72 protein-coding genes, 1 tRNA gene and 2 pseudogenes (1 of these 75 running past the window's edge) are annotated in these 115,343 nt (G+C 66.9%); 41 read left to right on the top strand and 34 right to left on the bottom strand.

What is annotated here, in order from left to right:
- The 11 genes from HUA76_RS32710 to HUA76_RS32660 all read left to right on the top strand — a co-directional run.
- A protein-coding gene (locus HUA76_RS32710) for a tetratricopeptide repeat protein (RefSeq protein WP_174453614.1) crosses the window boundary here: on the top strand, positions 1–950 show its 3' end. It extends 2,632 nt beyond the left edge of the window; 950 of the gene's 3,582 nt are visible here — the last part of the coding sequence; its start codon lies beyond the left edge, outside the window; it ends in the stop codon at positions 948–950.
- The gene (gene gltE / locus HUA76_RS32705) at positions 950–2,419 is read left to right on the top strand and encodes an adventurous gliding motility TPR repeat lipoprotein GltE (RefSeq protein ID WP_174463061.1); all 1,470 of its coding nucleotides are present in this window, start codon (positions 950–952) and stop codon (positions 2,417–2,419) included. The genes HUA76_RS32710 and gltE overlap by 1 nt, the downstream gene beginning before the upstream one ends.
- 125 nt (positions 2,420–2,544) lie before the next feature.
- A complete protein-coding gene (gene cglF, locus HUA76_RS32700; protein ID WP_174453616.1) occupies positions 2,545–2,817 on the top strand; it encodes an adventurous gliding motility protein CglF in 273 nt (90 codons plus the stop codon).
- 78 nt (positions 2,818–2,895) lie between these two features.
- Positions 2,896–4,860 (top strand): adventurous gliding motility protein GltG, encoded by a 1,965-nt coding sequence (gene gltG / locus HUA76_RS32695; RefSeq protein ID WP_141647494.1) that lies wholly within the window; start codon positions 2,896–2,898, stop codon positions 4,858–4,860.
- Positions 4,861–4,962: 102 nt separating this feature from the next.
- Positions 4,963–5,595, top strand: a complete 633-nt coding sequence (gene cglE / locus HUA76_RS32690; RefSeq protein ID WP_141647493.1) for an adventurous gliding motility protein CglE — start codon at positions 4,963–4,965, stop codon at positions 5,593–5,595.
- Between the two features lie 210 nt (positions 5,596–5,805).
- Entirely contained in the window at positions 5,806–7,509 is a 1,704-nt protein-coding gene (locus HUA76_RS32685; RefSeq protein ID WP_174463060.1) for a DEAD/DEAH box helicase, read from the top strand.
- 129 nt (positions 7,510–7,638) lie between these two features.
- On the top strand, positions 7,639–19,914 hold the full coding sequence (locus HUA76_RS32680; protein ID WP_174463059.1) for a tetratricopeptide repeat protein: 12,276 nt from the start codon (positions 7,639–7,641) through the stop codon (positions 19,912–19,914).
- Between the two features lie 136 nt (positions 19,915–20,050).
- Positions 20,051–22,180 (top strand): adventurous gliding motility protein GltJ, encoded by a 2,130-nt coding sequence (gene gltJ, locus HUA76_RS32675; protein WP_174463058.1) that lies wholly within the window; start codon positions 20,051–20,053, stop codon positions 22,178–22,180.
- Positions 22,181–22,426: 246 nt separating this feature from the next.
- Positions 22,427–23,344 (top strand): hypothetical protein, encoded by a 918-nt coding sequence (locus HUA76_RS32670; RefSeq protein ID WP_254614639.1) that lies wholly within the window; start codon positions 22,427–22,429, stop codon positions 23,342–23,344.
- Between the two features lie 268 nt (positions 23,345–23,612).
- Positions 23,613–24,050 (top strand): toxin-antitoxin system YwqK family antitoxin, encoded by a 438-nt coding sequence (locus tag HUA76_RS32665; RefSeq protein ID WP_217440529.1) that lies wholly within the window; start codon positions 23,613–23,615, stop codon positions 24,048–24,050.
- A gap of 115 nt (positions 24,051–24,165) precedes the next feature.
- Entirely contained in the window at positions 24,166–25,266 is a 1,101-nt protein-coding gene (locus tag HUA76_RS32660) for a TIGR04552 family protein (RefSeq protein WP_174463056.1), read from the top strand.
- A gap of 37 nt (positions 25,267–25,303) precedes the next feature.
- On the opposite strand, the gene HUA76_RS32655 is transcribed toward HUA76_RS32660, so the two are convergent.
- The 16 genes from HUA76_RS32655 to HUA76_RS32580 form a co-directional block, all read right to left on the bottom strand.
- Positions 25,304–26,797, bottom strand: coding sequence for an Ig-like domain-containing protein (locus HUA76_RS32655; RefSeq protein ID WP_174463055.1), 1,494 nt, complete (start codon positions 26,795–26,797; stop codon positions 25,304–25,306).
- Positions 26,798–26,907: 110 nt separating this feature from the next.
- On the bottom strand, positions 26,908–28,554 hold the full coding sequence (gene ffh, locus HUA76_RS32650) for a signal recognition particle protein (RefSeq protein WP_174463054.1): 1,647 nt from the start codon (positions 28,552–28,554) through the stop codon (positions 26,908–26,910).
- Positions 28,555–29,007: 453 nt separating this feature from the next.
- Entirely contained in the window at positions 29,008–30,066 is a 1,059-nt protein-coding gene (locus HUA76_RS32645) for a Rieske (2Fe-2S) protein (protein WP_141649502.1), read from the bottom strand.
- On the bottom strand, positions 30,063–31,574 hold the full coding sequence (locus tag HUA76_RS32640; protein ID WP_174463053.1) for a condensation domain-containing protein: 1,512 nt from the start codon (positions 31,572–31,574) through the stop codon (positions 30,063–30,065). Before HUA76_RS32640 ends, HUA76_RS32645 begins: the two co-directional genes overlap by 4 nt.
- On the bottom strand, positions 31,571–38,149 hold the full coding sequence (locus HUA76_RS32635; protein ID WP_174463052.1) for a type I polyketide synthase: 6,579 nt from the start codon (positions 38,147–38,149) through the stop codon (positions 31,571–31,573). Before HUA76_RS32635 ends, HUA76_RS32640 begins: the two co-directional genes overlap by 4 nt.
- Positions 38,146–43,713 carry a type I polyketide synthase gene (locus HUA76_RS32630; RefSeq protein WP_174463051.1) on the bottom strand — a complete coding sequence of 1,856 codons (5,568 nt, stop codon included), beginning with the start codon at positions 43,711–43,713 and terminating at the stop codon, positions 38,146–38,148. Before HUA76_RS32630 ends, HUA76_RS32635 begins: the two co-directional genes overlap by 4 nt.
- Positions 43,714–43,722: 9 nt before the next feature.
- Positions 43,723–50,220 (bottom strand): type I polyketide synthase, encoded by a 6,498-nt coding sequence (locus tag HUA76_RS32625; protein WP_174463050.1) that lies wholly within the window; start codon positions 50,218–50,220, stop codon positions 43,723–43,725.
- Positions 50,221–59,046 carry a non-ribosomal peptide synthetase/type I polyketide synthase gene (locus HUA76_RS32620; protein ID WP_174463049.1) on the bottom strand — a complete coding sequence of 2,942 codons (8,826 nt, stop codon included), beginning with the start codon at positions 59,044–59,046 and terminating at the stop codon, positions 50,221–50,223.
- Entirely contained in the window at positions 59,043–60,206 is a 1,164-nt protein-coding gene (locus tag HUA76_RS32615) for a zinc-binding alcohol dehydrogenase family protein (RefSeq protein WP_174453630.1), read from the bottom strand. The genes HUA76_RS32620 and HUA76_RS32615 overlap by 4 nt, the downstream gene beginning before the upstream one ends.
- Positions 60,207–60,236: 30 nt before the next feature.
- Positions 60,237–62,057, bottom strand: a complete 1,821-nt coding sequence (locus HUA76_RS32610; protein ID WP_174463048.1) for a condensation domain-containing protein — start codon at positions 62,055–62,057, stop codon at positions 60,237–60,239.
- Positions 62,057–62,356 carry an acyl carrier protein gene (locus tag HUA76_RS45755; RefSeq protein ID WP_141642387.1) on the bottom strand — a complete coding sequence of 100 codons (300 nt, stop codon included), beginning with the start codon at positions 62,354–62,356 and terminating at the stop codon, positions 62,057–62,059. Before HUA76_RS45755 ends, HUA76_RS32610 begins: the two co-directional genes overlap by 1 nt.
- Before the next feature lie 82 nt (positions 62,357–62,438).
- Entirely contained in the window at positions 62,439–64,013 is a 1,575-nt protein-coding gene (locus HUA76_RS32600; protein WP_174463047.1) for an amino acid adenylation domain-containing protein, read from the bottom strand.
- A 15-nt stretch (positions 64,014–64,028) separates the two neighbouring features.
- Positions 64,029–65,174, bottom strand: a complete 1,146-nt coding sequence (locus HUA76_RS32595; protein ID WP_174463046.1) for an acyl-CoA dehydrogenase family protein — start codon at positions 65,172–65,174, stop codon at positions 64,029–64,031.
- A gap of 6 nt (positions 65,175–65,180) precedes the next feature.
- Positions 65,181–66,938 carry a B12-binding domain-containing radical SAM protein gene (locus tag HUA76_RS32590; protein WP_141642384.1) on the bottom strand — a complete coding sequence of 586 codons (1,758 nt, stop codon included), beginning with the start codon at positions 66,936–66,938 and terminating at the stop codon, positions 65,181–65,183.
- A 455-nt stretch (positions 66,939–67,393) separates the two neighbouring features.
- Positions 67,394–67,744, bottom strand: a complete 351-nt coding sequence (locus tag HUA76_RS32585; RefSeq protein ID WP_174453634.1) for a DUF2019 domain-containing protein — start codon at positions 67,742–67,744, stop codon at positions 67,394–67,396.
- A complete protein-coding gene (locus HUA76_RS32580; RefSeq protein ID WP_174463045.1) occupies positions 67,744–69,099 on the bottom strand; it encodes a hypothetical protein in 1,356 nt (451 codons plus the stop codon). The genes HUA76_RS32585 and HUA76_RS32580 overlap by 1 nt, the downstream gene beginning before the upstream one ends.
- 446 nt (positions 69,100–69,545) lie before the next feature.
- Here HUA76_RS32580 and HUA76_RS32575 point away from each other — a divergent pair.
- Positions 69,546–69,631: transfer RNA gene (locus HUA76_RS32575), tRNA-Leu, on the top strand.
- 16 nt (positions 69,632–69,647) lie between these two features.
- Here HUA76_RS32575 and HUA76_RS32570 read toward each other — a convergent pair.
- The 7 genes from HUA76_RS32570 to HUA76_RS32540 form a co-directional block, all read right to left on the bottom strand.
- Positions 69,648–70,868 carry a site-specific integrase gene (locus HUA76_RS32570; RefSeq protein ID WP_174463044.1) on the bottom strand — a complete coding sequence of 407 codons (1,221 nt, stop codon included), beginning with the start codon at positions 70,866–70,868 and terminating at the stop codon, positions 69,648–69,650.
- On the bottom strand, positions 70,865–71,092 hold the full coding sequence (locus tag HUA76_RS32565; protein ID WP_174463043.1) for a helix-turn-helix domain-containing protein: 228 nt from the start codon (positions 71,090–71,092) through the stop codon (positions 70,865–70,867). The genes HUA76_RS32570 and HUA76_RS32565 overlap by 4 nt, the downstream gene beginning before the upstream one ends.
- Before the next feature lie 2 nt (positions 71,093–71,094).
- Complete coding sequence (locus tag HUA76_RS32560; RefSeq protein ID WP_174463042.1) at positions 71,095–71,676, bottom strand: hypothetical protein; 582 nt, start codon at positions 71,674–71,676, stop codon at positions 71,095–71,097.
- Between the two features lie 34 nt (positions 71,677–71,710).
- On the bottom strand, positions 71,711–73,723 hold the full coding sequence (locus tag HUA76_RS32555; protein WP_174463041.1) for a DNA polymerase: 2,013 nt from the start codon (positions 73,721–73,723) through the stop codon (positions 71,711–71,713).
- 78 nt (positions 73,724–73,801) lie between these two features.
- The gene (locus HUA76_RS32550; protein ID WP_174463040.1) at positions 73,802–74,332 is read right to left on the bottom strand and encodes a hypothetical protein; all 531 of its coding nucleotides are present in this window, start codon (positions 74,330–74,332) and stop codon (positions 73,802–73,804) included.
- A gap of 142 nt (positions 74,333–74,474) precedes the next feature.
- Positions 74,475–75,314: an FRG domain-containing protein gene (locus HUA76_RS32545; RefSeq protein ID WP_217440527.1), complete on the bottom strand. Its 840-nt coding sequence runs from the start codon at positions 75,312–75,314 to the stop codon at positions 74,475–74,477.
- 158 nt (positions 75,315–75,472) lie between these two features.
- A complete protein-coding gene (locus tag HUA76_RS32540; protein ID WP_174463038.1) occupies positions 75,473–76,453 on the bottom strand; it encodes a protein kinase in 981 nt (326 codons plus the stop codon).
- Positions 76,454–77,345: 892 nt separating this feature from the next.
- Here HUA76_RS32540 and HUA76_RS45750 point away from each other — a divergent pair.
- Positions 77,346–77,600: pseudogene (locus HUA76_RS45750) on the top strand (DUF4062 domain-containing protein); the annotation flags it as partial.
- Between the two features lie 682 nt (positions 77,601–78,282).
- Here HUA76_RS45750 and HUA76_RS32530 read toward each other — a convergent pair.
- The 4 genes from HUA76_RS32530 to HUA76_RS32515 form a co-directional block, all read right to left on the bottom strand.
- Entirely contained in the window at positions 78,283–80,241 is a 1,959-nt protein-coding gene (locus tag HUA76_RS32530) for a DEAD/DEAH box helicase family protein (RefSeq protein ID WP_254614638.1), read from the bottom strand.
- A gap of 11 nt (positions 80,242–80,252) precedes the next feature.
- Positions 80,253–81,716 (bottom strand): PD-(D/E)XK nuclease family protein, encoded by a 1,464-nt coding sequence (locus HUA76_RS32525; RefSeq protein ID WP_174463036.1) that lies wholly within the window; start codon positions 81,714–81,716, stop codon positions 80,253–80,255.
- Between the two features lie 43 nt (positions 81,717–81,759).
- A complete protein-coding gene (locus HUA76_RS32520) occupies positions 81,760–82,290 on the bottom strand; it encodes a hypothetical protein (RefSeq protein ID WP_174463035.1) in 531 nt (176 codons plus the stop codon).
- A gap of 109 nt (positions 82,291–82,399) precedes the next feature.
- Positions 82,400–84,472 (bottom strand): VapE domain-containing protein, encoded by a 2,073-nt coding sequence (locus HUA76_RS32515; protein WP_371823547.1) that lies wholly within the window; start codon positions 84,470–84,472, stop codon positions 82,400–82,402.
- 924 nt (positions 84,473–85,396) lie between these two features.
- On the opposite strand from HUA76_RS32515, the gene HUA76_RS32510 reads away from it, so the two are divergent.
- The 5 genes from HUA76_RS32510 to HUA76_RS32490 all read left to right on the top strand — a co-directional run bounded on the left by HUA76_RS32510 (position 85,397) and on the right by HUA76_RS32490 (position 89,820).
- Positions 85,397–86,068: a sigma-70 family RNA polymerase sigma factor gene (locus HUA76_RS32510; RefSeq protein WP_174463034.1), complete on the top strand. Its 672-nt coding sequence runs from the start codon at positions 85,397–85,399 to the stop codon at positions 86,066–86,068.
- 5 nt (positions 86,069–86,073) lie between these two features.
- Positions 86,074–86,376 carry a hypothetical protein gene (locus HUA76_RS32505; RefSeq protein WP_174463033.1) on the top strand — a complete coding sequence of 101 codons (303 nt, stop codon included), beginning with the start codon at positions 86,074–86,076 and terminating at the stop codon, positions 86,374–86,376.
- 219 nt (positions 86,377–86,595) lie between these two features.
- Positions 86,596–87,066: a hypothetical protein gene (locus tag HUA76_RS32500; RefSeq protein WP_254614636.1), complete on the top strand. Its 471-nt coding sequence runs from the start codon at positions 86,596–86,598 to the stop codon at positions 87,064–87,066.
- Positions 87,056–88,471 (top strand): terminase large subunit domain-containing protein, encoded by a 1,416-nt coding sequence (locus tag HUA76_RS32495; RefSeq protein WP_174463032.1) that lies wholly within the window; start codon positions 87,056–87,058, stop codon positions 88,469–88,471. Before HUA76_RS32500 ends, HUA76_RS32495 begins: the two co-directional genes overlap by 11 nt.
- 8 nt (positions 88,472–88,479) lie before the next feature.
- The gene (locus HUA76_RS32490; protein WP_174463031.1) at positions 88,480–89,820 is read left to right on the top strand and encodes a phage portal protein; all 1,341 of its coding nucleotides are present in this window, start codon (positions 88,480–88,482) and stop codon (positions 89,818–89,820) included.
- Between the two features lie 27 nt (positions 89,821–89,847).
- Here the strand turns inward: HUA76_RS32490 and HUA76_RS32485 are convergent, their stop codons facing one another.
- Positions 89,848–90,855: a hypothetical protein gene (locus HUA76_RS32485; protein WP_174463030.1), complete on the bottom strand. Its 1,008-nt coding sequence runs from the start codon at positions 90,853–90,855 to the stop codon at positions 89,848–89,850.
- Positions 90,856–91,040: 185 nt separating this feature from the next.
- Here HUA76_RS32485 and HUA76_RS32480 point away from each other — a divergent pair, with 185 nt between their 5' ends.
- The 6 genes from HUA76_RS32480 (at position 91,041) to HUA76_RS46570 (ending at position 94,685) form a co-directional block, all read left to right on the top strand.
- A complete protein-coding gene (locus HUA76_RS32480; RefSeq protein ID WP_174463029.1) occupies positions 91,041–91,703 on the top strand; it encodes an HK97 family phage prohead protease in 663 nt (220 codons plus the stop codon).
- A complete protein-coding gene (locus HUA76_RS32475; RefSeq protein WP_174463028.1) occupies positions 91,700–92,803 on the top strand; it encodes a phage major capsid protein in 1,104 nt (367 codons plus the stop codon). The genes HUA76_RS32480 and HUA76_RS32475 overlap by 4 nt, the downstream gene beginning before the upstream one ends.
- A 27-nt stretch (positions 92,804–92,830) precedes the next feature.
- Entirely contained in the window at positions 92,831–93,274 is a 444-nt protein-coding gene (locus HUA76_RS32470) for a hypothetical protein (RefSeq protein WP_174463027.1), read from the top strand.
- 39 nt (positions 93,275–93,313) lie between these two features.
- Positions 93,314–93,937 (top strand): hypothetical protein, encoded by a 624-nt coding sequence (locus HUA76_RS32465; protein WP_371823546.1) that lies wholly within the window; start codon positions 93,314–93,316, stop codon positions 93,935–93,937.
- Complete coding sequence (locus HUA76_RS32460) at positions 93,937–94,260, top strand: hypothetical protein (protein WP_174463025.1); 324 nt, start codon at positions 93,937–93,939, stop codon at positions 94,258–94,260. Before HUA76_RS32465 ends, HUA76_RS32460 begins: the two co-directional genes overlap by 1 nt.
- A gap of 98 nt (positions 94,261–94,358) precedes the next feature.
- Complete coding sequence (locus tag HUA76_RS46570) at positions 94,359–94,685, top strand: minor capsid protein (protein ID WP_371823545.1); 327 nt, start codon at positions 94,359–94,361, stop codon at positions 94,683–94,685.
- Here the strand turns inward: HUA76_RS46570 and HUA76_RS32455 are convergent.
- Both HUA76_RS32455 and HUA76_RS32450 read right to left on the bottom strand, forming a co-directional pair.
- Complete coding sequence (locus tag HUA76_RS32455; RefSeq protein WP_174463024.1) at positions 94,682–95,635, bottom strand: DUF4435 domain-containing protein; 954 nt, start codon at positions 95,633–95,635, stop codon at positions 94,682–94,684. The two genes, HUA76_RS46570 and HUA76_RS32455, sit on opposite strands and share 4 nt — an antisense overlap.
- A complete protein-coding gene (locus tag HUA76_RS32450; RefSeq protein ID WP_174463023.1) occupies positions 95,622–96,986 on the bottom strand; it encodes an AAA family ATPase in 1,365 nt (454 codons plus the stop codon). The genes HUA76_RS32455 and HUA76_RS32450 overlap by 14 nt, the downstream gene beginning before the upstream one ends.
- A 163-nt stretch (positions 96,987–97,149) precedes the next feature.
- On the opposite strand from HUA76_RS32450, the gene HUA76_RS32445 reads away from it, so the two are divergent.
- From HUA76_RS32445 to HUA76_RS32400, 10 genes are all read left to right on the top strand, one after another.
- Complete coding sequence (locus HUA76_RS32445; RefSeq protein WP_174463022.1) at positions 97,150–97,563, top strand: hypothetical protein; 414 nt, start codon at positions 97,150–97,152, stop codon at positions 97,561–97,563.
- Between the two features lie 10 nt (positions 97,564–97,573).
- Positions 97,574–97,999: a phage tail tube protein gene (locus HUA76_RS32440; RefSeq protein WP_174463021.1), complete on the top strand. Its 426-nt coding sequence runs from the start codon at positions 97,574–97,576 to the stop codon at positions 97,997–97,999.
- A gap of 37 nt (positions 98,000–98,036) precedes the next feature.
- Positions 98,037–98,420 (top strand): phage tail protein, encoded by a 384-nt coding sequence (locus tag HUA76_RS32435; RefSeq protein WP_174463020.1) that lies wholly within the window; start codon positions 98,037–98,039, stop codon positions 98,418–98,420.
- A gap of 14 nt (positions 98,421–98,434) precedes the next feature.
- Positions 98,435–98,617, top strand: coding sequence for a hypothetical protein (locus HUA76_RS32430; protein WP_174463019.1), 183 nt, complete (start codon positions 98,435–98,437; stop codon positions 98,615–98,617).
- 3 nt (positions 98,618–98,620) lie between these two features.
- On the top strand, positions 98,621–101,248 hold the full coding sequence (locus HUA76_RS32425) for a hypothetical protein (RefSeq protein WP_174463018.1): 2,628 nt from the start codon (positions 98,621–98,623) through the stop codon (positions 101,246–101,248).
- A gap of 11 nt (positions 101,249–101,259) precedes the next feature.
- Complete coding sequence (locus HUA76_RS32420; RefSeq protein WP_174463017.1) at positions 101,260–102,096, top strand: hypothetical protein; 837 nt, start codon at positions 101,260–101,262, stop codon at positions 102,094–102,096.
- Between the two features lie 2 nt (positions 102,097–102,098).
- Positions 102,099–104,498: a fibronectin type III domain-containing protein gene (locus HUA76_RS32415; protein WP_174463016.1), complete on the top strand. Its 2,400-nt coding sequence runs from the start codon at positions 102,099–102,101 to the stop codon at positions 104,496–104,498.
- A gap of 98 nt (positions 104,499–104,596) precedes the next feature.
- A complete protein-coding gene (locus HUA76_RS32410; protein ID WP_254614635.1) occupies positions 104,597–105,103 on the top strand; it encodes a hypothetical protein in 507 nt (168 codons plus the stop codon).
- Positions 105,100–105,399 (top strand): hypothetical protein, encoded by a 300-nt coding sequence (locus tag HUA76_RS32405; protein WP_174463015.1) that lies wholly within the window; start codon positions 105,100–105,102, stop codon positions 105,397–105,399. Before HUA76_RS32410 ends, HUA76_RS32405 begins: the two co-directional genes overlap by 4 nt.
- Positions 105,400–105,502: 103 nt before the next feature.
- Positions 105,503–106,666 carry a serine/threonine-protein kinase gene (locus tag HUA76_RS32400; protein WP_174463014.1) on the top strand — a complete coding sequence of 388 codons (1,164 nt, stop codon included), beginning with the start codon at positions 105,503–105,505 and terminating at the stop codon, positions 106,664–106,666.
- Here the strand turns inward: HUA76_RS32400 and HUA76_RS32395 are convergent.
- Both HUA76_RS32395 and HUA76_RS32390 read right to left on the bottom strand, forming a co-directional pair.
- Positions 106,663–107,022, bottom strand: a complete 360-nt coding sequence (locus HUA76_RS32395; protein WP_174463013.1) for a helix-turn-helix domain-containing protein — start codon at positions 107,020–107,022, stop codon at positions 106,663–106,665. The genes HUA76_RS32400 and HUA76_RS32395 overlap by 4 nt on opposite strands.
- Positions 107,023–107,028: 6 nt before the next feature.
- Positions 107,029–107,385 carry a helix-turn-helix transcriptional regulator gene (locus tag HUA76_RS32390; RefSeq protein WP_174463012.1) on the bottom strand — a complete coding sequence of 119 codons (357 nt, stop codon included), beginning with the start codon at positions 107,383–107,385 and terminating at the stop codon, positions 107,029–107,031.
- Between the two features lie 199 nt (positions 107,386–107,584).
- Here HUA76_RS32390 and HUA76_RS32385 point away from each other — a divergent pair, with 199 nt between their 5' ends.
- The 4 genes from HUA76_RS32385 to HUA76_RS32370 all read left to right on the top strand — a co-directional run bounded on the left by HUA76_RS32385 (position 107,585) and on the right by HUA76_RS32370 (position 112,713).
- Positions 107,585–109,429 (top strand): serine/threonine-protein kinase, encoded by a 1,845-nt coding sequence (locus HUA76_RS32385; protein ID WP_174463011.1) that lies wholly within the window; start codon positions 107,585–107,587, stop codon positions 109,427–109,429.
- A gap of 41 nt (positions 109,430–109,470) precedes the next feature.
- Positions 109,471–110,385: a DUF2381 family protein gene (locus HUA76_RS32380; RefSeq protein ID WP_174463010.1), complete on the top strand. Its 915-nt coding sequence runs from the start codon at positions 109,471–109,473 to the stop codon at positions 110,383–110,385.
- 130 nt (positions 110,386–110,515) lie between these two features.
- Positions 110,516–111,976 (top strand): Tox-REase-5 domain-containing protein, encoded by a 1,461-nt coding sequence (locus tag HUA76_RS32375; RefSeq protein ID WP_174463009.1) that lies wholly within the window; start codon positions 110,516–110,518, stop codon positions 111,974–111,976.
- A 14-nt stretch (positions 111,977–111,990) separates the two neighbouring features.
- Positions 111,991–112,713, top strand: a complete 723-nt coding sequence (locus HUA76_RS32370) for an immunity 52 family protein (protein ID WP_254614634.1) — start codon at positions 111,991–111,993, stop codon at positions 112,711–112,713.
- 285 nt (positions 112,714–112,998) lie between these two features.
- Here HUA76_RS32370 and HUA76_RS46145 read toward each other — a convergent pair whose 3' ends face one another.
- Positions 112,999–113,256 carry a tyrosine-type recombinase/integrase gene (locus HUA76_RS46145; protein WP_174463008.1) on the bottom strand — a complete coding sequence of 86 codons (258 nt, stop codon included), beginning with the start codon at positions 113,254–113,256 and terminating at the stop codon, positions 112,999–113,001.
- Between the two features lie 13 nt (positions 113,257–113,269).
- On the bottom strand, positions 113,270–113,650 hold the full coding sequence (locus tag HUA76_RS32360; RefSeq protein ID WP_174463007.1) for a hypothetical protein: 381 nt from the start codon (positions 113,648–113,650) through the stop codon (positions 113,270–113,272).
- Here HUA76_RS32360 and HUA76_RS46565 point away from each other — a divergent pair.
- From HUA76_RS46565 to HUA76_RS32340, 3 genes and pseudogenes are all read left to right on the top strand, one after another.
- The gene (locus tag HUA76_RS46565; RefSeq protein WP_371823549.1) at positions 113,595–114,122 is read left to right on the top strand and encodes a CAP domain-containing protein; all 528 of its coding nucleotides are present in this window, start codon (positions 113,595–113,597) and stop codon (positions 114,120–114,122) included. The two genes, HUA76_RS32360 and HUA76_RS46565, sit on opposite strands and share 56 nt — an antisense overlap.
- Before the next feature lie 548 nt (positions 114,123–114,670).
- Positions 114,671–114,934, top strand: a complete 264-nt coding sequence (locus HUA76_RS32345) for a hypothetical protein (protein WP_174463005.1) — start codon at positions 114,671–114,673, stop codon at positions 114,932–114,934.
- A 193-nt stretch (positions 114,935–115,127) separates the two neighbouring features.
- A pseudogene (locus HUA76_RS32340) lies at positions 115,128–115,343 on the top strand (hypothetical protein); the annotation flags it as partial.

Here is a 115,343-nt window from a genome sequence, read left to right as displayed (position 1 = left end):
GCGGCGCGGCGATGCGGGCCATCAAGATGCTGGAAGAGTACGAGCGCGACAACATGCGCTCGGCCAGCAAGTTCCTCACCGCCGAGGGACGGATCATCGACCTGTACAAGAAGATGAACAAGTCGCGCGACGTGACGCGCATGTACAAGCGCGTGGGCGAGCACTTCGACCAGCTCCCCCGCCGCGTGCAGACCACACTGGAGAAGCCCGCGCTGGCCACCGCCGCGCAGGCGCAGTTCCTGGGCGTGGAGCTGGACTGGGCGGAGTACAAGCGCCTGAAGCTGTACTGGGGCGCGCCGCCGTCGCCCGACCGCTTCCGCGCCAGCATCCAGGACAAGAGCCGCGCGCTGCAGGTGGTGGAGAAGAAGTACGTGCAGACGGTGTCCCTGGGTGCTCCGGAGCCGTCGCTCTGCGCGCTCAACCGCATTGGTCTGGCGTATGACCACTTCGCCCACAGCGTCATCAACGCGCCCATGCCGCGCGGCCTGGACGAAGAGGCCCAGCAGGCGCTGCGCGACGAGTTCACCAACCAGGCCCAGCCGCTCAAGGACAAGGCCACGGAGGCGTTCGCCGCCACGGTGGCGAAGAGCCGCGAGCTGGACGTGTTCAACGCCTGCGCCGCGGAGAGCTTGAAGCTGCTGCGCACCACCTACCAGCCGGACCGCTATCCGGAGATGCCGGAGGAGAAGGTCGCGCTGAAGAGCCGCCAGCAGATCATCGGTGGTGACGTGCTGGCCGGCATCCAGGACGTGCCGCCGCCGGCGCCCAAGGCTGTGGCGGAGCAGAAGAACCAGAAGGAGGCGCTGCAGGAGGACCTCACGGACCTCACCGCGCAGCTGCGCTCGCAGACAGAGACCCAGGTGGACACGAAGGCCACCGCCTCCACCCCGGACGGCACCAAGCCCGCCAAGGCGGCTGGGGCCGACGAGGAGCCGGAGGACTTCCTCTAATGAACCGGACGACCCGTACCATGCGCCTGTTCCCCCTCCTGGCGGCCGCGTCGCTCATCGCCGCCGGCTGCACCGCGTCCAAGGCCACTTCTCCCGCGCCCGTGGCGAAGAACCCCACGGCGCAGCCGAAGGACGCTCCGCCTCCGCCCATCTCCAACACGGCCAAGGCGCGCTTCGAGGACGCGGTGAAGTCCTTCGACACGCAGAAGAAGGCCAAGGCGTTCGACTACCCGGCGCTGGAGCGCAAGTTCAAGTCGGCGCTGGAGTCCGACGCGAACCTCGCCGAGGCCGAGTACAACCTGGGCGTCATCGCCGAGCGTCAGGGCAACATCCCGGAGGCGAAGGCCCGCTACAAGGCGGCGCTCACCAAGAAGCCCTCGCTGCGCCAGGCGTCCGAGAACCTGGCCGTCATGGAGCAGAACGGCGGCAACGTGGCCGGCGCGGTGGCCCTCTACCAGGAGGTCCTCCAGCGTTATCCGGACGACGCGCAGTCCCGCGCGCGCCTGGCGGAGATCTACCGGCAGCAGAACGACCACGACAAGGCGATGGAGCTGGCCCGTGGCGCGCTGATGAGAGATCCGACGTCCACCACCGCGCTGAAGGTGATGATCCGCAGCTACCTGGACCGCAAGCAGCTTTCGATGGCGAAGCTGGTGGCGCTGCGCGGCGTGAAGCTGGACGGAGCGGACCCGGAGCTGCACCACTCGGTGGGCCTCATCCAACTGCGCGAGGGTGATGCCGATGACGCTCGGCTGTCCTTCAAGAAGGCGCTGGAGGCGCGCGAGGACTATGTCCCGTCGCACGTCGCGCTGGCGCAGCTGTCGCTGGACGCGGAGGACTATCCCGGCGCCGAGGAGCACCTGCGCCGCATCCTCCAGGCGGACGGGAAGAACGCCACCGCGCACCTGAACCTGGGCCTCTCCTACAAGGGCCAGGGTCAGTACGACAAGGCGATGCAGGAGTATGACGAGGCGGAGAAGCTGGACCCGGAGCTGGCGGCCGTCCACCTCAACCGCGCCATCCTCCTCCACAAGGTGAAGGACGCCCCCGAGCGCGCCGTGGAGCTCTACAAGCGGTACATCGCCACGGCGGGCGGAGAGGTGGCCCTGTCCGGCGAGGCCCCCGTCTTCGGGCTGCTGCGTGAGGCGGAGGCCATCGTCAGCGCCAAGCGCGAGGCCGTCGCGGCCGAAGAGCAGGCGAAGAAGATGGAGGACCTCCAGAAGAAGCAGCAGGCCCAGATGCAGGCCGCGGAGAAGAAGCAGGCGCCCCAGGCCCCCGCGCCCAATGGCGCCGCGGCGGCTCCGGCCACGGGCACGGGCACTTCCGCCCAGGCCACTCCGGCGGGGGGCTCTTCGCCCCAGACGCCGGCGGCCCCTCCTCAGTCCCCCGCAGCGGGTGCTCAGGACAAGAAGAATGCAGGCACGACGGATCCTTCCGAGCCGGGTGAGCCTGAAGACGACCTGCTGTGAAAGTTGGGATGTCCCCGGGTGCCTTCGCTGTGGCGAGCCCCGGGGGGATGATGCGAACCTTCGCTGTCCGTTGTCTGGACATGCGGCGTCGAACGGGCCCGGCGGGGCCCTTGTGGGAGGCAGTGATGCGGAAGGCTCTGATGTTGTGCGCGGTGCTCGCGGTGGCTCCGGCCTTCGCCCAGGATGATGCGGCCAAGCCGTCAGGTGGGGGCGCGGAGGGCAATGTGCGCTACTCCAAGACGACGAACATCGACTTCGAGGACGACACCATCGAAGGCGACCTCACCAAACCGGACGGCGAGTACATCGAGGCGCGTGAGACGGTGAAGCACTCGAACCTCATCCGCATCCGCGAGGACTTCGAGGACAAGGTGATGCAGTCCGTGGGCGAGCTGTAACAAGCGTCGGTGCGTCGGCGGGAACCTTCCGGCGCGAGCGTTGTCCATAGCGAGCATCCACCTTCCGCAGGAGCCCTCATGGCCGTTCCCCTGACACTCAAGGTCTTCAAGGGCGACACCCTGGTCGCCACCAAGGACTACGAGCGCGACATCATCAAGATTGGCCGGCTGTCCTCGGCGCACCTGTGCCTGGAGGACGAGAAGGTCAGCCGCATCCACTCCGTCATCGAGGTCGCCGGCGACGGCTCCATGTCCATCATCGACATGGGCAGCGTCGAGGGGACGTACGTCAACAACAAGCGGGTCAACAAGGGCCTGCTGTCGTTCGGCGACGAGATTCGGGTGGGTGCCACCACCATCCGGCTGGAGAACCCCTCCGCCATCGCGGCTGCAAACCTGGCCGTGGCCGCGGCGAGCACGGATACCACCACGGAGAAGAACCCCGTGCTGGGCTCCACCACCGCCGCCACGGGGCTGGCGCAGGCCGCCGCCGCCGAGGCCGCCGAGTCGTCCCTTCCCACCCCCGTCGCCGCCGCGAGCGCGGGTGCGCTGGACGCCTCCGTCGCCCCCACGCAGAAGAGCCCCATCCTCGCCGCCGAGGAGCCCGCGCCGGCTCCCCGCGCGACGCAGGCCCCGGTCGACGACGCCGCGCCCCGCGTGCGCACGGTGCGCCGCTCCAAGTCGAGCGGTCCGCAGGGTGTGTCGCTGCGTTTCTGCTGGGGTGACCAGCGGGTGGGCGAGTTCTTCGTCGCCCCGGGTATCAAGCGCTTCGTGACGGTGGGCAGCGCCGCAGGCGTCGACTTCGTCATGGGTGACGCCAAGTTCGGCGCTCCCCGCTTCGACGTGCTGCGCACGGACGGTCAGTCGTTCGTCGTGCGCTTCACGGGGAAGATGAAGGGCGAATTGGTCCGCAAGGGCGAGACGCAGGAGCTCAAGGCGGTCATCGAGTCCGGCAAGGCCTCGCACGAGGGTGACGCGTACACGCTCACGCTCGACGCGGAGGACTTCTTCTGGGTGGACCTGGGCGGCGTGACGATGGAGGCGAGCTTCCAGTCCGTCCCCAAGCGCGTCGTGGCGCCGCTGGGCGAGTCGCTGGACTACACCGCGCTCAACATCTTCCTGGTGATGTTCTTCGCGGCCACCGCGTTCGTCATCACCGCGATGAACCGCACGGGCGAGGGTGACGAGTACGCGGACGAGTTGTCCGGCAACCAGGCGCGCATCGCCAAGTTCCTCATCAAGCCGCCCGAGGCGCAGAAGAACAAGTTCCTCGAGCGCCTCAATCAGCAGAAGGAAGCGAAGAAGAGCGGCGAGATGGCGGCCAAGAGCCGCGGTGACGAAGGTCAGATGGGCAAGAAGGACGCGCCCAAGACCAACAACCGCACCGCGCCCAAGGGCGACCCGAACAAGAAGGACGAGGCGCGCGCGCTGACCGCCAAGATTTTCGGCGGCGGCAAGGGCGGCATCTCCACCGTGTTCGGCAGCAAGGGCCTGGGCGGCGACCTGAAGAGCGCCATGGGCAACATGTTCGGCGCCAAGGCGGGCAACTCGGGTGGCTTCGGCGGCCTGGGCCTGCGTGGCTCCGGCGGTGGTGGCGGCGGCACCGGTGACACCGTCGGCATCGGCGGTATCGGCACCAAGGGTCGTGGCGGCGGCACCGGCAGCTACGGCACGGGCGTGGGCGTGCTGGGTGGCAAGTCCAGCGTGGACGTGGGCATCACCTCGTCCGACCCGGAGGTCATGGGCTCGCTGGACAAGGAGCTCATCCGCAAGGTCATCCACATGAACCGCGGGCAGATTCGCTACTGCTACGAAAGCCTCCTCAACCGGTTCCCGAAGCTGGGCGGCAAGGTGGCCGTGAAGTTCGTGATTACCGCCACTGGCTCCGTGGCGTCGTCCTCGGTGGCCCAGTCCACCGCGGGCAACGCGGAGCTGGAGACGTGCGTGGCCGGTCGCGTGCGCACCTGGAAGTTCCCCGAGCCCAAGGGCGGTGGCGTGGTGGTCGTCACCTATCCGTTCATCTTCAAGCAGTCCGGCGATTAGCGCCGGCCTTCCTCCGCTTCACGGGCGGCCCTTCCCCGGGGTCGCCCGCGCAGTCACCCCGGCTCCCGTCCCCCGTGGGAGCCACGTCAACCTCAGGACCGCATGAAAGCCCTCGCCTCCATTGCCCTGTGTGCCGTGTTCGTCCTCCCCGTGGCCGCGAGCGCTCAGCAACCACCCCCCACGGCGACGGGAGACAAGCCCGCCGTCACGTTCGATGAAATCGAGCGCGGCTTCTACTTCGCGCTGCTCGGCGGTCCGCTCTTCCTGACCAATCCGCCCGCGGCGGAGGGGACCCCCCGTCCGTTCTCCTCGGGCCCCATGGCCCAGGTGGAGTTCGGCGTGGACCTGGGCGAGCGGGTGTCCGTGGGCCTGTTCATCATGGGTTCCAGCATCCGCACGAGCGCCGAGTACATCGGCGAGTCCGGCGGCGCGGTGTCCGGTGACTTCTCCACCTTCGTCCCGGGCGCGGTGTTGCGCGCGCGCCTGGTGGGCCTGGCCGACAGCCAGGAAGTGAAGCGCACGTGGTTCTATGTCCGCGCAGGCGCGGGTTATGCGATGTTCTCGCCGAAGCGTCTCCTTCCGGATTCCGACATTCTTGTGTTTGCCGGGCCCGGAGTGGAGTACTACACACGGTTGCGCCACTTTTCCGTGGGGCTCGAGGTCACGGGGAACTACCTCGTTTCCGGAGGCTCGTTCGGGTTCGCGGTGGCGCCGAACATTCGCTACGCGTTCTAGTTCCAGCGGGAGAAAGACGTGCCTCAGGAGAATGGAAGCGGTGGGCCGCGCCAGGGTGGGCGTGGTCGTGACGGGGGTGCGCCGGGTCAGGGCCCGCGCCGTGACGGTCCTGGCGGTGGTTTTGGTGGCCGGGGCGGTCCGGGAGGCTCTGGTGGAAGGGGCGAGGGCAGAGGCCGCGACGGACGTGGTCGGGGTCGTGACGAAGGCCCCGTGGGCCCGGGTCAGCGTGTCATCTCCGAGCTGAGCGTCCTGGAGAAGGCCCTGTCCAAGACGGACTTCGTGGCCGAGAAGGGCCCGCTGCAGGCGATTGTGCGCTCGCTGCGGCCCATGCGGCTGAAGTCCCTGGAGGACCTGGACCTCAACACGCGAGGCCGACTCATCACCACGATGCTGCGCGTGCAGCGTCAGCCCAAGCCCGCGGCTCCGGATGCTTCGGCCCCCGCGGAGGCGAGTGCCCCGGTGGAGGCCACCGAGGCTCCGGCCGAGGCCGCCGCTCCGGCGGAAGGCGCGGAGGGTGCGGTCGCCGAGGGTGAGACGGGCGCGGCTCCGGCCGAGGCTGCTGCTCCGGCGGCGCCCGCGGTGGACCCCGCCAAGGAGAAGTTCGACGCGTGGACGGACGTGCTGTTCCTGGTGGGACAGGTCTGGCGCGCGGCGGGAGACCGGGAGCGCGCCGAGGTGGCCTTCGCCGCCAGCGGTCGTCAGCCCGGCCCCGAGGTCGAGGAGCCCACGGCGCCTGCGGCTCGGACGGAGGCACGTCCGGAGCGCGGTGAGCGTCGGGAGCGCCCGGAGCGAGGCGAGCGTCGGGAGCGCGGTGAGCGTCCCGAGCGTGGCGCGGCGGGTGAGCGTCGGGAGCGTCCCGAGCGTGGCGCTGCTGCGGGCGAGCGCCGGGAGCGTCCCGAGCGCGGCGCGGCCGGCGAGCGTCCGGAGCGCGGCGAGCGCCGTCCCATGCCGGAGCTGACGGGCGACTGGAAGGAGCAGGCCAAGCAGCTCGAGGGGATGGGTCGCACGCGTGACGCGGCCCGTCTGCACGAGCGGAACAATGGCTTCGCGGACGCCACCCGGCTGTTCGAGGCGGGCGGAGACCTCAAGAGCGCGCTGCGCACCGCGCTCGCGGGCAGCGACAACGATGCCGCGCGCCGACTGGTGGGCACGCTGCCCCCGGATCAGCTCGCTCCCACGCTGGAGAAGGCCGGTGCCTACGAGCTCCTGATGGAGCACTACGTTGGCAAGGGCGACTTCGAGAACGTGGCGCGCCTGTATGAGCGCGCGCGCCAGTTCGACCAGGCGGCGCTCGCGTACGAGCGTGCGGGGAAGCTGACCCTGGCGCGCAAGGCGTACGAGCGCTCGCGGGACATGGCCAGCGCCAACCGCATCCGTGGGCTCGAGGTGAAGAGCCTGGTGGAGCGTGGAGATCGTCTGGGCGCGGCCACGTTGCTCGTGGCGGCGGGCCAGCGTCGCGAGGCGGTGGAGGTGCTGGGCACCCTGCCTCCTCCCAAGGCGTTCCACTTCATGCAGCGGCTGAAGCTGGACGAAGAGGCGAAGGAGCTGGCGCAGCGCGAGCTGGCCCGGGCCGAGCAGGAGCAGAAGCCCGCGGGCCGTGCCCGGTGGCTGGAGCTGCTCGGCGACGTCGCGGCTTCCGCCGAGGCGTGGGAGGCCGCGGGGCGCAAGGACAAGGCGCTGCCGCTGCACGAGAAGCTCGGCAACCTGCCTCGCGCCGCCCAGCTCGCCGAAGAGCTGCAGCAGCGTGACAAGGCCGTGGCCCTCTACACCCAGCTCAACGACAGCGCGGGTGTGGAGCGTGCGAAGGCCCTGCCGGAGACGCCCGTGGCGCCCCCGGCTTCCGCCGAGTCGTCCGAAGGCGGTGCGGGGGGCGAGGACGGGGACGTTCCCTCCGACGCTTCCTCGGCCGAGTAGCAAGAAGGCCAATGATTCCCGCCCTTTGGCGGGTTTTACACGATTGCTCGGGGGCGCTCGCGGCCGGTAGAGTCCGGCGGCTGGCGCCCCCGCTGCGTTCCATTTTTACCCCCGAGGCCCGCCCTCCCCATGCAACAGCCCACGTCTCCTCGACCCACGCTGCGCGTGTCCGATGACCGGAGCTTCGTCGAAGCCGAGGCCTCCCTGGAGAAGTCCGGCCGCGTGGAAGAGCTGATCCGCCTGTACGAGGGCCGCGCTCGCGACGTCGCCGCCGACGAGGCCGTGCGCCTGTTGTGCCGCGCCGCGGAGCTGGCTCATGACCGGCAGCGCAACGCGCCTCGCGCCGAGGAACTCCTCAAGCGCGCGATGCTGGTGGCGAAGGATCCGCTGCCCGCGCTGCGAGGCCTCAAGCGGCTGCACGAGTCGCGGCAGGACGCCGCGGCGCTCGCGGATGTGCTGGAGCGACTGGGCAGCTCCACGCAGGGCGAGGAGAGCGCCGGCCACTACCTGAAGGCCGCGGACCTCTACGAGCAGAAGCTCTTCCGCCGCGACAGGGCGGTGCTGTGCCTGCAGCGCGCGGCCCGCGCGAAGTCCGACCGGGCCATCTTCCGACGCGTGCGCCAGTTGCTGTTGTCCGAGGAGCGCTTCCAGACGGCCTTCGAGGCCCTGGAGCGAGAGCGCGAGGCGCTGGGCGACGCGGGCATGGCCGAGGAGTACGCGGCGCTGGCGGAGCGACTGGTGGATGATCCCACCGAGCACGAGCTGGCGCAGCGGGTGCTGGATGTCGCCCGGACGCTGGAGCCGCAGAACGCGCGCGTGGAGAAGGCCACCCGGGCGCTGCAGCGCTTCGAGCAGACGTGGCGGGACCGTGTGCGGATGCTGCGCAGCATGTCGCTGGAGGAGCGCGACAGGAAGAGCGCGGCAAGGCTGTCGTTGCTCGTGGCGAAGCTGTTCGCCTGGTACGACCCGACCGCCGCCGGCAAGGTGAAGGAGGCGTTGGACCGCTGCTTCCTGCTGTGGCCGGGCATGCCCGAGGGGCTGTCGCTCATCGAGAAGATGGCCGCGCGCTCAGGCGGCGATTTCGCGGCGGCGATTGCTCAGATTGAAGCCATGGCGGGCGAGGTGAAGGACCGCGCCGCGCAGGTCGACCTGTGGCTGCGCGTGGGCACGCTGCGTCTGGGACGGCTGAACGACGCGCCGGGTGCGCTCGGCGCCTTCGAGCGGGCCGTGGCGGCGGACCCATCGCGCGCGGACGCGGCGAGCCTCACGGCGGAGCAGTTGCTGGAGGGGGGCAGGGCGGCGGACGCGGTGGTGGTGCTGGAGCGCTACCTGACCACGGTGAAGGACAAGTCGAACCAGGCCGCGATGCGGCTGCGCCTGGCGGAGCTGTGCCTGACGCAGCTGAAGGACAGCGCGGCGGCGCGCACGCACCTGGAGGCGGCGCTCAAGCTGGACCCCACGCATGCGCTGGCGGCCTTCCAACTGGCGCGGCTGTTGGCGGAGGACGAGGAGCTGGAGGCCGTGGTTCCGCTGTTGGACCTGGCGCTCCTGGCGCCGCGTCCCCGGTCGGAGCGGGTGGCCTTCTGCGAGGCGCTCGCCCTGATGTTCGAGGAGAAGGAAGACGCGCGAGGCGCCTTCGAGGTGCTGTCGCGCGCGCTGGAGTTGGACCCCGCGCGTCCGCTGCTGCTCGGCTCGGTGGTGGAGCACGCGGAGAAGGCCAACGCGAGGCCCGCGCTGGCCCTGGCGCTCCAGCGCGCGGCGCAGGCGGCCCCGGTGGTGGAAGTGGCCGCGACGCTGTGGCGACACCTGGCGCAGTTGCTCCAGGGCCCGCTGGCGGACCCGGTGCGCGCGGAGGCCGCGTGGCGCGAGGTGCTGGCGCGGCTGCCCGGTGACGAGGTCGCCGCGGAAGCGGTGAAGTCACTGCAGGCGGTCGCGGCGCTCGCTGACGACCCGAAGGCCCGGCTGGAGGCGGAGGTGACGCGGCGTGAGGCCGCTGGCGCCGCGCCCGAGGAGCTGGAGCCGCTGGTGCGCGAGTGGACGCAGCTGGCGCCCGACGAGGTGAGCGCCGTGCAGCGGCTGCAGGCGTTGTGCGTGGCGCTGTCGCGCTTCGACGAAGCGGCGGCGCTCGCGGGGCGGCTGGCCTCGCTCGCGGAGACGCAGCTCGAGCGCAACGAGTGGACGGCGCGTCAGGCGAAGCTGTACGCGGAGCGACTGGGGCGCCAGGAGGACGCGGCGGACCTGTTCCTGGGGCTGTTGTCGGAGAACGTGTCCACCGGCGTGGTGGTGGGGGGCCTGGAGCGACTGGCCGCGGCGGGGGTGCGGACGCAGGAAGTCACCGAGGCCCTGGCGGCGCACTATGGGCGCGCCGGTGACCACCAGCGACAGGTGGCGGCGCTCCAGCAGCAGCTCGAGGCCACCACGGAACCGACGGCGCGCAAGCGCCTCTTCTCGCTGCTGGCGAGCATCCACGAGAAGCAGCTGGCGGACAGCCGCGCGGCCTTCGACACCCGGGTGCGCGTGCTGCGCGAGGACCCGAGGGATGAGCCCACGCGCGCCGAGGCCCTGCGTCTGGCGCGGGACTTGTCCGCGCACGCGGAGCTGGGGCGCGTGCTGCGCACGCTGGCGACGGAGTCGGAAGACCCCACGGTGGCGCTGTCGCTGCTCACCGAAGCGGCGGGGCTCACGGAGGAGGGCGGGCTGGTGGCGGATGCCATCTCCGCGCTCGAGGCGGCGGTGGAGCGGGCGCCGGAGTCGGGCCCGGTGCTCCAGCGGCTCGTGCGGTTGTACGGGCGCGCGGGGCGCTCCGCGGATGCCGAGGAGCTGCTGCGCAAGCGCATCCACGGCGCGCGTGGGCCGGAGCGATTGGAGTTGCTGCTCCAGCTCGTGGACCTGAACGTGGAGCTGGGCCGTCCGGCGCAGGCCGCCGAGGCGCTCCAGTCCTCGCTCTCGCATGGCGCCGAGGAAGGCCGGCACCTGCCGCGCCTGGCGGAGCTGTACGAGAAGGCGGGCCGTACGCGCGAGCTGGGCGACACGCTGGCCCGGATGATTGGCCTGGCGGAGTCGTCCGGTGAGACGGACAAGGCGTCGCGGCTGAAGCTGCGGCGCGCGCAGCTGCTGCAGGGCACGCAGGACGGCAGCGCCGAAGCGGTGCAGAGCTACGCGGACATCCTGCTCCAACGTCCCTCGGACCCGGACGCGCTCGCGGCGCTGGAGGCGATGTTGGCCTCGGGGCCCGCGCGGGAGGCGGCGGCGCGCGTATTGGTGCCCGCGCTCGAGCGGACCAAGGACCACCGCAAGCTGGTGGCCACGCTGGACGTGCTGGCGGAAGTGGCGAAGGACGACGCGGCGCGCGTGCAGGTGCTGCGGCAGGCCGCGCAGGTGCATCTGGCGCATCTGCGGCAGCCGGAGCTGGCGTTCGCGGCGCTGGCACGGGCCCTGCGGCTGGCGCCGGGCGACGCCGGGTTGCGCTCCACGGCGCGTCAGGCGGCGGAGGACGCGGACTCGGTGGACAGCTACGCGGAGATCATCGCGGAGCTGGCGGAGGAGGGCGACGTGGGCCCCGCGCGCGGAGCGCTGCTGCGCGAGCTGGCGGAGGTGCAGGAGAAGAAGCTCGACGACAAGGCGGGGGCGGTGAAGGCCCTGCGTGCGTTGCTGGCCCTGGAGCCGGGCAACCTGGACAGCCTGCGCGCCTTGCAGCGGCTGCACCGCGCGGGCGAGGAGTGGGCCGCGCTGGCCGAGGTGCTCGAGAAGCTGGCCGCCGCGTCGCCGGAGCCCGCCGAGCAGCTCGCGTTCCTGCGTGAGGCCGCGCTGCTCCACGAGACGCGTCTGTCGGACCTGGAGAGCGCGTCGGAAGCGTGGCGCGCCATCGCGGAGCGCGACTCGGCGAGCCGTGAGGCCGCCGCGACGCTGGACCGGCTCTATACGGAGCTGGAGCGTCACCAGGACCTGGCGTGGGCGCTGGCGCTGCGCCGCAACCAGGAAGGACAGAGCCCGCAGGGGCGAGAGGTCTCCTTCCGCCTGGCGGAGCTGCAGCGCACGGTGCTGGATGACCCGAACGCGGCGCTGGGACTCTACAAGCGCATCCTCGCCGAGGACTCTGGTCACCCGGGCTCGCGCGCCGCGCTCGAGACGTGGGTGAAGGCGGCGGTGCCCGCCAGTGGCGCCGCGCTGGAGGTGTTGGACCCAGTGCTCGCGCAGGTGGGGGACCATGCCCGCCGCGTGGCGCTGCGCGAGGCTCGAATGGAGTCGGCGCTCACGGTGGAGAAGATCCTCCTGTCCGGTGAAGTGCGCCGCATCTACGAGCGCGACATGCGGCAGCCGTCGCTGGCCTTCATGTCTGCGGTGAAGTCCTTCGCGCAGGGGCTGGACCGGGACGGCGTGCGTCCCGACCTGGAGCGCCTGGGGCGCGAGACGGGCTCGCACGAAGTGCTCGCGGAGATCTACGAGTCCGCGGCGGTGGAACTCACGGAGGGAGACCCGGCGGCGTTGGAGCTGCTGCGTCGTGCCGCGGAGCTGCGCGAGTCGTTGGACCAGCCCGAGGAGGCCGCGCGCCTCTGGAAGAACCTGCTCGCGGACGCGCCGCAGGACCGCCAGGCGTTGGAGGCCCTGTCCCGGCTGTATGAGAAGGGGCAGAACGCGAAGAGCCTCTCCGAGGTCTACACCCGTCAAGCCCAGCTCTCCCAGGACGTGGAGGAGCGCGTCGGTCTGCTGCTCAAGGCGGGCGAGGCCTACGCCAACGCGGGTGAGGACGCGAAGGCCGTCGAGACCTATCGCTCCGCGCTCTCGCTGCGGCGGGTGTCCGAGGGACTGCTCGCGCTGGAGAAGCTGTACGCGAAGGCACGGCGGTTCGTGGAGCAGGCGGACGTGTTGGATCAGCTCGCGGATGGCGCCGCGGACGACGCCGCGCGACGGGGCTGGCTGCTGAAGCGGGCGCAGTTGCTCGAGAAGGAAGTGGGCCCCACGGAGGCGCTGCCGGTGTATCGCCGGCTGCTGGAATTGGCGCCTGGGGATGGTCAGGTGGTGGCGGGCCTGGAGCGCTTGATGGCGCACGACGGGCCCCGCGTGGAGGCGGCGCGTCTGCTGGAGCCCGTCTACCGCGGCCTGAACGACACGCGAAAGCTGGTGGAGGTCCTGGAGGTGTTGTTGCACGGCATCGCGCCGGAGCGGCGGCTGGAGCACATCCAGGAGATCGCCACCCTGCGCGAGGCGCTGGGGCAGACCTCGCTCGCGTTCGTCGCGCGGCTGCGGGCCTTCAACGAGTTCCCGCAGGAGACCTCGGTGCGCGACGAGCTGGAGCGGCTGGCGGCCGACTCTGGTTCGTTCGAGGAAGTCGCTGGCGCCTACGAGGACCAGCTTGAGCGCGACACGCAGGAGCCGCTCGCGGGTGACCTGTGGCGGCGTCTGGCGACGCTCTACGACAACCGGCTCAAGCGCTACGACCTGGCGGTCCGGGCGCTGGAGGAAGTGAGCCGGAGGGACCCGAAGAACAAGGGGGTGCTGGAGTCCATCGCCCGCGTGCATCGCCGCACCGGCGCGCACCGCGAGCTCGCGCTCGTCATGCGGCGTCAGGTGGCGGCGGAGCCGAGCGAGGCATCGCAGATCAATCTCCTGTTCGAGCTGGCGCACCTCGCCGAGGAGACGCTGGCGGACAAGGCGCTTTCGGCGCAGGCGTACCGCGAGGTGCTCGTCCTTCGGCCGGAGAACACGAACGCGCTCAAACTGCTGGGCCGCGTGCTGGCAGAGATGGAGCGCTGGCCGGAGCTGGCGCAGCACATCGAGCGGGAAATCCAGCTCGCGGACGCGCGTGGCGCGCAGGAAGAAGCGTCGGACCTGCGCGTGCGCCTGGGGCGCTTGAAGTTCTCGCGTCTGGATGACCCGCGCGGTGCCCTGGAGCTGTACCAGTCGGTGCTGGCGCGCAGGGCGGGACATGCGGGCGCCGTCGGTGCGCTGGAGGAGATGGCCCGCTCGGAGAGTCCGCTGCGTGGCGCGGCCGCCAGTGCGCTGGAGCCCGTCTTCGTCGCGGTGGGCAACCATCTGAAGCAGGTGGAGATGCTGGAGTCCCGCGTGTCGGCGGAGGCGGTGCCGCAGGAGCGGGCCGCGCTCTTGCGTCGCATCGCGGAGATGTATGCCGGCCCGCTGGAGAACGCGGAGATGGGCTTCCTGGCGGCGACGCGTGCGCTGCGCGAGCTGCCGGATGACCTGCGCTCGCTGGAGCTGTGCGCGTCGCTGGTGGACCGGGCCGAGGCTCCCGAGGAGCTGGGCTCGGTCATCATGGAAGTGGCGCCCAAGGCGGGAGACGCCGCGCGGGCCGAGCTGTACCGTTCGCTGGCTCGACTGCAGACGGACCTGGGCGAGCCTTCCGAGGCGCTGACGTCCTGGAAGCGCGTGCTGGAGCTGCGTCCCACCGACACCGAGGCGCTGGATGGCACGGTCCGCCTGGTGGCTTCGCAGGGCAAGCCCACGGAGCTGTTGGAGGTGCTGCGCCGTCAGCTCGCCGTGGCCGAGGAGCCGGCGCGCCGCGCGGCGGTGCTCTTCCAGATTGGTCATCTGCAGGAGGAGCAGCTCCACGACGCGCTCGGTGCGCTGGCGACGTTCCGGCGCCTGCTGGAACTCAAGCCGGATGACATGGCCGCGCTGGAGCGGATGGAGGCCCTCTGCCAGAAGCAGGAGCGCTGGCCGGAGCTGGCGGACGTGCTGGCGCGTCGCATCGCGCTGATGCCTCTCGAGACGGGGCTGGAGCTGAAGTTCCGGCTGGCCATGGTGCGCGAGACGCGGCTGTTGGACCGGACGGGCGCGCTGGCGTTGTACGGCGAGGTGCTGGCGGTGCAGCCCAACCATCCTGGCGCGGTCGGCCGGATGGAAAGCCTGGTGTCTCGCGAGCCGCAGAACCTGCTGGCGGTGGAGACGCTGCTGCGGGCGTTCCGCGCGAGCGGAGACGTGCCTCGGCTGGCGCAGGTCATCGAAGCGCGCGTGGGTGTGTCCACGGACGCGTTCGAGCGCAAGGCGCTGCTGGGCGAGCTGGCCACGCTGCGCGAGTCGCAGGGCGAGGTGGAGCTGACGTTCCTGGCCCTCTTCCGCGCCTTCAAGGAGGATCCGAACGACGGTGAGGTGCGCCGGCGCTTGGAGAACGCGACGGACGGCTCGGACAGCTACGACGAGCTGGTCGCCGCATACGAGGAAGCGCTGCCTCGCGTGGCCGAAGCCGCCGACGCGGCGCAGGTCTGCCTGAAGCTGGGCCAGTTGCTGGAGACGAAGCTGCGCGACTCGGACCGCGCCGTTTCCTATTACGAGCGGGCGCGCACGCTGCATGCGGCGGTTCAGGGGCGGGCGCTGGTCGCGCTGGACCGCCTGTACCTGGAGCTGCAGGCGTGGCCGGAGCTGGCGGGCATCCTGGAGGCGCTGGTCTCCGGGGCCACCGAGCAGGTGGAGCGCGTGGGCTACCTCTTCCGCCTGGGTCAGCTCTACCAGGAGCGGCTGGACAGTCCGGACCGTGCGGCGGGGGCCTACGAGGCCATCCTCAAGGTGGAGCCGGGGCACATGGCCTCCGCGCGCCTGTTGGAGGGCATCTACGAGGCCGCATCGGCGTCGGAGAAGCTCTACGCCATCCTCAAACTGCAGGCCGACAAGGTCGTGGGCGCGGAGAGGGACCGCGTCGTCTCGAAGATGGCGCAGGTGTCCGCCGAGGGGCTCTCGGACCTGGGCGGCTCCATCGAGCTGTACCGCGAGCTGCTGGCGAAGAACGCGCGCAACGACCAGGCCTTCACCGCGCTGGAGTCGCTCTACGAGCGCGCGGACCGGCCGCAGGACCTGCGCGAGCTGCTCGAGGGGCGTCTGGCGATGACGCTGGACCCTCGCGAGGTGGTGCGCCTCAACGAGCGGCTGGGTCGTGTGGTGTATCGGCTGCTCAAGAAGCCCGAAGCGGCCGTGCCGTACTTCAAGGCGGCGCTGGACCGTGACGCGCGCAACCGCGCGGTGCTGGACACGCTGCGGGAGCTGTACGACGAGACGGAGCAGCGCGAGGAGCTCGTCGGCGTGCTGCGCCGGCTCATCCCCCTGCAGGAGAACAGCGAGGGTGTGAAGGCGCTGCGCCTGCGCCTGGCGGAAGTGCTGGCCGGCATGGGCCGCCGTGAGGAGGCTCTGGACGCCGCCCGCCGCGCGCTGGAGGTGGAGCCGCACCAGGTGCAGGAACTCGTTCGGGTCCACGCGCTCTTCGTCACCCTGCGCGCCTGGAACGACGCGGTGCGCGCGCTGGAGCTGAAGGTGCAGGTGCACCTGGGCACCGAGGAGCGCGAGGCCGCGGTCGCCACGTACTTCGAGGTGGCGGACCTGTGGGCCGGGCAGGGCGGCAAGCCCGAGCAGTCCTCGAGCGCCTTGGAGAAGGTGCTGGAGCTGGACCCGTCGAACCGCACGGCCTACGAGCGGGTGTGCGAGCTGTACCGCACGTACAACGACTGGCGCGCGTATGCGACGGCGGTCGACCGCTACATGCCCCACTTCGTCACGGCCGAAGAGAAGATGGCGGCGCTGCGCGAGCTGGCGCGAGTGCAGGAAGAGCGGCTGGGGCAGAAGGACGTGGCCTTCCTGGCGCTGTGTCGCGCGCTGCAGCTCGATGCCTCCGACGACACGTTGCGCGAGGAAGTGGAGCGCCTGGCGGACGAGACGGGCAGTCACGAGGAGCTGGCCGCCGTCTACGAGGAAGTGGCGGACGAGCTTCCTCGCGGTCCGTTGGCGGAGCGGCTGTACGCCACGCTCGCGCGTGTCCACGACACGCGGCTGGATGATCCGCAGGCGGCGGAGGGCGCGTTCCGGAAGATTCTCGAGTTCGACCCGACCAACGCCACCGCGCTGGACGGACTGGCCGCCGTCTTCCATCGACGGGGCCACGAGCGCGAGTACGTGGTGGCGCTGGAGCAGAAGCTCGAGGCCGCTGGCTCCATCGAGCAGCGCAAGGGCATCCTGCGAGAGATTGCTCGCGTCTGGGACGAGAAGCTGGAGGACCCGACCGAGGCCGCCAGCGCGCTCCTGCGGGCCCTGGAGCTGGAGCCGGACGCGGAGACGCTCGGGGTGCTCACCGCGCTGTACCGGCGGCAGCGCTCGTGGCGCGACGTGGCCATGACGCTCTTGCGTGCGCGTGATTTGGCGGACACCGCCGAGGAGCGCGCGCGCATCCAGGTGGAGGTCGCGGGTGTCTTCGAGCGAGACCTCTCCGATGACGACTCCGCCGTCGCCGCCTACCGGCAGGCGCTGGAGCTGGACCCGGTCAACCGCGAGGCGCTGGAGTCACTGGAGCGGCTGCACACCAAGCTGGACCAGCCCGCGGACCTGCTCGCCATCTACGAGCGCATGCTGGAGCTGAGCGAGGACTGGCGCGAGAAGGTCCGCGTCCTCTTCCGCAGCGCCAGCATCTGGGAGGACAAGTACCAGAACCCGGCCAATGCGGACGTGTGCGTGGAGGGCGTGCTCTCCATCGACCCGCAGAACGTCCAGGCCATCAAGGTGCTCATCCGCCTGCGACGGGCCCAGGCTCGCTGGGAAGACCTCATCACCGCCTACGAGCGGCAGCTCTCCCTGGCCGTCAGCCCGCAGGAACAGGCGGAGCTGTACGTGGACATCGGCAACGTCCAGTACCAGCAGCTCAAGGTGGTGGACCGGGCCGTCAACAGCTACCACTCGGCGCTCGCGGCGGACCCCGAGAGCCGTCCCGCGTTGCACGCGCTCGGCAATCTGTACGAGCGCAGCGGCAACTGGCCCTTCGCGCTGGAGATGCTCCAGAAGGAAGCGGAGCTCGCGGGCCAGACGAAGGACGCGGTGGAGCTGTTCTACCGTTTGGGGAAGATCAACGAGGACATGCTGATGGACTCGGGCAGCGCCCGGAGTGCCTATCAGCAGGCCATCGCCATCGACGCGGGCCATCTGCCCAGCATCCGCGCCCTCAAGGGCATCCAGGAGCAGGAGAAGGACTGGAGCGGCTACGAGCAGACGCTGCGTCAGGAGGCGGAGCAGACGGAGGACCCGGCCGCCAAGGGTCGGGCGCTCCTCGATGTGGCGCGCTACCACGCGGAGACGCGCGAGGACCGAGAGACGGCCACGGGCTACTGGGAAGAGGCGCTCAAGCACATCCCGGACAGCATCGAGGCCGCGAGGCCGCTGGCGGATGTCTACATCGCCCATGAGGAGTGGGCCATGGCCGAGCGCATGCTCGACATCGTCACGCGCAAGCTGTCGGAAAAGGCCATGGTGGAGAAGGACGCGGCCACGGCGGCGGACCTGTGCCGGCAGCTCTACCGACTGGGCTACGTGGCGGAGAAGCTGGGGCGGCGCGACAAGGCCCTGAGCTGCTACGAGACGGCGTACGAGCGCGACGCGACGTACCTCCCCGCACTGGAGGGCTACGGCAACCTGCTGGTGCAGACGCGCCGCTACGAGGGCGCGCTCAAGGTGTTCCAGACCATCCTCATCCACCACCGTGAGGAACTCACGGACCTGGAGGTGGTGGAGGTCTACTGGCAGCTCGGTGACATCCACGCCGCGCTTGGCCAGGCGGACCGCGCGCAGAACCACTTCGAGAAGGCGCTCGCCATCGACCCGGGCCACGAGCCCACGCTGCGCGCGCTCGTCGTGCTGATGGACAAGGCGGGCCAGTACGAGAAGTCCGCCGACCTGCGCCAGCAGCTCGTTGGCGTGCTGGAGGATGAGGCCAAGGCGAAGGTGTACCTGGACCTGGGCCGCATCTCCCGCGACGAGCTGCATGACCCGTACATGGCCATCGATGCCTTTTCGGGCGCGCTCAAGGTCCAGCCGGATGCGCTGGAGGTGATGGACCAGCTCTACGTGCTCCTGCGCGAGACGCGTCAGGGCCAGAAGGCCGCGGATGTGCTGGCGCGGATGCTGGCGCTGCCCGCGCTCGCGTCGGAGCCCCACAAGGCCAAGCGCGTGTGGTTCGCGTTGGGCGAATTGCGCCGCGATGACTTGAAGGACGTGGAGGGCGCGACCCAGGCGTTCAACGCGGCCCTGGACCTGGACCCGCGCTTCGTCGAGGCGTTCAGCTCCCTGGAGGCGATGCTCGGCGGTGCCCGCCAGTGGAAGCCGCTGGAGGAGAACTACACGAAGATGCTCGGCCGGCTGCCGAAGACGCCGGAGACGCACGTGGCGCGCATGGCGCTGTGGCGCGCGCTGGGCGACCTGTACCACCAGGTGCTCAAGCATCCGGAGGGCGCGGTGGCAGCCTATGGCGTGGCCGCCAAGGGGCTCCCGGACGACGCGGCGGTGCAGGAGGCCTTCGCGGAGCTCGCCGGCAACATGCCTGGCAAGGAAGAAGAGGCCATCGCCGCGCTTCGTCGGGCGCTGCCTCACACGACGGACCCTCGCAAGATATGCGGACAGCTCGTCCGGCTGGCGGCGCTGCGCAAGGACTACGACGTGGCCTGGCTCGCGGCGCAGGCCGCGTCGGGCCTCCTGGGTGAAGCAGGGGAGGACGAGAAGGAGATCCTCTCCAAGCTGGGGCCGTACGCGAAGAAGAAGGAAGTGGCGCAGCGTCCGGTGGACGACCAGTTGTGGCACACGCACCTGTTCCACCCGAAGTCGCGTGGACCGCTCGCGGAGCTGCTCGGCCTGCTCTTCGCCAAGGCGGGGCACCTGTACGCGGTGCCCTTCACGCAGTACCAGCTCGTGCCGAAGAAGCACCGCATCGACGTGGCCAGCGCGCAGGAATACCACGTGCACCACTACCGGTACGTGGCGCGCCTGTTGGGCATGGAGGGCGTGGAGCTGTACTCGCCCTTCCTCGTTGCGACGCGCGAGCGCATGGCCAAGCGCTCCAACGAGCCCGCTCCGGAGCCGCTGGTCAACGTGGAGCTCCTGCAGACGCACCCGCCCTGTGTCCGAGTGGGTGGCAAGTACTTCGCGGAGCAGGGCCAGAAAGAGGTGTACTACCTCCTCGGCCGCGCCCTGGCGTTGGCGCGTCCGGAGCTGGCCTTCGCGCAGTACGTGCCCGCGGAGCGCTTGGAGGCCATCCTCCAGGCTGCCCTCAACATGGTGGTGGGCAATGTGCGTGTCGCCGAGTCCCTCCACGGCGTGGAGATGGAGCGGCGGGCCCTGGAGAAGGTCCTCACGGACGTGGACCGCGCGGCGCTCGCCAAGGCGGCTCGGGCCTGGCTGCCCACCGCGACACCGCAGTCCGTGCGCCAGTTCCTGGAGGGCGCGGAGCTCACCGCGGCGCGCGCGGGCCTCTTCGTCGCCGGAGAGATGGAGCCGGTGCGCCGGTTGGTCCAGGGGGAGACGGGGTCCTCGTTCCGAGTGGCGCCCCGCAACAAGCTCAAGGAGTTGCTCGTCTTCGCCACATCCGAAGAGCTACATCACCTCCGTGTGGCTGTTGGCACACACGTGGAGGTGCAGGTTCGTCGATAGCGGGGTAGAACCCTGGGAAGGGTTCACGCGTTGATGAGCGACCGGGCGGTCAAGGCACTGATCCTTGACCCCTCCGGTGGCCACTTCTACGATTCCGACGGGATTTCTCCCGTCATTTCCGAGGCTTGCGGAAGAGATGCGTTTCGTCTGTGACAGCTGCCGCGCGCAGTACATGATCAGCGACGACAAAGTGGGCCCGAAGGGGGTCAAGGTTCGTTGCAAGAAGTGCGGCCACACCATCACCGTGCGCCCAGCGGGCGCCGCGGCGGGGAAGGATTCCCCGTCGGAGCCCGCGACTTCTTCCGCCCCTGCCTCCGCCTCGAACGGCGCGAGCACTCCGAGCACCCCGAGCAAGGAGGCCGAGTCGTCGTCGTCCTCCTCGTCCTCGTTGCCCGCCACGTTGGGGACTCCGCCGGAGGGCGGGCTCTTCACGGACGTGGAGGAGGACGAGATTGGAGCGGTGTTCGACCAGGTCCTCAGCTCTGGCACGCACAAGATTCCGGCGGGTGAATCCGTCGGAGAGGCCGCGGCGCGCGACGCCACGGCGGAGAACGTGCGCAAGCTGGCCGAGGCCGAGGACGAGCCCGACAAGGACGAGGCGAAGGCCCCGGCTTCTTCTCACGACTGGTACGTGGCCATCGACGAGAAGCAGGTGGGACCGCTCTCCGTCGAGAAGGTGAAGGACGCGTGGGACCGCGGGGAGGTGGGACCGGACAGCCTGTGCTGGCGCTCCGGTTTCAGCGATTGGATTCCCTTGTCGGAAACGGCGGAGCTGGCGTCGGTGCTGGCCCCGCGTCCGTCGAAGCCGACCATCGTCGCGCCGGAGCCGGTGTCGGGCTCTTCGCCCACGGTCCAGCCCGGGCCGGTGCAGTCGGCGTTCAGCGCGGGCAAGGCCTCCAAGGGCGACAGTGCCCCGGCGCCGTCCGCATCCTCCGAGGCCCCCTCGGGTTGGAAGCCCTCCGCGGCCAGCGTGCTGGCGTCGCTGGTGAAGGAGGAGAACGACGCGTTCTCCAAGCCTCCCCCGACGCCCGCGCCGCCGTTGGGCCGGGAGCCCGTGTCCCAGTCGAGGTTGCTCGACGTTCCCATGCCTCCGCCCGAGCCGGTGTCTTCGCCGTCGCTGATGGGCGCGAGCGCGGCCATGGCGGCGCAGATGGCGCCCCCTCAGGCGCAGCAGCCCTACCCGCATCCGCAACAGTCGATGGCGCCCTACGGGCAGCCCTCGCAGATGCCCTATGGGCAGCAGCCCGCGCCGTATGCGCAGCCCGGTCCCGCGCAGTATTCGCCCGCGGGCTATGCGCCCACGTATGCGCAGCAGGGCGGGACTTCGCAGGGTGGCAAGAATCGGATGGGCCTGATGGTGGGCATCGCCGTCGGGGTGCTGGGGCTCGGTGGTGGCGTGCTTGCGTTCACCATGAAGGGGGACAGCAAGGTCGAGGCTCCGGCCACCTCGCAGGTGGCCTCACCGCCTGTCGCGGCAGCGACTCCTCCGCCGGTCGCGGCTCCCGTGAATCCGCCGCCCGTGGCCGCGCCTGTCCAACCGCCTCCGGTGGTCGCGGGGGCGGCTGCGACGCCAACGCCTCCGCCTGTCGCGGCTGGAACGCCTGAGGCGAACCCGGCCGTTGCCGCGGGGACGCCGGCGCAGCCCGCTGCGACTCCGCCGCCCGTGGCGACGCCTCCAGCGGTCGCACAGGCTCCGGTGTCGCCCACGCCTCCCGTGGAGACGGCGAAGCCGCTCGACTCCGCCGTGGCGAAGGTGGAACGGACGACGCCCCGGAAGAACAATGGTTCCTCCGCCGCGGGTCGCAGGGAAGAGCCAGAGGAGCGGCCGGCGGCGCGCGCGGAGAAGCCCGCGGCGAGCGAGGGTGACAGTGACGACTTCGACGAGCTGTTCGGCACGAAGAAGCCGAAGAGCGAGCCGAAGCCGAGCGAGAACCGGCCGCCGACCGCCTACATCCCTCCCGAGCCTGGGGGCGGTGGTGTGCGCGATACCCTTCAGCGTTCCGACATCATGGAGGTGGTGCTGAACAACAAGCCCGCCATCGTGAAGTGCGTGAACGAGCAGAAGAAGAAGGACCCGATGCTGAGCGGCAAGCTGGTGATGCGGTGGACCATCCAGACGAGTGGCAAGACTGCGAATGTCACGTGCAAGACGGATGAGTACCGCACCACGTACATGGCAAGCTGCATCTCGGGGCTCATCAAGAGCTGGGCTTTCCCTCGTCACAAGAAGCAGGGCGAGCCCATCGACTTCCCGTTCACCTTCTGAGTGGGCGAGGGTGTTTCCGGGTCCAGTGCGACACGTGGGTCACGCCTGGGTCCGATGTGAGTGTTCGCTTTCGTGAGGGCTGAATTTCCTCGAAGGCCGAGCGTCAGTGGGCGTGTCGACACTCGTTGACACGTCAGGACGGGCGGGACTAAAGCCGAGCCGCTCGCATGGACGTCGGGGTCTGAAGTCAGTGGCCGGAGGCCCCCAGAGAGACGTTCCAAGCAGACTCACGGAGGGATTCTCAACATGCAGCTTCGCAAGATGATGCTGGTGCTCACGGCGCTGGGCGCGATGAGCGGTTTGATGGCCGGTTGCGGTGACGACGACACGGGCGGCCAGGGCTGCACCTCGAACGATGACTGCGCGGGCACGGAAATCTGCCACCCGTCCGCGGGTGTCTGTGTGACGACGTGTGAGTCTGGTTCCGACTGTCCGGACACCGCCAAGACGTGCGCGCCCCTGGGTGGTACGAGCACCCAGGCCAACACGCGGATCTGCCAGTGCTCCACGGACGTGCTCTGCAATGGTGGCACGGACTCCGAGTCGACCGACCTGGTCTGCTCCGACCTGGACACTGTTTGCGTGCCGAAGTGCGACTCGAACGATGACTGCGGCACCGGTCGCGTGTGCGACACGGCGTCCGGCCAGTGCGAAGAGGACGACACCACGGGCGGCACCTGCACGGGCACCGGCCAGAGCACCTGCCAGTATGGCCAGTTCTGCAGCAGCGGCACCTGCACCGAGGTTCCGGCGCCTACCTGCGCGAACTTCACGCCTGCCCAGGGTGGCAAGCAGCCGGTGTGGACCATCTCGGACACGGGTCCGATCATCTACGACATCACCCAGACCTTCTTCGACCAGGACAACAACTGGTGCGCGACGGGGCGTACTGCGAAGGCGCGTGTTCGCGCCTATCAGCCCGCGAACAGCACGGCCACCTTCCCTACGCAGAAGTCCGATCTCCCGGGCTTCTTCTACGTGAAGGTCGATGGTGCGACCGTGGATGGTGAGACGTTGATTCTGCCGTCCCAGTACACCACCTCGAACGGTGGGAAGAACGCGGAGTTCACGGTGAACTTCTGCACGACGCCTACTTCGACCACACTGTCGATTGGTCTCTATTTCACGAACGGCAACGAGATCTGCGCCCAGCTGAACCGCTAGCTGTGTGGAACTTGCCCAACGTTTAAGCGGGCAAGGCCTGTGTTGAACGTGAAGCCCCGTTCCTGCCTGGAATGGGGCTTCACGCGTTTGTGAGGGACTGGAGAGCGGCCGGGGTGACTCCTAGAGGACCGGGCTGGGAGTGAATAAGGTGTGCGGCTGCTCGTTTGAATGAGCGACGGCGCTTCTGCGCCAGTTGCCACGCGAGAAGGAGAACGAGATGTCTTTCCGTTTTGTTGCCCTGTGTATGACGTTTGCTGCCTCCCATGCCATGGCTGAGGACACCTCTATTGGCCGAGAGGTTCGCCTCAACTGTCCCACTGGAACCGTGCAAAAGGGCACGCGGGCGAGCAAGGACCTTGGCGTCTTCTGCGTGAAGACCGTCGGAGACGGGAAAGGCACGCACCATGGGCCCTACGTGGATTTCTGGGCCACGGGACAGAAGCAGTCGGAGGGACAGTACAAGGACGGCTTCCGCTCGGGGCACTGGACCTTTTACGACGCCAATGGGGTGAAGACAGGCGAGACCCAGTTCGAAAACAACGACTACCATGGTCGACGCGTCCAGTTTCATCCCAACGGCTCCAAGAAGATGGAGCAGACCTGGGTGAAGGGAAAGCGCGAGGGCAGTGAGGCGACCTACACCGAGGACGGAAAAAAGGCCTCGGAGGTCCGCTACTCGGCAGATAAGCCGGTGGCAGCGAAGTAGCCCCTCCTACTTCCTCTCTGGCACCCAAGGCCCTCGTTCCTTGCTGGAGCGAGGGCCTTTCTTGCGACTCCGTGGGACTTTCCCGAATCGGTTCGCTCGGCTAGGAAGCTCAGCCGTGAAGGCTCCTTCGCTAACCCCCGTTCTCCCAGACATCCCTGTTCGCACTGTCGCGGAGATGGGGTTGCGCGAGCTTGAGCGCATCCGCCTCATCCTGCGAGGGGGCTCGGTCATCGACTGGAGGCGAATGCACTTCCAGGTCCGCGATGAGGTCGACCGATTCCTGCGCCTCTGCCAACTGGACGTCTCCCGCCCATATGACGAAGCATGGGCCCGCATCGTGCTGGCGGAAGCCGTGGCGTATCTGCGCAAGACCTTCAACTACCGGGTGGCGGATGCGGTCGCGAAGCCCGAAGAGATTCACGACCTCTTTCTCCTGGCCTCGGGCGCGAAGGGCAATGCTAGGCACCGCCGCATTGCGTGTGTCGTCCTGAAGGTGATGCACGTCATCCAGCATATCGAAGGTCGAGACCTTCTTTTCCGCCTTGCGATTTCGGAGGCAGAGCTGGCTGAGTTGGTGATGGAGAAGGTCCTCGGTGTCGCCCTGGAGATGCAGGCAAAGGGTCTTCCGATTGTGGAGTTCGCGCACTCCATCAAGACGCAGGACTCGCTGGTCACGAAGCTCCTGGCGAAGAAGGAGACGGTTGCAGCCCAGGTTTATGACCGCACTCGATTTCGCATCGTAACCCGCTCACGCGACGACCTCTTGCCCGTGCTGTATTACCTCACGCAGCGACTGTTCCCCTTTCACCTCGTGGTGCCGGGGCAGACTGAAAACACGCTACTCCCCTTCAAGGGAGTGCTTGAGGAACACCCCCATTTTGAGCAGTTCACCTCCAACCTCCACCTGGACCGGAATTATGAGGACCGGGAGGACCGAGGAGGGAACATGTTCTCTGGTAGCAGTTACCGGGCACTTAATTTCGTGGTCGATATTCCAGTGCGGATGGATGCCTATCTGCCGCTCCCTGAAGAAGACACGCGGCCGCGTAAGGGCCGCGTGGTTATCTCTCTCGTGGAGTTCCAGATTGTCGATGCGGAGACCGCCCATCAGAACGAACTGGGTGAGAACTCTCACGAGTCATACAAGCGCCGTCAGAAGAAGCGCGTGCTGAAGCGATTGAGCCAGGGCTTGGTTGTCCCGAAGCGGCAAGGCTGAACCCTCCCGCTCGTCGAGCAACATTGCTTCTCTGCGCTTACGGATACTCGTAAGTGACTTCCAGTTCAGCCAACTTGGGATCTTCCTCGACATTTGAATCGATGCTGTCGACGATTCCGTCGTTATTTGTCCCAATCTCGAAGCGAAGCCGATACTGGGTTCGCTTGTTTCGAGTTGCACGGTTTGCCCAATCCTGAGCTACCACAGCGGTGACATCGATTCTTCCAGGGCGGCCGAGTGAGTCAGGGGGAACGGGGATTCCAGAGGAGAGGGGCTGAGAATGGTAGGCAGCTTCGAGTCGCGGATCGAAATCGAAACTAGTCGGGAGTTCCTCGCCAACATCCACAGGTTCAAGGAAAAGCCGTCCGAGCTTCCCATAAGGGTCGCCGCGCTGACCAGTCGCCCACCATTTGATTTGTGCTTGGCGGATGAAGACGAGTTCTTCTGGAAGACTGGTCATTTGAAAGCCCAAGAACAGCCGATAGCTGAAGTCGGCTGACCAGTCGCCGACGTTGGCCCCATTGTAGAAGGAGGTCTGTCGGAAGAAACTTGGAGCCGACAAGGGACCACTAGTCCTGAGATCGAAGTCGAAGGTCGTGATAGCCTGACGCATGGTCCGGAAGCTTCGACTCGAAGTTTCCACCAGTGGATTCTCCGCGACGTCACGTGCCGTGGTCGTTACTTGCCAGTGGAGGTCCGTTCCATGTGCAAGGCTCAAGGGCAGGGTGTATGTCATCACCGTTGATGCTGCGTTCCATGTGAACGTGCCGGTATTGAGTCCCGCAGGCGATAGAATCGCGAATGCTGCTTCCACCGAGACTCGATTCATGGGTTCCGAGAATACGACTTCGAGAAGCGTGTTCCGGTCAACTCCAATGGCTCCATTCACGGGTGTCGTGAACAAGACCGTCGGTGGAGTTGTGTCGGGGGCAGGGCCTTCTGTAGTGAATGAGAGTGAATGAGACCCACTCAAGGCATTGCCAACAAGGTCCTCGCCCACAACCGTGACTGTGTAGAGGGTGTTTTCGCTCAAGGGAGAGGCGACTCCCAGGGTGAGCGTCGTGCCTTGAAGGCTCCAGGCGGCGTTGCCAAGAGGGTGCTCTGGCTGGAGCGTGACTCGAACGCTGCTCTGCTTCATCGTTTCGGAGAACGTCAGCACCAGGCCCGTATGGATGGAAACCTGCGTGGCTCCTCCTAGCGGCGTTGTTGTCCGAATGGTTGGTGGGAGCGTATCGGCAGGCCCGGCGTCAGGCGTCCCTCCTCCATCCTGGGTTTGGCCGGCATCGACGGGGGGCTGGCCTGCATCTGGCGGGTCCACGATGTCCGGAACATCGATGCACCCCAAAAACAGGACGACGGCGGCGAGGGGGACGGAGAGGCGAAGTCGGTTCGTCATGAAGGGCGTCAGTGCAGAGGGCGTTCCACAGCCAGGCACCGTCACGAGTGCCTGGCCCGGCACCCAGATGCCTACCACGGCCGCGTCAGGCCCGCGTGAGCTGGCCAGTTGCCCCCACAGCAGCCCGTCCGCCATCCCGGACCTCCATCCGCGAACCGCCACACCCCGTGAAACGAGAAGCCCGCGCCTCTCGGACTCCTCCGAGCAGCACGGGCTTCACCGTCGTGGACCTCGAGGCCTCGGTCCTACTTCTTCTTCCGGTTCTTCTTCTTGTTGTCCTTCTCTCGCTTGCGGCGCTCCTTGATGGCGTCGCGGTCCTCGGGCTTCCCACTCGCGGCGGGCGGGGCGTAGCCCATGAGGCGGGCCTTCGCCATGGCGGCCTGCCCCATGGGGGGCGTGTAACCAGGGGCCACCTGCGGCAACTGCATGGGCATCCCCATGCCGGGCATGCCGCCGCTCATCATCTTCTCCATCATCTTGGGGTCCCCACCAAACATGCTGGAGAGGTCCATGTTCCGCATCTGCGACAGCTGACCCAACTGCTTGAAGCCTGGGATTCGGCCGAGGAGGCCCGGGTTCTGGCCAATGGTCCCCATCACCTGCTGCATCATCCCGAACTTCTGGAGCAGCTCGCGCACGTCCTCCGGCTTGCGACCGCTGCCCTTCGCGATGCGGCCAATCCGGCTGGAGTTGATGAGGTCCGGACGCAGGCGCTCCTTCGCCGTCATCGAGTCGTACATCGACTCAATCTTGGTCAGCTCCTTCTCGTCCGGGTTGAGCTGGTCGGTGAGGTCGCCGAAGAGGGGGAACTTCTCCAGCAGGTCCTTGAGCGGACCCATCTTCCGCACCATGCGGATCTGCTCGACGAAGTCCTTCATCGAGAACTGGCCGGACAGGAGCTTGCGCGCGTCGTCCTCGGCCTTCTTCTCGTCGACGACCTTCTCGAAGTCCTTCATCAGGCCGACGATGTCGCCGAACCCGAGGATGCGACCGGCGAGGCCCTCCGGGCGGAACTCCTCCAGCTTGTCCATCGACTCGCCCATGCCGAGGAACTTGATGGGCTTGCCGGTGACTTCCTTGATGGAGAGCGCCGCGCCGCCGCGAGCATCGCCGTCCAGCTTCGTCAGGATGAAGCCATCCAGGCTCAGGCGCCGGTCGAACTCGGCCGCGGTGCGCACCGCGTCCTGACCAATCATCGCGTCACACACCAGGAGGATGTTGTCCGGGTGGACGTTGGTCTTGATGGACTCCAGCTCGTTCATCAGCGCTTCGTCGATGGCGAGCCGACCGGCGGTGTCGATGATCACCACGTCGCACTTCTGCTCGCGAGCGGCGGCATAACCTCGCTTCGCCAGCTCGGGCGGCTGCACGCCGGGCTCGTGGTAGACGGGCACCTTGAGCCGCTCACCCAGCACCTTGAGCTGATCCACGGCGGCGGGACGGTAGATGTCCGCGGCGACGAGCAGCGGCTTGCGCCCCTGCTGAAGCAGCCGGTTGGCGAGCTTGCCGGTGGTCGTCGTCTTACCGGAGCCCTGGAGGCCTACCATCATGATGCCGGACAGCTGCCCCTTGGGCTTGAGGTTCAGGCTCGTGTCGACCGGCCCCATCAGCGCCTCGAGCTCGTCGTGGCAGATCTTGATGAAGTGGTCCATCGGGCTGACCTTGCGCTTCTGGCCCGAGGCATCGGTGATGGTCGTCTGGACGAGCTCGCCCACGGCCTTCTCGCGGACGCGGGCGACAAACTTCTTCACCACATCGAAGGCGACGTCGGCCTCGAGCAGCGAGACGCGGATGTCGCGCAGCGACTCGTCGACCAGCTCGGGGGTGAGCTCGCTCTTGCCGGCGAGGCGGTTCTTGGCGGCGCGGAAGCCCTTGGTGACGGTCTCAAGCATGGGGGGCGCTTTATAACAGGGGGAAGGTGGGATGCGACCGTGGAGCGCATCCCGGACGTCGAAGAGTGGAGAGCCGGGCACCCGGCCCCGCCTGCCCGGGGCGGCCTGGAGCACGGACCCCGAATTCATCAACGCTCTTGAGGGGTTGGCGCATCCCTGGCCCCCGGAAGGCACCCGCCGGGGACCCCATGGGGGAAGTGCCCCCCGGGTCCGCCGGACCGAGCCTCCACCCTTCGGGCAGGCGCGGATACACCGGGTCCCTTGGGGGTTCCTCCCGCGCGAAGGCGGTTGCCCCTGTCGCCCGGATGCAGGACTGGGGGGCAAGGGGGCGCGTTTCGGAGCCCAGCCGTCGCGAGGCGGGACTCGCCCTGGGCCAGGTGCGCCGCCGAGCGGAGGGGCGAAGTCCATCCCTCCGCCTCACGGTCGCGCCCGGACGAGCCAGGGGCCTGGTGCTCAGGCGGCGGAGAGCAGGTCCGCCTTGGGGTACTCGCGGACGTACTTGAGGAAGCCGAGCAGTGTCTTGTCCGCTTCGACCATCACCCCTTGGCGGAACTGGATGGTCTGCAGGACACCCTCGTCGTCATCGAGGAAGGCTTGCATGAACTTCGCGGCACGCAGCAAGCGAGGCGCGTCCTTGAGGAAGCTCATCATGGTGCCGCTCACGAGCGCGAACTGCTCTGTGCGGGTCGGCGGCCGGCCCTTGTTCTTGCCTTCCTTTCGAGGCACTCCCGCGAGCAGGTAGGCCCGCGTTCCACCCCCTGGGATGCGTGTGCCGGTGAACATGCCGAAGATGGGGCCCGAGGGCGTGCGGGAGATGGCGGAGAACGTGTTGGTGCCCGTCACCCGGTTCCAGTTCTCCACCTTCAACCCATCACGGGTGGTGTAGTGGACGTCGTGCTCGAGGACGTAGTCCGAGCTGTTCATGTTGATGGGCCCCTCGATGATGCCCAGCTCGTGCAGCGTGTGCAGGTGCTGGTAGTCGTGGGAGTTGCACACCATCACCCAGGGGGGGACGGGGAAGCCCGCCTCATGCACCTTGACGCCGTACAGCAGGTCGCTCTCCTCGTAGCCGCGTACTCCAGGCACGTCGAACAGCGGCTTCTCTCCGTTGAAGGCCCAGACCATTCCCCACTTCTCCGCCGTGGGAAAAGTCTGGATGCGGGCGCGGTCGGGAATCTTGCAGCCCACGGGGATGTGGGTGCAGACGCCCTCCTGGTTGTACTGCCAATGGTGGAAGGGGCAGCGCACCTCATCGCCAATCACGTCGCCGATGCTCAGGTCCGCGCCAATATGACTGCAATAGGCGCTCATCACCTGCGCCTTGCCGTTCTTTCCTCGAAAGGCAATCACCTTTCCATCCAGGAACCCGCGGCCGACAATCTTGCCGGGCTTGAGTTCCCTCGAAAGGCAGACGGCATACCAGTTCTGGTGATAGCCGATGCCGGGGCCTTCGAGGATGGGCCGCGAGTCGCGCACTGCGGGTTCGGTGGCGGGGCGCATCAATGCCGTCATGGGTTCCTCTGGGGGTGGCGGTGGGGGTGGGGAAAGACTGACTGCCGTGGGTCCTCGGCGAAGGCGCGCAGCAGGGCCTGGAGTTCTCGGGCCCAGCCGGTGACGGTGTCCGCGTCGATTCGGTCGCTGTCGTGGATGAGCTCTCCACGCAGCCCCGTCGGGGTCTCTTCCAGATACAACGTGAGGTCGAGCAGCGCCGTGTCGTGCGCGAGCGCCAAGGGGGTCGCCTCGAGCGCGGACAGCTCGGGTTGGGGCGCGACGCCCTTCAGGACGAGCATCACGTTGGGCGTCGGGCCTCCAATGGCCTCGGGCGGAACGTCGGGATGGGCATAGGCGCCGAGCGCCACGGCTCGTGCATGCGCGAGCAGCTCCAGGAAGCTCGGTGCGCCCTCGGGGCGCAGGCGCAGCGCCAGTGTGTTGATGAACGTCCCGACGAGCGGCTCGAGGTCCGTGTGGCCCCGATGTGCGGCGGGCGTGCCGATGAGCAGGTCTCGCTGGCCACAGGCTCGCGCGAGGAGCACGTACAGCGAGGACAGCAGCACCATGAAGAGCGTGCTGCCCGCCTGCTGTCCCACCACCCGCAGTCGCTCGACGACCTCGTGCTCCACGCTGAAGTCGACGGAGCCACCGTGGTAGCGCCGCTGCTCCATTCCTTTCGAGCGCGTGGGCCACTCCAGCCGAGGCGGCGGGGCCGCAAGCTGCTGCTTCCAGTACCCGAGCTGTCGTGGAAGGACCTCCTCCTGGACCCATCGCCGTTGCCAGCGCGCGTAGTCCGCGTACTGGAGTCGCAGGGGAGCGAATGGACAGGGCTCGCCCGCGAGGAAGGCCGCATAGAGCACCGTCAGCTCATGCACCAGCGCTCCCCGGGATGCGCCGTCCACCACCGTGTGGTGCATCATCAGCACCATCACATGGCGCTGCTCGGAGAGGAGCAGGAGCCAGGCTCGGAACAGCGGGCCTCGGGCCAGGTCGATTCGCCGCCGATGCTCGTCGTGAAGGAGGCGGCGAAGTGCTTCCTGCTGCGCCTCGGCGTCGAGCGCGCACAGGTCCACGGGCTCCATTGCGGTAGACCCCGGTGGCGCGATGACCTGGACGGGGGTGTCTCCCCGGAGCTCGAACGTCGTCCGCAGCACCTCGTGGCGCTCGACGAGCGTCGCCACGGCACGCGTGAGCGCATCCCGGTTGAGCGGCCCCTCCAGCCGCATGGCGAAGGTGGCGATGTGGGCCGGAGCGAGGTCCGGCTCCCTCACCTCGGCGCGCCACAGACGCTCCTGGGTGAGAGACAGCGGCGGTGGCCCGTTTCGAGGCAAGGGCTCCAGTCGAATGGACTCCGGCGCCCCCCGCGCCTGCTGAAGCAGCTCCAGCAAGCGCGGCTTGTGCTCCACGAGCGCCGAGCGGAGCGTCGCGTCCACGACGCCCTCTTTTGCTCGGACGCGCAGTTGCTGCCCCTCCGCCCAGAGCTGGACGTGGCGCTCCGTGAGGCTGGAGAGGAGCTGCTCCAGGTTCATAGGGTCAGCTCACTCATTCCCGGCGTGGAGTCCGCCGTCAGCGCCTGCGTCGACGCGAGCTGATTGACGGTGAGCTGCTGCTGGGTGAGCTCCGCCAGTTCCTGGAGGCTGGCGCCGTCGATGAACTTCGCGATGGGCAGGTCCACGCCCAGCGCATTCATCAGGTGGTTCTTCAGCTCGATGGCCATCAGCGAATCGAGACCCAGCTCGGTGAGGGGCCGCTCGGGCGCCAGCCGCGATGGATTCTTGATGCGCAGCACCTTGGACAGCCGCTTCTGCAGCTCGGTCACCAGCAGCCGGCGAGCCTCCACGGGGGAGACCTCCGAGAGCTTGCGGAGCAATGCGTCGTCCCGCGCCGAGGCTTTCGCACCACCACCGCCCTCCCGTGCGACGAGCGCGGACAGCAAGAGCGGCACCGCGCCCTGCACTTCGAAGCCACCTCGGGCGATGGGCATGACCGCCACTTGAATCGCGGCGCTCGCCGAGAGCAGCGACGACAGGACGGCGAGCCCCTGGGCCGGACGGATGGGATTCATCCACCGGTCGGCGAGTCGCTCCTGGACGCGCTCGTTCGCCGCGGCTCCCACTTCCGACCAGGCGCCCCAGTTGATGGTCAGCGCGGGCAGGCCCTTGGCGCGTCGGTAATGGGCCAGCGCGTCCTGGAACGTGTTGGCCGCGGAGTGGTTCGCCTGACCGCTGTTCCCCAGCAGCGAGGCGATGGACGAGTAGAGGACGAAGAAGTCCAGCGGCTGTCCCAGCGTCAGTCGATGCAGGTTCCACGAGCCGAGCACCTTCGCCGCGAACACCTTCTTGAAGCGCGCGTGCGTCTGCTGCTCGAGGATGCCGTCGTCGAGCGCTCCCGCGGAGTGGATGACCCCTCTCAACGGAGGCATGCCCTCCAGCCCCGACACCAGGGCCCTGGCAAGCGCGTCTTCCTGCGACACATCCGCGCGGGCCACCACGACGCGCACATTCGCGCTCTCCAGCTCCTGGAGCTGCTCCGAGGCCGCCGCTGTCGGGGCCCCGCGTCCAAGCAACAGGAGGTGACGGGCCCCACGCTCCACGAGCAGTCGGGCCGTGAGCAGGCCCAGTCCGTTGAGTCCGCCCGTGATGAGATACGTCCCATCTTCACGGCACTGGAAGGGCACCTCCGACTCCATCCGCGAATGCCGCATGACGCGAGGCACGCGCCGGATGCCGTCCCGGAAGGCGACCTGCTCGTCGGAGCGCTCCGAGAGCAGCTCGGTCACCAGCCCTTCCAGGTCATCGCGCCGAGGGTCCAGGTCGATGACCGTGCCTCCCAGCTTGGGGTACTCCATCGCGATGCCTCGCCCGAGGCCGTGCAGCGGTGACTGCGCGACGCCCGGGGCTCCATCCCCCAGCACGTCGAGCGCGCCCCGGGTGACGAAGCTCAGCGCGGGTGAGAGCCGCGTGGCCAGCAGCGCCTGGAGCAGGTCGAGCGCGCTGCCACAACCATTGCGGTACGCCGCCTCCAAATCGAGCTGCGCCATGTCGTCCGGTCCCGAGGAGTCGAGGCTCGTGAGGTGGACGACGTGCGTGGGGGCTTGCGTGATTGCGAGCTCTTTCAACAGCTGGGTGAAGTCCGCGACGGTGGCCCCCGTGCCGGAGATCACCGCGCACAGCTCGCCTCGGGCTTCCAGTCGCTCGGCCAGCCTGTACCCCGTGCCTCGCGCGTCCGCGACGATGAGCCACTGACGCCGGCTGGCGCGCGCGTCCTCGTCGGGCAGTCGAGCCAGGATGACCGCCGCCTGGAGACTGGCTTCGTGCTCCTCTTTCGCCAGCGCCGCGCTCGTGGAGAAGCCCTCCTGCGCGAACAGCGTCTTCCACCCCGCGCTCGAAATGAGTGGGTGCGTGGGGCGCAGGTCTGTGTCCGTGTAACGCCACCAGCCAGACGTCAGGCCGAACGTGAGGTCGACCCAGCGCCGCTTGGACGTGGCCTCGACGATGAGCAGCATCCCCGAGGGCGCCAGGAGCCGACGCGCGTTTCTCAGCGTCTCCTTCAAGCTCTCCGTGGCGTGCAGGACGTTGGCCGCGACGATGATGTCGAAGCCGCCGGCCTCGAAGCCCTGGGTGGCCGGGTCCTTCTCGATGTCCAGCGTCCGGTACGTCACGAACGGATGCGCGCGGAACTCCTGCGCGGCGCGCTGGAGGAAGAGCGGTGAGATGTCCGTGAAGACGTACTCGGTGCGCTCCGCGGGCAGCTCGGGCAACAGCAGGGCCGTCGTGCCACCGGTGCCGGCGCCAATCTCCAGCACCCTGATAGTGCGCTCCGCCGGCAATCGCGAGACAGCCTGTGCGAGCGCCGTCTTCGCCTGTGCGTTGAGCTCCCGAGGGCCTGGCGAGTCACGGTACAGGCTGGCCGCGACCTCCATGTCTCCCTTGGGGAACAGCAACTCCAGCGGGTCGCAGCGCCCCCGAAGGGCCTCCGCGAGTCCTTCGCCGCAACGCTGCACCAACGCCTGCTCCGAGCGATGCGCCGGGTAACGCTCCGCCAGGGACGCCATGCGCGCCGCGACGTCCATGGGCGCCGGACAGGTGACGACCTCCAGTGTCTCTCCCGTGGTTCGCAGCAGGCCTTCCTCGGTGAGCATCTCGAGCAGTCGCCGCCACAGCCGTTGGTGCAGCGGAACGACCCCTAGCCGCGCGGCACGCTCATCCGCCTTGAAGCTCGTGCCCGGCGTGAGGTCGCAGCCCAGCCGCTCCATGGCCTGGAGCACGTAGGGGACGCACAGCGACTCCAGTTCCTGGAGGAACACGCCGTAGGCCGCCAGGTCTTCGCGGCCGGACAAGGCCTCCAACTGAGGGAGGACCGCGTCACGCAGCGAGTTCGGAGTCGGAATCCAGGATGGGGGCACGCGGCGCCCATGGGGCAGGGCGGGGTGCCATTCGAGTGCGTAGAGCCACTCCTCGAGCAGCTTGTCACCCTGGCCCAGCAACGCCTCCAGTCGGACCTGACGGAAGCGCAGTCGCTCCGCCTCCGCGAGCAGTCGCCCATCCGTGCTGAACACTCGAAGCGATGCAATCGCCTCCACGCCTTCCTGGCGACGCTGGAGACTTGCCCAGACCTCTCGCTCCATCGGCGCGTGGAGTCGGAGCCCTTCGACACCGGCGGGGAGATAGGGCACGTCCTTGCGCTTGGGGAACGTCACGCCCAGCGCCTGGAAGCACGCGTCCAACATCACTGGATGCACGGTGTACGGCTCCAGCTTGAGTCCCTCCGGCAGGACGATGCGCACGAGGGCCTCGCCCTCTTGGCCGTACATGGCCTGGAGTGCCTGGAACATCGACCCGTACACCAGCCCTCCGCTGGCCAGATGCGCGTAGTAGTCCGCGGGCGCGATGGCCTCCGTCATCCGCGCTCGCAGGGCCGCCAGGGACTCGCCCGCTGCCTTTGACGGTGACGCCGCTCCGAGTCGCCCCGTGGCCACCTGTTCCCAGGTGGTGACCCGGTCTTGCTCCCGACGCATGAAAACCTTGAGGACCTGCGTCGCTCCCTCCTCCTTCACCAGCGTCGATTGGAGGACGACGGCGCCCTTCTCCGGCAGGGCGACAGGCCGCTCGAAGGTGAGCTGGAGCAGCTCCAGCGGCTTCTCACCCGGAACGCTGGAGAAGCGACCCGCGGCCAGTGCCAGCTCGACATGGGCCGCCGCCGGCAACAGCGCGGTGCCCGCCGCGCGATGGTGGTCGAGGAAGAAGGGCTCCCTGGCGCCGAGCGCTCCCTCGAAGCGCACATCGCTCGAACCCGCCAGCTCGACGCGCCGGCCGAGCAGCGGATGGAGCACTCCCGCCTGGGAGGGCAGAGGCTGCGCGCCAGCGGTCTCCGGACCTGTCTCCACCCAGTAGCGCTCGCGCTCGAAGGGCGTGGTGGGCAAGCGCACCCGCCCACGAGACGTCTTCCCGTGTACCTGCGACCAGTCGACGGGGACTCCGCGCGTGTGGAGCGTGGCCAGGCTCTCCAGCATCCGTCGACGGTTCCCCATGCCCGTGTGCAGCGACGGAAGCCACTCGCGTGACTCGCCGTCCTCCGGAATGCACCGCTGCGCGAGGCCGAGCAGCACGCTCGCGGGGCCCACCTCCACGAAGTTCCGCACACCCAACGCGTGGATGGACTCCACCGCTCGCGCGAAGTTGACGGGCTGGAGCAGGTGCCGGCACCAGAAGTCCGGCTCCGACAGCTCACCCTCCACGAGCTGGCCCGTCATGTCCGAGACGATGCGCAGCCTCGGCGTGTTGAGCCGCACCCGGGAGAGGTGCTCGCGGAAGCGGTCGACCATCGGATGCATCAGGGGCGAGTGGAACGCGTGCGAGACGTTGAGCTTCTTCGCCTGGATTCCCTCCGCCGCCAGGGCCTCCACCACCGCGTTGACGGCTTCACTCGCACCGGAGATGACCGTGCTCGTGGGGCCATTGATGGCCGCGATGGACAGTCGCTCGCGATAGGGCTCGATGGCCGCCGCCACCTTCGCGTAGGGCGCGAGGAACGAGGCCATCTCGCCCCCCGGTGGCAGCTCATGCATCAGTCGTCCACGCAGGGCGACCAGCGGCAGCACGTCTTCAAGACTGATGACGCCCGCCACGCACGCGGCCGCGTACTGCCCCAGGCTGTGCCCCACCACGACGGAAGGCTCCACGCCCCAGGCCTTCCACTGCTCGGCCAGGGACACCTCCAGCGCCACCATGGCGGGCTGGGTGAATACCGCCTGCTCCAGAGGTGAGCCGCTGCCCTCCTCGGCGAACAGCACCTCCAGCAGGGGCTTCGGAAGATGCGGTGCCAGGATGCTCGCGCACCGGTCCATCGCCGCGCGGAACACCGGCTCTCGTGTGTACAGCTCCCTCCCCATGCCCAGGTGCTGCGAGCCCTGTCCGCTGAAGAGGAAGGCGACCTGCGCGGCGCGCGACGCGGCCTCCTCGGAGACGATGAGCCCGTCGATGGGATTGCCACTCGAGAACGCCTGGAGCTGCGCACGCAGTTCGTCACCCGAGGTGGCGACGGCGGCGAGGCGGTAGGGCATCGTGGAACGGCTCGCGGTCGCGCTGTGACACACGTCGGAGACGTCCTGCTCCGCGTTCCGCGTCAGGTGGGTCGTGTAGCTCCCGGCCAGTGTCGACAGCGCCGAGGCGGTCTTCGCCGAGAGGACCAGGACGTGTTCTCGTCCCGGTTCGGAGGGCGTGGCGCGCTTCTCGGTGATGGGCGCGGCCTCCAGCACCACGTGGGCGTTCGTCCCGCTGTAACCGAACGAGCTCACTCCCACGAAGTTCCGAGGGCCGCCGGGAAAGTCGCGCCGCTCCGTGACGACGGACACGGGCAGCTCGTTCCAGCGAATCTCCGGGTTCGGCGTCTGGAAGTGCAGGTTCTTGGGAATCTGCCGGTGCTGGAGGCTCAGCGCGGCCTTCATCAGCCCCGCCATGCCGGCCGCGATTTCCGTGTGCCCGATGTTCGTCTTCACCGAGCCGATGAGGAGCGGCTCCTCACGGTGACGCTCGTCCTGGAAGACGCGGCCCAGCGCTTCGACCTCGATGGGGTCGCCCAGCGCCGTCCCCGTGCCGTGGGCCTCCACGAAGTCGATCTGCGAGGGCTCCACGCCACCGTTGCGAAGCGCGGAGCGGATGACTCGCTCCTGGGCGCTGCCGTTGGGCACCAGCAGACCGCTGCTGTGGCCGTCGTGATTGACGGCGGAGCCTCGAAGCACCGCGATGACTTCGTCACCGTCCGCGAGCGCGTCCGACAGGCGCTTGAGCACCACGACGCCGCAGCCCTCGCCCCGCACGAAGCCGTCCGCCCTGGCGTCGAAGGTCTTGCAGTGTCCCTCCGCGGAGAGCATCCGCATCTGGCATTCGACGATGGTGCTCATCGGCGAGAGCATCAGGTTGACGCCCGCGGCCAGCGCCACGTCGGTCTCTCCGTTGCGCAGGCTCTGACAAGCCAGATGCAAGGCCACCAGCGAGGACGAGCACGCCGTGTCCACCACGAGCGTGGGACCTTCCAGCGCGAGCAGATGGGCGATGCGTCCCGCCGCCACGCTCAGGCCCGTGCCCGAGCCGGTGTGCGAGTCAATCTCGCCGGAGGCGTGCACCAGGTAGGCGTAGTCGCGGTGCATTATGCCCACGAACACGCCGGTGGCCGTGCCCCTCAGCCTCGACGGCGAGAGCCCCGCGTGTTCGAGCGCTTCCCAGCTCGTCTCCAGGAGCAGACGCTGCTGCGGGTCCATCAGCACCGCCTCACGCGGAGAGATGCCGAAGAACAGCGGGTCGAACCGGTCCACCTGGTTCACGAAGGCGCCATGCCGCGTGTACATCTTCCCCGGCGTGCCGGGGACGGGCGAGTAGAGCGCGTCCAGGCTCCAGCGGTCCGAGGGCACCTCGGTGACGGCGTCGCGCCCCGCCGCGAGCAGCTCCCAGTACGCCTCCGGACTGTCCACGTTCCCAGGGAAGCGGCAACCCATTCCGACGAGTGCGATGGGCTCCGCCGGGACGAGCCCCATCTTGTTGCGAAGCTGCTTGGCGGCATACGCGAGCTGCGTCGCGCTCATCTGGGCCAGTTCATGCGCGTTCATCGGTCACCTCGGGGCCCTGCTTCGTTGGACCGCCCGGCGGCGAGCGCCGCGGTCACATCGGCTTCGGACATCTGATTGACCTCCATCAAGAACGATTCGAGCTCGGCGTCTCGCGGGGCCGCGGACACCTCCTGCGCCTCGGGGGCGGGCACCAGCTCGCGCGCGAGGTGATTCGATAGGGCCTGGACACTCGGGTGGTCGAAGATGAGGCTCACCGGCAGCGAGCGGCCCAGCGTCCGCTGGAGCGCGTTGCGCAGCTCCGTCGCCATCAGCGAGTCCATGCCCGCCTCGAAGAGGCCTTGCTCCGGATCCAACGGACGGCTCGCATCTAGCCCGAGCACCCGCGTCGCCACCGAGGCGATGTGCTCCCGCAGGAGTCGAGGCTTGTCACCGGGAGGCGCGCTCTCGAAGCGGCGCAGGAAGTCCGCGCCCGTCGCGCCGCCCGTGGGTGTCACTCCCGCGAGCTCCGAGAAGTACGGCGCCGCGGCGAGCCGCCCCATCGACTGCCAGCCGATGGCCACGACTCCCACCTGGGGCCTTCGTTGACCCAGCAGTTGCTCGAAGGCGGCGAGCCCCTGCTCGGGACTGATGGGGGTGACGCCCATGCGGCGGACTCGCTCCATCACCCGCTCCGTCGCGGCCACGCCCACCTCGGACCAGGGGCCCCAGTTGATGGAGAGCGCCGGCAGGCCCGATGCGTGACGGTGATGGGCCAGCGCGTCGAGGAAGGCGTTGGCGGCCACATAGCTGGCCTGCCCTGACTGCCCCAGTAGCGAGGCCACCGAGGAGAAGAGGACAAAGAAATCCAGCGGCTGTCCCAACGTGTGACGGTGGAGATGCCACGCGCCGAGCGCCTTGGGGCCCAGCACTCGCTCGAAGCGCTCCAGGTCCTGCTGCAACAGCATGCCGTCGTCGAGGACCGCCGCCGCGTGGACGATGCCGCGCAACGGAGGCATCGTGTTCGCGAGGCGCGCGAGCAGCTCCGTGACTTGTGCCTCCACGGAGATGTCGACCTGCAAGGTGACGACGCGCGCACCTCGTGCTTCCAACTCGCGCAGGCTGTCCCTCGCTTCAGACGAGGGGGCGCGCCTGCCAAGCAACACCAGATTCCTGGCGCCACGCTCCACCAGGCGGCCCGCGAGCTTCAGGCCCAGTCCGCCGAGCCCGCCCGTGACGAGGTACGTCGCGTCGCCACGGAGCTTGAGTGTCGTGGTGCCGTCCGCTGCCTCGGCGCTCCTCGCGAGTCGCGACACGAGTCGCTGGCCGCCTCGGAGGCAGACCTCGTCCTCGGGTGTTCGCTGCTGGAGTTCCGCGACGAGTGCCTCGACCCCGTCCGTTCCCTGCGCCGGGTCCAGGTCCACTCGCAGGCACCGCAGCTCCGGGTGCTCCTGCGCGATGGCCTTGCCCAGGCCGGACAGACACGCCTGCACGGGCGTTGGAAGGGGGTTTCCCTGCGTCGCCTGGGCGCCTCTCGTGACGAGCACCAGCCGGGGACTGACGCCTGTCTCGGCCGCCGCTCGCACGAGGTGGAGCGTGCTTCCCAGGAGGCTTCGATAGTCCCGGGCGAACGTGTCGGGCTCTCCGTCTCGCGCCGCACGCACGTCCAGCGCCGCGAGGTGGAGCATCCCCGTGAAGGGCCCCGCCTCCGTGAGCAGCCTCCTCGCGCTTGCCGCGAGCGTCAGGTCCACATGTCGCGTCCCGGTGTCCTCGGGGCCTGTTGTTTCTCCTGGCAGGGCCACGATGCAGTCCGACCCCGAGGCGCGCAGGCGGCGTGCGATATCCGTGGCCCGTCCACCCGTGTCACCGACGATGAGCCACCGCTCGCGAGGCGGCGTGCCCGTGGCGGGCGGCAGGGGTAGAGGACGCCACGCCACCTCGTACATCCAACCGCGTGGCACCCGCTTTGAGTTCCCGAGCAGGGCCTCACGCGGTGCCTGCTGGAACTCCAGTCGCTCCAGCTCCGCGAGGACTCGGCCGTCGGGCGCCAGGAGCGTGAAGTGCGCGGTGTGGACGCGCTGCCCCAAATCCGGCCCACCATCGAGTCGCGCGTGGACGAAGACCTCACGCCCCAGCTTGTCGTGGACCCGCAGCTGTCCGATTCCCACGGGCAGGTAGATGCTGCCTGGAGGCCCCTCGGGAAACACGGCGCCGAGGACCTGGAAGCAGGCGTCGAGCAGCACGGGATGCAACACGTGCTCGCCTGCTTCGAGTGCGTCTGGGAGCGTGAGCTGTCCGAAGGCTTCCTGTCCTCCTCGGCCGAAGCGCGTGACGGCTCGGCACAGCGGCCCGTAGTCGATGCCGTGCTCACCGATGCGCCGGTAGAAGTCCGCGACGGAGACCTCCTCCGCGCAGCGCCTCGCGAGCACCGTGACATCCTGATGCAGCGAGGCCGAGGGCTTCTCCGTCGAAGACAATCGCCCCGAGGCATGGAGGGTGAAAGCTCCGTCGGACAGGCTGTGCACTTCGAAGGTGCCCTTGCGCGCGCCCTCGCCGTCGTCCGGCGTGACGAGGACCTGGACCGTGCGCGGCTCGCCTTCCTCCAGCCGCACGGGCTTGTGGAAGCGGACGTCCTCGAGACTCAGCGCGCCCTGGCCGAAGACCTCCTGGCCCGCTGCCACGCCCATCTCCAGATACGTCGCACCCGGGACGATGACCGAGTCGTAGACGCGGTGGTCGGCGAGAAAGGCGGGAGATTCGGTGCTCAGCTCGCCCTCGAACTGGATGACCCGGGCCGCGGAGTTCAGCCTTCGTCCGAGCAGCGGATGCCGCGCCTGCTCTTCTTCGCTCCTCGCGGACTTGAGCTTCATCCAGTGGCGCTTGCGCTGGAACGGCTGGTTCGGCAGGGGCACCCGGGAGCGCCGGCCGTGGGTCGCAATCCCCGTGAGCCCACTTGATGCTCCTCGTACCCAGAGCTCCGCGAGACTCGCGCGCATCTGCTCCACGTCCGAGTGCCCGTTGCGGAGGCTCGGCAGCCACACCAGACGCTCGTCGGGCAGACAGGTGCGCCCCATTCCGAGCAGCACGGGGGTGGGGCCGAGCTCCACGATGAGGTCCGCCCCCTTCGCGTGCAGGGCACGCAGGCCCGCCGCGAAACGCACGGGCTCCCGGACATGGCGACGCCAGTAGGCCGGCGTCGTCGGCTCGTCGCGCACCAAGGCGCCGGTGAGATTGGAGATGAGCGGCAGCTCGGGTGGGCGCAGTCGGAGCTTCGCCACCATGCGCTCGAAGGAGTCGAGCATCGGCTCCATCAGCGGTGAGTGGAACGCGTGGGAGACGTTCAGGGGTTTGACCTCCACGCCCTCTCGCTGGAGGACTTCCCCGACGACCCGAAGCCGTTCGCTCCTGCCCGCGATGACCACTTCCGTGGGCCCATTCACCGCGGCGATGGAGAGCTCCCGGGGATGCGCGGCGACGAGGGCCGCCACTCGCTCCTCGGGTGCGCGTACCGCCAACATGCCCCCCACGCGTGGCAGCTCCTGCATCAGCCTTCCGCGCGTTGCCGCCAGCAGGAGCGCGTCCTCCAGCGACAGCACCCCCGCGACATGCGCCGCTGAAATCTCCCCGACGCTGTGTCCCATCACCACTGAGGGCTCGACGCCCCAGTGCTTCCACTGCTCCGCGAGCGCCACCTCCAGCGCCACCAGCGCGGGCTGCGTGTACGCCGTGTCATGCAACGTGCTGTCACCCGGCTCTCCCGCGGATGGGTAGAGCACCGACAGGAGAGAGACGCCCAGATGCGAGCGCAGCAGTTCGTCACACCGGTCCATCACCTCGCGGAAGCGGGGCTCATGGGCATACAGCTCGCGCGCCATGCCGACGTACTGCGAGCCCTGACCCGTGAACAGGAAGGCGACCCGGGGTTTCCTTCCCGTGGGCACCACTCCCGCGCTCACCCCTGAAGGCCGCTGACCCGAGGTGAACGCCTGGAGTCGCTCGTCGAGCTGCGCTCCGCTGGAGGCCAGCACCGTCAGCCGGTGCGGAAATGATGCGCGCCCCGTCGCGGCCGTGAAGCAGACATCCGCAAGCGGAACGTCCTTGCCCGGCCCCTGCCTCCAGGTGAGGTAGCGCCGCGTGAGCTCCTGCAGCGCCTCCTCGCTTCGTGCGGACAGCGCCAGCAACTCCGGACCGGGTCCCGGTGTCTCCGGCACTCTCTGCTGCGTGACAGCGAGTGGGGCCTCCTCGATGAGGACGTGCGCGTTGACTCCAGAGAGTCCGAAGCTGCTGACGCCCGCGATGCGAGGTCGGGTGCCGCGCTTCCATGGCGTGCGCTCCGTCGTCACCGCGATGCGCGCCGGGTCCCACGCAACCTGCGGGTTCGGCGTGCGGAAGTGCAGGTGCGCGGGGAGCTCCTCGTTCTGGAGCGAGAGCACCAGCTTCATGATGCCCGCGACACCGGCCGCTGCTTCCAGGTGACCGATGTTCGTCTTGACCGAGCCGATGAGGAGCGGCGCGCCCGGCGCTCGCTCGGGACCGAAGACCGCGTCGATGGCGCGGACCTCTATCGGGTCTCCCAGCGGCGTCCCCGTGCCATGGGCTTCCAGGTAGTCCACGTCGCGCGGCGACAGCCTCCCCGAGGCCAGGGCCTTGCGAAGCAGCTTCTCCTGCGCTGGCCCGCTCGGAACCGTGATTCCGCCGCTCTGCCCGTCGTGATTGACGGCCGATCCCCGCACCAGCGCCAGCACCGGGTCTCCCGCGCGCACGGCGTCGGAGAGGCGCTTGAGCACCAGCATCCCGCAACCCTCGCCACGGCCGAACCCGTCCGCCGACGCATCGAACGTCTTCGAGCGACCATCCGGCGCCGTCGCGCGCATCTTCGACAGGACGATGCTGGTGTCCGGGAACACCATCAGGCTGACACCTCCCGAGAGCGCCAGGTCGCACTCACGAGCGCGCAGGGCCTGGCAGGCCAGGTGCGTCGTCGCCAGCGTGGAGGAGCAGGCCGTGGCGATGACCATGCTCGGGCCTTGCAGGCCGAGCACGTACGAGAGCCGCCCCGCGGCGAAGCTCATGTCATTGCCCGTGCCCATGTACGGCAGGTCGGGCGGGTCGATGCGCTGGAAGGGGACTCGGCCGTAGTCGCCGGTGATGACGCCCACGTAGACGCCGGTGGCGCTGCCTCCCAACCGGTCCGGAGCGATGCCCGCGTTCTCCAGCGCCTCCCAGCTCGTCTCCAGCAACAGGCGCTGCTGCGGGTCCAACATGGCCGCCTCGCGCGGCGACATGTTGAAGAACGGCGCGTCGAACAGGTCGATGCGCTGGTCCACGAAGCAGCCGTACCGCGTGTACATCTTCCAGAACCGGTCGGGGTCCGGGTCATAGAGCGCGTCCGCGTCCCAGCGCTCCAGCGGCACCTTGCGCGTCGCGCACAGCCCTTCGTGCAGCAGACGCCAGTAGCTGGCGGGGTCATTGGCTCCGCCCGGATAGCGGCAGGACATGCCGACGATGGCGATGGGTTCTTCCTGGACCGCCTGGAGCGCGTCCAGCCGCGAGCGCATCTCCTTCAGGGCGATGGCGGCCTGTTGAAGCGGCGTGGGGACTTCGCGGGGAGGGGAGGAAACCGTCATGGGTCTGCCTCAACGGGAAACGAGTTGGAACTCATGGGTGATGAGCGCCTCCAGCTCCTGGTCCGACATGCCCTGAATCTCCTGGGCGTGCGGAATGGGAGGTGGGGACGAGGAGGGCGGGAGGTGCGGAGTCGCCACGGGCTCGGGTGGTGGGAGCACTCCCAGCACGTCGCGTCCCAGGTGCTCCACCAGCGCGTCGATGCGTGGGAAGTCGAAGACGAGCGTCGAGCGCAGCGGGCGCTCGAGGCTCGTGGACAGCCGGTTTTTCAGCTCGACCGCCGTGAGCGAGTCCATGCCCAGGTCGAACAGGCGGTGGTCTCCATCGACGGCGTCCAGGCTGCTCATCCCCAGCACGCGCGCGAGCTGGCTCCGGACGTGCTCGTCCAGCAGCACCCGTCGCTCGTGCACGGAGGCGACCTGGAGGCGTGCCAGCAGGCCCTCTCGCGCTGGCTGCTCCGGCTCCGCCTTCGTCTCGGCGAGCAGTCGCGACAGATAGGGACTGGCGCCGACCTTCCGTGCGAACTCCGACCAGACGATGGGCATGACACCCAGCTGCGCGGCCCCGGACGCGAGGATGCGTTCGAGCAGCTCCAGGCCTCGCTCGGGGCTGATGGTGCTCATGCCCAGCTCGCCCATGCGCGTGCCCGCCTCCGCGCGGTTCGCGGCGCCGACTCCCTCCCACGCGCCCCAGGCGATGCAGGTGCAAGGCAGTCCGAGGGCCTGGCGATGGTGGGCCAAGGCATCGAGGAAGGTGTTGGCGGCCGTGTGGTTCGCCTGTCCCCAGGCTCCCAGCAGCGACGTCGCCGAGCCGTAGATGACGAAGAGGTCGAGGGGCTTTGTCCGGGTGAGCACATGGAGGTTCCAGGCTCCGTCGACCTTCGGCGCGAGCACCGTGGCGAAGCGCTCCCAGCTCAGTCCCGAGAGGACGCCATCCTCCAGCACACCCGCGGAGTGGAAGACGCCTCGCAGCGGCGGAAGGCGCCGCTCCAGCTCGGCCAGTGCCTGTGTGAGCGACTCTTCGCGCGAGACGTCGCACGGCAGGGCCAGCACGGTGGCTCCTCGCGCCGTGAGCTCCGCCATCGCCGTCCGGGCTTCGGGTCCCGGCGGCCTGCGCGAGAGGAGCGCGAGGTGGCGTGCTCCCCGCTCAACGAGCCAGCGTGCCGTCAGCAGACCCAGTCCACCGAGCCCACCCGTGATGAGGTACGTGGCATCGGGGCGGATGGAGACGGTGTGCGTTGGCGCGAGCTGGCCGGCGCGCACGAGGCGGGCCACCCTGCGCTCCGCGCCTCTCAGCGCGAACTCCTGCTCGTCGCTCGGGTCCAGCACCGCGTCGAGCAACGCCTCGGGCTCGGAGGTCGTCGGCGTGTCTTCCAGGTCGATGATGCGGCAACGCAGCTCCGGATGCTCACGGGCAATCACGCGGGCCAGCCCCCAGAGCGTCGACTGCGCCACCCCTGGCACCGCGCCGCCCGCGGGCTGGGCTCCTCTCGTGATGAGCGTCAGGGGTGGAGGCGGTGACTGCGTTCCCTGCGTGAGCGCCTGGACGCACTGCAAGACGCTGCCGCAGCCTGCCTTCGAGGCTTCGCGCAGTTGTTGCGTGGACAGGTGGGCGGCGGACGTTCCATCCAGCGACCACAGGTGGATGACGCCCCGAACGTTGGCGACCTTGGCTTGGAACAGGGCAAGGGAGGCGGCGGAACGAGGGTCGATGTCGGACCCCGTCTCGTGAACGAGGAAGCACTCGCCTCCCTGGGCCTGGAGCTGATGGGCCAGCGCCTGACCCACGCCCCCTCGGTCCGCGAGGATGAGCCATGCTCCGGCCGCGCGAGTCTCCTTCGGAGTTCGAGGCGTCTGCGCGACGATGACGGCCTGCTGTCCCAGGAGGGGCGGAAGAGTGTCGCTCGGAGATGCGATGTCCGCGTGAGCGAAGCCTTCTTCATCGAGCACTTCACACCAACGTGCTGGTGGCAGAAGCGGGCAGTCGGTGCGCAGGGCGGTGTCCTCGAAGCGCCACCAGCCGTCCGTGAGCCCGAAGGTGAGGTCCACCCAGCGCAGCGCGACGGTCCCTTCCAGCAGGACAAGTGTGCCTCCCGGTGCCAACAGCTCGCGAAGGTTGCGCAGGGTTCGTCGCGCATCCCGCGTCGCGTGCACCACGTTCGATGCGAGCACCAGGTCGAAGCGCTTGTTGCCGACCGGAGTCCGCTCGACGTCCAGCACCTCGTAACGGACGAAGGGAAAGTCCGTGAAGCGCTCCGCTGCCCGCTCCGTGAAGAACGCGGAGACATCCGTGAAGAGGTAGTCGCTCCGCTCGGCGGGAAGTCGCGGCAGTACCCAGGCCGTGGTTTCACCTGTCCCCGCGCCGACCTCCAGGATGCGCAGCCGACGCTCGGGTGGTGCGCCCGCGAGCGCGCGCGTGACGACCTGCTGCGCGACGGTGTTCATCATTCGGATGACCGGAGTGCCTCGGTAGAGTTCCGCCACCGCGTCTGGATTGCCATCGGGGAAGAGCAGCTCGAGCGCGTCGCGCTCTCCACGAAGCACGGCCGCGAGCTCCATTCCGCAGCGCTCCAGCATCGCGAGCTGGGCCCGTGTGGAAGACGAGTCCTCCTCGGAGATGGGCAGTTGCTCCGCTCGTGCGTGCGGGAGCTCCTGGAGGACATGCCAGCCCTCGTTGGTGCGCTCCAGGATGCCTTCCTCGGAGAGAATGGCGAGCAGTCGCCCGAGCAGTCGCTGATGGGGCGGGGCGACCCGGAGCCGCTCCGCCAGCTCGCGGGTGCTGAAGCGCTGGCCGGGCCCGAAGCCCGCTCCCAGCCGGTGGAACGCGGCGAGGATGTAGCCGAGGCTCGCTGCTTCGAGCCGCCCGAGGACCGCCGTGTACCGCGTGACGTCGTCCTCGGGGATGATGGAGCCCAAGCCCTCGCGCACGGCGTCACCGAGGATGCGCGGCGCGGGGATGAAGTCGGCTTCGGCGTCGACCTGGGGCGCAAGAGGCCAGTCGACTGTGTAGAGCCAGTCGGAGGCGGGCTGTCCTCCCAGGAAGGCCTCGCGCCGTGCGAGGCGCAGCTCCAGGCCCTCGACGACGACGAGCACCCGGCCGTCTTCCGCGCGGAGGCACGCGTCGACCTGGAGGCGACCCTTTCCGAGAGAGGGGCGCTCTTGCGTCTCGCAGAAGGCGGCTTCGCGGGGTGCCTCGTGGACCGTCAGTCGCTCCAGGCCCACGGGCAGCCACGCCTCGCCCTCCACTGCGTCACCGAAACCGACACTCAGCGCCTGGAGACAGGCATCCAGCAGGGCAGGGTGCAGGACGTAGTTCCCCGCTCGATTCGGAAGGACGACATGCGCACCCCCTCCGCGCTCGGTGCGCCAGAGCGACTGGATGGAACGGAAGAGTGGGCCGAGCGCCAGGCCATGCTCGCGGGTCCGCTGGTAATGGGACTCGACGGAGAGCAGGGCTTCTCGCGCGGGAGGAACGACGACAGTGGCCTCGGGGCGGCGCGTGTCCTCGCGACGAACCTTGCACGTGACGTGGAGGCGCCACGCACCCTCGGCTCGGCTGAAGATGCGCACCCCACGACGCCCCGGACCTTCGGGCGCGAGCACGGTGTGCACCACGATGGTGCCCTCTTCGGGAAGCAAGAGCGGCTGGGAGAGCTCCAGCGCCTCCACGCGCAGGGCTCCCTCGCCAAGAGTCCTCTGTCCGGCCGCGAGCGCCAGCTCGATGAAGGCCGTGGCGGGGACCACCGCGCGCCCGAAGACGCGATGCTGTCCCAGCAGTGGTGGCGAGGCAGGTCCCAGGTGTGCCTCGAAGTGGGCGTCCTCAGGACCCTGCACGGGTGAGTGCAGCCGATGTCCCAACAGGGGATGCGTCGTCGTTGCCGCGCTGGAGGCTGGCGTGCGGCCGGACCGGAACTGGAAGGTCTCCTCCTTGAGCCAGTAGCGGCGGCGCTCGAAGGGGTACGTCGGCAGGGTGATTCGGCTCCGGGCTCCACGGGCTTCGAGCCCCGCCCACCGCACGGGCGCGCCGCGCACATGAAGCCGCGCCAGTGTCTCCATGAGTCCGCGTGAATCGGACGAGCCTTTCAGCAGGCTGGGCAGGTACAGGCCCCCGTCGTTTGGCAGGTTGCTCTTCGCCAGGTCGAGCAGCGCCGACCCCGGGCCCACCTCCAGGAAGACCTCGCAGCCGGTGGCACGAAGCGCGCGCATTCCGTCCGCGAAGCGCACCGGGCTGCGCACGTGCCCGACCCAGTGGTCAGGTCGAGTGACCTCCGAGCCCATGGCCCGGCCCGTCACGCTGGAGATGAAGGTGACCCGAGGGTCCGTCGTCCGAAGCCTCGCGGCGACGGCTCCGAGGCCCTGCAGCATCGGCTCCATCAGCGGGGAGTGGAACGCGTGAGACACGTCGAGGAGCCGGGACCCGGTGCCTTCCGCGAAGATGGCGGCCATATGCCCCTCGTCCATGAGGGACTGCATGATCCGGCCTCGCTCTGCGACGAGCGTCAGCCCGTCCTCCAGCGAGAAGACTCCGGCGGCACACGCCGCGGCGAGCTCACCGACGCTGTGACCCATGACCGCCGCGGGCTCGATGCCGAAGGACTTCCACAGCTCGACCAGCGCGTACTGGAGCGCGAAGAGCGCGGGCTGCGCGTAGGCGGTTCGGGACAGCGGCGCGGACCCCGCGTCCTCGTCGAAGAGCACCGAGAGGAGGGAGCGCTCCATGCGCGACGCGAGGACGGCGTCACAGCGCTCCAGCGCCTCGCGGAAGCGCGGCTCGGAGGCGAACAACTCCTTGCCCATTCCCGCGTACTGGGCGCCTTGGCCGCTGAAGAGGAAGGCGATGCGCGGAGGCTCGTCCGGGACGACTCCTCGGATGACGGACTCCCTGTGCTGGAGCTGGCTCGTGAACTCCCCGGTGTTCCGGGCGATGAACGCGGCACGGTGACGGAAGTGGGTGCGTCCGCTGTTCGCGGTGGCGGCCACCTGGGCGAGCGGCAGCTCAGGATGCCGAGCGAGGTGTCGGTGATACTGCTCGACCTGAGCTTCAAGGGCCTCCGGTGAGGCGCCAGACAGCGTCAGGAGCGTCCAGGGGCGCTCGGGAGCGGTGAACTGTTCATCTCGGGCGGGGGCCTGTTCCACGATGACGTGGGCGTTCGTTCCCGAGAAGCCGAAGGAGCTGACTCCACCGATGCGCCGGCCATCGATGAGCGGCCAGGGAGTCGGCTCCGTCACGACGCGCACCCCGAGGGAGTCCCAGGCAATGCGCGGGTTGGGCGTGGTGAAGTGGAGGTGGGGCGGGAGGGTGCCGTCCTCAAGCGCGAGCACCAGCTTCATCAAGCCCGCGATGCCGGCCGCTGCCTCCAGATGCCCGATGTTGGGCTTCACGGAGCCAATCAACAGAGGGGCTTCTGGCGCGCGCCCCGTCGACAGCACGGCGCCCAGGGCCTCCACCTCGATGGGGTCTCCGAGCGAGGTGCCCGTGCCATGTGCCTCGACGAAGCCGACCTGCTTCGGTGCGAGGTCGGCCTGCTCCAGGGCCCGGCGGATGACCGCCTCCTGCGCGGAGCCGTTCGGCACGGTGAGTCCCGCGCTGCGACCGTCCTGGTTGACCGCCGAGCCTCGGATGACCGCGAGGATTCGATGGCCTGCTCGCTGAGCGTCGGACAGTCGCTCGAGCACGACCACTCCGCAGCCCTCTCCCCGCACCACTCCATCCGCAGCCGCGTCGAACGTCTTGCAGCGCCCGTCCGGCGCGAGCATGCGCGTGCGCGACTCAATCATCGCGAGGATGGGTGCGAGCATCAGACTCACGCCGCCCGCGAGCGCCAGGTTGCACTCGCCCAAGCGCAGTGACTGACAGGCGAGGTGGACCGCGACCAGGGACGACGAGCAGGCTGTGTCCACCGAGAGCGCGGGCCCTCGCAAGCCAAGGACATACGAGAGTCGCCCCGCCGCCACGCTCAGCGCCGTGCCCGAGCCCGTGTAGGCGTCGATGGACTCCGGCGCGCTCGTGGACATCTCGAAGTAGTCGTGACTGGCGACGCCCACCATCACCCCGGTCGCGCTTCCCATCAGCGAGTCCGGTGCCACACCTGCTCGCTCCAGCGCCTCCCAGCTCACTTCGAGCAGCAGCCGTTGCTGCGGGTCCATCCGCGCGGCCTCGCGTGGGCTGATGCCGAAGAAGGCCGCGTCGAAATGGTCTGGCTGGTCGATGAAGCAGCCCTTGCGCGCGGTCAGGGCACCTTGCGCATCCGGATCCGGGTCATGGAGCGCTTCCGCATCCCAGCGCTCGACGGGCACGTCGCGCACGGCGTCGCGCCCCGAGGCCAGCAGCTCACGAAAGGCTTCGGGACTCGTGGCCCCTCCGGGGAAGCGGCAGCTCATTCCGATGATGGCAATGGGCTCGCGCTGGCCTCGCTCCAGGGTGCGGAGCTTGGACTCCGTTTCCTCCAGCTTGCGCAGTGCGCGCCGCAGGAGGGCTTCCTGACCGCCACTGGGAATTGATGTGCTCATCTAGCCCATGTCCTCGAGCTTTCGCTCCAACCGGCGGACCACTTCGTCGAGCGGCAACTCCTCGCCGGCTGCCTCCTGTGAGCGGGGTGTCGCCGAGGCGAGTCGCAGTACTTCGGTGGCGAGATACGTGGAGAGTTGGTCGACGCTCGGGTGTTTGAAAACCACGACGGATGGCAGCGTGCAGGGCAGCGAGGCCTGGAGGCGGTTGCGAATCTCCAACGAGCCGAGCGAGTCCAGGCCGAGATCGAACAGTCCCCGGTCGACGCCGACGGCGGATGGAGTCAGGCCCAGGACCGCGGCCACCTGCTCACGCACGTGAGCCCGCAGGAGCGGCTGTTGCTCCGACGCTGGCGCGGCCTCGATTCGCTGGCGGACACCCTGTTGCGCGGTGCCGCTCTTCCGGAGGGAGTCACCTCGGCTGACAAGCTCCATGAGGAACGTGGAGGACGCAGTGCCGCTGAGTTGCTTCCAGTCGATGGGCACGACAGCGATGTTGGGACGCGCGTGTGTCCACAGCCGGTGCAGCGCGGTGAGGCCGTGTAGCGGTGAGAGCAGGCCGAGTCCCTGCCTGCGCAGGCGCTCCGCGAAGACGTCGCTCGCGGCCGTGCCCTCTCCGGACCATGGGCCCCAGGCGATGCTCAGGCCCGGCAAGCCGAGCGCACGGCGGTGTCGCGCGAGGCCATCCAGGAAGGCATTCGCCGCGGCGTAGTTCGCCTGCCCCGCGTTCCCGAGCAGGGAGGACACCGAGGAGAACAGCACGAAGAAGTCGAGCGCGTGTCCCAGGGTCGCGGTGTGGAGATTCCATGCCCCCTGGACCTTGGGGGCAAGGACCTGGGCGAAGGACTCCCACGACTGTGTCCGCAGCGGCCCGTCGTGGACGGCGCCCGCCGCGTGCACGACGCCTCGAAGTGGCGGGAGCAAGCGGCGCACCTCGTCGAGCGCCGCACTCACGCTCTCCGAACGGCTCACATCCGCTTCGAGGCAGAGGATTCGCGCGCCCGCGGACCGGAGCGCGGTGATTCCCGCGTCTTCATCGGAGGGCACGTGTCTGCCCAGGAGGGCCAGGGAACGCGCGCCCCGGTCGACCATCGACTGCGCGACGAGACGACCCAGGCGCCCGAAGCCTCCGGTGATGAGGTAGGTGGCATCGGGACGCAGTGCGACCTCCGCGCGAGAAGCCTCCGCGACGCGCAGCCGTGCGACCTGTCGTGACCCACCTTCGAGCCGGACCTGTGCCTCCTGGCTCTCACAGCGAAGCTCCGCGAGGAGTTCACGGCTCGCCTCGGGCCCTGCCGACGGCGTGAGGTCTATCCGCCGACAGCCAAGCTCCGGATGCTCCAGGGCGATGACCTGCCCCAGTCCCCACAGCATCGAGCCGGTGCCAGGATTGCCTTTCTGGACTCCTCGCGTGACGAGCTGGAGGACCGGAGGGGGTTCGTTCCGCGCGACCAACGCCTGGACGAGATGGAGCACGCCACCACAGGTCCGGTGAAGGTCCTCACCCAGCGCCCCCGTCTGGAGTGCCTGGTCGGACGGCGCGTCGAGTGAGCCCAGGTGGATGACCTGTCGCAACGGTCGCTCCCCATGGGCCAGCTCCGCCAGCAACCGAGTGAAGTGCTCTGGGTTCGTGGGGTCGAGCTGGAAGCGATGGGCTTCCTGTCGCTCGTAGTGAGGGCCGACGCGGGCGATGACGCAGGCGTCTCGTTCATCCTCTTCCACGCGTGCTCGGAGGGCCTCGGCGACGCCCTGTTCGTCCGCGATGAGGAGCCATGTCGAGGGGCGATGGGTGACTTCGCTGACGGGACGAGGTTGCTCGCGCCACGCGGGCTCATAGAGCGCGTCCTCGAGCCCCGGCCGTGCGCCTTGGAGGAAGGCTTCTCCCCGGACGCGCTTGAGCTCGAAGCCCTCGACGCGGAGCACTTCGTCGCCTGCCTCGTCGTAGACGAAGACGTCCGTCAGGAGGGGCGAGCGGGGGATGACCCGACTCACCAACCTGTTGGGCAGTGACGCTCGGTGGACGCGCACCCGGCCGAAGCTCGCGGGCAGCATCCATTCGCCTTCCTTCAGCTCCGGGCCCACCGCGCCGATGAGCTGGAGGCATGCATCGAGCACGGCGGGATGGACGTGATGGGGCTTGGGCTCGTCGCGCAGTTGCTCCGGGACTTCGATGCGTGCGCAGGCTCCCGCGTCGTCACTCCACAGCTCGACGAGGCCTCGGAACGACTCTCCAAACTCCGCCCCGAGCTTTCGAGCCCGCGTGTAGTGCGCTTCTCCAGGCTGCGTCCCGAGGCCTGAAGGCTGAAGGAGTGAGGCTTCGAGCCGTGTCGGCACCAGGGTCTCGGCGCCTGTCGGCCGGACCTTGCCGGAGGCATGGCGTATCCACCGGGACTCTCCCTCGTGGGTCTCCTCGCGTCGGAAGACCTCGATGGAGAGCACCTGCTCGCCCGTGGTTCTCACCACGGTCTGGAGCGTGACTTCACCTTGCTCCGGCAGGATGAGGGCCTGTTCGAGCGCCAGGTCCTCGACGACGAGGGCTTGATTCGGAAGGGCGACCGCGCCGGCCGCGAGGGCCAGCTCCAGATACGCCGTGCCGGGCAGCAGGGCCGTTCCGAGCGCGCGGTGGTCGCCCAGATAGGAGGGCGAGGTGGCACCGACTCGCGACTCGAACAACAGCTCTCCCGGCTGCAGGGTCGCCGCCGCCACGCGTGCTCCGAGCAGCGGATGTGTGGTCCGGGTGTCGTCGCGGCGCGCGGTGCTGCGGGGACCGGCCTCGTCGGACCAGAAACGCTGTCGCTCGAACGGGTACGTGGGAAGCGCCACGCGTCGGCGTGCCTCCGCCTGCTCGTAGCCGCGCCAGCTCACCGGTGCGCCGTGCGTGTAGAGCGCCGCCAGGCACTCCAGCAACTGGTGCCAGTCTTCATGTCCCTTGCGCAGGCTCGACAACCACTGTGCCTGGGCCACGGGCAGACACTCGCGCCCCATCCAGACCAGGGTCGGCTTCGGGCCGATCTCCAGGAACACCTGCGTCCCCTGTTCGGCCAGGGTCCGCATCCCCTCCGCGAGTTGCACGGGCTCACGCAGGTGCCGCACCCAGTACTCGGGCGTCGCGACCTCTGCTCCCGCGAGCCGGCCCGTCAGGTTCGAGATGAGGGCCCGCGTGGGCGAACGGTAGGTGACCGTCCGCGCGACCTTCTCGAAGGCCGGCAGCATCGGGTCCATCAGGTGCGAGTGGGCCGCGCGCGAGGCCTCCAGCTTCTTGACCTCGATGCCCTGCGCCACCAACTCGTCCGTGAGCTGCCGCACGGCGGGTCCTTCACCGGAAACGACCACGTTCTGGGGCGCGTTGATGGAGCCGATGGACGCGCGTCCACCATGCTTCGTCAGGGCTTCGCGGACGCGAGCCTCGTCCGCGAGGACGACGATGGTCTCGCCCTCCAGCGCGAGCTGCTCCATGAGCCGTCCGCGCGCCGCGACCAGTCGCACGGCATCTTCCAGCGAGAAGATACCCGCGTTGAGCGCGGCGACGTACTCGCCCAGGCTGTGTCCCAGGACGGCGTCAGGCTCGATGCCCCACGAGCGCCACAGCTCCGTCAGCGCGTACTCCACCGCGAAGATGGCGGGCTGGGCGTAGGCCAGCTCCGTGAGTCGGTGGGACTCGCTCCCGTACAGCACTGCGAGCAGAGGTGTTTCGAGTTCCGTGCGAAGCAGCGCCGCCACCCGCTCCAGAGCCTCGCGGAACACGGGACTCGTGTCATGGAGCGCTCGCCCCATGCCCTCGTACTGCGCTCCGTGGCCGGTGAAGAGGAACGCGATGCGAGGGGGCTGATCGGACTGTGCCTGACCTCGGGACACACCCGGTGCCAGGACCCCATCGAGGCTCGCTCGCAGTCGCTCCCGCAGCTCCTCGGCGGTGCGTCCCACGACGGCCAGTCGATGGGAGAAGTGCGACCGGACCAGGCCCGCCGTGTAGCAGATGTCCGCGAGCTCGGAGTCCGAGGCGCTCGCGAGGAAGCTCTCGAAGCGTCGGCCCAGGGCTTCGAGTGCGCGAGGACTGCGCGCTGAAAGCGGCAGCACATGGACGGGGCGTCGGGACGGCGAGGTGTCACGCCTGGGCGCTGCTTCAAGCACGACGTGCGCGTTCGTCCCGCCCACGCCGAATGAACTCACACCCGCGCGACGCGGATGCGGACCCTCCGGCCACGGCTGGAGCCGCGCGTTGACGTAGAACGGGGTCTGCTCGAAGCCGATGGCGGGATTCGGGCGCTCGAAGTGGAGGGTGGGCGGGATGAGCCCTCGCTCCACGGTCAGCGCGGCCTTGATGAGCCCCGCCACGCCCGCCGCGGTGTCCAGGTGGCCGAAGTTGGACTTGGCCGAGCCCACCACGCAGAAGCCCTTCGCCGGAGTTCCCAGCCGGAAGGCCTGGGTGAGCGCGGCGATCTCCATCGGGTCTCCGAGCGGCGTCCCCGTGCCGTGCGCCTCGATGTAGCCGACCGTCTCCGGAGGGATGCCCGCCATCGCCTGGGCGCGAGCAATCACCTCCGCCTGTCCGTCGCGATTCGGCGCGGAGAAGCCGACCTTGTCCCCACCGTCGTTGTTCACCGCCGCGCCGAGGATGACGGCGTGGATGGCGTCACCGTCGGCGAGCGCCTCATCGAGCCGCTTGAGCACCACGACCCCCGCGCCGCTCGCGGGGAGAATGCCTTGCGCCTGGGAATCGAAGGGGCGGCAGTGGCCGTCAGGGGAGAACATCCCGGAGCCGGGCTCCGCGAGATATCCCAGGTGGTGGGGCACCTTGATGGAGACTCCGCCCGCGAGGGCCATCTCGCAGTCGCGGTTCCACAGGGACTGGCAGGCGAGCGTCACCGCGACGAGCGACGTCGAGCAGGCCGTCTGCAGCGTGATGCTGGGGCCCGTGAGGTTGAGCTTGTAGGAGACCTGTGTGGCGACGAAGTCCTTGTCGTTGCCGAACAGCCGCTGGAAGTAGGGCAGGGGCTGGGTGAGGTCGAGCTCGGGATAGATGTAATTGCTCAGGCTCTTGCCGGCGAAGACGCCGACCTTCTTCCCTGTCGCGTCAGGGCGGTAGCCCGCGCGCTCCAGTGACTCCCACACGCATTCGAGGAACAGCCGTTGCTGCGGGTCGGTGAGCAGCGCCTCGCGAGCGGTGAGCCCGAAGAAGTCCGCGTCGAAGCCGGCGATGTCGTCGAGGACGGCGCCCGCCTTCACGTAGTGCGGATTGCCAATCATCTCCCGGGCAAGGCCCTGCGCCCGCAACTCCTCGTCCGTGAAGAAGCGCACCGACTCGACACCCTCGACGAGGTTCTTCCAGTACGCCTCCACATCAGGCGCGCCCGGGAGCCGTGCGCTCATGCCGATGATGGCGATGGGGCTTCGCTCGAGGGTGTCCGCGCGGGCCTGGGTCACCCGCTCGGAGGGGGCGCCGGAGTCTCCGCGTCGCACCCGTCCCAGGTGCGCGGCCAGCGCGGCGAGGTTCGCGTTCTGGAACAGCTCCACGGTGGGGATGTCGGCGCCCAGCTCCTGTCGGATGCGGGCGTTGATGCGGACCAGGTGGACGGAGTTGGCGCCCAGCTCGAAGAAGTTCTTCCTCCGCTCCACCTCTGGGAGTTGAAGGACGTCGCGGACGATGGCGGCCAGCGCGGCCTCGGCTTCGTGCGCGGGCGCTCCGTCATCGGTACGCGATTCGGTGAGGACTCGCAGGGCCTCCGGTCTGGGCAGCGCGGCGCGGTCCACCTTGCCCGTGGGGCCGAGCGGGAGCTGCTCCAGGAACACCACGATGGAGGGGACCATGTGGTCCGCGAGGCGCTCCCCGAGGAAGCGTCGCAACGGCTCCTGAGACAGCGTGGCGCCCGCGCGTCGCACCACGTAGGCGAGGAGGCGAGGCGCGTGGCGGTCTCCATCCGCCACGACGACAGCGGCGGAGACTTCCGGGTGGAGTCGGAGCGCGGCCTCGATTTCACCGGGCTCGACGCGATGGCCGAGGATGGAGAGCTGGAAGTCGACGCGTCCCAGAATCTCGACGGTGCCGTCCGGCAGCAGTCGTCCCAGGTCGCCCGTGCGGTACAGGCGCTCGCCCGTCACGGGGTGGGTGACGAACCGCTCTCTCGTGCGGGCCTCGTTGCGCCAGTAGCCCTGGGCCACGCCGACGCCCGAGCAGCACAGCTCGCCGGGGACCCACAGGGGACGCTCCCTGAGCGTCTCGTCCATGACGTGGTAGCGGGTGTCCGCGATGGGCCGGCCGTAGGGGATGCTCTTCCAGTCGGGGTCAACCTTCCCGATGGGGAACCAGATGTTCCAGAGGCTCGTCTCGGTGGGCCCACCCACGCTGACGGGCTGCACACCCGGCACGAGCGCGCGGAGTCGCTCCGGCAGGTCCAGGGGAATCCAATCGCCGCCCATGAAGGCGAGGCGCAGCGCGGGAGCGAGCGGCTCGGGACGCCCGCTGGCGTGGGCCAGGAGCATCTCCATCATTCCAGGGACCGAGTTCCAGACGGTGATGCGCTCGGTGCGCAGAAGCTCTGCCCAGCGCGCGGGCTCCTTCCGCGCCGTGGCCTCGCAGAAGACGATGGCGCCGCCCGCCGACAGCATCCCGAACACGTCGAACATCGACATGTCGTGGTGCAGGGCCGTCAGCGCCAGGACCCGGTCCTCTGGACCGATGGAGAACTCGCGCAGCGTCTCGTCGAGCGCGTGTACGAGCCCTCGGTGCGCGAGCATCACTCCACCGGGGCGGCCCGTGGAGCCGGACGTGTAGATGATGACCGCGAGGTCATCCGCGCCCTGAACCGGGGCCACTGGCAACGCAAAGCCAGAGGTCGGCTCCAGGGGATCCACCGTGAAGCGTCGTGGGGTGGCGGGCCATTCGAGCCGCGGCTCCAGCCATGGCTGGGTGACGAGGTGCTCACAGGTGCTGTCCTCGAGGAGCTGCTTCAAGCGCTCCCCGGGAACACCCGCGTCGATGGGGAGATAGGGCGCGCCGGCGATGGAGCAGGCGAGGGCGGCCACCACCTGCTCCCAGCCCTTCTCCATCACCACGGCCACGGGGTGGTTCTTCCGCGCGCCCGCCTGGCTGAGCGCGTGGGCGAGCGCGGTGCTCCTCTGCAGCAGCTCGCCGTAGCTCAGCGTGCGTCCGGGGGCGATGACCGCGGGCCGGTCGGGTTGTGCGGTGGCCTGCTCCACGAAGCGCGAGTGCAACAGGCGTTCGGAGCGTTCGCCGTCACGCCGTGGTCCGGCCGCGACCTGGGGCGTGGACAGGCGAAGGGGCTTTTCGTGGACGACGTCGGGCTCGTCCACGAGCCGGTCGATGAGCCGCTGGTAGGACGCGAACATCGCGTCGAGGAGGCCCGGAGCGAACAGCTCATCCGCGGCGTCCCAGTTGTAGAACACGCCGCCGTCCTGGAAGACGAGCTGGTGGTCAATCCATACTTGCGGCGTCTGCGTGACGGAGTGGACGACACGGCCGAAGGCGCGGCCCAGGTGGTCCACCCAGCAGGAGTCCCAGCCCTCGACGCCGCTGGCGAAGCTGGTGAGCACCACGGGCATCAACGCGCCGCTGATCTTCCCGCGCTCGCGGAACATCTGGCGGAGGATATCCACCCCGCCGATGTAGCGGTGCTCCAAGTCCCTGAAGAGCTGCTCCTGGAGCGCTCGGGCCCGCTGCTGGAAGGTGCCGCCCGCGCGGTGGTCCACCTCGACGAGCAGGAACGAGGAGAAGGTCCCCACCATCTTCCCCACGTCCTCGTGCAGGGGAAGTCGGTTGTAGAGCGGCACGTTGAGCGTGAAGTGCGGGCTCTTGCTGAAGTGGGCGATGACCTCCGCGTAGCAGGCGAGCAGCAGCCCCGTGGGCGTGAGCTGAAGCTCGCGTGCGCGCTCCACCAGGCGCTCCCAGCGTGCTCGCTCGATGCGGGCTTCACGGCGCACGAAGTGCGGATGACGGGGCGCACCCACCTGCTGGACCCTGGGCAGGTCGGGCGCGGGGGGCAGGGTGGCAATCCTTCCGCGCCAGTAATCCACCGAGCGACGGTAGAGCTCCGTCTCCTGGAGGGCGCGGGTGGCCAGGACGTAGTCGCGGAACGACTGTCCATGCTCGCGCGGATCCAGCGTCGCGTCCGGGTTGGCGTAGAGCTGGATGAGCTCCCGGAAGAGGACCTGCACGCTCCACGAGTCGACGAAGGTGCAGTCGATGCTGAAGTAGAGCCGGTGGCCTTCCTCCAGCCGCACCGCGCGAATCTCGAACAGGGGCCAGGTGTCGAGCGGCAGGATTTGCTGCGCCAGCCGCTCGCGGTGGGCGTCCAGGCGACGCTGACGTTCCTCCGGGGACAGCGCGCGGTAGTCCTCGACGGCCACTTCGTAGTCGGGGACGTCGCGGAGGATGCGCTGCGTCCCGTCGGGCAGGGCGACGGCGCGGAGCATCTCGTGGCGTTGGATGAGGCGTCGCCACGCTTCACCGAAGCGCGCGGGGTCCAGCGTCTCGCTGTCTATCTCGACGTAGACGTGGATGGCCGCGCCCAGCTCGAAGTCGCCGCCACGGCCGACCCAGTAGGCCTGCTGGATGTCGGTGAGCGGGAAGGGCTCGTCCCGTTCCTCGGGGCGGCAGATGAGCGCGGGCAGCTCCGCCGCGCGTGCATCCCCCATGCTGTCGTCGAGCAGCGCGATGAGCTCCGCCTTGCGTGCGGAGAGTTCCGCGCGCAGGTCGGCGGTGAGCGCGCCTTCCGGTGCATCCACCGCGAGCCTTCCGCCCTCCACCCAGAGACGAATCCCCAGGTCGAAGAGGCGCGTGAGCAGTGCCGTCACCCCGCTGTCCCGACTCAAGTCTTCCCCTCCTCGTTGATGGTGAAGCAGGGGAAGTAGTTGGTGTGACCGGCGCGGTACGCCTCCGCCAGCTCGGGCAGCTCGTCGAAGGTGTGGATGCGCGGGCCGACGTCGGGCATCCAGCCGTGGGCCTCTCCGAAGGCCACCGCGTCCACGCCCTCCTGATAGCGCGCGTAGTGGGTGTGGATGTGCTGATGCCGGGTGATGCACTCGCGGGCGCGCAAGAGGGAGATGGACATGCCTTCCTTCCAGCCGGCGGTGGCAATCACACCCTGTCGGGCCAGGGCCTTGATGGTGGCCCGGTAGACGGGCGTGCCGATGTAGTCGAGGAACAGGTGGACCATCTCTCCGTCGGTGCGACGGGAGACCTCCGCGAGGAACCCGGCCTCCGCGGCCTGATAGCGGGCGCGGTAATCCGGGTCGGAATCCCAGCGCTCCGGCTCGTAGCTCAAGCCGCTGAAGGCGCGCCGGTCGATGACCTCCAGGCCCGCTCCTCGAATCTCATCCAGGTGCCGGTGCGCGCCGGACAGCATGACGACGCGGCAGCCCTGGAGTCTGGCGAGCGCCAGCTCCGCGAGCGTCGTTCCTCCGCCCCAACCCCAGACATGCGGCGACGGGCACTCCTGCTCCGTCATCTGGGTTCGGAAGACCGCCGAAGCGACGCGCCAGTTCGCCCACGCGGTGACATAGCGGACGCTGAATGCCGCCCACTGCGCCAGCGAGTGCCGGGTGTTCTCCGGAATGGGAATGACCTGCCGGCCCTTGAGCTTCATCAGCGTGGCCATGCAGCCCATCTGTCGCGGGGCCTCGTAGCCCAGGGCCTTCACGGTGTAGCCGTAGGCATCCGTCTCCCCGCTCGGGAACATCATCGCGAGCTGGCCGCCCTGGACCTGGGTGACGCCCTTGCCCGTCTCGAGCACCCGGACGACGCCCGCGTTGCCGAGCACGATCTCCTGCTCCTGGCGGACCTTGCAGATGTCGATGGGCTTTCGTTCGAGTGCGTGCTCGTTGTTTCCCTCCCAGCAGCCGTAGAGCGGCGCCGCGAGGACCTCGTCTTCCTGGATGGCGTCGACGGTGACGCGCGTGCGCGTCAGTCGGGCGCGCCGTGGCTCATCGGTGCCACCCTCGCGGATGACCCAGGCGTCGGCTTGATAGCTCATGTTTGGAATCCCCCTGTGCGCGTGGTGTGGCTACAGCGTGAGAAGCTCTCGTCGCCCACCGACCGCGGGGGCTCGGGGCTCCGTCAACTGCGCGCGCAGCCACCGCGTGAGCAGCTCATCCGCCAGCACGTCCACGCTCGTCGCCTCGAAGAAGTGGGAGACGGGCATGTCGATGGACAGCTCGGTGCGGATTCGTCCCGTCAGCTCGATGAGCCGGAGCGAGTCGAGCGCGAGCTCCTGGAGGGATTGGAACGCGACGTCCGGCGTCTGTCCCCGGAGCGCGACGCGGATGACCGTGCCCCGCAGGTAATCCCTCATCAGGGCCCGGCGCTGCTCCGGCCTGGCCGCCCCCAGCGCCGCGAGCACGTCCGTGGACGGTGGCGGAAGCGGGGCCCGTGCGGGCTCCGGGGGGATGGGCTCCGGCGGCGCGTCGGCGCGGGGCACGACGAGGTCGGGCAGGAAGGCCGAGAGCGCCTGCCCCGGCGCGGACACAGCCCGGCTCAGGATGGTCTCGAAGTCGCGGAGCAGCCTCGCCGCCTCGTCGGTCTCGAAGCGCTGGCGGGAGAACTTGAGCGTGCCCGAGATGACGCCTTTCTCCTCGTGAAGCGCGAGGAACAGGTCGAAGTCACACGTGCCGCCCTCGAGCTCGACGGGAGCGACGTCGAGCTTCGTGAGCTGGAGCGGGTAGCGAGGGGTGTTCTCGAAGGCGAAGAGGGCCTGGGACAATGGCTCTCCTCCCAGGTCGACTCCGTCGAGGAGCTGCACGGGGAGATCCTGGTGCGCCAGCGCGCCCGCCACGACACCGCGCACCTGCTCCAGCAGTTGCTGGAAGCTCGGGTCCCCGCGCAGGTCCGCCGGCAACACCAGCAGGTTGACGAAGTAGCCGATGAGGCGCTCGGTCTCCGCCTGTGGCCGATTGGCGATGGGGCTGCACACGAAGTGCCGCTCCTGCCCACCGGAGTGCCGATGCAGCAGGACGTGGAACGCGGCGAGCAGCACCATGTAGATGGTGGCGCCCGCTTCCCGGGTGAACTGGAGGATGGCGTTGGAGAGCTCCGGGGAGAGCGTGATGGGCAGTCGTCCCAGCTCGCGCAGGCCCGGTGCGGTCACGTTGCCAGCCCGCGTCCGCGAGGCGAGGCGGGGGCCGTGCAGCCGTTCCTTCAGGTGCTCCCGCCAGTACGCCTGAAGCGCTTCGCGAGCGCTGCCCTGGAGCCACTTGCGCTGCCAGAGCGCATGGTCCGTGCAACGCACGTCCAGCTCCGGCAGGGGCGCGGGGCCCCCTTCGTGGAAGGCCGTGTACAGCTCCGAGAGGTCCCGGAAGAGCACGTCCTGGGACCAGCCGTCGTAGATGATGTGGTGGAAGTTGAGCAGGAGGACATGCTCCCGCGCGCCCAGGACGAACAGCGTCGCGCGGAACAGGGCCTCCCGGTGGAGGTCGAACGGGCGCCAGGCCTCCCGACTCAGTGCCTCTCGCAGCCGGGCCTCTTGTTGCTCGGGCCGTTGTGCCTCGTCGCGCAGGCTGACGGTGGGGAGCACGAAGGCGCCGGGCGCGCGGACGCGCTGGACGACCTTGCCACGGCTGGAGTCGAACGAGGTTCGCAGGGACTCGTGCCGGTGTTCGAGCGCCTCCAGGGCCAGACGCAGCGCTCGCCAGTCCAGCGGACCGGAGAGACGGAAGGCCACGGGCAGGTGGTACGCCGAGCCGCCCGGGTTCGCCTGGTCCAGGTACCACAGGCGCTCCTGCTGAAAGGACGCGGGCGGGTCCTCGATGTGCTCGCGCAGGACCAGCGGTGGAGCTTCCGAGCGCAGCGCATGCAGCTGCTGGAAGGCCCTCCAGATGTCCGGATGCATCAGTCGGTCTCCTGCCCGTCACGGCCGCGAAGCCGCGTGACGGTGAACGCCCGGATGGCCTGGAGGCTGCGGAAGTTCTCCATCACGATGTCGGGCGGACTGACGGAAATCTCGAACCGCTGCTCCAGGAAGTTGACGAGGCGGAAGATGCCCATCGAGTCGATGACTCCGCGCGCGATGAGGCTGTCGTCATCAGCCAGTCCGGAGTCCTTGGTCCGGAAGAGGAACTCCTGGTCGATGTGGGCGCGGATGATTTGCGCGACCTGCTCTTCGGTGTAGCTCGCCACTGTCTCGTTCACGGACGCTCACTCCGGCTTCAGGGAATACGAATCCCCTCGGGTCGGTGACCCGATGAGGCAAACACTGTCTTCGAGAGAGGGCTCACACGAGCTGTCGTGCCTGCTCCTGGAGCCGGACCTTGTCTTTCTTTCCTGTCGTCGTCTTCGGCAGGGCTTCACACGCGTCGATGCGCGTGGGGACCATGTAGCGGGGAAGGTAGTTGGCGCAGTGCTGTCGCAGATCCTGCGCGCTGGTGCTCGCGTTGTCGCGCAGCACGACGAACGCGCGCAGCTCATTGCCCGTGAGATCGTCCGGGAGTGTCAGTGCCGCGCTCTCCTCGACATCCGGGTGGCGCAGGAGCACCTCTTCCACGGCGCTCAGCTCGATGCGGTGACCCCGGACCTTGACCATGTCATCCCTGCGGCCCAGGAAGCACAGCGCGCCGCCGCTCTCCCGGATGACGCGGTCCCCGGTCCGATAGGCGAAGGCGTGGCCCGGAATGGGCCCGAGCACCTGACGTGTGCGCTCCTCCATGCCCCAGTACCCGCTCATCAGCGTGGGGCCCGCGACGCACAGCTCTCCTTCTTCTCCATCTCCCGCGAGGATGCCGTCATCGCGGATGACGAAGACCTCGTCCCCACAGCAGACCTGGCCAATGGGCAGGGGCTCGGAGCGCGCGAGGTCCGCGGGGGTGACGAGGTGGAATGTGCAGACGTTCGTCTCGGTGGGGCCGTAGAGGTTGAGGTAGCGCGGCCTGGGCAGGGTGAGGACGAGCTGGCGCAGATACTTGAGCGGGAAGACCTCACCGGCGAAGAGCACGGTGCGCAGGTTCGGAAAGCCGTGCCGCGACAGCTCGCCCCGGGCCACCAACTGCGTGAGCACCGAGGGGACCGAGTACCAGATGGCGATGTGCTTGTACGCGATGAAGTCCGCCAGCTCGCGAGGGAAGACGGAGAGCGAGGTGGGGACGAGCACGAGTGTCGCGGCGCCCTTCGCGGTCGCGAAGACGTCGAAGACCGACAGGTCGAAGTGGAGGGGTGCGTGGCTGGAGACGCGGTCCCCGGGGCGCACTCCCGCGACGTTGAAGGCCCAGTCGACGAAGGCGTGCCCGGCGCGGTGGCTGAGCATGACCCCCTTGGGCTGCCCCGTGGAGCCGGAGGTGTAGAGGATGTACGCGAGGTCCTCGGGGGAGGACTCGGCGAGCGGCTCCACCGGGGCGCTGGACTGGGCTCGCACGTCGGCCCAGGTGAGAGTCACGGGGGCGCCCGGTTCCTGGGGGAGGCGGAGCGTGTTCGTCGGGCGGGCCTCCACCAGGATGATGCAGCGCAGGCTCTCCACGTCGCGCAGGGAGGCATGCCAGGTGGGGATGGTAATGACACCCGAGAGCGCGCAGTCCCGGGCGATGAAATTCAGGCGCCACTCGGGCGAGGCGGGGTCGATGGGGACGTAGGCGGCACCGGCCTTCAGGATGCCGAAGAGACCGATGATGGCTTCGAGGGACTTGTCGAGGTGCAGGCCCACGCGGTCGCCCCGGCCGATGCCCTGGTTCCTGAGCGTGCGGGCCATCTGATTCGACGCCGCCTCGAGCTCTTCGTAGGAGTAGGTCCGCTCTCCGTCGATGACGGCGATCCGGGCGGAGTGGGCCCTGGCGCTGTCTTCAAGATACTGGAACAACATGGCTGTGGTTCTCCGTCACAGGCCCATGGAGCGGGCCACGAGCTCTCGCTGGAGCTCCGAGGTGCCGGAGAAAATCCGGCTCCCCAATGCGTCACGCACTTCCCGCTCCAACTCCGTCTCGGTGAGGTAGCCCAGCCCGCCGTGGAGCTGCACCGCCTCCATGCTCGTCTGGACCCAGGACTCGCTGACGTGGAGCTTGACGAGGGAGGCCTCGAACATGGCCGAGCGGCCCTGCTGCTTGAGCCAGGCGAAGCGGTACAAGAGGCCCCGCGCCGTCTCCAGCCGCAGCTTCATCTCCACCAGCTTGCTGGAGATGGCCTGGAAGCCACCGATGGGCCTGCCGAACTGCTGGCGCTCACGGGCGCGGCGGATGCAACGCTCCAGCGTGCGCTCCATCGCCCCCAGCGCGGGCGCGAGGATGAGGCCGCGCTCGTACTCCATCATCTGCGAGAAGAGGGCAAGCCCGCCGCCCTCTTCACCCAGGCGGTTGCTCGCGGGGACCTCGCAGTCGTCGAGCCGCAGCTCGCCCATGCTCGCCGTGCGCAGGCCCATCTTCGGGACGGTGCGCTCCACGTGGAGCCCGGGCTGGCCCTTCTCCACGAGGAAGGCCGTCAGGCCGTCGCGTCCCCGTGAGGCGTCCACGGTGGCGAAGACGAGCAGGAGGTCCGCCACGGGGCCGTTGGTGACGAAGACCTTGCGCCCCTGGAGGACGTAGCCTTCGCCCTTGCGCGTGGCGGTGGTCTGCAGGGCGGCGACGTCGGAGCCGGCCTCGGGCTCCGTCATGGCGTGGCCCCCCAGCATCTCTCCGCGCGCGAGCGCCGGCAGGTAGCGCTCCTTCTGCGCCTCCGTGCCGAAGAGCAGGATGGGGAGCGCACAGGCCCACAGGTGGGCGCCCAGCGCGAAGAGCAGCCCGTTGTCGGCGCAGCCGTACCCGAGCCCCTCCATCGCCTGGGCGGTGATGGGCACCGGGTGCTCCGCGCCGCCATACCGGCGCGGAATGGGAAAGCCCGCGGCGCCGAAGCTGGCGAGCCGGTGCCACCCTTCGCGGTTGAAGGTGCCCTCGGCGTCGAGGGTGACGACGTCGAAGTCGAGGCGCTCGCGGCCGAAGGCGACCGCCGCGGCCTTCATCCGACGCTCGTCGGGTGTCCACGCGAAGTCCATGACGGCTCAGCCTCCGCTTCCCGTGAGCGCGGGCACGGGAGCCCGTGGACGCGGTGACATGACCTGGGCGAGCAGCTCCGGGGGGACGGTGAAGTCGTCGAACCAGCGGCCTCCGAAGGGGCGCTGGATGGGGATGATTTGATCGCTGGAGTAGGAGAGGACGCGGCGGTTGTAGGAGCGGATGACGTCGCGCAGGGACGAGGGCAGGGCGCCATCCAGGGTGATGGCGCGCTCCATGTCCGCGAGCAGCTCCTGGGTGTCGGAGATGGCGGTGAGGATGCTCTGGCTGATGGCGCGAGGGAGGACTCCCGCCTGGCCCTTGGCGCGAACGAGCGCGGCGACGGCGCTGTACGTCGTGTCCTGGAGCTGCTTGCGGGACAGCCAGCGCGTCTCGTAGTTGAGGCGCCGGTGCCAGAGCGGCTCCACCATGGCCTGACGGTGCTCTTCCAGGGTGCGGTGGAAGATTCGGTAGCCGTGCTGCTCGGGCTCGACGAAGAAGCGCGAGCCCGGGTCGAGGAAGGGGACCATGGGGCACAAAAGCGGCAGGACGCGCTGGCCCTGGAACTTCTCCATCAGCCGGATGCTGTAGTCCACCGTGTCGAAGATGGACTGCGGCGTCTGCTGGGGCATGCCGATGAAGAACCAGATCATGACGCCGGCGATGCCCGCGTCGAGGGCGCGAGGAATCCACGCCTCCATCTGCTCCATGGTGTACGTGCCGCGCCCGGCGAGCTTGCTGATGACCGGGTCATGCGACTCGGGGGACAGCATGATGTACGACTGGCTCGACTCCCCCATCTTCTTCAGCGTCTCGTCCGGGGTGAGGTGGAACTGCTCGACGAAGAGCTGGCGGTAGCCGCTCTGCTTCACGGCGTCGAGGTACTCGTGGAAGCGCGGACGCGTCTCCGAGTAGCACTGGAGCGCGTAGATGCCCGTGGTCGCCGCGGCGGGGCCCATGGACTTCAGCTCGTCGACGATGCGCGAGTGGTCCTTGGAGATGAGCGTCTTCTTGACGCCCATGATGTTGCGATAGGCGGACCGCGAGCCGCCGCACCAGGGACAGTCATAGGCGCAGCCGGTGTTGGGCAGCGTCATGATGAGCTTGGTGGTCGCGACGTCGTCCACGGCGTCGCGGTAGTAGGACCAGTCGACCGTGGCGTCGTTGTAGTTCGTCGCGGGCTTGTGGCTGAAGCCGGTGCGTTCCACCTGCTGGGTGCGGCGCTTGTAGAGGAGGTTGGGGATGTCCACGAGGCGCCGCTCGCCGGACTTGATGGTCTCCACCAGGCGTCGGACGGGTTCCAGCGTGTCGTAGCCCTGCACGACGATGTCGATCTCCGGATACTGGATGAGCTGCTCCGCGTAGAACGTCGCGGAGATGCCACCGCAGATGATGACCGCGTCGGGGTGGACGAGCTTGATGCGCTTGGCCAGCTCGATGGTGCCGTGGCACTGCGCCATCCAGTGCAGGTCCAACCCGAAGACCGGCGCCTCGAGCCGCCCGAGCAGCTGGTCCACGTCGAGCTCGGGGTGCTTGAGCATGAGCGCGGCGACGTTGACGATCTTCACCGACAGGTCGTGCTTGCGCAGGTGCTCCTGCATGGAGAAGAACCCGATGGGGTACATCTCGTAGATGGACGTGACGTTGACGCTGTCCGAGTCGCTGAGATAGGCGAACAGCAGGTCGTCGCGCTCACGAAAGTCATACACGCTGGGCGCGTGCAGGAGAAAGAGGTCTGCTCGTAGCGTACTGGACGACGTGCTCATGAGCAGCGTTCTCCGGGGGTGGAGCTGCGATGAAGCCTGTCTTTGAACGCCGCCGAGAATGGACGGGTGACCGGTGAAAGTCGTTCGTCCCCGGGTCTGGGACGTGCGCTTCCTTCAGGACAGTGAATTCCGGAATTCTCGCTGAATCTGAGAGCGAGGCGGCGCGCGTGAGTTGTGAGGAGGACGTGGCGTGTGCGGGGAGGGCAGGAGTGTCCGAGCGCTCACAGGTGGGATGCGGGGTCCATCGGGAGTGCGGGCCGGGGAGCGGTGGATGGCCGCGGCGCCGCCCGGACCTGTCCGACCTGCCGGGTCGACGTGCCTTGACGTGTCAGGCGCTGGCTTTGACACGTCAAAACATCTGGCTGACGCGTCAGTATCCGGGGTGCAGTGATTGCGCGAGGGGGCGTATGGATTGGGATGGCTTTGCACGGGGCTCATCCGTGCCGGCTCCACATCTACTCCGGATCGAGCGCCCAGGTGCCGTCCTTCCAACGTCGCAGAGTCATGATCGCTCCGATGGCGGCAATCCCTCCCTCGTTCGCTGCCGCTTCCAATACCGCCTTGGCTTCCGCCGTCCTGTAGCGGAGCAGAAACGCAGCCGCCATGGCTCGAACGTCCGTACGCGGATGCTTCATCAGCACGGCGAGGGCGTCTCGCCCAGTATCCCCCTGCTCGCGTAGCGCCTGAAGCGCGGCGGTGTACTGCTTGGCGTGCTTGTTCCCCGTCTTGGAATCTCCTCGATGAATGGCATCAGTCTGGGCCGCGACATTCCGAGCGAACTGCTCGACCAGTTCTTCCAAATTCATCACCAGACCCTCAGCTTCACGTTCTCAATGGCCAACAGCCCGAACTCGCGTTGGGCCTCATAGGACTGTGTACTCATCCACTGCCGTACGGTCTGCGTGAGCGACTGAGTAATGTCGTAGCGGATCGACGAGTAGAGGGAACTGACCTTGGTGTGCAGGCTCTTGTCCAGCGGGATGACGTTCTCGGTGTTGTGGAGGGACTGGGGGCCGAAGCGCGTCACGTTGCCCGGGGTCTGCTCGACGATGTGGTGCCACTCCTTGTTCTTGCCCGCCGGCCCCATGGCCTTCTTGAAGCCACTGAACGAGCCCCAGGCCCTGTAGCCCATGGGCCGCGCCTTGGCGGAGGCGCCGCCGCCCGTGCCGCTGGCCGCCATGGCCACGGCACCGGGTGCGAGGGCGATGGTGACGGTCTCGGCGCTCACGGTCACCGCTCCGACGTCCGCGACCGCCGCGAGCCTGAGGCCCACCTGCGCTTCAGCCTGCACCGCCGCCTGCGCGGCGCCGGGAAGCCTTGGCACCTTCGACCCCAGCCCCGCCGCCGTGTTTCCAATGGCGGCCACGGCCAACATGGCGAACGCACGCGCCGCGTTGCGGCCCATGACCCGGCCGTAGCGCTCGCCCGCCTCGCGGAGTTCGTCAAACGTGGTGGCTCGCTCCGCCTCCTCCACCAGTCGCTTGAAGCCCACGATGAGGGTCCAGAACGTATCGACCCCCACGTAGGCAATGAGGGTGGCGGTCATCACGGCGGCCACGCCCTTCGAGAAAGGCTCGGGCACCGCGAGCAAGATGCAGTACGTGGTCCACGTCCAGAGAACCGTCGACATCATGGCCTGGGGATCGGCCATGTCCTTGAAGGCATCCATCATCTCGTTCAATACGACGCCCTGTGCCAAGGCCATGGCCAGGGCGTAACGGCCATCCCCGGTGACCGTGGGGTTCTCCACCAGGAGGCGCAGGCAATCGCCGGGCTTGTTCGCGCGCTCGCACCAGCGCAGGTATGTGCGCGTCAGCTCCACCTCTGTCGCGGATTGTTCACCCTCCAGGTGTTCGCCCGGGCCCAGCGGGATGACGCGGTGGCCGTGTGGCTCGTACAGGTACGAGCCACTGCGCGAACCCACCTCGAACAACCGCCGGGCCACTTCCTGGGGACGAGTGGACGGCCGCACGCTCCGGGCGAGCGCTTCTACGGCTTCAACGAAGTCGTCTTCGTCCAGCTCCACCGGTGAGGCATCGCCGCTGCGTGGGGTGAGGACGATGGGCTTGCCCAGGTCCGTGTGCAGGCGCACGGACTTCGTGGTGCCACTGCATCCGGCCAGCATCACGAGCAGTAGCGGAATCAACCATCGCGGCGACATGCGGAGCCCTCCTGGCACTGGCCGCTTTTACTCGGGAGCACATCTGCGGTGCAGGGCCAGGCAATATCAGATAGAGCTGATAGGTGTACCCGGCCGAATCGGGCGCCAGGTCGAGCGTGGGGCCGACGGAGTGCTCCGGGACTTCACGCCGCGGAGCGTGACCGAGCGCGGCTCGCTCGTCCCTCCTCGCCATCTACACATTGATAGGGACACGCCCCCCACCAGTAGGCGCAAGAGGGGCCGAGTTGCGGACGACTCTCCCCCTGCGCTGGGAGGGGCGTGCCCTTCGTGACACTGGTACGCTTTGGAGTCGGTTGCGTGTAGGGTAGAGAGTGTGGGGGTCGCAGCGGAGGGATGGGTAGGGGCATCGTAGGACGCGCTTTGGTTCCTACTATTTCCCTGCTGACGAGGTCCAGGCAGGGCCAGTAAGGGCCGGAAACGACTGGGCACGAGTGGCGGAACTGGCAGACGCAGCGGACTTAAAATCCGCTGGCCCGAAAGGGCCGTCCGGGTTCGATTCCCGGCTCGTGCACTTCTTTGCTCAGTCTTTACAGGTGGTTATCAAGGGCAACCGCCTGTGTCGCACGTATGTCGCACGCCAGTGCAATGGGCCGGTCCAGGACGTTGACCGCGTCTCTCCTGGCATCGGGGCTCAGGTGGGCGTAGCGCATCGTCATTTCGATGGTCGCGTGCCCCATCAACTCCTGAATCACTTTCAGCGGGACACCTCTCATTGCGAGGTGGCTGCCGTAAGTGTGGCGCAGGTCGTGCCAACCGATTTGGCCCACTGCCCGGGTGATGCCTGCTGCCCGAAGTGCACGAAGAAGCGGTGCCGACATCTTGCCTTTGGTGAGCGGTTGTCCGTCCTCTTGGCAGAAAACGAATCGACCCCGAAGGTGTCGGTGGGCCTTGAGTGCATCCACCACGGACGCAGGCAGCTCGACCGACCGCTCGCGACCGCCCTTCGGCAAGCCTTCCACCCCTCGCCAGATGCTTCGGCGGACGTGGAGCATGCTGCGCGGCAAGTCCAAGTCGTTCCACTGGAGCCCAATAAGCTCTCCCTGCCGAAGCCCTGCCTTGATCGCGACGAACAGCACGGCGCGCCATTCCGGCTCAGCAACGGCGAGAAGATGTTCGGCTTCCTCAAACGACAGGAAGTCGAAAGGAGGCTTCGGTAGCTTCCTGAAGAGCTTCACGCGCGTCGCCTGCCGGATGGCTCCTTGCTCTTCCGCGAGTGCCAGCAGCGTTTGCAGCACGGCCAGAACATTGTTGATGGTCTTCAAGCTCAGGGGCTTGGGCGCTCTGTTCAGCCGCTTCTGGATAGCTCGCTTTGACGAGGACTCCTTCAGCTTGTGAGCCGCCGACTTCTTCTTGCGCATGAGCGCCTTGAAGTCCTCAGTCTCCGCTGAACCAATGCGCTCAAGAGCCATCTTCCCGAAGAATGGGAGGATATGGTCTCTAAGAATTTGTCGCTTGCTGTCGACGCTTGAGTGTTTGTTGTTGTTCTCACTGTAGGTGAGGAAGCGTGGCGTGAATTGCTCGAACGTGAGCGGGCTATCCTCCCCTGGCTTCTCCTTTCCGAAAGTCCCGTTGAGTAGGGCGTTGCGCAGGTCGCGTTCGTATGCCTCAGCACCCCGACGGGTCTGAACGGGCGAGAACTTCACGACTCGCTGTTTCTGTCCGTCCGCGTGCTGATACACGAAGTCCACTTGCCACGCCTCCTCTGACTTCCCTTCCTTCGTCGTCCACTTCCGCAATCTGACGCTCATCGTCTACTCCCAAGCGCAGAATCACGGCCCTTACCCGAGGGCCACGTTACCAGGGCATCCCGCCGAATACGGAGTGCTTTTCCGATGCGTACGACTCCCGGCACCTGACCGAGCCGGATGGCCTCGTAGAGCGTCTTCCGGTTTACGCGCAGCAAAGCGGCGGCCTCGTCCACGGTGAGAAACGTAGGTGTGTCCTCCGAGCTGTTGGAGATGGGCTCGGACATGGCTACCTCGGGTAGACGCGGCGGGGAGCGAGGCGACCGAGGGTGTGAAGCCCGATGCCGATGGCGTCCCAGACGTTGTGATGGATGGTGGCGGCGCTGGGCAGCTCGACGCACAGGTGCTCGGCGGCGTCGAGTCGCTGTTTGATGCGCTCGATGAACGCGTCCGCGTCGACGGTGCCCTTCCAGTCGCGCGGGTAGACGCTGCGACGGCTGGCGACGTTCGGCAGGAAGCCACCGAGCATGCCGACGACGCCCGCTAGCTGGATGAGGTCGTTCTGGTCGCCCTTCTGGTGCGCGGCGGCGTAGACGCGGGGCATCTCGAGGATGAGCTGGAAAGGCTCGTCGCCCACGCGGGAACGGAGCCACTCACGGACCGCGAAGGCCATGGACGCCCACGATGCCAGCGACAGCTCTCCGCCCTGGTGCTCGGGGTTCTTAGGCAAGCCGGCGGCCAGGAGGGTGGCGCGCTCGTGAAGCGGCGCATCGAACACGGCGACACCGCAATGACGGAGGCCGGGGTCGATGGAGACGAACTTCGCGGCGCGAGGCGCGGGGGGATTCTCGGAAGGAGGTGTTGTGCTCACTCCTTCTTGAATGGGGACACTTTCCGCGACTGGTTCAGGCCGCCTTCTCCGCGACCGGTTCCCACACCACCAGTTGCCCAGTGTCGTTCCTCACCGTGGCCGCGTCCTTCGAGAGCACGCGCGAGAGTGCCGGCTCGGCTTCAATCGCCCCCGCGAGGTCCGGCGTCACCTCTCGCATGGCCTGTCGCATGAGTTCCGCCATGCGCTCGGCGGCATCGTGGAGCCGGTTGGGGCAGTCCGCGCGCAGCTCGGCCACCAGCTCGTCGTGCACCATGAGGACAAGGCGCGAGCCCCAGAGTGGGGAGCGACGGTCCGCGTACATCTCCCGGGACACGCGCCAGGTCGCCAGCTTCGCGCCCACGGCACCGAGTCCCTGGAAGGGCGTGTTGAGCCACTGCGTGTAGCTGCACCCTCCCCGGAGGATGTCGGCGCCCGGAATCATGACGTCCACGAGCTGGCCGTTGCGCGTGTAGGCGCTGGCGCGAGCGAAGAGGGCGCGCTGCTCGGGCCATGCGTCGAGCCACCTGTCGCCGTAGCGGCGCGACACCTCGACGCACGCGGCGCAGACCATCTTCACCTTGCCCTGGACGCGCACGGGGACGCGCTCCACGCCGCACGTGTCCGCCACCTTCGCCAACAGGCAGAACCGAACGCCATCCTTGGCGCGTGCGTGGTACGCCATGCCGCCGGCTCCGAGACCCCCGCCCTTGCCGAAGTTGAAAATCTTGGCGAGGGAGCGGAAGGACGTGGCCGTTGCCTCCTTGGCCTTCACGCGCGGCAGGAGGGTGTCGTAGCTCTCCCCAAGGAAGGTGGCTGCCGCAGAGGTGTGGACGTCCTCCTTGGCCAGCAGCGCGTCGGCCATCCGCGAGTAGCCCACATCCCAGATGGCACGCTGGGCCATGGTGCGCAGCTCCAGGCCGCCGTAGTCCACGGAGCAGAAGACGAAGCCAGGGCGGGCCTCGTGGCACTCGCGCACGCCACCGCGCTGGGGAAGCTGCTGGTAGTCGCTGGAGACGCGCGTCGTGGACACCAGCACATTGAAGCGCGGGTTGAGGGGGGCCGTGGTGCCGGCCGCCAGCTTGCCCAGGTAGGTGGAGCGGTACTTGTCCACCTTGCCGGCTTTGCCCAGTTCCTCCAGCACCGTGTCGCCCGAGTCGAGGAGGGTGTCCCGGTCCGTCGCCACCTGTCCCTCGGGGAATCTGGAGGATGGAGGGGTGACGGGAGGCGAGCCGTTGTAGGCGGCGGTGACGAGCTGGGCGAGGCGCTTGGAGTCCTTGGTGCCGTTGGCGCGGAAGATGCCGGCGGCCTGGAAGTGAGCGCGGTTGGCCTTCCACTCTTGCTCGACGCGGCGGCGCAGCTGCTCGACGCGTCCGGCATGGGTGCGCAGTCCCCACACGGAGGCGAGGTGGAGGGCGAGGGCGGCGCGGACCTGGTCCCCTTCGGCGTGGAGGTTGCCACCGTTGGGGATGCCGGACGCGGCGCGCTCTTGGGACAGGTGGACGTCCAGGGTGAAGCGCGCGTCGCGGAGCGGGTACTTCACGGCGCCTTCGGGCCACTGCTCCAGCGGCACGCCGTCCAGCTCTCCGTAGCGCAGGCGCCACGCATCGGGGGCGTGCTTGTCCGCGCTGATGTCGAGGCCGAGGTGGCGCCGCACCAGGAGGGCCAGCGGGTAGCGAGCGCCCTCGTCATCTCCGAGTGGGCGGCCCGTCTCAGGGTCCACGCCATGGAGTCCCCGGGCAATGTCCAAGAGGGCTTCGCGGATGGCCACGTCATGGAAGCGGCCCGCCTCGGCGGCAGCGAAGACGGCGTCCACAAGTCGCGGGTCATCCGCGCACATGACGCCCAGGTCGTACGGGAGATTGGCGCCCGCCAGCTCGACGTCCGGCGCGCGGAGGGCTTCACGGAACCACGCGCGGGCCTGGGCGGCGGAAAGGAGCTGCTCGCTTCCAGCTGCGTCCAGGGCGATGGAGGCGCAGACGAGCGGAGGCGCCAGGAGGCCGGGTTGAATCGGGTACGTCTCGGTGTCGAAGCTGAAGAGGACGGGCACAACACCGAAAGGCCCGTGACGTGGGCCAACCGTGGCGCCCTGGGGAGAGCGCCAAGAAGTCCAGAGATGGAGGGAACGTCAACCCAGGGCGTCAGCGAGCGGCGGCAGCTTGGCGGAGGCGCGCTTGGACTCGATGGCGGCCAGCTCCGTGTCCGTGGGGCTCACGTTGCTCCATCGGTAGCCCTCGATGACCTTGCCGGGCCTGCCGTCCTTCTCCGGGAGCGTCTTGGGGAAGACGTCGCAGTCCACCAGGAGGAAGGCGCCGGCCTGCTTTGCCTCGGTGAACTTGGCGATGAAGTCCGGAGAGACTTCGTGCTCCTCGGCACCGGCCAGGGCCATGAGGAACGCCTTGAAGCGCCCGCCTCCGTTCTTCTTCGAGTCGGAGAGGTTCTCCACGTAGCTGGTGATGAGGCCGGGCCGCGTGGGCTCGGTGTTGTGCTGGGTCCGTTCCGACGTCACCACCTTCACTTCAGCGATGGCGGACAGGCCCTTGAAGCCGTCCTTGGTGCGGATGGACTGCACCTCCAGGCGGTAGCGGCCTGCCTTGAGGTACTGCGCGCCGAGGGCGGCTTGGGCGGTGGCGATTCGTGCGAGTGCTGCGTTGCTCATGGGCCCGAGTTCCCAGTCAGGTGACGGGACGTCGAAAGGACGTCCTCACCTTCCCTTTATGGGGACGCTTTCTGGGAGTGGCTCGGTTGGTGCCGGTCAGAAGGCTAAGATTCGGTGCTCTTAGAAATGATGAGGGGTGTAGTCAGGCGCCAATGTGTTGAATCGACCCGATAACAGAAGTGCCAAGCGGAGCTCTCTTTAGGAACGCACGATATCCTTCGTCATAATAGGGAGGAGGGAAGATGTGATGGGTCGCCGTCAGGGCGCCAAAGCCAAGCCAATCCTTGGCCTTGGCTGTTTTGGCGCAGATAATTCCGACGACAAAATCCGAGAGGTCCATGTGTTCTGGCTCGGAGTAGGCGCGCCTTCGCAGGAGAAGACCGTGCTGGGCGTGAGGTCGAAGGTATGTGGATGGCGTGGCGCGTCGTAAATCGATTATTATAGAGTTCTTGCTTGTGAGAAATCCCGGCTTGTTGGCCTCAGTCGTCTCTTGACCGCCTTGCATTAGTATGATGTATGCATTCTCGGATTCGCTAGGGGCGAAATGTAGATACTGGCTGATGGGGCCCGTTGAGAGGCTGTTCTGGCAGGCAAACCACAAAGCCGTCCATGCGTTGTCGACCAGATCAATCCATCGGGTCTTGATTCCATAGTGCTGCAGGAGTGGTTCGAGCGCGTCCGATGGCATCTTTCCTATGAAGGCGCCAGAGGTGGTGGCTAGTCTCGTGTATTCGATGACTTTTTTCTCTCGCTCCGACATCCCTCCGGTTGTCTTGATACTTCGAAATAGGGACGGCGTCATTGATGGGTAGAGTTTATTCTGTCCGCGAAAGAGGACAGGGCCATGTTGGCGTAACGCGTACTTAAGGTAGCCAACCGCCTGGATGAGTGCATGGGGTGTTTCTACGGTGAGGATGTTGCTTGTTGGGTCCCAGTGCATGCTCTTGTTGTTCTTGAGGCGGGATAGATGGTTTGGAGGCATCGCTCATGTGCTTGTTGGGGTTAGGGGCGCACTCTAGGGTGAGTATCCCATGGGGTGGCTTGAGACTGTCCTTGCGTGGAGGTGCTTTCCGGGAGCGGTTCATTGGACTGTGGACATATCCCGCGCGGGTGCGATGAGGAGGGGAGTCCATTCTGAAGCTACCGCTTGGAGCTTGTCATGGATGACATTGAGAGAGTGCTGGCTGACTGATCGGTGCGAAATGAAGAGTTGAGATCGCGCCAAAATTCAAGAGCAGTCCGAGTGCGGTCGGCTGTGTGTCGCCTGAGGGCCTTGGCAATCGCGCGCGAATAGGGGGAGTCGAGCCCCTCGGCAATCTGTCGCGGCACTCCGTCGAGAATCTCTTCCCGGGAGAATTCACGGATTTGTCCCTCGATGATCGAGAGGAAGAGAAGCCCCATGTGATAAATGTCGGTGACTCGTCCGATGTGTCCGAACTCTTGAGGGGCGAGCGATTCAGGCGGGAGCATCCATTGTGCCAATATTGTGTTTATTGGATCGATGTCTCCCTCAAGTCGGCTAATGCCAAAGTCTCCAACTTTGAAGACCATTGCTGGGGGGTGGGTTCTGACGAGTTCGTTTGGGATTAGGGATGTGAAGATGTTTTTGTGGTGCAGATCTTTGTGGACATAGCCGTGTCGGTGCATGAAGTGGATTGCTTGTAGTATGCACCTGGCGATTGGCATGAACCAGACCGAGCCGTCGTAGTTTGGTGTTGCTGTGATGATGTCGTGGAGCGTCCATTCGCAGCGCTCCATTATGATGTAGAATGTGTCTCTGTGTTCGCAGATGTCGTAGATGTACGTTGTGTTGGGGTGTCTCAGGTGAAGTAGTTTGTCTGCCTCGTCCAGCCAGCGACTTCTGACTTCTTCGTATGATTGGTTACGTGGCACGAGAACTTTGGCAACTAGCTGATTCCCCCATTCGTCACTGCATGCGTATATGGCTCCGAAATTTCCTCTGTTGATGGGCTCTCCGATTGTGTATAGTTTGTTTTGATGCCAGATTTCCATCCCTGGCTGGGGTGGATGAAAGAGTCGTTCGGGCTGCGAGTCGTTCTCGGCTAGGGCTGGAGTCTGTAGGGGACTCGCCTGCCCGTCATGCTCGTTGTTGTCGCTCATTCATGTCCGTCCGCGGTTGGGGCGGTGCCGTTGCCGAGGCACAAACCAAGTGAATGTGCCTCAGTCTAGATGGTGGGATGTCCTCATGCAAAGCTGGAGGGGGAACTGAGATAGAGCCTTCTGCGGTTGCCCACCCGTCTGCTGAATGAACCTCGCTCGTTCTTGTGCAGTCGCGAATGACTCACTGCATTCCTGGGTGTGAAGGCACACGTCCACCTCAATGCGTTGTACTTGCTGTCCGGGGCGGTGCGTGCGCGCGAGGAGCTGCTCCCATGTGGCGCCGTCTGAGGGCGGCGTCACCACGAGGTTTCGCGAGAACTGCTGAAGGCTCTTCCCGTCCGATGGGCCTTGATGCTCGCCACCACGGAGCGCCTTACTGTCTCTCGTGGGATGGCCTCGGACGCAGCCTTGCCCCCACCGTAGAACGGCGCACCGGCCGCTTAGCGATGCGCTCGCCCAGTTCGGGGTATTCGACCCAGACGATTCCCACCCGTGAGCGTGTCCACTCTGCCGCGTCCTTCACGAGAAAGTCCGACACCAAAACGGCCTGGGGCTCGGGCTACCCAGTTTCATGTCCCGCTATCGCGGGCAGCGTCCGGCTTTGAGGTACTGGGTGCCGAGGGCAGCCTGGGCAGTTGCGATTTGTGCAAGTGCGGCGTTGCTCATGTCCCGTGTTTCCGGTCAGGTGGAGGGGCGTCGAGAGGACGTCCACACCTTTCTTTAGGGACGCGTTCCGGCAATGGCACTTGAGGCCTAGGTGGGGAGCATGAACGAGTAAGGACGGGCTTGCGGCCGATAGTTGTAAGTGGGGTAGTATTCGTGGAAATTGGGGAACGCCTATGTGGTACTGGTTGCGTGGTCGAGGCCTGGGTTGATCTAGGGAGTTGATCAAATGGTTGCGGATAAGAGGTATCAAATTTTCATTAGCTCGACATTTCGAGACCTTGTCCACGAACGACAGGGGGTTCTTAAATCGATCTTGGAGATGGAGCACATGCCTGCCGGAATGGAGCTTTTTGCGGCAGGAGATGATTCCGCATGGGATCTGATAAAAGATGTTATTGATGATTCGGATTATTATGTGTTGATTGTTGGGGGTAGATACGGTTCGCTCGACGAAGGAGGGATTGGATTTACCGAAAAAGAGTATCTGTACGCCTTGGAGACCAAGAAGCCGGTCATACCTCTGCTGCATGCCAATCCGAACAATCTACCGCGTGAGCGAACTGAATCAGACGCAGCTTCCTGGGAGAAGCTTCAGGCTTTTCGTGCCAAGGTCGAGAAGAAGCACACTTGCGTATATTGGTCGACTCCAGATGAACTTAAGGCTCGTGTGGTTACTAGTCTGATGTCGACGACGAAGCGTCATCCCGCAATTGGTTGGGTGCGTGCGGACAAGTTGCCAAGCGAAGATGTTCTTTCCGAATTGTTGATGTTGCGTCGCAGGATCTCGGAGCTGGAGTCTGACAGCAAGGAAGGGGGATCGCTTGCGCCGCCTAAGGGGACTGAGGGATTGAGTCAGGGGGGGGATGCTTTTTCTGTCCCAGTGGAGTACTCGGTCTTTGGGGATGGCGATATCTATAAGCGGGCGGGGACCCGTTTGGAGAGAGAGATTAGTGTCACTTGGGATGATATTTTTTCCACGATTGCGCCCAGCATGATTGACGATGTCTCAAATCCGTCGCTGCGGGGGAAGATTCGACAGTTTTTTTGGGAGGAAACTCGAGACCTCGTCTCGCTGGATCTCAAGAGTGGAGAGTTTATTGACTCGTTTGAGGTGAGTCAGGAGGATATCGACACCTGTGTTATTCAGCTGCGCGCGCTTGGTCTTATTCGCGAGAGTGATCGGCAACGAAGCGTGAAAGATACCCAGTCGTACTGGAGGCTGACGACGTATGGCGATTTGAGGATGACGCAATTGCGTGCATTGCGCAGGCCTCAGGGTGGCAGTGTGTAGTGAGGCTATGGTGGTGTTGCGTGGCTTGAAGTATCAATTTCTGCGGTTGCCCATCCGTCTGCTGGATGAACCGCGCTCGCTCGCGAGCCGTGGTGAACACGTCCGCGTAATCCCGCGTGTGAAGGCACACGTCCACCTCGACGTATGAGGCCTGTTGCCCGGGACGATGCGTGCGCGCGAGCAGTTGCTCCCAGAGGGCTCCGTCCGAGGGCGGCGTCACCACGAGGTTTCGGGAGAACTGCTGGAGGTTCTTCCCCGTGGCGTGCGCCTTGATGCTCGCCACCACGGAGCGCTTCCCCGTCTCACGGAGGATGGCCTCGGACGCGGCCTTGCCCCCACCGTAGAACGGCACGCCCGCCGCCTTAGCGATGCGCTCCCCCAACTCAGGGTACTCGACCCAGACGATTCCCACCCGTGAGCGTGCCCACTCTGCCGCGTCCTTCACGAGAAAGTCCGACACCCAAACGGCCTGGGGCTCGGGCTGCACGGCGGCATGAATCTCTGCCCACTCCGCCCATGTTGCCGCGTACCAGATGGGCTTGTCGCCCTCATAGGGCGGCGTCATGTTCGCGCGGATGGCGGCCTTGGTGAGCAGCCCTGGTGAGTCCAGGTGCTCGCGGCGCTCGCCCTTGAGTTCCTCCCAGACTTCCTTGTTCCACGCCTTGCGCCGCGCGAACCACTCCTCAATCAGCTCGGGCGGCTCGCCTCGCGGGTAGCGCCAGCGGTGGAAGAAGCCGGCGGACAACTGGCGCGCGCACGCAACGGCTTGGAACTGCTCCTGGAACTGCTCCCCGTCCGGGCGCTCGCCCGCGTGCGCCAGCTCGATGAAGGCGAGGAGCTGCGCAGGCACGGGCCCCGGGTAGCGCGGGCGGATGATGAGCGGCTTGTCCAGCGCACTCTCTTCCGTCGCCACCACGCCGCGCGTCGCGTTGCGGCGGCGCTGGAATCCCTCGCGCACGTGCTCTCCCGGCTCGCACAGCTGCTCCAACTCGCCAGGAGGAGCCACCACCTTGCCCGGGTCCAGGGCCGTTCCCCATTCCTCGACGACGTGGTGTGCGAGCGGCAAGGGTGAGCCCTCACCGAGCGCCAGGCGCGACAGGTGCGCGTAGTCCTTGATGCTCTTGGACGCGAAGGTGCCGGAGAGCGCCACGAGGCGCGTCCGTGGGTGCTCCTCGAAGTAGCGCAGGAATCGGCCCGTGCGCGTGGACTTCGGGTCCTTGAGGTTGTGCGCCTCGTTGAGAATGATGAGGTCTGGGCGGATGCACTCCAGGAGGTTCGTGGCTTCCTGGCTGGAGAGCTTGTTGTACGAGACGACGTGGAGCACCGGCATGCCGACGCGGAACCACCTGCCGCCCGCGAGGTTGGGCAGCCTCCAGTGCGCGCCGTAGTAGCTCCACTCGACCTGGAACTGCGGCAGAAGGTTGGCGGGGATGAATAGGACGGCCACCCGGCAGCCCGGCATCACCATGGGCGTGAGGAAGGTTGTCAGCTCCTTGCCGTGGCCCGTGCCGATGGGCGCCAGGAGTCCGCCGACGCGCGAGGCTTCCAGCAGCGCCTGGGCCTGCACCCGCCGCAGCTGCGTAGGGCACGAGCGCGGCGGAGACATGCTCGCGCAGCTACACGGACCGGCAGGCGCGCGTAGCTGGGCCTCCAGAGCCTCTACGTCCGCCGCTGTGTACGCGGTGGCGAGGTTCCGCCGAGGCAGAGCGAGGATGCGGCCGAGGTCCGCCGAGTAGCCCACGGGAGAGCGCCCGTAGACAGGAGCGCGCTCCACGGGCGGCGGGGGGCTCGCGGGCGCGTGCGTGACGCCCAGTCGTTCAAGTAGCCGCATCTCGAGCCCTTTCAGCGAGCGCCGCGCACGAAGTCACCAGGGCCGCACAGGGGCTCCAGGGCCTCGACGGCGAGTTGCAGCAGCTCCGAGTGGGCGAGGCCGAGGGCGGCGTAGGCACCCGGCGCGGGCGGTGCGTTGCGGATAGCCATGGAGAGCGCTCCCTTCCACCTGCCGAAGCCCAGCGTGCTCTCCGCTCCCGCGAAGCGCAGGTCCGCCACGCCGCCGGCCTCGCTCACCTGGGAGGCCACCTTCGCCACGTACTCGGACAGCGACGCGGCGGGCATGTTGGGAACGCAGTCCACGAAGAGGCGCAGGCGCTCTCCCTGGGGGCTCGGCGCGGCCGGTGAGATGGTGACGGGCGCCTGGGGCTCGACGCGCGGCGTGGCGACCGTGGCGTCCAGGGACTTCGGCTTGCGTCCACGGCGCTTCGGCGCGGCGTCCGTGGCGATGGTGGGCGATGCAGGCGGCGCGTCAGGAGGCAGCACGGCGGCCACCTCGGCACCAGGGCAGGACACATGCAGCACGTCACCCGAGCGGAGCTTGCTGGTGTTCTCCGGCGTCAGGGCCTCGCCGCACCTGTCGCATGTCCCGAGCGGCTCAGGGATGACCTGGTGGGGCACGGTGAGCGGGAGCTGCGCGGCGGTGTCGGGGGCCTGGGTCTTGGGAATGAAGCGGTTCAACAGGGACATGGTGCGTTCTCCTGAGATGCACTGCGCTTTGAAGGGGCACCCGCCGTACTTCTCGCAGGCGCCGAAGTTGGGCGGCGCGTCGGCGGTGCGCGTGGCTCGGGCCACCTCGCGCATGCGGCGCACCATGGGGACGACCTTCTGTGTCCACTCGCGCGAGACGTGCTCGACGCTCACCGAGGCCACCACGCTCTCCGCACGCTTCGCGCCGCGCGTCTGGAAGTAGAGGTGCTCCAGCTCCAGCACGCGGACACCTGGGAAGCGCGCGTCGGAGAGGGCCGCCCAGACGCCGTAGCCCACCATCTGCAAGCCGGCTTCGGTGCTCGCGTCGGACAGCTGCGCGGGCGTCGCCCCGTAGCGCGCCACGTTGGACGAGAACTTGTGGTCCGTGACGCGCAGCACGCCTTCCGCGAGTCGTCGCGGGTTGATGAGGTCGATGTGTCCGATGAACGGGACACCGTCCGCCGACAGGGGCGAGGGCGTGCCGAAGGACTCTTCAACCAGGAGGTCCGCGCCTGGAACTGGAAGCAGGTGGCGCCCTGCGCGCGCGACGTCGCCCAGGACGTCCTCACCCGTGCGTAGGTAGTGCTCCAGTTGCGCGTGCCCCTCGACACCCAAGGCTTGCGCCTTCGTCTCGGGCTCGGGCAGTCGCAGTACCTTGGCGAAGTGCCAGCGGCGCGGACACAGGCTGAATTGCTTCAGCTGCGAGACGGAGAGGAAGTTGAGGACGCCCCCGTCTACGGCGCGACGACGGGGGCTCTCGGTTAGTTGCGAAGATTGCGCGTCCACACTCTCTTCAATGGGGACGCTTTCCGACGACGGACCGAACTGTTTAGCCCTTCCAGTTGGTTGGGTCGGTCATTTCGGATATCTGAGCGATTAGCTGATCGCGCTTTGTCTGTAGAGGGGCTCTGCGCGCCAGCCACTTATGGTCGCCAGAATCCCCCATCGCTTCAATGGCGCTGATGGTTGCTCGAAGATCTTCGGATTTAGCGGCGATTAGCGCGCCATGAGTCTGTGCCAATGCAGCGCGCTCCTGCGCGACGGCGGTTCTCTCCTGTGCTTCGGCTGAGCGCTTCATTGATTCTGCCTGAGAGGCTAGCTGTCGGCCTTGTTCTTCGAGTGCATGCCTTTGGTGTGTTAGCTCTTCCCGCTGAAGTGTGAGTTCTTTTCGTTGGGTGGAGAGAGAGACTATTAGGCCGGAAAACGCGAGCCCTGTGAATAGTGTGTTGAGCGCTCCGAAGCTGTCGCCAAACGTCCCTGGCCAGGTGGTGCTGTTGAGCGAGGCAATGTGCTTCATTGCGACGCCGTAGGCTGCCCAGGTGAGAAAAATCCCGAATGCTAGAGGGAATAGACGGTTCATTCTTGGTAGTTTACTGCCGATTCGACTCGTAGTCCGCGTTCAATGGCTACTGCCTATGGCGTGGGCCTGTCCCGGACAGGATGGGTCTTTCGCGCATCGTCGGTTCGAGTCATGGCTTCATCATCTTTGCTGTTGCTAGGACGGACAATGCGCGGGGTGCGCCGGGACCCAGTTGCTGGGGCGCGGTGCGGATGTTCTCCGGCGGCAGGTAGACCCACGTCTGGACGCCGGCAATCCGCCGCTGGGTGCGCTGGAAGCCCAGGCGTCGCAAGGCGCGGCCAATGTCGAGGCGGACGCCGCGCGGAATCTGGCCGGGTGTCGTGAGGAGTAGCGCGTCGCGGGCCACCAGCTCCGTCGTCACCTCGTTGCGCTTCTCCGGCGGCAAGCTCAACACCCACTGGAGAATCGTGTCGTCCGGGCCGCCGTTGGACTCACTGCGCTCCTGGGCATGCACCTCCGCGCGCTGGGCTTGCTTCTCTTCGAGCCACCACTCCTCGCCCTTCAGGAAGCGCACCACGGCTTCCGCCCAGAGCTGGCCCCTGTCGCGCTTCAGGCCCGCGATGTCGATGTGGGTACACTTGACGGGCCACCACCGCCGGTAGCCGCTCGAATCCGCGCGCAGGTACTCGGACGAGTTCGTGGTCCCGACGAAGACGCAACGGCGCGGCGTCTTCACCGTGACGCGACCATAGGGAGGTCGGAAGGTGTCCTCGTTGCGCGAGATGAAGGCTTTGAGGTCTTCCGCCTCGGACGCGCGCAGCGTCGTCACCTCGGCAAGCTCGATGAGGGAGTTCCGGCCCGCGAGGGAGGTGCTGTCCTTGTCACGGATGTTGATGGGGGCATCGCAGAACCACTCCCCCGCGAGGACTCGGAAGGCCGTGGACTTCCGGATGCCTTGAGGCCCTTCGAGGATGAGTACCGTGTCCACCTTGCAGCCCGGCTCCAACGCGCGGGCCACGGCGCTGATGAGCCACTTGCCGCTGATGGCGCGCAGGTGCTCGGTGTCGCCCTCGGCGCCGAAGTAGCGCTCCAACATGGAGTCCGCGCGAGGGACTCCGTCCCAGACGAGGCCCTCCAGGTACTCGCGCAGCGGGTCATATGCGTTCTCTGAGGCAACCTGCCGAAGCACTTCCCGGACATGAGCGGGACGAGGGTCCATACCGAGGCGGCCGTACTCGCTTTTCTGAATCCAATAGGCGATGCGGCCGTCCAGCTCGTCAACGGGCGTGTCGTCCGCCAGTGGGCCGCCCGCGTACTCCATTTGTTTCGTCACTTCGTTGAAGCGGATGGTGTCTCGCCACTCGGGAGAGAGCGTCAGGATGGTGAAGAGGTTGGCCTCGTTGTTCTTGAGGCGCCTGCCGTCCTTCGTCTCGTAAGAGAGCAGCGCGCGCGTCCAGTCCTCTTCAGTAGAGGTAGAGGCGTCCCCCTGATGGGATACCGGCGTCTCGGTTTTCGGTCTGCCTTGCAGTGAGGTCCACAACGCCTGGTTGTCCGCGACGCGTTTGGCATCCCCCTCGACGCGGCGCTCGCGGTGTCGACGCAGCTTGAGGAGGGCCTCCTCGCACAGATGCGCCGCGCCCTCTCCCCAGGCCGTTGCCGCGAAGCAGGGACGGAGCACCTCCAGGATGGCCTCCTCGGGCGTGGCAGGTGGCAGCACGTGAGCCACGCAGGACATGAGGGTGTTGAGCGTGTTGTCCTGCATGCCCACCTCGGCAAGAGGCTCCCCGGACAGCACGCGGCGGATGAGCGCGCTGTGCTCGGGCTTGCGGACGCGGCGCAGCTTGGCGCGCAGAGCGTAGAGGTCCGCCGAGCCCGACTCCACCGAGGGCATGGGGATGGAGGGAGTGGCAGGGACGGCCGGTGTTGGGCGCACCGAGGTCAGCAACGCGTCGACGTCGAGCGCGCGTCCCTCGCTTACGTTGGTGATGGCCTCGTGTTCGCCCGAGTGGTTCGGCAGGAAGTAGATGCGCGACAGGTTCCGCGTGTTCGGGTCCGCCGGCATTTCCAGCAGGCGCTCCGCTTCTTCCCGCACGCGCGGCCACTCGGCGGGCAGCACTGGACGCGCCAGTGGGACGACGATGCGCAGACTGGTGTAGCCCGGACGGTGCCCATGGGTGGTGTGGACAATCGCCGCGTAGCCTTCGAGTTTCTCCGAGGCTCGGACAGTCTGCTCCGTGGACACTCCGTCCAAATCGAAGACAGCCGCCGTGACAGCGCGGACCTCGGCATCTTTGCGGAGCGAGCCGATGTCGACGGGGGCCCAGGCTCGTTGGGTCAGCTTGGTGGGGCACCTATGACCGACGCACGGCGCGCAGGCCGTCACAGCATGCGTGGTGAGCAACTGTATCAACTCGCTCCATGTCACCACCTGGGACTGGGGTCTGTTGTCCTGGACGCCATCGAAGAAGGCGACTTGGACGAGGGTGTCTCCGACGACAGGGGCGGCACTTCCGGCAGGACTCTGACGAGATCGCAGGCTCACGCACTTACTTATGGGGACACTTTCCGCGACTGGCCCAGCCAGGGCTCATTTCCCGCGTCTCGGCATGTCCACGTTGAAGGATGTCCCCGTCACTAGCTCCGCTCCATCTGTCTTCTAGAACTACTCCAGTGTGTCTTTGTCATGTCCTCTGATACCTCAACTTTTCTACATCCCTTATAGAGAAGAGTTAGTGACAGTGACTCCTTGTTGGTGACCTCTGCCGCCGAGGAATCTGCACGCGGCTTGAGCCACTCGCGGAACGTGTCCCCATAAAAGAAAGGGACATGGGCGTTGTCCTCTCCAGCATGGTTGAGACTTTGTGTCAGAGGCGGGCGCTACGTTGCGTCCCGCGAGTCCCTTTCGTCGTGGGGTGCGGCATGCCGCGCGTCCGGGCGTTTCATTCGCTCGCCGTGGTTTTGCTCACAGCACGAGCCATTGTTCTCAGGGTGAATTGGCAGGCGCCTTGCTTAGCGATGCCTTCCCCTTCGGATTCTTTGTTCCGTGCGTGTTTCACAACGAGGCAGGTCGTAGGGGGCAGTCATGCAGTGCGGTAGCGGACCAGTGAAGCGGGATGGTGAGAAGTCGGGGCGCGGCGGAGCGCGAGTGTCCCGGGAGTTGATTGACATGCTGGTCCTCGCGATTCGCGGGTGCCGAGCGTCAGGGGACGGCCAGTCCGAGCGCGAGTACTCCGGCCAGTTGATGGAAGTGTTGATGCCCGAGTTGCGCAAGCTCGCGTGCGATTTCGACAAGTCGCGCGGCTCCCTGTCGCGGGAGGACCTCGTTCAAGTTGCTGCGATGGAGGCCGTGAAGGCGGTTGATACGTATCAGCGCTCGAAGCGCGGGGAGCAGAGCTTCGCGACGTGGGTGAAGTGGCGGGCCCACCGAGCCATCATGGACCAAATCCGGTTGCACCGAGCGGACGTGTGCCTGCCGGACAGGGCCCAGCGCGGCAAGGGCAAGTGGCAGCAGGCAGTGGACCTCGTCAGCAAGGACGCGCCAGAGCAGGAACTCTCCAGGTCCGCGACGCGGAAGAATGACGAGAGACGTGCACGCGAGGCGGACAGCTTGGTGTCAGTCCTCATCGCGCATGAGCGGTCCGTCCTGGTGCAACGTGCTCTCGCGGAACTGGAGCCCCAACAGGAGGAGCTGCTCTCCCGCATCTACGGCATCGGCATGCCACGTGAGGGGACGCGTGCCGTGGCTACGCGGTGGGGCATGTCTCGTCGGCGTGTCGACGAGCTGTTGGCCCAGGCCCATGACGAACTGCGTGTGCGGTTGAGCGGGAGGCTCCTGTAGTGCCGGTGCTTGTCGCCAGGAAGGGCGGGCCGTGCGCTGCGTGTGGCGCGCCCATCCTGGAGGGCGAGCGCATCGCCTACGAACTGGCGACAGGCCCGCGTCAACTTGCGTGTGCGGACAGGACGCCGGAGCTGCGTCGCAACAGGTACGCGGCCCGGTGCGCCGTCTGTGGCTTCCTTGTGCGCAAGGGGAGGGGAAGGCTGGACGTCACCGAAACGAGCGAGGGCGGTGCCTTCACGCGCGTCTGGCGGGTGTTCTGCGCGGACGTCGCAGCGTGCAACGCACGGCTCGCCATGGGCCCGCAGTGAGATCTTGTCCTACATGCGAAACCTGTAGCTGGACTTAGCGAGCCCCCCGGGTCCGGATTTTGGACGGTGGGCCCGTTCCTGCCTTGCTCGGCGGACCCCCACGCTTGAAAAACTTCAAGAAAACGCCAGGGCCCCTTCGGGTTTTGTTCGGCCCGCTGAATGAAAGTTTGAAGAGAACTCCGGACCAGTCGCGGAAAGCGTCCCCATTGAAGGGGATGCATGGCTCGTCCAACAAAGCTCACCCCCGAGTTGCAGGCTGACATCTGCGCCCACCTGGAGCGCGGCCTGTTCCGTCGCGCCGTTGCCGGCCTCGTGGGCGTCGAGGAGCACACCCTCTCTCGCTGGTATCACCGAGGCGCTGGCGAACAGCGCGGCCTGTATCGGGACTTCTTCCTCTCGGTGAACGAGGCGGAAGCGAAGTTCATGGCGGGGGCAACGGACATGCTCCAGGCCGCCGCGTCTCACAACCCCAAGCACGTGCAGTGGCTTCTCTCGCGTCGCTTCCCTGACCTCTACGGGCGGCGCGACAACGTCGAGGCCCAGGCGCCCGAGGACAAGGCCGCCGATGAGAAGGCCCTGCGCGAGCTGCTGATGGAGCGCCTGGGCCGCTTCCTCCCGGACACGCCCGAGCCAGAGGCGAGCGCCGCCAGCTCCACCAACGCAGACGAGGGGGACGACCATGTCGGCTGACTCTCGGTGCTCGCGCTTCGCGGTGCTCGTGGACCACCTCGCTCCGGATGAGTCCCCGGCCGCGTTCCTGGTGAAGCAGGCTCGCACCCAGCAGGGGCTCGCGCGCCTCTTCGGACGTCTCACCCATCCCGAGGTGGAGACGCTCGTTCATGACTTGGACTTCTGGGCGCGCCGCGAACAGATGCCGCCGGCCTCGTTCACCACGTGTTTCATCCTGGCCGGGCGCGGCTTCGGCAAGACTTGGTCGGGCGCTCGCTGGGTGATTCAGAAAGCCCGCGAGGCGAAGACGATTGGTGCGCTCATTGGCCCCACGGCGGCGGACGTGCGCGACACCATGATTCGCGGCTCCAGCGGCATCCTCGCCCTGTCCCCTCCCTGGTTCATGCCGGTGTACGAGCCCAGCAAGCGGCGCGTCACGTGGCCCAATGGCGTCTACGCCATCTGTTACTCGGCGGATAAGCCGGACCGGCTGCGCGGCCCCAACTGCGGCTGGGCCTGGGGTGATGAGCCCGCCTCCTGGAAGCATGAGATGGCCGCGCTGGACCAGCTCCCCATGGTGCTGCGCATCGGCACCGCCGCGAACCCGCCCCAGTTGCTCCTGACGGGCACTCCGCGGCCTCTGCGAAAGCTGGAGGAGCTTCTCTTCTCCGACGCGGAGACCAAGACTCTTCGGCCTGGCGTGGTGCTGCGGACGGGCTCCTCGTTGGCCAACCGCGCCAACCTGGCGCCCAGTGCCGTGGCCACCATGAAGGCCCTCATGCACACGCGCTGGGGCCAGCAGGAAGTCCTCGGCAAGCTGCTGATGGATGTGCCAGGGGCCATCTTCGGCTCGGCGCGGTGGGGCCGGGTGGAGGCGGACGCTCACGAGTACGCGCGGGCGTTGCACAGGCGCATCGTCTCCGTGGACCCCGCGCCCACGAGCGAGACGGGCTCGGACGAGACGGGCATCATCGTCCAAGGCGTCCGAAACAGTCCGCTTGTCGGGACGGACGGAGCGTCACTCAAGCGCGTCTCGGTGCTCAAGGATGCCAGCCTCCGGGGCTCGCCGCGCGAGTGGGCTGCCGCCGCCATCCGCGAGTACCTCGCCTTCGGGTGTGACGCCCTGGTGGCCGAGGTGAACTCGGGCGGGGAGATGGTGGAGACGACGATTCAGACGGTGGCCTCCGAGATGGGTGTCCACGTCAACGTGAAGCCCGTCCGCGCACGCGAGGCCAAGTCCAAGCGCGCCGAGCCGGTGAGCGCGCTGGCCGAGACGGGGCGCATCGAACTGGTGGGCACCTTCCCGAAGCTCGAGTCCCAGCTCTCCAAGTTCAGCGGCATCAACGGCCGCCGCGATGACCGCGTGGACGCCCTGTTGTGGGGCGTGCACGAACTGGTGTTCGCGGATTCCTTCTTCTGTCTGTGAGGGTGGCGATGGGTTTCTGGGAACGGATGAAGGCGGCGGTAGGGCGCGAGCCGCGCAAGGGGACGGGGCTGGAGCTGGCGCGCTGGCAGCAGGCGCCGCCGCGTCGAGGCACCGCGCAGCTCCTCGCCGCGTATCGGGAAATGCCGTGGCTCCGCGCGTGTGTGGACGTGGTGGCCGACTCGGTGGCGGGCGTGCAGTGGCGCGTCTATCGCCGCGTTCAGAAGGATGGGCAACCCGTGAAGGACTACGCGCTGCGAAGCGCGACGCGCGAGGTCCGGGCTGGGCGGCTGAAAGCGATGCTGGAGGCGGGCGAGGCCCGGGAGGTTCCAGACCATCCCGTTCTCAAGCTGCTCTCTGACCCCAATGACCATCTCACCGGACGCTCGGTGACGAAGCTCGTTCAGGTGTACTTGGACTTGGTGGGCGAGGCGTTCCTGGTGCTGGAGCGCGTGGGCGGCGTGCCGGTGGGCTTCTGGCCGGTGCCGCCGAGCACCGTCACGCGGCTGCCCGCGCTCGACGTGCCGCGCGAGCAACGCACGTACACGGTGACGGTGGGGAAAGTGTCGCGGGAGATTCCGGCCAGCGACGTGTTGCACCTGCGCAGCTTGGATCCGGAGGACCCGTTGGGGCGCGGCATCGGCCCTGCCTACGCGTTGGGTGACGAACTGGATACCGACGAGTACGTGGCCCGGTTCCTTAAGACGTCCTTCTGGAACAACATGCTGCCACCGGCCATCGCCTCGATTGAGGGCCTGTCCGATGCGAACAGCGCGGGTGCAAAGGCGTTCAAGGAGTCACTGGCGCGCGAGCACCAGGGGCCGGACAAGGCTGGGAAGCTGCTCATCACCAGCGGGAAGGTGACGTTTGCCCGACTCGACACGAGCTTCAAGGACATGCAGCTGGTGGAGCTGCGCCGCTTCCTGATGGACTTCGTGCGCATGACGTTCCGGGTGCCCCCTGAAATCGTCGGAGACATCTCCAGCTCGAACAAGGCCACGGCCTTCGCGGCGCGCGAGAACCTTGCCGAGCAGGCGACGCTTCCGCGCATGGAGTTCCTGCGCACCGAGTTCCAGATGCGACTGATGTCGCTCCTGGGCGACGAAGGGGCCATCCTTGACTACGACACCCCCGTGCCGGCAGACCGCGAGCACCAGCTGCGCGTAATGGGAGCCATGCCCGAAGCCTTCAGTTACGACGAATGGCGAGAGCTGGCGGGGCTTCGGCCGGACCGAAATAGGCAGGGCTATCCATTGCCAATGCCAGGGCAGGCTGTCGATGGCCAAGTAGACACCAGTTCCTCAAGGGCCGAGTCAGAATATGGTTTGGCGGATCTGGATGTGGGCTCCTGACTTTCTCAAAGCGCTCAAGGTTTTTCGCTACTCGGACGGATCCTCACGGGGATCTGGAGCCGGCTCAGTCCCTCGACCAATGACTATATCGCGGGTACTCCGAATGGATAGGAACTGCTTGAGTCCTGGATAGGGCTGAGGAACGCGTTCGTTGTCGCGGTACTCAGGGCGCATGTGTCGTATTGAGAGGTCGTTGTACGGGCCTCGGGTTATAAGAAGTGCCCCTTCTTTAACTCGATAGGTTGGCTCGATCGATTCTCGAATTTTGTCGCAAACATAGTTGGCTGCCCTGGTCATCTCTATGAGAAGGTCCTCTACCAAGTCGACGTGGAATTCGTATTCTCGCAGAAGCTTTTGGTAGACTTGCTCTGGATGATACTGAGACTTGTAGAATTTATCCGTTTCACGCCAGCGGCCACGTTCGGTTGAGTGTGTGGAGAAAACCGATAACATGTCGTCGCAGATGGTTCCAAAGTTAATAAGGGCAGCTTCGAGGTCAGGGTAGCGTTTGGGCCAAATCCTTGCGTAGAAATAGAGCTGGAGCGGTTCTAGTGCTGTCAGGGTCGATTCTTCGAACTTTGGGCGGTCACTACAGAAGACGGCTGACGTCCAGGCTTGCCATGTGTTGATCTGAGAGGCGTCCGCCCACCGGTCGATGACGTCGGCATATACTTCACGATCTCGTTGCTTTTTCTGGTCGATATTGAGTGAGGACTTGATCCAGTCTTCATGATCTGCCTTCATTTGCTGAAGCGCTTCGACCGGATATGTTCGGAATTGGTCGTCAATTCTTTTGTGGTCGAGTTTGCAGAGTAGGATGAGGTTTTGATACTTGCTCCGCTGCTCTGGGGTGAGTTGTGATTCACCTCTCGGTCCATCCGGCGATTCAGCTACAATGTGCGCGATGTCTCCGACCAAAGATTCGTCGTCTGTCTCGCTTGCGTCGTAAATTAGCTCTCGCCGGCAGGATGGGAATGAGCACCTCGCTCCGGCACGCCCCCAAATGGTTACGCGAGTTTTTAGGCTGACTTCCATGTGCGCCCCTTGGTGTTGGCGGTGCTCTGGCTCATGAATCAGAGCATATTCGATCCGATTGCAAAGCACCTCAGATGCCTTGCGCTCTCTGGCCTCACGGAAGCCTGGGGCGGTGTCTCTGTGGTCGGTGTGTGCGAGTGTGTGCTCGGGCCATGCCCAGAAAGCGTCCCCATAAAGAGAGGTGAATGCCCTGCCCTCTCTCCAGAGCCCGCCTCTTCACCGTCCAGAAGGACGCCCCTGCGCCCGTCGAGGGTGCGCCGAGGCTCCACACCTTCCGCGCCAACGACGGCGACTTTGACCGCTACAACGACCGGCTGAGCGTCACAGGCTGGATGCTGGACGCCTTCAACGCCAACCCCGTCGTCCTCTACAACCATGACGATGGCTCCGGCGGCCTCTTCGGCACGGGCCGGAAGGACGTGTTGCCCATCGGCAAGGGGCGCGCCTACGTCCAGGGCGATGCCCTGCTGGTGGACATCGAGTTCGACCAAGAAGACGACTTCGCTCGGAAGGTGGAGCGCAAGGTCGCGCGCGGCATCCTGAATGCCGTGTCGGTGCGCTACCTCATGCACCGCTACCATGAGAATGAGCGCGGCGGCTTCGATTGCGAGCAACAGGAGTTGCTCGAAATCTCCGTCGTCACGATTCCGGGAAACCAGCGCGCAGTGAGGTTGAAGGAGCTGGCCGACGAGCGCGCCTCCTTCATTCAGGACGTGGCGAAGGCCGTGGCCGCCATCCTCGACGAGCGCGAGTGGAGCAAGGCCGCGCGCCCTCCAGCCCCCGACGTCAACGCCCTGGCCAAGCACACGGCCGAGGCCCTCTTGCAGCACTTCAAGGAGATGCGATGACCCCCGAGCAGATGCAGGAAGTGGCGAAGTCCCTGGGCCCGCTGGTGGCCGCGCAGCTGATGGAGCAGGCCAAGGGCCAGCGTGACGGGCTTGCCGGCTTCCTCGGTGCGAAGTCCAAGCCCGAGGACAACCAGGTCCCCAGCATCCTGAAGAGCATGAACGGCTTCGGCGCTTACCTGAAGGCCGTCGTCAACGCGGGCCGCAACCCGACGCGCGAGGTGGTTCTGGAGCAGGCCAAGCGCTTCGGTGGCGCGGACGTCCAGAAGGCGGTGCAGGAGAGCGTCTTCAGCTCGGCGGGCGTGCTGGTGCCGGTGCAGGAGGCGGGGGAGATGATTGAGTTCCTCCGGCCTGACTCCGTCGTCCTGGCGCTGGGGGCTCGCACCGTGCCCTTCAAAGGCGAGCTGCACTTCGGGAAGAAGACGGGGAGCGTCACCTTCAAGTGGATTGGCGAAGGCGAGAAGGTGGAGAAGTCGCAGCCCTCCCACGGGAAGGTAGTGCTCAAAGCCCACAAGGCGATGATTCTGGCCGACATCTCCAACGACCTTCTGCGCAACCCTTCGGTGGGCGACGCGGGCGTGGCCGAGGACTTCCGCGAGGCGGCGGCGGACGGCATGGACGAGGCGGCCCTCAACGGGGACGGCCAGGGACCCAACCCCAAGGGCGTCTTGGCGCAGATGGACTCCTCGCACTCGAAGGCCCGGAGCGGAACGAGCGCGGACCACTACCTTGCGGACGTGGACGGCATGGTGGAGGACGTCCTCAAGGCGAACATCAAACTGCGGCGTCCGGGCTTCCTGCTGCACCCGACACGGGAGACGGCGCTGCTGGGGCTGAAGGACGGCGGCACCTGGATTTTCCGGGACGAGATGCTCAACAGGGGCACGCTGCGCGGCTTCCCCTACAAGGCGTCCACGCGGATTGCCCCGAGCCGAATCCTCTTCGGTACCTGGGACCAGTTGCTCTACGGCGTGGACACGGAGCTGGTGCTGTCGGAGCACGACGTCCGCGCCGAGTACGACGAGACGACGCTCCGGGGAATCTGCCGAGGGGACTTCAAGCTGCGGCACGACAAGGCGTTCTCGGAGCGCAAGGGCTACTGAGCCCGCGCAATCACCAGGAGACACGACATGCACGCGAACACGCAGGACTTCCAAGTCTTCTACAAGGCCGTCGGGGTGGCGGGTGGAGCGCTCACGGCTGGCGGAACGGGCGACGCCGTCGAGGTGACGAGCGGTGCCGTGGACCGCAACGGGTTCGACTCCGCGCAGCTCCTCTTCACGGGGAACACCAACTGCGCGGCGGGCCAGACGCTCAAGGCGACGGTGAAGGTGGCCGAGTCCGAGGACGGGACGGCGTTTGGCGCGGATGAGACGCTGGCCAATGCCGTGACGGTGGTGGCCGGTGGCGCCGCGCCTCAAGCCTTCTGCCTCCGGGTGGACCTGCGCGTCGCCTACCGCAAGCGCTTCCTCCGTATGAAGGTGACGCCCGACTTGTCGGCGGCGAACACGGACACGGCGCAGTGGGGCGCAGCTCTCGTCCTCGGGGGCGCCGACGAGTTCCCGGTGCGGTGAGCCATGGCTTCAGCTGCGGACCTCTGTCTTGCCTCCACTGTGGCTGATGACTTGGGCATCCCCGTGTCGCCGCGCGTGGAGTTGCTCGTCACGGCGGCCAGCCGCGCCGTGGCGGGCTACTGCGGCCGGGTGTTCGAGCGGGGCCTGGGCCTCGTGGAGTACCCGGCTGGATACGGGCGTCCGCTGCTTCTCCTGGAGCGCCCTCCCGTCCTGGCCGTCTCCGGAGTCTGGGAAGGTGGCAACCAGGTCTCCGCCGACGAGTACGAGATTGCGGGCGGCTTGGCCGAGTCCGGCATGTTGAGGCGCAGGCGTGGCGTATGGCGCGCGACAGTGCGCGCGGGGGGCGGTGTGTCGGGGATGCTCGGGGACTTCGAGGGAAGCGAGGACGGGCTCCGCGTCGTCTACGACGGTGGCTACGTCACCCCAGGACAGCAGGCGCTCGACGGTGCCTTGGTGGTGACGCTTCCCGAGGATGTGCAGGAGGCCGCCGTCCTGACGGCCGTTCAGCTCTACCGCTCGCGAGGAGTCGACGCCATGGTGGCCGGTGAGTCGATTGGCGACTGGTCCGTCAGCTACTTCGCGGCGAAGGCCGAGGGCAAGAGTCCCATTCCGGGGGCGGCGCAGGCGCTCCTCGCCCCCTACGCGCTGCATCGGGTGAGCTGATGGCATCCCCTTCGGACAGGTTCCGTCAGATCATCTTCTACTCCCTGGTGACGGGACGGGATGCCCACGGTAAGCCTATGCTGGGGCCGGTGTCCTCGTCGCGGGCGCGCGTGCAACCGAGCCGACGACTCATCCGCGACGCAACCGGCAACGAACACCTTGCCTCTCACGTCATCTACACGGACGCGGCGCTGACCCTGCTCCACCGGCTCTGGTTGCCGGGAGAGGACACGTCCGACTTCAACCGGGCTCGGCGGCCGGTCGCGGTGGACGATCTCGTGGATGGCGCTGGCGTGGTGCGCATTCGCAAGGTGTGGCTGTGAGTCGCGACCTTGCGGCGGAACTGGCGGCGGTGCTGGAGGCGGCGGGCCTCGGACTAGTGCGTCCTCCCGCTCCAGGAGCCAACCTCTTCACAGCCCCCATGCCCGAGGCAGATGGCGGTGTGCCGGACAGGGCTGTGGCGTTGATGGTGACGAGTGGCGCTGAGCCGCTTCCCTACCTGGGATCTGGGCAAGCTATTTGCTTGGCCCCCGGCTGTCAGATTCGCATTCGCTCGGAGCCCGAGGATTTCCAAAGGGGGCAGGCGCTGGCGTTTGCAATATCTAAGCTGGTTCGATTGACCACTGCCGTCACGGGAGTAGTCATTCGGTCTGAAGAGAGTTTCCCCAGATATCTTGGTGCGGATGAGGCAGGTCGTTATCGGTGGGTAGTGAATATTTTGGCCAAGTACGTCGAGGTTTCTTGCTAGGCGGGAATAATGCTCTTGGTGGGGCAGTGCTGGGCGATGGATTTAAGAAAGCGAATGAGGCAGGGTGGGGTGTCTGCATATTGGGAGAGCTGTGAAAGTATATTCCCGGACTGAATGGTCAGGCTGTTGGGGTATTTCCTGGAGATGTGTTTTGGTTGTCTTTGGTTCGCATTATCTGCCACCCATTTGATGAGCTTCCCGTAGAATTGTATAATGTATTTCCCGCGAAACAGCATGGAGCGAGACGGGTGTCCCGAGGTTTCCTTTTGAATTCCGTGAACGGCAGCGCATGGAGTTGGTGTGGGCGGTTGAAAATGCTTGTCAAACTCCTCGAGCGAACATATGGGAGTGGACTGCTCGGCCGAGAATTGCACGAGCGTGCTGAGCTGAGTCTCATTTAGGGTCGGGGTCTCGTCGGGGTGTCTGTTTTTTCTTTGCCAGCGAATCCAGGCGATTAAGGGTTCGATGGCATCTAGGAAGCTCGCCATTCCTCGCTCGTACACTTGCTCTAGGGCTGCCTGGTCGGCCCGTGTGGTCTCTGTGCTTGTTAGAAGGATTTCGCTAACAATCAGTCTTCGGAATGCATCTCTTGTTGTGTATAGATTCTCAATGGAGTAGCAGGGGGTTGTGTAGGTTTTGGGATGGGTGTTGTGCTGGGAGTTGTCGTCGAAATCGGCGTCAATAAAAAATGCTGTCCATGCGTTTTTGTGGTCGGGTGATTCGTCGATGAGCGCTCTGAGTCGAAGGACACCTCTTTTCCCTCCGCAGAAGAGGTCAATTCGACTCGATGGCTCGACTATCAGGTCGATGCGGATGCCGTAGTATTGTGCGTCTTTGCCTTCGAGGAAGCAGAAGAGGGCCTGTGGGTTGACTGCGTGTTGTTGCTGGAAAGCTGTCCATGCGACCGCGTATGTTGTTCTTGCTTCGCGAAGGGTCTTAGCGCGGGACATGTGTTGTTCTCGTGCGAATCTTTAGTTGGTCGGCATATGTGTCTAGCGAATTTTCAAAGATGAATGGCGAGTGCGTTGCTGCTATCAGGACTGCGCAGCGATTTGACTCCGCGATGTCCTGTAGAAATCGACGCTGCCATTCCATCGAGAGCGAGAGTTCGGGTTCGTCGAATAGAATCGTTACACGACTGGATTCGGAGAAGTAGACCTTTGAAAACGTGGATACGATCTGCTTTTCGCCTGAGGAGAGGTTGTTTAGCTGTACCTCTTGCCCTGTTTCTTTGTGTGTGACGGTGATGGAGAGTTTGCTTTCATCGTAGCGAATCTCTTTGTTTCGGAGGTAGCCATTGGTTATGCGTGTGAATTCCTTGATGTCGTTGTCGCGTACTTTTTGGTTCTCGTAGATTTGCATCAGGTTTGCCAGGAAGTAGATGAGTGGTTCGTATTTTCGGTCTGAGATTTGAGGCGAGGAGACGATCTTAAGGATGTCCGCCTTTTTTTCATTGGTAATGTTTGTGCCGATTCGATCGAGGACAATACGTAGTGTGGGTGTGTTGTTTACGGTTTCCCGCATTTTTGGGGTGACGTGAATGCCGTCAGTCAGCTGGGAAATCATCCGCCCGTTGACGATTGAGTACCATTCGACGGATTTGGCACGAATTTCTGCTGTTATGCTGTCGAGTTTATTCTTGACGTCTCCCATGCCGAATTGAATGAGTTCCTCGGATTTCTCAATTTCTTGCCCTGGCCGACCAAGCGACTGAAGGTCCTCTTCGATGCGACGATATGTTGGGAAGTAGAGAACTTTGTGTGGAAGGAGTCGTGATAGCTGCTGAAGTTTTGAGTGTGTCTCTTTTGTTTTCCCGAATTTCCCCTGCTCGCTCAGGAGCATGCGTATTGAGTCGTAGACTATTCGCCTCGGGAAGCCGGAGGCATTGGCTGCCTTGATGGATATTGGGTCTTTGTAGAAGCTCTGGTATGTCTTTGTTGTGGCCGAGAGGAGTTGTGATAGCTCTTTCTCGTTGGTGTGCTTTAGAATCGATGACATGGCGTGAGTAAGGTAGCCATGGTCCTCGGACTCGTGGGGAGTGAGGAGTTCGTCGCGCGCGAACTCTATCGATTCGCCATTGGTAAAGACAAGCGCGATTCTGCTGAAGCTGAAGCGCTGGAGGCGTTCGGTTTTTTGACTTAAGAGGTGGAAAAGCATCGATAGTACGGTTGTTTTTCCGGTTCCGTTTTCGTCGATGAGGATGCGTTTATTGTCTTTGAGGGTTAGTATTACGTCGCGATTTCCGTGAAGCTCTGCGATTATGACGGTTGTTAGTTGGGGTGGATGGGGGTCACTTGTCATTTTCAGTTCCAGTGGTGTTGGTTTGTTGAGCGCACTTGCTCATTAGTGGTCGCGGCAGCTTGTGGGCTAGCTGTTGTGTCTCTCGTCGGTGCAGTCTTATCGAGTCGATGGCCGCGTGGCTCGCTGTGCCACTAGGAAAAAGCGTCCCCATAAAGAGGTGGGGATGCCTGTTCGAGTCAAAGTCGATGCCGTGAACCTGGCGCGCCTGCGCCGCGCCCCCTCCGAGGTGCTGCGCGCGCTGGACGTACCGTGCCGGGACATCGCGCGGCTTGCCCTCGACTATTCGCTGTTCCTGGTGCCGGTGGGCAAGGACGGGACGGACGGCCACCTTCGCGACACGGCCTTCCTCGACGGTCCTCGCTACAACCTTGGGCTTCCCCTCTCCACCACCTGGACGGCTGGCTACTCGCACCCGTCCGCTGGCCCCATTCACGAGGGTTGGCACTGGGGTGCACCCCTCTTCAACCCGCCGTCCCACTTCCTCCGCAAGTCGTTCCGACGCGCCCGAGGCAGCGCGCGCCGACGCGTCGCCGCCGTCCTCCAGGACTTCCTCGCTCGTCGTTTTCCCACCCGCTGAGAGGTTCCCTATGGCCCACCCCCGAGAAGCCTTCTTCGACAAACTCTACATCCGCGCCACGGAGACCGCACCCACCGAAGTGGATGCGTTGGATGGTGTCACGGAGGCCCCCGTCAACCGTGCCAAGGACACCGTCGACACCAACTACTTCGGCAATGACGGGTACAAGCGCAGCAAGGGCACCCTCAAATCCTTCACCATTCCCCTGGCGGGCCACATCCTCAAGGGCAGCGCGCCTCAGAAGGTGCTCCTCGACGCCTTCGAGTCCGACGCGACGGTGTTCTTCACCATCATCGAGGACGAAGAGGCCCCCGTGGGTAGCCAGGGCTACCGCTACCCGGTGACGGTGACGTCCTACGAGGAAGGGCGCAGCTCCACGGACGTCGTCACCTTCTCAGTCACGCTCAACGGCCAGGGCGCTCCTGTTGCCGTGTAGCTGGCCCATGCCTTCCACCTTCGCAGAGGAGACACCCATGTCCGCACCCGCCATGCACCGTAAGCCCCTGGGCACCCGCCGCACCCTCCACAAACGCGTCGCTCTCGACGGCGCCGACTACGACATTTGCCGCCCCACGCTGGGCGAGAAGATGGACGTGCTGTCCGCGTCTCGCGCGGCCAAGGAGATGGGCGACGACCGCCATCCCGTGGACGAGGCGGCGGGGATGATGATGATGGCTCGCATCGCCGTCTGCTGCCTGTACTTCCCGGGCACCGCGACGCGTGTCTTCACCGAGGCGGAAGTGGCGGCGGTGAAGAACGAGCCCTGGCTGGAGGAAGTGCAAGGCGAGCTGGCCTCGGCCTTCGCGGGCCCGACGCTGGAGAACGCGAAGGGAAACTCCGAGACCACCCCGAGCTGAAGGCCCTGCATGGGGTGGTGAAGCTGACGGGCCAGTCTCCGGACGCGGTGCGCGGGTGGGCCTGGGACGACGTCGTCCACCTGCTCGCCTTCTGTGAGCTGGAGGCAGACGAGCTGCGCGCGGGACGTCCCCAGGCGGGCCCCGGGAGCGGCGGCCACACGGTGACAACGGTTTTCCGGAAGCGTCCGAAGAGGTGAAGCATGTCTGGCGGCGGGTTGAAGGTGGGCGACCTCTACGTGGCGGTGACGGCCGCCATTGGCGAGGCCATGGCCAACCTCGCCAAGCTGGTGAAGGGCGTGGAGAAGGCCGCCAAGGAGGTAAAAGAGAAGGCCGGGGACCTCGGGGACATTGGCGCGGTGGTAGCGGCGGGACTTGCGGGCGCGGTGGCCGCCGCGTCCCAGTCCAACGCGGCCATGTCCAAGGAGGTGGAGCGGATTACCTCGCTGCTCTACACCCTGGCTGCTGACATTGGCGACGCGCTGATGCCGGTGGCGAAGCAGGTGGCGGATGGGCTGGAGAAGGTGGTGGCCAGCTTCCAGTCCCTCTCGCCCGAGGTGAAGGCCAGCACCCTGGACCTCGCTGTCTGGGTGGCGGGGGCGGGCCTTGCCTTGGGGGCCCTGGGGAAGATGGCGGGTGTTGTCGAGGCCGTGGCCGCCGGGACGGGCCTGTTGCTGTCGGCCTTCAACGCGTTGAACAAGTCCACGGCGCTGGCCTCGCTCGCGGGCAGCATGGACAAGGTGACGCAGTCCATGGGCGGCATGGTGGCCACCGCGCCCTCGGTGAAAGGCAGCCTCTCACGGCTGGCCCTATCCTTCGGGACGCTGCTGGTGCCGCTCGCCGCCGTGGCCGCTGCAATTGCGGGAGTGGTGCTGCTCGCGGGCGCCGTCTACGCGGCCTGGGAGGACTCCAGCACAGGCCTCGCGGACTTCTTCCGGGGCCTGGGCGAGAAGCTGGGGCAGCTGGCCGCGCGGATTGCGGACGCCTACGCACGCGCCTTCGCGGCCCTCGGGGACTTCCTCGGGCGTGCCGCTGCTTCCATGCTGGAGCGCGTGGCGGCCTTGGTGCGCGGCGTCTCGCGCCTGCTGGAGCCGGTGGCGAGGGCGGCGGGCTTCTCCCAGTTGGCGGACACCTTCGCGGCTGTCTCCACCCTCACCGGCCAGCAGCTCCTCGACACGTTGGGGCAAGGGGCCCAGTTGCTATGGACGGGGGCGAGGGAGACGGCGGAAGCGGTGGGCTCGGCGGTGGCGGGTGCTGGGCGCACGTTGGCCGAGGGCGCTGCCTACGGGTTGAACTCCAGCGCGGCTGGGGCCAAGCGCCTGGGGACAGACATCGCCCGTGCGCTCAACCTGGAGCACTTCACCGAGGCGATTCAAGCTCTCGTCACGCAGCTGACGGGCGTCACGTCTTCCGCCGGCAAGGCCCGCATCCGCCACCCCACGGACAAGGCCGCCTTGGAGTCCTCGGCGCGAGAAGAGGCCGCACGGGCGCGAGAGCTGGCGAAGCTCCAGGAGCAGGCCGCCGAGGAGTCGCACCGCGAATTCGTCGCCAGCGTCCGCGCCGAGGAGGCCGCCGGAGCTGCCGCGTTTCGCGAGGTGCGTCGCGAGTCCGAGGCTCTGGCCGACGCGGCCAACGCCACCATGGAGAGCGCCCGCGCGGCCATGGAGAGCGCCCGCGAGGGAATCGTCAATCGTCTCCTCGGCGGACTGGGCCAGTTGGGCGACCTCATCAACGCGGGCCTGCAAGGGTTTCAAGCGGGTGGTGCCTATGGCGCCATCATCGCCGTGGTGTCGGAGCTGCTCATGCAGTCCGAGGGATTCAAGGGCGTCATCGAGGCCACCAACGGCATCATTCAGCAGGTGGCCGATGCGCTGGGGACGCTCCTGGAACCGCTCCAGCCGCTCTTGGGCGCCATCTCCCTCGTCATCGACGGCTTCTTCTCCGCGCTGACACCCGTCTTCGAGATGATGGGGAATGCGATTAAGCCTCTCGCGCCGCTGATTGCTCTTGTCGGGCAGCTGCTGGAGGGCCTCGCGCCCCTCTTCGAGCAGATGGGCAAGTTCTTCGTCATGCTGATGGACCCGCTGGGCCAGCTGGTGGGGCCCGTCATGAAGGCCCTGTTTGGCGTGTTGAAGTTCGTGGCCACCGTCATCCTCGCCGTGGCTCGGGCGATTGGCTGGGTGTGGAACCTCATCGTCGGCGCGGTGCAGAAAGTCATCCACGCGTTGAGCAGCCTCATTTCCTGGACGGGCTTTGATGGCTTGGCGCGCTTCGCTCGCAGCCTCGACGGGCTGAAGGTGGACACGGACGCCATGCGTGCCTCACAGGACGCCCTGGAGGGGACGACGTGGGAGTCGGCCATGGCGCGCGCCGAGGAGACGGCTCGGGTGCGCGAGCACACGCAAGCGGTGTCGCGTGCCACGGAGGCGTTGACCAATGTTCCGTCCGCCTGGAAGCGCGCGCTTCGCACCTTCGAGTCGGAGAACGCCCAGGAGGGGCCGACACGTCCGCCCACCCCAACGTCGCCCACGTCTCCCTCTCCTGCGGATGAACCAGAGGACGACGAGCACGCGGCGACGCCCATTCAAGGGGGCGCCATGCCGCAAATCCCGCCGGCAGTGCTGGAGCACTACGAGCGGATGCGGCGGCTGTTCGGCTTCGGCGTGGGCGCGACGTCCCAGTCCGCGCCCGTCACCTACAACATCGTCGGCTACGACATTGACGCCGCCATGGAACAGACGCGCCGCGACGAGACGTTGCGCCAGCAGCGCGCGGGCGTGCGCACCAGCGGCAGCCGCATCCGTCTGACGTCCCGCTTCTCTCCCGTCTGAGGACTCCCACCATGGCCGCGCTCGCTCTCTCTGGAATCCCCTTGCCGGTGCTCACCGAACGGGGCCTCACGTACACACCCACGTTGCTGGGGGAACACCGCCGCGCCTTCTCTGGGTGGCTGCGAACCAGCGAGCGGCGAGAAGTCCTCTCGTACGCGGGGAACACGGGGCCGCTCTCCCAGGAGGACGCCCGCGCATACCGGGGGCTCCTCAAGGGCGAGGGCCACGTGTGGAGCTTCGAGGCGGGCATGCGCAGCAACGCCTTCCTCCTGCCGAGCGCCACCACTGGCACGGTGACGGCGGGTGTCGCGGGTGGGCGCTATGGTGCGTGCCTGCGCATGGCCGCCAACTCCAGCGCCACGTTCCTGACGGGCATGGGCTCGAAGTGGACGGTGGCCTACTGGTGGAAGCTGGAGGGGCAAGCCAGTTGGACTCACTTCATCCACCGGGCGGGCCACTTCGTTTCCAGTGATGGGCGCGTCGATTCCACTACGCCCAACAGCGGCGCGCTCGTCGTGGACGGGGCTGGAGCGCTTCCGGCGGGGGACGTGACACTGCGAATCCTCGGCGGGTTTGGCGGCGGCATCGGCAACCCCACCAATGCGGCGCTGCTGGTGGATGACCTCGTCATCCTTCCATGGGTGGCGCCCGGTTCGTGGGTGACGCCCTGGTACGCCACTGGCCAGCCCTTCGGCGCCCCGTACCCGTACCACGTGGCCTCGGGCCCCGCGATGTACGAGCCGCGCGTGGTGCTGGGCAAGGTGGGTCAGGGGCGCGCCGTGGAGTGGTGGCAAAACGGCGCGCGCGTGCTGGGCCAGGAGTTCGACTTCGAGTTGCAGGAGCGCTGAGCATGCGTCCGCTTTCGTCCTTCCAGGCCGCTCTCCTCACCAGCCCCACGGGCTACTCGACGCATCCCCGCGTCTGGGTGCGTGACGGGCAAGGTGTTTGGCTCAACCTGCAAACTCTCTTCGGTGCGGACTGGGTGCTGGGCGTGCGCATCAACGAGAAGCTCGACGCACCCGTGGCCGAGGCGGAGGTGGCCCTCGCACGCAACGGAGCTGGAGGAGGGCGTATATCCCTATCGCCCCTGGTGGTGCAGTCCCTCGCCAACACCACCCGAGGCAGCTTCGTCCCGTTGCTCGCGGAGGCGGCCTACTTCCGCATCGAGCTGGGGCTGGCAGCGCCGGGGGGCGTGCCGAGAGAGGAGGACTACTTCGAGGTCTTCCGGGGCCGCATTGACGAGGTGGACACGGGTCCCGAGGAATTGAAGGTGGTGGGGCGCGACTTGGGCGGGCTGCTCCAGGACACCGTCATCGAGGTTGAGCGCGAATACGGTAACGACACCGTGGGCGTGCCGGTGCAGGCCATCATCCAGGCCCTTTGCAATGACAACGGCATGGCCAGCTTCGGCCTCTACGTGCCGGTGGACCCGCTCTCCCAACGGGGGCGGTACGCGCAGAAGGCGGAGCCCATCCTCGATGCGGTGCGCACCCTCGCGCAGCGAATCGGCTGGGACTGCCGCATGAAGTGGCGGGCAAGTACCGGTGCCTACGCGCTGACGCTCTACGCGCCGGACCGACTCCAGACGGCCGAGGAATGGGCCTATGGCCCGGACGAGTACGCGGACCTCGACTCGGTGACGCGCCAGCTCGTGGACATCCGCACGGACGTCGAGGTGGTTTACAGCGACAGGGCGGACCTCGACGCGTCGGGTGTGCCGAAGCGGAAGAAGGTGACAGCCAGCAACCCCACGGCGCGGGCGCAGGTGGGGCGGCGCTGGATGCAGTTGGCCGAGGACGCTTCCAGCAACATCAACACGGGCGCCGAGGCGCAGCGCCTCGCGGATGCGGCGGTGGCGGACCTCTCCGTCTCTCCCCTCACGGTGAGCATGACGGTGGACCCTCACCCGGGCATGGAGCTGGGGGACCTGGTGCGCGTGGAGCCGGATGGCGTCCGCCTAGACACGGCGCAGCGGCTCGCCGTCCAGGAGCTTGAGCACGAATGCGCGACGGATGGCACTGCCCGCATGAAGCTGGTGCTGCGCGGGCAGCCCTCGACGTCTGTGCGCGAGTGGATGGAGCGCGATGCGCGTCCCGGCATCGCCCCGAGCGCGCCTTTCACCGGCCCGGCGGCGCCCCAGCAGCTGAAGACGACGCCCATCGTCAACGGCTTCACCGTGGCGTGGACGCCGGCCCCCTCTGGCCCTAAGTGGGACGAGTACGAGCTGCACGTCTCGCGGGAGCCGGACTTCGTCCCTTCTGCGGCCACCTTCCAAGAGCGCGCGCGGGCGACGTCCTTCCAGTTGTCCAACTTGAAGCCGGGCGTGACGTACTTCTGCCGGGTGGTGGGGCGGGATGTGAAGGGCAACGTCGGGGCGCCTTCGGAGGCGGTGCCTGTCACCACGGCCTACGTGACGCCCGCCACGTTGATGCCCGGCGTCGCCTTCGGTGAGTCGCCACCCAATCCGGACTTCGAGGCGTGGAGCGTGGAGTCCTCACCACCGGACGCATGGGCCATGGGCGCGGGACTGTGGGCCGGACATGCCCAGGTGACGCAAGACGCCTACACCGGCCAGCGCGCGGTGCGACTGCTGGCGAGCGGGACGCGCCTCGACTCCCAGGCGATGATTGCCCGGCCCGGGGACAAATACAGCGTGGACGCCCTGGCGAAGACAACGCAGCTCGGCACGGTGCTGAACGTCCAGCTCGTCTGGTACGACGGCGCTTTCAACGCGCTGTCCACGTCGAGCACCAGCCGCGCGTTGCCTGCCGGCGGGTGGCAGCGCCTCACCGGCTTCCATGCCGCGCCGACAGGGACACGCTACGTGCAGGTGCGCCTCTTCGTGCCGCTCACCACCGGAGCGCCTTGGGTTTACGTCGACTCCGTGCGGCTGGAGCGCGTGGGCGGCCTCGTCGAGCCGTGGGTTGGCATCCGCACGGACCAGCTCAACGACTTGGAGAACGGGTGGACGGCTTGGGACGCCGCTGCGTGGCCGCTGGGCTACTACAAGAACAGCGACAACGAGGTGTCCATGCGCGGTGCCGTGCGTCCGGGGACGGTGGGCTACGTCACCGTGTACCGACTGCCGGTGGGCTACCGCCCCAGCAGTCCGCGCGTCCTCGCGCTTCCTACGAGCCACGGCCTGGGCCTTGGTCAGCTCAACCCGGATGGGACGTTGCAGGTGTTCAGCGTCCCTGCTGGGGCTGTCTGGGTGAGCCTCGACGGGGTGCGCTTCCGCGCCGAGCAATAGGGAGGGCGTGGGCCACGGCCGGAAAGTGTCCCCATTGAAGAGAGGGAGAGCGGGAGCTGTGCGGCATGGCGCCGTGCCTTCCGCCCGAAAGGCTCACCATGCTCCGTCCCTCTTTGCTCCTGGCTGCTTCCCTCCTGCTCGCATCTTCCGCCCTGGCCGCCGAGTCGCCCGGTGTTCCGGACCCGAGCCGCATCGAGGAGTTCGCGCGCCTCGTGTTCGACGCGGTGACGTCTCGCAACTGGGCTCTCGTCGCGTCCCTCGCGGTGGTGGCTGTCGTCTATGCGCTGCGCCGCTTCGGTGGCACTCTCTTTCCGTGGCTCGCGTCCTCGCGCGCTGGCGCGGTGCTGGCGCTGCTGGTGGCCGTAGCGGGTGCGGTAGCCAACGCGCTGGTAGCGGGCGAGTCCTTCACCTGGGCGCTGCTGCTGAAGGCCCTGGGCATCGGCTTGGGGGCGGCGGGTGGCTTCTCCGTGCTGAAGGCGCTCCTCTTCGGTGACGCGGCGACGCGGAAGGCCGAGGAGGCGGGAGAGCTGGCCGCCGGGGAGATTGCCGGCAAGGCGGCGGCGGTGGCCGTCCTGGAGCAGCTCCACAAGGGCCGCAAGCCGTGAGGTGGTTTGGCCTGGTGCTGGCCCTCGTGCTCGCGGGGCCGGTACGTGCCGAGGAGGAGGTGCTGGACGTGGCCCGCGCCACCGTGACGCTTCAGGACGGGCGCACGGTGGCGGTCTCCGAGGGCTGCTGGTTGTCCACGCAGCGGTGCGTTGACACGGCCCGGGAGGTGCGGCGCCTCCATGCCGAGAACGAGGAGCTGCGCCAGCACGCGGGGGACGTGCCGCTGGTCAAGGTGCTGGTGTCGCTTGCCCTTGGCGTGGGGTTGGGATTCACCGTGGCGCAGCTCATCCGTTGAAGGTGAGAATCTAAAAGGTCTACGAAGCCTGGACTTTTCAGATGCCATCTGCCGAGAATCCTCGGGAGCGTCAGTGCGGTGCCTCTCTTGCTCCCGAGGACTCATGCCTCCCTCTACGGACAGTGGCAGAACCTTCCCCAAGTCAAGTCGCAAGTCCTACCCTGCGACTCCGGACGCGCCCCAACCTCTCTTCAAAGTGGGCGGTGTCCGGTACGAGGTCGTCCGCGAGCTGGTCCGAATGCAGACTGGAGAAACCCTGCTGCTGGCCCACCGCTACGCGCTGGAGGAGGCGCTTCCGGGCCCCTGCCTTGTGCGGCGCCTTCCGAGCCCTTCAACGTACTCGGAGCGCAAGCGACTCTCCGATGAGATTCAGCTCGCCTTTCGCCTCTGCCATCCTGGCATCGCCCAGGTGTTCCACCTGAAGATTCACCGGGACGCGCCCCACGTCGTCATGGAGTACGTGGACGGCCCTTCCTTGGAGACGCTGGTGAGCGCGGGCGTGGTGCGCGGCAAGCCCGTCTCGGAAGCCTTCGCTCTCTATACGGGCGTCGAGTTGGCGGAAGCCCTGCACTACGCCCACACGTTGAAGGGGGAGGATGGCAAGCCGCTGGGCATCATCCACCGGGACGTCAATCCCCGGCATGTCTTCGTGGGTGCCCATGGGGAAGTGAAGCTGGCCAACTTTGGCGCGTCCTATTCGTTGCTGGTGGGGCGCACCGAGTCGCCTGCAAGTCTGGTGAGGGGCGACGTCGCCTATGCCTCGCCCGAGTACCTGGAGCGAGGCCCTCTGTCCCCGCGTTCTGACGTCTTCAGCCTGGGCGTCCTGCTCGTGGAGTTGCTGACGGGTACGCACCTCTTCGACGTGGAGGACGTGCCGCCCCTGCCCGAGGGCATGCGTCACCTGTTCACTGAGTACATTCCCTCCCTGCCCCTGACGCAGATGCGGACGCTGCTCGCCAGCTTCGGTCCGGAGGACGTCGAGCGTGCGGTGAAGGGTCTGGCGCCAGACATGAAGGCGATTCTGCACACCGCCCTGCGTGTCGTCCCTGAGGAGCGCTTCGCCACGGCGGCAGACATGCGCGACGTGCTGAGGGCGGCCTTGGCCAAGCGGCACCCGGGCTATGGGCGCCAGGACGTACTGGAGGAGGTGCGCCGCGTCGTCGCGGAGGGCGGAGGCCATCGCGACATGGTGGAGTTCGGTGAGGTGGGCCTCTACCCCGAGGGGCTGGAGGAGCACGAACTGCACGCGCTCGCGAAGAAGGGCTAGCGCGACAGGGCGGTGGCCACGTGAACGAGGGCGTCGAGCTTCTCCTCGTCCAGCTTCCGCGCCAGGGTGAGAAGGCGGCGCAGCTCGGGTGTCTCCTCCTCGCGAGGGGTTGCGCGCGGCGCCTTCTTTCCTGCCCCTGGTGGCGTCAAGCCCAGCAGCACCTCGGGGGACACGTGCAACTCCGCGCAGAGTCGGAAGAGGGAGGGAACGCTGGGCAACATCTTCCCTCGCTCCAGGCGATTGTAGACGGCGTGCACGAGGCCCACGCGCTCGGCAACCTCGGCCCGTGTCAGCCCCAGCTTCTCGCGCGCCTCGCGGGCCGCTGCGCCGATAGTTATCGCGAGTTCTTCGTTCATGAGCCTTCACCGAGGGGGAGAGATGAGTTCGAGAATCGCTCTTACCCGAGCATCATCCAGTTGGCGCACGTAGAAGAAGAGTCGGAGCCGCGCTGGCGGGTCCTCGTCTGGAGGCAAGGCGGGCGAGTGCCCCATCAGCTCGTTGGGCGACGCATCCAGCACCTCACAAAGTCGGTGAAGTGTCGAGACGCTGGGCTGCATCCTCCCTCGCTCCAAGCGGTTGTAGACAGTGAGGACAATCCCCACGCGCCGGGCTACTTCGGCCTGTGTCAATCCCAGGCGTTTGCGAGCGACGCGAGCGGCGCAACCAATGACGATAGGGAGTGGTGAGGGGGAGGGGGGAAGGGACGTGGCTGCCTTCATCCCTCCTGTGTAGCCGAAAGCGACTCAGAATTGAACCCCTAGAGTCACGCATGAAGCGTTGGACCTAGTACGTCCTGCCCTGTTCTGGCTTGGCGAGGATGGACTCCACGTTGGGTGATGTGTCTGGTAGCGTGCGCCGCCCGCTGGGAGGCAAACAAATGCAAGAGAGTGGCACCGTGAGAACCGAGAGGAGGACGCCATGAGGAACGGGCCGTCCCTTGCGGTGCTGGCGCCCGGCTCCCAGGTGGTGGGCTATACGGTGGAGCGGCGCCTGGGCAGTGGTGGCTTTGGCGCCGTGTACCTCGCGCGGTGCGATGGGCAGTCTGCCGCGTTGAAGCTCTTGGACGTGGCGCGGGTGGGCGAGAGGGTGCAGCGCGAAGTCTCCATCCTGCTGAAGCTGAATCACCCCAACGTGGTGGGCATTCTCGGCTTCGGGCGATGGCCCACGGCATCCCCGGAGTTCGCCGTCATCGTCATGGAGTACGTGGAGGGGCGCCAACTCGACGCCTGGGCAAGCGAGGAGAACCCTTCCGCGCGTCAGGTGGCCCGTGTCGTGCTGGACGTGGCGCGAGCGCTGGAGGCGGCCCACGGGGCGGATGTCCTTCATCGCGACGTCAAGGAGGCCAACGTTATGGTCCGCGCTTCGGATGGTGCGGCCAAGCTGGTGGACTTCGGCGTAGGCGACTTCGAGGGCGCGCGGGGAATCACGTCGGACATCCTCCCGCCAGGGACGCCCGAGTACCGCTCACCGGAGGCGTGGACGTACTTCCGTCAGAATGTGCGCGTTCCCGGGGCCAGCTATGCACCCACGCCCTCGGACGACCTGTGGGCGTTGGGCGTCGTCCTCTACAAGCTTCTCACCGCGCGCGTTCCCTTCGAGGGACCTGATGACTACATCAGGACCGAGGCTGTCATCTCCGCCGCACCGATGTCGCCGCGCGCGGTGAACGAGCGCGTTCCCGTGGCGCTGAGTGACTTGTGCATGCGGCTGCTGGAGAAGACTCCCGCGACGCGAGTGCCCAGTGCGCAGGCACTTCGCGTGGCCCTGGAGGAAGCGCTTCGCGACGCGGACGCGGCGTGGGACCTGCCGCTGTGCGACTCTTACGGTGAGGACTCCGCGACGACGGAGGGAGACAGGGATAGCCACGACAGGTGGCTGCTCGCGCCCCTCCACCGGCCCCGGCGTGGCAAGCGTCCCCATGTGGCGAGGGAAGAGCCCCTGCCCGCGTGCGAGGTCCGAGCACCCGAAGAGAAGGCTCCCACGACGGAGCACGTGTCGTGGCCCGTGCGCCCCGCTTGGACCTGGGCAGCCGTGGCGTTGGCCATGGTACTCGTCGCGGTGGGGGCCCTATGGAGCTGGCGGACGTCACGCGTCGCGGGGGCCGTACCGACCCGTCAGGAAGTAGCGCGCATTGGGAGTTCGTCCCAAGCTGTCCAGGCCGCAGCTCCCCCCATCGGAACGGAGGCAACCCCTGCGGTCGTCGCCGTTCCCGCGATGCTTCCCGAGGCCACAACTGTGAAGATGGAGAAGACCGAAATCCCGACGCCGCCGAAGCCCGCGAAGAAGGGCACGGGCATCATGAGTAGGGTAGTTGCCGCAGCAGTGACGTGCTCGGCACTGGGTTGCCCCGGCACGCAGGTGCGTCCACCCCCGCCGCCCGAGTCGTGCCCGGCTGGTGCTGTCGAGGCGATGGAGAAGTGGGGCGTCGAGGTGGGGGATCACCACGATGCAAAGCTTCCTGTTAAGGGCGGCGGTGCCGCAGTCGTTACCGTCAGAGAAGGACCGGCAGAAGTGACACTTCTGGGCAACTGGGAGCGAATTCCGAGTGGGACAGTCTTCTCGGGGCGCCTTTCGGTGAGTGACCGCCTCTATGGCCGGTTTACCCGAGCACGCACTCGCGGAGGGGATAGCTTCCCGGTGTGCCTGGAACTGCGGACGGCATCGTTGGAAAAGGGTTTGGAGCTGGAATCAGTCAACGCTGACTCCGCGAGTGTCCGTGTCTTCTCAAGTGGAGACGTAAAGGCTGTGGCCGAGTTTGAGTGATTCAATGGGCGCGGGCATTCGCACACGGGAGTAGCAACTGGATGCAAGTATTTTCACCGGCCTTCCTCCTGTGTCTCCTGCTGGCTGCTGGAGGGGCGAAGGCCCAGGAAAACATGGCATTGGGGGTGGGCACTCGGCGCATCGACTTGCTACCGGATACGGTCCGCACGGCTGCCGAGGTTTTCGTGAGCCCAGGCTTGTCTACTGTATTGCTCTTTGATGCAGATGTAGTTTCAGACAGCATAGAGATTGAGGGCCGGAACCTCTTCACGCGCGTCGACGTGGGGCAGGCGACAGTGAGATTGGCGCTGTCGCCTCGTGCTAGCCCCGGCGAACGGTTGCGCTTTTCTGTAAGGTTTCGCGACGGTGCTGCACCAACAGGGGCCTCATTTCTGCTGGTGGTACATCCCGCAAAGGCCAACGCTGTTGTGGAGGTGTTCCGAAGCTCAAGGACCGTCGAGTCGTATCAACAGGAGGCCGTCGAGGCGCGTGCGGAAGCGATCCGGTTTAAGGAAGAGAATGCGCGGCTTGTCTTGGAGCATAAGGTTCCCGGTGGTTTGACTGGGCTGCTTGCGATGGGTGACATGGACGTTCATGGGGTGGTTGGAATGCCATTGAACAAGTCGCTTCTGCTTGATTCGAGAAGTGCAATCAAGCCATCCCAACAAGTTCGGAGCTATCGCTCGAAGAATCGCGTTGCTGTGGAAGTCTTGCTGGAGGACACGCGTGGAGGCCAACCTTGGTCTGCTAGCGGCGCGACACTGAAGGAACAGTCTGGCGTAGACTTGAAAGTACTGAGTGTTTGGCAAGAAGCGCCGATTACTTCCGATGCCGCGAAGCGGGTGATCGTTGAGGCCGAGGCTCCAGCGAACGCATCTCAAGGAACGTTCTCCCTCAAGCTATGGGAGGCCGACGGGCCGCGCACGGTGACGATTAGCAACGTGACCTTCCCCTGAGGGCGCTTCGAGGGATGTCGGCGTGACGTTGTAAGATTCTGTCGCGCTGTCGGTTCCCAGCCGTTTGTCAGACGGGAATGCCAGCATTCAACCCACTTGCCTTCCTTGGAGAGAGGCATGGGGGTGAAGAATGTGTGCTGTCCGCTGGATACTGTGCGCCGTTCTCTTCGTAACGGGATGCGCTGGCGTTGAGCCCTCGACGCGCAGGCGCACTTTCCAGCAGCGTTCCGCACTACTCGGGGAAGGGGAAACGGAGGCTCGGCATTCCCGAGGACAGAGGAGCGATGCGTTCGATGCGCTGCTTCGCGACGCGGGGCTGGAGGATCGGGACGAGCGTCCCGTGGCAGGCAGTTCGCTCACGCCGACACATGCAGCGCGGCTGCTGGAGGCGCTGACGGGCAAGGACGTGACGCTGGGGCAGTTTCCGGCCCGAGTCGCGGTGGGCTTCATGCTGCGCGAAATACTGGTCGCGGGCGAAGTGGCGCGCGCCGAGCTGGTGCGGCGGGTGGGCCGCTTCACGCAACTGGCGGTCCTCCGTCCTGACGGGTGCCTCGCGTGGGTACGCAGCGGGCAGACCCAGCAGCGCGTGGGCGCCGTGGAGTGGAAGGACGGTGCCTTTCGGGTAGGCCAGTTCGAGTTGGGCGTCTTCTACTCGGGCAAGGGAGGTGTCTTCCGGGAGCTGAACGCACGGCTGGAGGAGACGGGAGGAGGCGCCTTCGCGGACGTCCACGACGATGCCGACTACCTGAGCCGCACACTGGACGGAGCCGAAGAGGCATTCGTCGGGCTGGCTCTGGCGGTGGGGCAGTTCTTCTCGACGTCGCCCGCTGACAACCTCGCGGCGCTCCGACAGATGCCCGAAGCCGTGGCGGCGCTGCTGGAGTCGTCACCCGAGTACATGGAGCGCTTCCAGTACATGACGCGCGGCGAGCAGATTCAGGCCGTGTCCAAGCTGGTCACGAACCTCATCGCCACATGGGGCACCGCGTCTGCCGCAACGCGCACGCTGCAAGGTGCGACGCTCGCTACAGCGGAAGTGCCGGTCCTGTCGCTCTCGGCCCAGGGCGCTCTCGCGATGGAACGTGTTGCGGTGCCGGTGGGACGCGCGGCGGCGGTGCTGAGTGGCGGCCCCGGCGCGGCAATCATCCTTCAGCGAGCGAGCACGGCCGCGAAGAGCGGGGCACCGTCGAAAGGGCCCGGCCAGTGGGGACCGGCCAAGGAATCCATGTCCCCCCGTGCGCGGCGCTACCAGGAACAGATCACGGGCCACACCGCCGACGATGCATACTGGGTCGGAGGTGTCGGCAAGGACAGCGGAGGCGTGAAGTTCGATGGATTCGAGAAGGGCGTACTCCAGGAAGCGAAGGGGCCGGGCTATGCCAAGTTCTTCGAGGGGCTGGACCCGAAACGCTGGTTCAAGAACTCGGGGGCAAAGGCTCTTGGCGAACAGGCGCTCCGACAGATGAAAGCGGCCAAAGGGATGCCCATCCGTTGGCATGTCGCAGAGGAAGCCGCCGTTCCAGCACTTCGGAAGATACTTCAGGACAGAGGAGCCAAAGGGATTGAGGTTGTTTTTACACCTCCCCTTTGATGAGGAGACAGAGAATGATGGAGACCTACTATGCCGCTACTTACTGGCGCGCTCGCAAGGAATCACCGGACGAATGCGCATCTCGCGTGGTGGCCTTGCTCGAATCTATCGCTGGGGTTGAGGCGTCGTTCGCTAGCTGGTTCAGACAGAGCAAGGCGCGAAAGGACGCTTTGAAGAAGCCGGTCACGCCCAATCAGGATGAACTCGCAAAGGTGCTGGAGCGCACGAAGGATCGGTATCATGAAGATCTTGGTTACCGCATAAGCGGATGGAACGGTGCCTCTGAGGACTCCGATGCATGCAGTTTTGATGCAGCCGTGGGCATCTACTCCGAATGGGTGAACAATTTCTGGCTCTTTGAGTTACCCATTCATGGTGCAAGTGCTGAACGCATCTTGACGGCACAAACGTTGAGCGGACTTCTTAGGAGCATGGCGACAGCGTTAGACCCTGACTGGGGTGTTGCCATGTCTCATGCGCATCGGGAAATTGCCGACCCGACAGGACGGGCCAACGTGCAAATTGGGTGGGTAACGTACTTCGCCCAGCGGCTCGGTGTCGTGCCCCCGCTCCCGTCCCCGGTGCGCATTGAGCCCGTAGAGGACAAGGGCACCCTCGTCATTCTCACTCCCGAGCGCTTCACGGCCAGCAATCCGGAGCACGTTGCGCTGGCTGAGCGGGTGCGAGAACTGCTGGACCGAGCTGGACTATTGAAGCCGCTCCAGGCCCAGCCGTAGGAACAAGAGAGGCCGAGTCGTCCGCTGCTCGGTCCCTCTCTACTCCTCCTGGAGCCCTGCGCTGGCGTCCCTGCCATGTTGCACGTATGTCGCACGAGCCTGCGGAATGCACCGGAACAGGACGGGACGGAAGGGCACGAGGCGGGAATCAAAAGTTGAGTCGTTCCGGACGGTTACGAGGTAGGGGCGCGATTCTACTGGGAGTTTCGCACCGTCCGGAGCGGGTTCGATTCCCGGCTCGTGCACTTCTAACTGGCGAGAGTCGTTGAGGAAATTCTTCCGATTCTAGCCAGGTGCCCCCAATGTGCCCCCCGGACGCTGCTCCAGCACGCGAACCGCATCCTTCTTCACGTCTGGACTCAGGTGCGCGTATCGCATCGTCATCTCAATGGACGCGTGTCCCAAGAGTTCTTGCACGGCTTTGAGCGGCACTCCCCTCATGACCAGATGACTGGCGAAGGTGTGTCGCAAGGCATGCCATCCGATAGTCCGTCTCGGCCCCTCTCCGAACCTCACCCTGAGCGTGCAGGAGGTGGAGCGCATTGGCTGAGCCCTCTCACGTGATATCTACCTTGACGCTCACCGCCACCTCGATTTCGTCGGCGAGTTGCCCCTGTCGATGTCTGTTCCGCATGCCCTTGGCTTCAGGCTGGCTGATGCGACGGAAATCAGGAGTATGCTCACACGGGGAGACAAATTCAGGGAACAGGTGTAGGGTATCGAGTACTTCTTGCTTTGAAGGAGTCTTGCTTATGAACTCTTGCAATCGTGCCCTCGTTGTTCTGCTGTTCTCTGGCTTGCCGGGCATTGCTTGGGCAGCCGCAGCGTGTGTTTTTGACGGGCGGGAAAATGTTTGTGGATCGACGACGCCGTCTATTTGCTTGAAGCCCGATTCGAGTAAGTCGATAAAAGCACTTATAGCGAGCGAGTGGGCCAAGGAGTGGGTTGACGCGCACAATCGAGTTCGTGCGTCGGTGGTTGATGCGAAGCCCCCGTTGCCGAAGGTTGTCTGGTCCGACGAACTGGCTCAGGCTGCTCGGGGCTGGGCTTCGCAATGTAAGTTCGCGCATGATACGTGCCGAGCCACCCCTGGCTTCTTGAGTTATGTAGGGCAGAATTTGTATATGAGTGCGTCCAGCGACCCGAATAGCAAAGCTACTACTGCGCTTGTGTCTCAGGCAGTCAATGGTTGGGGGAACGAGCGCAGGTTTTTTCCGCAGAGCAGCATCAATCCTTTTGTGTTCGATGCTGCTTATGGCCACTACACGCAGTTGGTCTGGCGCAAAACAACGGCCATTGGCTGTGCAGTCGCGAGCTGCTCCAGTGCCAGTCAGCCCTTGGCGGTGTCGCATATTGTTGTGTGTAATTATGGTCCCGGTGGGAATATGGTTGGCGCAAAGGCATACTGAGGCGTTTGTGGGGAACGACGTTTCTGCCAACCTTGCACCCCGGTATCACGAGCGGCAGCAGGAGGTCGACCGGGGTCTTCCCGTGCACCACGCCGATAGGGAAGAGCCCGCCACCTGCGCTCGCGGATTCCAGGAGGGAAAGGCGCTGGATGGGTAGCAACGAAGACGGGCACCGCTTCCCGAGCGTCTGGCAGGTGCAACGAGTCTCAGGCGGCTCGCGCAGGCGGTGAGCGTCAAGGTAGATGTCGCGTGAGAGGGTTCAGCCGATGCGCTTCATCTCCTGCACGGCCGGGGTGAGACTGGGCGAGGGGCCCAGGCGGACGGAGCCCGCGGGAGTCCAGTTGCGCGTGACGCGGCTCCAGCGCTCCGGGTGACGGGATTGGGCGCGCTGGTACACCTGGTGGCGTCGCGCCAGCAGCGAGGCCTCGCGACCGAAGTGCCTGTCGTCGGGCGTGACGAAGCGGATGGCGGAGTGAAGGTGCTCGGTGTTGGTAAGCGACCGACGGCCGACGTCCTGAACTGGGGTGGACCCGCCGGTTCACTCCGGCATGCGACGACCCAATCCGGATGAGTGGAAGCAGTTGGTAGAAGAGTTCGAGGCGAGCGGGCTGACGCAGAAGCAGTTCGCGACCAGGCATGAGGTCTCGCTCAGCGCCTTCCAGTACACGCTGTACAAGAAGCCGAGGTCCGCACTGGGGCGGAGGTTCGAATCGACAGAGAGGCCACGGGGGAGGTTCCTTCCCGTGGAGGTGGTCGCGTCCCCCGTGCGGCGCTACCACGCTGCGTGCCCCAAGGCACGACCCACGGCCTGAGGCCAAGCAGCCCCCTCACATCGCTGCCGTGTCGCCCGTGCTGCCACGCGCGACTGGCAAAGCGATCAGCAGGGTGCGGAAGGGCCGGGACGAAGCTCACGGCGGCGCCCGGCCCGAGGGAGTCGTCGAGGTTTGGCGCATCGCCGGCAAGCGGCCGTGGATTGATCGCCGGCGACTGGCATGATGGGGTGCGATGCACTCCCTTCGACGCCTCCGCCACGACCGCATCTCTGCGTGGCTCACCGCCCACAGTGACGACGAGCTGGCGGCGGCCCTCCGAGCCGCGCCCACCCACGCCGTGGGGGTGGGCGGTGGCACCTCGGTGCTCGACGTGGACGGCGTGCCGGTATTCGCCAAGCGCATCCCGATGACCGACCGGGAGCTGGCCCATCCACACAGCACCGCGAAC

It is taken from the genome of Myxococcus sp. CA056 (genome assembly GCF_013336715.1).
In the GTDB taxonomy this organism is placed as follows: Bacteria; Myxococcota; Myxococcia; order Myxococcales; family Myxococcaceae; genus Myxococcus; species Myxococcus llanfairpwllgwyngyllgogerychwyrndrobwllllantysiliogogogochensis.
Note: the sequence above shows the minus strand (reverse complement) of the source record. Positions and strands in the feature narration are given on the sequence as shown.

What these genes read in the sequence shown, in the direction of transcription:
- gltE (WP_174463061.1), top strand. Translation starts at nt 950, where the DNA reads ATGAACCGGACGACCCGTACCATGCGCCTGTTCCCCCTCCTGGCGGCC.
- cglF (WP_174453616.1), top strand. Translation starts at nt 2,545, where the DNA reads ATGCGGAAGGCTCTGATGTTGTGCGCGGTGCTCGCGGTGGCTCCGGCC.
- gltG (WP_141647494.1), top strand. Translation starts at nt 2,896, where the DNA reads ATGGCCGTTCCCCTGACACTCAAGGTCTTCAAGGGCGACACCCTGGTC.
- cglE (WP_141647493.1), top strand. Translation starts at nt 4,963, where the DNA reads ATGAAAGCCCTCGCCTCCATTGCCCTGTGTGCCGTGTTCGTCCTCCCC.
- HUA76_RS32680 (WP_174463059.1), top strand. Translation starts at nt 7,639, where the DNA reads ATGCAACAGCCCACGTCTCCTCGACCCACGCTGCGCGTGTCCGATGAC.
- gltJ (WP_174463058.1), top strand. Translation starts at nt 20,051, where the DNA reads ATGCGTTTCGTCTGTGACAGCTGCCGCGCGCAGTACATGATCAGCGAC.
- HUA76_RS32670 (WP_254614639.1), top strand. Translation starts at nt 22,427, where the DNA reads ATGCAGCTTCGCAAGATGATGCTGGTGCTCACGGCGCTGGGCGCGATG.
- HUA76_RS32665 (WP_217440529.1), top strand. Translation starts at nt 23,613, where the DNA reads ATGGCTGAGGACACCTCTATTGGCCGAGAGGTTCGCCTCAACTGTCCC.
- HUA76_RS32655 (WP_174463055.1), bottom strand. Translation starts at nt 26,797, where the DNA reads ATGGCGGACGGGCTGCTGTGGGGGCAACTGGCCAGCTCACGCGGGCCT.
- ffh (WP_174463054.1), bottom strand. Translation starts at nt 28,554, where the DNA reads ATGCTTGAGACCGTCACCAAGGGCTTCCGCGCCGCCAAGAACCGCCTC.
- HUA76_RS32645 (WP_141649502.1), bottom strand. Translation starts at nt 30,066, where the DNA reads ATGACGGCATTGATGCGCCCCGCCACCGAACCCGCAGTGCGCGACTCG.
- HUA76_RS32640 (WP_174463053.1), bottom strand. Translation starts at nt 31,574, where the DNA reads ATGAACCTGGAGCAGCTCCTCTCCAGCCTCACGGAGCGCCACGTCCAG.
- HUA76_RS32635 (WP_174463052.1), bottom strand. Translation starts at nt 38,149, where the DNA reads ATGAACGCGCATGAACTGGCCCAGATGAGCGCGACGCAGCTCGCGTAT.
- HUA76_RS32630 (WP_174463051.1), bottom strand. Translation starts at nt 43,713, where the DNA reads ATGACGGTTTCCTCCCCTCCCCGCGAAGTCCCCACGCCGCTTCAACAG.
- HUA76_RS32625 (WP_174463050.1), bottom strand. Translation starts at nt 50,220, where the DNA reads ATGAGCACATCAATTCCCAGTGGCGGTCAGGAAGCCCTCCTGCGGCGC.
- HUA76_RS32615 (WP_174453630.1), bottom strand. Translation starts at nt 60,206, where the DNA reads ATGAGCTATCAAGCCGACGCCTGGGTCATCCGCGAGGGTGGCACCGAT.
- HUA76_RS32610 (WP_174463048.1), bottom strand. Translation starts at nt 62,057, where the DNA reads ATGCATCCGGACATCTGGAGGGCCTTCCAGCAGCTGCATGCGCTGCGC.
- HUA76_RS32600 (WP_174463047.1), bottom strand. Translation starts at nt 64,013, where the DNA reads ATGTTGTTCCAGTATCTTGAAGACAGCGCCAGGGCCCACTCCGCCCGG.
- HUA76_RS32595 (WP_174463046.1), bottom strand. Translation starts at nt 65,174, where the DNA reads ATGGACTTCGCGTGGACACCCGACGAGCGTCGGATGAAGGCCGCGGCG.
- HUA76_RS32590 (WP_141642384.1), bottom strand. Translation starts at nt 66,938, where the DNA reads ATGAGCACGTCGTCCAGTACGCTACGAGCAGACCTCTTTCTCCTGCAC.
- HUA76_RS32585 (WP_174453634.1), bottom strand. Translation starts at nt 67,744, where the DNA reads ATGAATTTGGAAGAACTGGTCGAGCAGTTCGCTCGGAATGTCGCGGCC.
- HUA76_RS32580 (WP_174463045.1), bottom strand. Translation starts at nt 69,099, where the DNA reads ATGTCGCCGCGATGGTTGATTCCGCTACTGCTCGTGATGCTGGCCGGA.
- HUA76_RS32570 (WP_174463044.1), bottom strand. Translation starts at nt 70,868, where the DNA reads ATGAGCGTCAGATTGCGGAAGTGGACGACGAAGGAAGGGAAGTCAGAG.
- HUA76_RS32565 (WP_174463043.1), bottom strand. Translation starts at nt 71,092, where the DNA reads ATGTCCGAGCCCATCTCCAACAGCTCGGAGGACACACCTACGTTTCTC.
- HUA76_RS32550 (WP_174463040.1), bottom strand. Translation starts at nt 74,332, where the DNA reads ATGAGCAACGCAGCACTCGCACGAATCGCCACCGCCCAAGCCGCCCTC.
- HUA76_RS32545 (WP_217440527.1), bottom strand. Translation starts at nt 75,314, where the DNA reads ATGCCTCCAAACCATCTATCCCGCCTCAAGAACAACAAGAGCATGCAC.
- HUA76_RS32540 (WP_174463038.1), bottom strand. Translation starts at nt 76,453, where the DNA reads ATGAGCGACAACAACGAGCATGACGGGCAGGCGAGTCCCCTACAGACT.
- HUA76_RS32530 (WP_254614638.1), bottom strand. Translation starts at nt 80,241, where the DNA reads ATGCGGCTACTTGAACGACTGGGCGTCACGCACGCGCCCGCGAGCCCC.
- HUA76_RS32520 (WP_174463035.1), bottom strand. Translation starts at nt 82,290, where the DNA reads ATGAACCGTCTATTCCCTCTAGCATTCGGGATTTTTCTCACCTGGGCA.
- HUA76_RS32510 (WP_174463034.1), top strand. Translation starts at nt 85,397, where the DNA reads ATGCTGGTCCTCGCGATTCGCGGGTGCCGAGCGTCAGGGGACGGCCAG.
- HUA76_RS32500 (WP_254614636.1), top strand. Translation starts at nt 86,596, where the DNA reads ATGGCTCGTCCAACAAAGCTCACCCCCGAGTTGCAGGCTGACATCTGC.
- HUA76_RS32495 (WP_174463032.1), top strand. Translation starts at nt 87,056, where the DNA reads ATGTCGGCTGACTCTCGGTGCTCGCGCTTCGCGGTGCTCGTGGACCAC.
- HUA76_RS32490 (WP_174463031.1), top strand. Translation starts at nt 88,480, where the DNA reads ATGGGTTTCTGGGAACGGATGAAGGCGGCGGTAGGGCGCGAGCCGCGC.
- HUA76_RS32485 (WP_174463030.1), bottom strand. Translation starts at nt 90,855, where the DNA reads ATGGAAGTCAGCCTAAAAACTCGCGTAACCATTTGGGGGCGTGCCGGA.
- HUA76_RS32480 (WP_174463029.1), top strand. Translation starts at nt 91,041, where the DNA reads ATGCCCTGCCCTCTCTCCAGAGCCCGCCTCTTCACCGTCCAGAAGGAC.
- HUA76_RS32475 (WP_174463028.1), top strand. Translation starts at nt 91,700, where the DNA reads ATGACCCCCGAGCAGATGCAGGAAGTGGCGAAGTCCCTGGGCCCGCTG.
- HUA76_RS32470 (WP_174463027.1), top strand. Translation starts at nt 92,831, where the DNA reads ATGCACGCGAACACGCAGGACTTCCAAGTCTTCTACAAGGCCGTCGGG.
- HUA76_RS32460 (WP_174463025.1), top strand. Translation starts at nt 93,937, where the DNA reads ATGGCATCCCCTTCGGACAGGTTCCGTCAGATCATCTTCTACTCCCTG.
- HUA76_RS46570 (WP_371823545.1), top strand. Translation starts at nt 94,359, where the DNA reads ATGCCCGAGGCAGATGGCGGTGTGCCGGACAGGGCTGTGGCGTTGATG.
- HUA76_RS32455 (WP_174463024.1), bottom strand. Translation starts at nt 95,635, where the DNA reads ATGTCCCGCGCTAAGACCCTTCGCGAAGCAAGAACAACATACGCGGTC.
- HUA76_RS32450 (WP_174463023.1), bottom strand. Translation starts at nt 96,986, where the DNA reads ATGACAAGTGACCCCCATCCACCCCAACTAACAACCGTCATAATCGCA.
- HUA76_RS32445 (WP_174463022.1), top strand. Translation starts at nt 97,150, where the DNA reads ATGCCTGTTCGAGTCAAAGTCGATGCCGTGAACCTGGCGCGCCTGCGC.
- HUA76_RS32440 (WP_174463021.1), top strand. Translation starts at nt 97,574, where the DNA reads ATGGCCCACCCCCGAGAAGCCTTCTTCGACAAACTCTACATCCGCGCC.
- HUA76_RS32435 (WP_174463020.1), top strand. Translation starts at nt 98,037, where the DNA reads ATGTCCGCACCCGCCATGCACCGTAAGCCCCTGGGCACCCGCCGCACC.
- HUA76_RS32425 (WP_174463018.1), top strand. Translation starts at nt 98,621, where the DNA reads ATGTCTGGCGGCGGGTTGAAGGTGGGCGACCTCTACGTGGCGGTGACG.
- HUA76_RS32420 (WP_174463017.1), top strand. Translation starts at nt 101,260, where the DNA reads ATGGCCGCGCTCGCTCTCTCTGGAATCCCCTTGCCGGTGCTCACCGAA.
- HUA76_RS32415 (WP_174463016.1), top strand. Translation starts at nt 102,099, where the DNA reads ATGCGTCCGCTTTCGTCCTTCCAGGCCGCTCTCCTCACCAGCCCCACG.
- HUA76_RS32410 (WP_254614635.1), top strand. Translation starts at nt 104,597, where the DNA reads ATGCTCCGTCCCTCTTTGCTCCTGGCTGCTTCCCTCCTGCTCGCATCT.
- HUA76_RS32400 (WP_174463014.1), top strand. Translation starts at nt 105,503, where the DNA reads ATGCCTCCCTCTACGGACAGTGGCAGAACCTTCCCCAAGTCAAGTCGC.
- HUA76_RS32395 (WP_174463013.1), bottom strand. Translation starts at nt 107,022, where the DNA reads ATGAACGAAGAACTCGCGATAACTATCGGCGCAGCGGCCCGCGAGGCG.
- HUA76_RS32390 (WP_174463012.1), bottom strand. Translation starts at nt 107,385, where the DNA reads ATGAAGGCAGCCACGTCCCTTCCCCCCTCCCCCTCACCACTCCCTATC.
- HUA76_RS32385 (WP_174463011.1), top strand. Translation starts at nt 107,585, where the DNA reads ATGAGGAACGGGCCGTCCCTTGCGGTGCTGGCGCCCGGCTCCCAGGTG.
- HUA76_RS32380 (WP_174463010.1), top strand. Translation starts at nt 109,471, where the DNA reads ATGCAAGTATTTTCACCGGCCTTCCTCCTGTGTCTCCTGCTGGCTGCT.
- HUA76_RS32375 (WP_174463009.1), top strand. Translation starts at nt 110,516, where the DNA reads ATGTGTGCTGTCCGCTGGATACTGTGCGCCGTTCTCTTCGTAACGGGA.
- HUA76_RS32370 (WP_254614634.1), top strand. Translation starts at nt 111,991, where the DNA reads ATGATGGAGACCTACTATGCCGCTACTTACTGGCGCGCTCGCAAGGAA.
- HUA76_RS46145 (WP_174463008.1), bottom strand. Translation starts at nt 113,256, where the DNA reads ATGCGCTCCACCTCCTGCACGCTCAGGGTGAGGTTCGGAGAGGGGCCG.
- HUA76_RS32345 (WP_174463005.1), top strand. Translation starts at nt 114,671, where the DNA reads ATGCGACGACCCAATCCGGATGAGTGGAAGCAGTTGGTAGAAGAGTTC.